Source organism: Paenibacillus gorillae (assembly GCF_000513275.1).
Lineage (GTDB): Bacteria > Bacillota > Bacilli > Paenibacillales > Paenibacillaceae > Pristimantibacillus > Pristimantibacillus gorillae.
Window position 1 is genome coordinate 1 of the sequence record NZ_CBVJ010000095.1, and the last position, 115,343, is coordinate 115,343.

Here is a 115,343-nt window from a genome sequence, read left to right on the forward strand (position 1 = left end):
GCGCGAGGTCTGATCCCGCTGCCGGACTTTTTATTAGGCGAGTAAACGTTGAATAATGTCGAATTTGCTCAGAATTGGTTCAGCGTTGTTGTATACGATAGATTCGTTTCTGTTTAACAACGACGAGTAGGAGTGGGTTACTTGGCATGAAAAGAATAACAGCTATACTATTGATTTTGTTAATGCTCACCGGAGCATTTCCGCTGTCCAGCGCTTTAGCGGCACCTGATCCTTCGATAACTACAGGCGGCGAATTCAATAGCGTACAACTCACCGGCGCGAGAGCTATCAGTTACCATGACGGCTATATCTACGCAGCACAACGAGACAATCCAGGCGGTATTTATCGGGCAGACATTCATACTGGAGTTGTGACTAAAGTGCTGGAGTTAAACAGGACGATGTCCGTTGCTCTCAATCAAGCGGGAGATTTATTCTATACAGTCGATGATAACAAAGCGGTTATCAAAAAAATTGCTAAAAGCGATCTGACCAGCCTGCCGCTTTCTTCTTCCGCCGCAGCTGCTGTAAGCACAAATTATTATGCAACCAACTTAAGCTATGTTTATGGAATCAGCTTTGATGCAGAGGACAATTTATATTTTACCGACTATGCCAGTAAAGGCATTTATAAGTTCACGCCAGGACAAGGCCAAGCAACTAAAATTATAGATCATTTCAGCACGCCTTTATACGGCTTAAGCGTTGATCCTAATGGTACGATTTACATCGTTGGGGAGAATGATCTGCACCTCTACACGGTAAAACCAGACGGTAGTCAAATCACTAAGAAGAGCAGCTCGCCGATTACTTCCCTTAACTCCATTGCTTTTTTACCGAATGGAAAAGCCTACCTTTCTCGCAGCAACAACATCGTGGCAGCCCCGGAATACAACGAAGGCTTAGCCCCAGACACCGAAAAGCCTGTTATGTCACTAAACGGCTCTATGGAACGATTGGTAAAGTACGGAGCCGAAACTGCAGATCCCGGCGCAGCCGTCACCGATAATGCGGATACGGGTTTAATGACCAGAATCACGCCTATCAAAAACGGCAGCTCTGTAACCGGCATTGACACGACAGTACCAAGCACCTATTACAGCCATCATAATGCGGAAGATGCGGCCGGGAACATCGCAGCAGAGGTACTTGCAGAAGCAGCACAAGCTCCTAGTCAAAGGACTGGCGGCATAAATTAAAGCCTCGCCACGAGAAGACGGGAGATGCTTCTTCCCATCCAATCTCGCAGTCGCTTTTAATGCCTGAGCGTCACGGGAATCTGGAAGCTGACTGTCGTCCCTTGCATCGGCTGGCTGGCTACATGCAATTCCTCTCCATACAGCATACGCAGCCTGCGGTTAATATTTTTAAGCCCAACCCTTTCCCCATCTGATAGAGCTCGTGACAGCCTTTCCTCGTCTACCCCTACCCCGTTATCGGCAACCTCAATGCTAATGAGGCTTTCCGTCTGACGAACCTTTATTGTAACTGTACCGCCAGGCTCCTTTTTCATAACGCCATGATTAATCGCATTCTCCACTAGCGGCTGAATGCATAACGGAGGTATCCGTACATGCATATCCCCCTCTAGATCAAGCTCCACCTTTAGTCTCTCATTGAATCTCGCCTTTTCGAGCGTCAAGTAGGATTGTACAAGCTCCAGCTCCTTATCCAAGGAAATCAGACGGTCGCGATTGCGGAAGTCGAAGCTGCTGCGCAAATACTGGCTTAGCTCGATCAGCAAATCCATTGCTTTATAAGGCTCCGTCGGACAAAAGGCAATAATCGTGTTCAATGCATTGTATAAAAAATGAGGCTTGATCTGCGCCTGCAAAAATGCCAGCTCGGACTGTACCGCCATCCGAACCGATTGGCGCAGCTCCAGCAGCGTCCGGACTCTCGCTTTCAGCTCCCCTGCGTCTACCGGCTTGCTTAAATAATCATTGATACCCGCTTCAAAGCCTGTGCGGATATCATCCGGCCGGCTTCTTGCAGTCAGCAGAAGGACAGGAAGCTCCGACAGCATAAACCGCTCCCGAATGGCGCGGGACAGCTCCAGCCCCGACATGCCCGGCATCATCCAATCAGTAATGACCAGATCATAAGTATGAGCGCCCTTAAGCGACATCAGCGCCTCCTCCGCACCGGTTACCGCAGTAACCTCGTATTGCTCCAGCGTGAGCAAATTAATGAGCACCTGCAAATTGACCGGATCATCATCGACGACCAGCACCCGAAACCCTTCTTGGCTCCGATTTCGAATAGAGCGGTCTCCCTCTGATCCGTCGTTATTCTGCGCAAGTCCGGCTTGCTGCGGTATGGCCCCTAGAGCCGTCTCAACCACCTGCTGCAAAATTTCGGGATGCGCCGGAGCTGGCAGCGCTGACAGCTTCGCAACAGGCAAGGAGAATATAAAGCTTGAGCCTTGACCAAGCCTCGACTCCACCTTGATCCGGCCTCCGTTCAACTCGATCAGCTTCTTCGTAATGCTGAGTCCAAGCCCCGTTCCCGCATACTCGCGATGAGCGGCGGAGCCCCCCTGATCAAACGCGTTAAAAATCGTCTTCAGACGATCAGCTGCTATGCCGATACCGGTATCCTCAATCGTTATCGTGATGAAGCCGCCCGCTTCCCTGGCAGAGAGGGTAATTTGTCCTTTGCTTGTAAATTTCGCAGCATTGCCAAGAAGATTGTACAAAATTTGTCTCAGCCGGTCCTCATCCGTATCTAGAAGCGGTAATTGCTCCGGCCAATGCTGAACGATCATGATCTGCTTTTTTTTCAGCAAATAAGGAATGACCTCCAGTACGGATTGGGCAACAGACGGCAAATGTACCGCACGTCTCTGCAGCTCGATCTCGCCGTTCTTCAGCTTGGAGAAATCCAAAATATCATTAATCAACAGGGATAGCTGTTTGCCTGTCGTGACGATCATCGCCAAATTGTCCGCATGCTTCTGGCTGCCAACAGCTCCGGCAGCACCCTCCAGCATCGATTGGGCGATATTGATCATACCATGCAGCGGCGTCCGCAATTCATGTGACGTGTTGGCCATAAATTCATCCTTTAACCCGTCCAGAGTCATCAACCGGCTTGAGAGCTCTTCAACTGCACGGACGGAGCCCGCGAAGCGCTGGGCAAGCAAAAGTGCTTGCGCTACAACGAATACGAGCATTTCGTAGGGAATAAGCACTTGATCGTTATAGATGCCAAGCACCTGCAGCACGCTGACTACAATAACAGCCACAATGCTTTGCATGCTCATTAGCATGAACAGGGCGTCCGCTTTACTGCCCCGCATTCCTTTGATCATCACATACATCAAAAACAGAAGCATTAAAAATCCGGAGCCAATTAGCTCTAACTCCCATGTGGACAAAGTCATTGTAGGAAGGAATACGCCAAACGTCATCAGCAGCGCAGCCAGCGAATGAAAGAACAGCATTGCCTTCTTATGTACAGCTTTAGGATTAAGCGCAGCGGCCGCTAGAAGCAGAAAATAGTAGCTGAGTGTTGAAGAGATAAACTGCAGCTTCATCAATATCACATAGGAAAAAGAAGGAATGAGCAAAACAAGCAGCTTCTCGCCATGCGTTAAAATATAGAGAAGGACGACAAGGCAGTACAGCCCCAAATACAGCATACCCCGCTCCTGCCGCCTGAACTGGTACAGAATGAGAAAATAAGCAGCCGGTATCATAAAACCGGCAATCATAATCGCTTCCTTAAACACCGCATGATCTCGTATGCTTAATATGGAAGCCTGCTCTCCGAAAATAATGGGATAAATCATCCCCCCGCTGGAATACATCGTATTCGACACTTGGACCAAAATATCGGTCGTTCCCCCTGTTAGCGGGAAAAATCGGGTGTAGGGCACATTCCCCTGCTTGCTCTCTCGTTCAATTGCAGAAGGGGATCCGCTGGCTCCGATTTCGTGACCGTTTACGAATATGCGGTTGGCCATCCGGATGTTCGAAGTCCGAATGCCGTATATCCCTGCCTGATCATCACTTAACTTGATTTGGAGACGGTAAGTCGCGTACCCGGTTGCCCGGTTAACCCCCTCAATCTCCTGTAAATAGCCGTTCCATTTGTCCGGCACCTGAATCATTGTCTGCTCAGCAGACCCGGTTTCCACATTATCTGGCGTGAGAAGCTGGTTCCAATAGAAGGCCCACTCACCTTTCAGTTCGATGCTGCCTTCCTGCTCGAAGCTCCAATGGCTTAAATCCAGCAAGCCTTCCCTTGCTTCAACTTTCGTATTGGCACCGGACATCGCAAATTGAACCAGCAAATAGCCCGGCAAACTAACCGCGAGCAGCATAACCGCTATTTTAATAATCCAGCTTTTGTTCATCTCTACTAACTCCCGCAATGCAAGATGTCATCATATCTTGTAATATTGTATCCCAGCCTTATTCGCTAGGGTAGATTTTTCTTTTTGCTATTGTAAAATGAACCGCGTGTCATTATAATTTAAAATGACACGCGGTTCATTTTATAGAATAAGGAGGAGATTACTTTGTCGCCCCGAATCTCTGATCAGCAAAAAGAGCAGCGAAGACAAGAAATTTTACAAGCTGCCAGGCGGGTTTTTATTCAAAAAGGTTACGAGCCTGCTACCTTAAAAGATATCGTGGAAGAAACCGGCATGAGCCGGGGATGGATTTATTTATATTTTCAGACCAAGGAAGAAATATTCGAAGCGCTGCTTCAGCAGTCGGACTTCTATTATGAGCAGCATATGGAGGAGCTGCTCACTCGCCATGCTTCAATATGGGATGTCTTAATGGAGATCTACTCCCCCCAGCAGATGGAGCCGCTTTTTTCTGTTAAAGAAAGCTTCCTTCCTCCGTTTTACGAATATTTCCTAACCGGATGGCGCGATGCTGCCCGAAGAGAAAGTTTGACCACACGGTTTGAGCACGGTATTGCAAGGCTCGCAAAATTACTGCAGCTAGGTATTGATCGCGGCGAGTTTACACCCGTTTTGCCTGTGGATGCCATTGTCCGGCTAATCGCTTCCTTTCAGGAAGGCATTATGATGCATGCGATTGCGGTAGGTCCGGAAATCGCCGATACGAAGCTTCAGCTGAGTGAGATGCTCAAGTACTTAAAGCAGCTGCTTCAAGTCCGGTAAGAACATCATACATAGAGGAGGAAATCCGAATATGATCGCGCTATTTCGCAACCCTATCTACTCGAAGCTGTTTGCGGCAAATTTCCTGTCCCAGTTAGGTACCGTCGTTGGAAACATGGCTTTCGCCTACTACTTGGTGGACCGGTTCAGTACGCGCCCCTCTTTAGCGACAATGGCAGAGCTGATGTATTCCTTGCCTACCCTTGCTGTGTTCTGGATCGTGGGCGTGATCGCAGATTTGATCAACCGGAAATGGATTGCTGTCTACAGCGATTGGATTCGTGCAGGTCTGACGCTGCTGCTTCTCTTGTTTGTACACTATGATGTCATCTTTATGTGCTTCCTCATCCTGTTTCTGCGCAGCGCGGTGTCGAAGTTTTTTGGTCCTGCCGAAATGGGGCTTCTGCAAGGAAGCATTAAGCCGGAGCAATACGTTCAGGCTTCAGGGCTCAATCAGATGATTACAGGTATATTCTTGCTGTTTGGCATGAGCTTAGGCGCGACGGCTTATTACTATTTAGGAATTAAAGGCGCAATTATAGTCGACTGCTTCAGCTTCATCCTTTCTGGCATTCTATTGTCTTTCTGCCAGTTTTCAGAGACAGCGCTTATGCCAAACGGCAAGAAACGGCTCCGTGATTTGCGGTTCGCGATGCTGATCAAAGATTTTCGGCAAGGGCTGGATTACATCATCAAATTCAAGCTGCTCCTTATGCTCGTCTCCGGCTTCCTGTTCTTCGGCATCATCAACGGCGTATTTGCCGTTCTCCCTATCTTTACGATGAAATATAAGCTTAGCCCGGACAACTATATCGTTCATTCCTCGCTCATTACGATTTTTCTGGGCATCGGTTTTTTAATCGGAAGCATCATTGGGCCAATATTTATTAGACGGTTCTCACGGGCCAATGTGCTGATCGCCGGATTATTTATGTCCAGCATTATCATTATCGCGCTTGGTACGACGAACGACCTCTGGGCCTACCTGCCGATCGTGCTGCTCGCTGGCATAACGATTGCCCCGGTAAATATAGCGCTCGGAAGCTGGATGCCTGAGCTCGTTACCCCGCAGAACATCGGGAAAGTCAACGCGCTGATCGAGCCGGTCATGATGCTTGGTCATTCGCTGGCGCTTGGCTTTGTCGCGCTCGCCTTCCCTGCTTTCATAACGATTACCTGGCTCCATTATATTCTCGGCATATGCACCATCATCGTCAGCACCAGCTATTTGATCGGTTTGCCGCCATTGCTGCGGGTAAAGGCGCAGGCGGAGGGCGATACCGTCAAGCAGCATTCATCCTAGCGTGCATAGGACGGTGTTATCCGTGTTTTTGACATTTATATCGTTTCTATATAGAATGCTGACATATCGCTTTAAAATCTTCGTATTTACATCGATTGGAGACATCTAATGAGCAATTTCGACATGATTATTACGGACCGTTTATTCATCAGAATTCTGGATATGAGAGATAGGGACGCTTTTTTCAGCTACCGTACGATGCCCGAGGTCTATAAATATCAATCTTGGAAGCCGGAAAATCGGGATGATGCGGAAAATTTTTTAACAGCGAATATGGCCGTTGTGCCGAATACAAGTGATTCATGGCTGCAACTGGCTGTTTGCCTGAAAGATGGCTCTCTTGCCGGCGATGTTGGCATTCATTTTCTGGAGGACGGCTTCCAAGCGGAGATTGGCTATACGTTCTCACCTGAATATCAAAGAAAAGGCTACGCTGCGGAAGCTGTTAGCGCAGTGATGGATTATTTGTTTATTCAGCTTAATAAACATAGAATTACAGGGTCAGTCGATCCTGACAACTTGCGGTCGATTAAACTTCTTGAGGGGCTAGGCTTTAGAAAAGAAGCTCATTTCGTTAAAAGCTATCGAATGAACGACCAGTGGTATGATGATTGCGTCTATGCCATGCTGGCTGACGAGTGGAAGTAACTGCTGCTGCGGAAGTATGAAGTATGCAGGAGCAGCCTCAATACCAGGCGGCTCTTCTTATCGAATCGGTTGAATAATATAGCTTAAGTAAATAAGTGAACATTAAAAAAACAGCCAGATTGGCTGTTTTTTTACAAATTAAAATGTAAAAGTGCAGGCTGCGAGCCGGTTTATCGACGATTTAGCGAGTTCAACCTGCAAAAGTGCAGGCTGATTCGCTGAAACGGCTTGAACAAGGCCGAATACATGGATTTCAAATGTACTTTTGCATTTTGATAGCGGTTTTGTGGCGTTTCGAGGGTCAACCAAATGTATATTTGCATTTTGTCTCTCACATGGAACAGGGAGCCGGCAGACGAATCAGCACAAACTTCTTTGAAAGCGTTCTATAGTTTGTAATCCAATTGTAACATTCCACTCAGCTTGGCTTCATCTTGCGCTTCTATAATAGACACATGACCCCCCTTTATTATATATTCTCTCTTGCGCCTGCGGCTTCGTGCCGCAGGCACCTTTGTTTTTATAGGGTCATTTGTCATTTCATAGAGCGGTCAATGAAGGGCAGCACATGCTCCCAGAACTTCGAGTCCTGCTCTGAAGCGCTGTGTCCTTCAGATTGAACGAACAGCGTATCAATCGTGCCGGGAGCGAGCGTATCCTTCAGCTTCTGCAAATCCTGTGCTGGAATAAAACTGTCGCCTAGCGAGTGAACCATATAGACTGGCGTTTTATGTAGGGCCCCCGCTTCAGATTCCCCAGCATATTGCCGTAATATATCGGGGACATTGGCCTCCCGTACGACGGCGCGGGGAACTTTGGCGCGAAGCAGCCATATCGCAGGAATGAAATAACCTAGCGGGAAAAACGGCAGTCCCTTAGCCTTGAGCTGCGACCGGACCATCGTATCGAAGTGAACCGGCATGGAGTCTGTCACGACAGCCCGCACCTTCATTCCTTGTGCAAGCGATAAAACAGCGCCAAATCCGCCTAACGAGTGGCCTAGCACCACGATCCGGTCCGCATCGATTCCAGAAAGACTGCGTACAGCCTGTACCGCTGCAAGCACATCATCACGGAACATAAGAGCCGACGGCGCTTTAATGTCTTCGCTGTCGCCATGGCTTCTCGCGTCGTATAAGAAAACACCATAGCCCGCTTCATACAAGGGCTTCGCATACCGCAGCACCCTCGAACGATTCGAGCCCCAGCCGTGAGCAACGATGACCACCGGCAGCGGACGATCCGTATCGGCAGCAGGCAGGCGAATCAGCCATCCGACCAGCTTCGAGCCCGCGTTTTCAAAAGCAACATCGTCCACGATCAGCCGGGAATCCTCAATTCCCGTCACTTCTTTACGCTTCGGGCTCTGACTCCGTACCCCGATTCTCCATATCCATGCCGCTGCTGCGCCCGCAATCGCTATTGCGATTCCAGCGCCGATAACTGCCGCTCCCGCCATCGATTGCGCCCTTCTTTCTTACAGGTCCCGAACGGCATCGACAAACTGCCGTGCACGCTCCGTCACCTGATCATATTTCCCTTCGCGAATCCATTCCAGGTTCACTAATTTACTGCCCAAGCCCACAGCGTTCGCACCTGCCTTGAAATATTCGGCTAGATTGTTCAAATCTGCTCCGCCCGTCGCCATCATCGGAATCTGATCAAGCGGACCGCGAATTTCGCTTAAATATTTCGTGCCCAGCGTCCCCATTGGGAAAATCTTAACTGCATCTGCACCGGCCTTCCAAGCCTTCACAATTTCCGTTGGCGTCATTACGCCCGGCCATACCGACAGACCACGCTCGCGGCCATATGCGACAACCGCTTCATCCAAATTCGGCGTAATCAAATATTGTGCACCGGCGTCTACGGCGATCTTCGCCATCTCCAAGTCAAGCACGGTTCCCGCGCCGATGAATGCTTTGCCGTCGAACAGAGTACGCCAGCGCTCGATCATGACACTTGCTCCCGGCGTATTCATCGTAATCTCCATCAGGCGGATACCGCCGTCAATTAGCGCTTGTCCGGCTGCATCTGCATGCCGGTCCTCAATGCCGCGAAGTATCGCGACGATTTTATGCTCCAGCAGCTGCTCCAGCATCGTTCCCGTTGTCATTATGCTCCCCCGTTTCCTTCACTCGTTAATCCCAATATTCCCGCAAAATACGTAAAAATAAATTCGGAAAGGCGAGCGTCTCCATATCCTTCGGCCCAATCCAGCGATAAGGCTGCTCTACGGCCTCTGAAGAAGTTTCGCCGCCTGTCTCATAAGCTGCGGCCGATTCAGCCGCAAGGCTGTAATCTTCCGCACCAAGATCAGCAAGATAAAAGCGCATCGTCCAATGAATATGGCTGAATACATGCTCTGCATCCATAAACCATTTTCGGGGACGGATCAGCAGTCCCGTTTCCGCTTCTACTGCTTTCGTCAGCAGCTCGCCGGCAGCTGCCTGCTCGTTCGCAGCAGCTCCATCAATCGCAAGCAGATAGGATTGCTCTTTGGACAGCAGCAGATGCGGCAGCTCCCACATTTGCGCCAGCAGCCCGGTTTCCGGCCGTTGACGAACCAGCACCTTGCCCGCGTTCGCCCCCGATCCTACGATAATCGCCGCAACGCGATGCTCGGGACGCGGCGGCTTGGCCTTCGTCTTTATTGGAAGCTCATGCTCTTTGCCCGCAATACGGCCGGCACAATGCTCCATCACCGGACACAGCAAGCAGCTAGGCGACTTTGGCGTACATACGAGCGCGCCTAGCTCCATCAGCCCTTGATTGAAATCGCCGGCTGCTCCTTCCGGAATAAGTGAGACAGCCAGCTTCTCGATTCCGATACGCGTCTTTGGCTTGGCGATATCTTCCTCCAAGCAGAAATAACGGGACAGCACCCGCATCACATTGCCGTCCACAGCCGGCTCCGGCCGGTTAAAGGCGATGCTCATAATCGCTCCGCTCGTGTAGGGGCCGACGCCCTTCAGTCCGGCCACAGATGTTTTATCATCCGGCACCTCGCCGCCATAAAGCTCCATCACCATTCGAGCGCCTGCTTGCAAGTTCCGGGCACGAGAATAATAGCCGAGTCCTTCCCAGCATTTCAGCACTTCGGGTTCGGGTGCCTCCGCCAGCGCACGGATCGTCGGGAAACGGTCCATAAATCGCTCATAATACGGAATAACCGTATCAACCCGGGTTTGCTGCAGCATAATTTCCGATACCCAAATGCGGTAAGGATCACGGTTCGCCCGCCACGGCAGCGTTCGCTTGTTCGCCCGATACCAGGACAGCAGCTCCCGGCTGAAATGCTGCTCTGCTACACTCTTCATCGTCCTTCACTTCCTTTTGCAGTTGAATCCTTAATCTGAGTTTTCTTGTAATTTTGCATGATCCGGCGGTATTGCATCGGAGTAATTCCGGTCCGCCGTTTGAACAGTCTCGATAAATAATGATTGAGCATTCCTGCCCGAATGGCTACATCGGCGATAGGAAGCTTCGTATCGGCCAGCAGCTGCTTGGCTAAGCTCAGCCGCTGCTCCGTTACATATTGAATAGGCGAACAACCCATCAGACTTCGGAATGCCGTGATGAAATAATTAGGATGCAGATAGGCAACCTTCGCTAATTCCTCGATCTGAATGTTGCGGTGCAGGTTCTCGTCGATATAACCGAGAACCTCCTGCCACTTTTTCGTATCAGGGGCGATCTTAATGGAATCGAATACATTTATGCTCTCATCTAAAAAGCAGGCGACCAACTCCAGCAGCGCAGCATGCATGACCAGCTGTTTGGACAAGTTCAAAGAGGCTTGCGACACCACCATTTTACGAAACAAGTCTATAACATGCTGTTCATCCGGGACATCAATACTAAGCGGCAGCTGCATCCGGTAAGCGGGAAGCTGATCCTGATTCGTTAAGCGGAAATGGCACCAGGACGCGTTCAACGCCCCTTTTCCCGTATTGACGATCGATTGCTCGACTTCCGGCCACAGCAAATAAAGCTTTCCCGGATGCAGCGTATGGGTCTGACCGTCAATGACCAAGCGGGCACTGCCATTCTCAATATAACATAGGCGAAAAAAGTTATGCTGGGACCGTTTGTCCGACCATCTCGCCGCAAATGCGGATTGCCCGGCCATAATGACCTCAGCATTGTATTGCGTGAATTGATGCTGCAAAATTCGTACATTTGTAGGTTTCATTGTTGCTCCTGTATACTCTTATTAAACCATATTCTATTATATAGACTCGTCGTAAAAAATCATATGGAAAAGGTGAGCATAAAGTGAACTTCAATAAACTATTCAAATATGTATCAATTATGGCTGTTATTTCCTTAGCGGCCGTCTTAGCAGGTTGTGGAGGTCCGAGCAGCAGCGGTTCAGCTTCCAGATCTCATATGGACGCCACCGGCGATACTGCAGCCGTATACAAAGCCAATTGCGTCAGCTGTCATGGCTCGGACTTGCAGGGAAGAATTGGCGACGCAACAAATTTGCAGAAGGTAGGCGCAAGAATGAATGAAGCCGACATTCGCAAGCAAATTGAAGAGGGCTCTCCGAATAACGGCACGATGAAGGGATATAAAGACCGGCTGACAGCTGAACAGATCGCTGGATTAGCTGCATGGCTGGCAGGGAAAAAATAAATAAAAAAGCCGATAAAGACGCGCTAACAATTACAGAGCGCTGACGTTATCGGCTTTTATTCTATTCCTTGATCCGCTCCGCGATAGCTACAGCCGAAGCAATTGAGCGGTCATGCGTTATGGTGACATGGAGACGCAGCTGGCCCGGGTCAAGCGCCAATCTGGACCATGCGGCAGCTGAGAGCTCACATACGGGCTTGCCAAGCTCGTCACGCAAAATATTGATATCCGTAAAGCCGACCATCTCGCCGATTCCACAGCCGAGCGCCTTAACGACAGCTTCTTTGGCGGCAAACCGGCCTGAGACAAACTGAATCAGCCGATTGCCTGCGTAGGAAGCAGACAGTTCTCTCTCTTCTTCTGTCAAAATCCGCTCCATAAACCGGCCGCCGATTTTCTTCTCCAGCAATGCAGCAATCCGCCCCATATCGGTCACATCATGCCCGATTCCGACGATCATTTTCCCCACTCCGTTCTTATATGAAGCCGACATTAACAGATTAAAGCCTTGAAGTCAAAAGCATGGACAGCTGATTGCCCCAACTACCAAGGGATAACTTGGCCCTCCGGATCAATGAGTGCAAGCTCCTCGCCATTCCATTCGTCGCCAAGGCGGCGCTCAGCCAGCTTCAATATCGCTGCAGCCGACTGCTCCGGCGTATACTTTCCAGAGTTATCAAGCTCGCCCTGCATATAGCTCTGTACATGACCCGGATGCAGAAGAAGCACTCTGCCCCCTTTGTCCTTCAAGCCTCTATGTACGAGCATGGACTGCATGTTAAGCGCCGACTTGGACATCGCATAACCGAACCAGCTCGTCCGCCAGCAATTAGCGACGCTCCCTGCTTCAGAGGAAATATTGACGATGAGCTTGCTGTCGCTCCGTAAAATTTGGGGCAGAAAGCCATTTGTTACCCGAAGCGCGCCAAGCGAATTGACGTTGAAAGCTTGAAGCATTTCATTAAAGTTCAGCTCATCGCCTATTGTCGTCTGAATATCGCCTAGCATAGCGGCATTATTGATGACCATGTCCAGCTTGTCTGTCCATTCACTTACTTGCCGGGCAGCCGTGGCTACGGATTGGTCATCTCCCACGTTAAGCTCTACGATTCGCAGCTGATCCGGATATTGCGACTGAAGCTCATCGAGCCCCTTCCACTGTGTCAGGTATCTCCCGGCAATCACTTGCCAGCCTTTATTAAGAAGTTGTGCGGCCAGCGCAAGACCCACTCCACGGTCCGCTCCAGTAATCAATGCAGTATGCTGTTCAGTCATTCGTTGCTCCTCCTTGATTCACCCTATATTTTATGATTGATGATATGTTTGATTTCAGGTGTTCGGCCTTCGGAGACTTCCTGCCCCGCTTTCAGCTGCTGGAGGTCCCTTCTTAACATCTTCAACTCATCCGTCAGTGCATCCAGCTTGGCCGAGGTTTTGGAAGCATCGATGGCAGAGCGGATTACGTAAGCAAGCACACCCATTCCGATTGAGCAAAGAATAATCCCTATTAACGCTACCGTCAATATGTCTGGCATTATACCGCCTCCCAGCATCCCATTCTGTACCTGTCTCCTAGTTTCGACAAAATCGCCTCTTTTCCTCTGCCCGCAAAAAAAAAGAAGCCGTCACCGGACGGTCAATGGATGACCATTCGGGACAGCTCCTTCCTTATTAAATACCCGGAATCGGAGAACGTTTATGCTCCGTCTTCAAGTATTGCTTCTCCAGCTTTTCCTTCGCTTCCGCACCGATGTCCTTGCCTTCGAGATAAGCACTGTTCTCGTCATACAGAATGCCGAGCTCAGCTTCATCGGTTTGCCCGTCCCAAAGCCCGGCTGTCGGCGCTTTGTCGAGTACGCTTTGCGGAACGCCCAGCTCTGCTGCCAGTTGGCGGACCTGCCGTTTGTTAAGCGTGCTTAACGGTGTAATATCGACTGCACCGTCGCCCCACTTCGTATAGAAGCCGGTAATGGCCTCCGAAGCGTGGTCGGTTCCGACAACGAGCAGGTTAAGATCAAACGCCAGCGCATATTGAACGACCATGCGTGTTCTTGCCTTTACGTTGCCCTTGCCGCCGCGGCTCAAATGACGAGGCATGCCCAATTTTTTGAAGCCATGCTCGACTTCGATTGCAATCTCATCAACGGCTTCGCCGATATTCGTCTCCACGCGGTGCTTCAGATCGAATGCCTCTGCAACCGCGTAGCTGTCATGAATATCCGTCTGCTCGCTGTAAGGCTGGAACACGCCCAGCGTCATATATTCACGGCCCGACTCCTCCGACAATTCATCGGTCGCAATTTTGCAGAGCCCCGCAGCAACCGCGCTGTCGATGCCTCCGCTAATCGCGATCAGCAAGCCGGCAGTTCCCGACTGCTTGACGTATTGTTTCAGAAAATCGACCCGGCGGCGAATTTCCGCCTGCGGATCAATCTCGGGCTTTACGCCCAGCCGTTCAATAATTTCTTGTTGTAAGCTCATAGGGTCCCCCTATTATTACTTGCAGAATCGGTCGAATGCGTCAGTCAGATCAGCAGCGATATCATCTGCGGAACGGTTCTCGATTTGGTGGCGTTCGATGAAGTGAACGAGTTCTCCGTCTTTCATCAATGCGATGGAAGGGGAGGACGGCGGATACGGTGCGAAATATTCGCGCGCCTTAGCCGTAGCTTCTTTATCTTGGCCGGCAAACACGGTATACAATTGATCAGGCGTTACAGCATGCTGCAGCGCTTCGGCAACACCAGGACGGCATTGGCCTGCTGCGCATCCGCAAACAGAGTTCACAACGATAAGCGTTGTGCCTGTAGCGTTAGGAATCGCTTCCTCTACTTCCTCCGGCGTACGCAGTTCTTGAATCCCAATACGAGTCAAATCATCACGCATCGGTTGTACCATATCTAACATATATCTCTCAAAAGACATCGACATATGAACACACTCCTTTAATTACATAAATTTAGTTACTATTATACCCCCCCTTATGACAAGTGTAAACGGCTGATGCCATTTCCGGAAATAAAGCAACCGGAGCAGCTCGGCCCCGGTTGCATATTACGATTGATGCTTGCCTATCATCAACGAGTCTCCCCGTCTAGGTAGAAGGGCGATTAGGCCCGTCCAGCTTTTTATCAAAACCGGCTGATTCCGGCGCGACGTTCTCTCTGCCCTTATCACGGGCAGCTTTTTTATTATCCTTGTTATTAGCCATCGTTGACTTCCCTCCTGAATCATGTAAAGTTTCGCCAACGATAGTATGTACATTCCTTCTTGCCAATATGTCGCCCTAAGCGCTCCGGTTAAAAGAGACGATGAAAGTCGTACCTTCGCCTTCCTTCGATTCCACCTCAATTTTGCCATTATGGCGCTCCGCGATGCTGAGACAAAGCGGCAGCCCCAATCCGGTTCCTCGGGATTTCGTCGTATAAAACGGCTCAAACAGATGCTGCATCTGCTCTTGCGGAATGCCGATCCCCTGGTCCTGAATGCGGAGCTCGATCCGCTCCTGATCCTGATCCTGAATATATTCGGTCTTCATCCGAAGCACGCCTTTGTCACCCATCGCTTCCATTCCGTTTCGCGCCAAATTGAGCAGCAATTGCTTGATCTCTTTGTTGTTCAGCATTAAGGGCGGTACGTATTCGCAAAGCTCCAGTTCAATCGACTGTCCCCGCATGTTCGCATCAGCATCCAGAAGCGGAGCCATCTCACGGATAATTTCATGAAGCGAGCTCATCTCCATCGCCAATGCGCGGTTTTGTGCCAATGATAGAAAATCACTAATAATTGCGTTAGCCCGATCAAGCTCCTCCATAATGATGTGAAAATACTGCTGCTGCTCGCCCGGCATTCGCTCCTTCATCAGCTGAACAAAACCGCGTATGACGGCCATAGGGTTGCGGATCTCATGGGTAATGCTGGCCGCCATCTGCCCTACGAGACTAAGCCGTTCCATCCTGCCTACTTCATTGCGCAGCAAGCTCAGCTCCGTCACATCTTGCGCAATCAGCGCAGCGCCTGTAATCGCACCACTTGTCAGATTACGAATGCTAAATGCTGTCTTGACGAGCATTCTGCCATCCTCCATAAGCGGTTCGAGGCTCGTCCTTGTCCCCTTCAATGCCTCTTGCAGCAATTGAATATCGCTGGCCTGATGGTCAGCATGCAGGAAAGCAGAATAATATTTGCCGACAATTTCTTTGCGTTCGGAAATGTTGGCCCGTTTATGAAACAGGCGATAGCCCATTTCGTTAATATGTGTAATCCGGCCGTGATGATTAACGATAATAGCGCCGAAAGTCGTCTCATCAATGAATTGCTGCAGCTTCTCAACCTCTCTCCGGTGGTTGACCGACACCCGGTGCACTTCATATTGCAGCTGCTGGTTCTCCTTCAAGCTTTCGATTACGAATATAGATATCCATATCGAAGCAAGTGAACCGATTATGGACAAGGTGATCGAGAGCACAACCTGGTTGGTCCAAACGATATCATGCTCGAAACTGTGATAGGCGATGGAAATTATAAAATAAAGCAATACCGTCGTCATCAAAACCATAACGATACGCTGCTTTTTGTAACGCGGGGAACGCTGGAATGGCTTGGAAATAAACAGCATGGCCGGTATATAGGCCGCCATGAAAGCTACAAAGAAGACCACTTCCGTCGCTGACTCCAAAGTGGGAATTCTAAGTATAGTGTAGAGCACGGACAGCCCCAGCACAGCATAAGGCCCGCCATACAGACTGCCAATGAGGTACGGTATCATTCTAAAGTTCATTTCATAGTCGTTGAGCTTGTAGCTGGCCAGCATGCACAGCATAACCGATACACCGCTGAACAGGCTTAAAAAGGCGGGAACTCCATTCCAGCCCTTTCCGCGATTGCTCCAGAGCTGAAACGCAAATACAGGCAACAATGAAATAAGAAATTGGACCAGCATCTCTTTCAACACGGACGATCAGTCTCCCTCTAATCGCATTCCGGATAGATTGCCGCAGCTTCGACGTTTGGCAGGTATTATAACATTGATTATTGTTCTGTAGTCCGATTAAAACATAAACGACATCTTTTTACAATTAGCGTTTCAACCATTCTATAATAGAATCAATCACACGCTCGGCATCAACATCATTGTGCAGCTCATGGAAGCCTCCGTCCCAGCTAATAAAGCGGCACCGGTCCCCCAGCTTTACCGCCGCCTGCGCGCTAGCCGCATAAGAGGTTACTTGATCCGCACTTCCATGCAGCAGAAGAAGCGGTATATTCAACTGTTGTATGTGAGCTAGTGCCCACTCTCCGGCAGACTGAATTTCAAGAAATGTCTTTACCGTTATTCGAGTATGATTCAAAGGGTCCCCTTCAATCGGTGAGACATGCGGATATCCCGGCCGATAAAGCTGTTCCGGCTTTAAGCCGGTTGATTGAGGCAGGCCAGGGGCGACACGCGAAATAATACGGCCTACCCAAAGCTGAACAGCAGGCGGAGAAAAAGCAAGGCGCAGCCATGGACTTGAAGCAATGACGCCCTGTATGTCCGGCTTTAAACGAAGAGCTGCGTTCAACACGACATTTCCACCCATGCTGTGCCCGTACAAATAGCGGGGCAAGCCGGGATAGCGCTCAGAAGCTGCTTCCAGAAGCTTGCCGACATGACTGACTGTCTTCTCTACGGACGGCATATGTCCTCTGCTCCCGGCCGTACGTCCATGTCCTTGCTGATCCATAGCCAGTACTGCAAAGCCTTCCGCCGTTAATCTGGCGGCAACATGCGCGTACCTGTCACCATGCTCTCCCATGCCATGGAGCAAGCAGACAACGCCGCGTTCCACGGGCTGGAGATCATGTTCCGGCTTCCACTCCCGCACGAACAGCTTTACGCCGTCTGATCCAACGAGTTCCCATTCTAGACGCTTCATTCTTGTCACACCCTCCGTTCTTGGTTTTTAATTGCTTGCTCCCCCTAACTTCTTGGTTGATTGCCTCCTTCTTTCTTCTTCCGTTCATGCGAATGTTTCTTTTATTATAAACCGCATTTGCAAACGCTACCATAGAAGGTTCTGTACAAATTTCAATCCAATCAATGTTACAATAGACAGCAGTTAAGAAAGAAAGGCTGAGTGAACGATGTTTGATGTCATTATTATTGGCGGAGGCCCCTCCGGACTAATGGCCGCAGTTGCGGCAAGCGCGGAGGGCGCCCGCACCCTGCTCATCGATAAAGGAGACAAGCTGGGCCGCAAGCTGGGCATTTCCGGCGGCGGACGCTGCAACGTTACTAACGTCAAAGAGATGGACGAATTGATTCGCCATATTCCGGGCAACGGCAGATTTTTGTTCAGCGCACTGAATCAATTCGGCAACCGCGATATTATCGCTTTTTTCGAAGGAATGGGCATCGCATTGAAAGAAGAAGATAACGGCCGTATGTTTCCGGTATCCGATAAAGCCAAGACCGTCGTCGATGCTCTGGTGCGCAAAGTGCGGGACCAAGGTGTTGAAATCCGGGTTAATATGCCGGTTAAAGAGGTGCTCTATAATGCTGGCGCAGTTCAAGGAGTACGGCTGGCATCCGGCGATATAATAGCTGCGAAGTCCGTTATTATTGCGACAGGCGGCAAATCCGTTCCTCATACCGGTTCCACTGGCGACGGATATCCGTGGGCCAAGAAAGCCGGGCATACGATAACCGATCTGTTCCCGACCGAAGTACCTCTAACCTCCAAGGAGCATTGGATTCACAACCGTGTCCTGCAGGGACTGTCGCTTCGCGACGTGACTCTTACGGTATGGAACGCAAAGGGTAAAAAGCTCATATCGCATGACGGCGACATGATTTTCACCCATTTTGGACTATCCGGCCCTGCGGCACTGCGCTGCAGCCAGTTCGTCGTAAAGGAATTAAAGAAAAATGCCGGCAGCGAAAAGTCGACAGTACTCGTTACAATCGATCTGATGCCAGGACGCTCGGAAGCTGAAGTATACGAGGAAACGCTGAGCCTCTCCCGTCAGGAGCCGAAAAAAGCGGTCAAAAATGTGCTTCGCTCTTATGTCCAAGAACGGCTGCTGGAGCTGCTCTTGCAGCAATGCGGCATCAACGGTGACATTACGTTTGACAACATTCCGAAAGGGCCATGGCTGGAACTGGCAAAAAGGATAAAGAACTTCCCCGTTGCCGTGAACGGCACGTTATCGATTGAGGAAGCCTTCGTCACCGGCGGCGGCGTGCATTTGAAAGAAATTCATCCGCAAACGATGCAGTCCAAGCTTGCGGAAGGCCTCTACTTCTGCGGCGAGGTGCTCGACATCCATGGCTACACCGGCGGCTATAACATTACCGCAGCTTTCTCGACCGGCTACAACGCCGGGAAGAGCGCCGCGGCGGAGGCCATTAACAAGTAAGTCATAAGTTTAGTTGTCTAGTGTCACATTCGGCCTACTATCACTTAGACGCCGAAATCCTTCGACTGAGCAAACCAAAAAGCTCCATCAAAATGCAAAAGTGCATTTTGATGGAGCTTTTTTAGGTGGAACAAGTCTTCAAAATGCAAAAATACATTTTGATCACCTCTAAAACCGTCAATCCCGCCTAAATGATGGATTCCAGATGCATATTTGCATTTGGAATCCCATTATCAGTCGTTTTGAGCCAAACAAAATGCACTATTGCATTTTATTTGCTGCTAGAGCCTCCTCTCTCCTACCCTATCCGCTAAAACGGTTATAGCTGCCGTCATCGGGTTTGAATTCGTCACGGTATTCGTCGGCGTCATCATTCCAGTTTTGCAACCCCTCGTCTAACTCATCCTGCGCATTCAGATCCTCGTTGACGACATGTGCCGGAATCGTAATCGCATCCAGCGAATAGGCAGTATTCGTTATGGCCTCCGAGCGGATTGACGCCTGCTCCACCAGCCTCCCGCCATGAGCCTGCGCAATTTCCAGAGCAGAAGTCAAATCCACTCCATCCACATGAATATGTACCCGGTTGCCTTCATGAAGCATCGGCTCATAACCAAGCTCCTGAAGCGTATCGCAAGCCACCGAGGCGCTTGCAGCATCGGCAAAATCAAATAAAATAGCTGAGCTCACCGCATTCATCTCCTGTTTTTGAACATTTTTTTTGCCAATCTATGGCTCGCTTTTAGTTTGTCCTAATTTCAGTCATATCTATTATGCGATTATGTATTGTCATTTCACTATTTTCTAATATAATTTAAAGTAATGAATCAATGTTAGATTTACTAACTCAAACAGTCAAAAAACATATCATATACTTTTTTAGACCAATATACGCCAAGGTGGTGCCATCTAGATGTACAACATTTTTGATATGCTGGACGACCCCATGATGATCGTCGAATTCGAACACAACCGTTGGTACGTCCGCGATGTTAATGAAGCTTTCACCTTACTTACCGGATATAAGAACAATGAGCTTACCGATATTGACCCGGACAGCCTGCTGAAGGAAGATCTCCCCTTCCATCATCTCATGACGCTCCTGACCGAAGAGGAAGGCGACTCTTCCTTCGAGTGGGAGCTGATTGCACGCCTTACAGCGCCTATTCCAGTAAAACTGACATGCCGAAAGCTGCAGGAGGATAATCTTACCGGCTACATCGTAAACTGCAAAGATTTGTCCGAGCCGAATTGGATAGATGATTTTGCCCAAGAAAATCAGATCGTAATGACCTTGAGCGTATCCGAGCAGTATCGGATCATGGACGCCAAACGTTACTATACGCCGCTCAAGCAGCGGACTTCTAGTCTGGTCAATCAGCTGATGTTCGATTTTGTAGCGGAGGACAGTGTCAAGCCGCTGCGACGTGTAATGGAAAATGCCCGCAAGAACGGCTCGGAGGAACAAATGGAGCTTCGAATGTCCATCAGCGACAAATCCTATCTGGCTTCGGCGCTCATTAAACCTTTCTACTATGGCAACAAAACCTTTCGGAGCTTCTCGATCATTATTACAGAGCTGGATCTGCATACACAGGATGAAGATTCGTCCTACAAGCTTCGTATGCTCATGCTCAACAAAAATATTTCCGCCACTTCGCTTGCCCAATCCACACTGATCTCGCTGACGACCATTTCAAAAATTCGCAACGGTAAAATCAAAAAGCCCCAGCGTCTCACAGCGGAATTAATTGCTGGAGAGCTGGGTGTTAAGCCCGAGTCGATCTGGAGCAGCTTCAAGCGCTAGCTTAGGCAGAGCAATCTACAGCATTAGTCTGCTTCACAGCATTACTCGCGAATGTCTCTAGTTCTTGGCACTGTATTCACGTAAACCAGTGCCCCATATAAGACACGAAGCTGTACGTTAAATTACTTTACGCAGAAAATATGTTTGAACGAATTAACATGATATGCAGCACACTCTGCCGGATTAACGAACCTTCTTCGTAAAATAGCGAAGATGGGTTCACTGAAAGCCGACCGATATCGAATTAACGAACCTGCTTCGCTAATTAGGGAAGCTGTCTTCACAAATGCGCACGAATGCCAAACCGGCTCAACCTCCAGCGAACTTTTCTTCGCTTTTCGAGAACTCAGGTTCACGAAAAGCGAAGAAAGGTTCGCTATAGCAGGCATGCAATCCAATTAGTCCCTACGCAGCGAACTTAGCTTCGTAAAATAGCGAATCAGCTTCGCAGTGTACACGTCAACAGCCGTATAAAGAACCTACTTAGTTACATAGTGAAGAAGGGTCCACGGTAAGTACACCGACAGCCGAAAAACAAACTAGCTTCGCAATGCTCCCGCCCGATGCCGCAATACCAATCAGCTTCGCATTAGCGAAGCGATTTTCACAAAAGTGCCAATGCCAATCCGGCCTGCGCATTCCTTTGCCATGAAACAACCGGTATTTTTTCGCGAAAAAAAGACCGTCCCTCCATGAAAGGAAGAACGGTACCAACTCGCATTTTAAAAAAATAAAATCAGCCATTGCTGCAATCAATTACTACTAGCTCCGGTAAGTGACCAGTGCCTCGTTCAAACCACGCGTTTGCGCGTAGACCTGCTGGTAAATGCGGAATAATCCTTTGTAGGTCTCAACCGCCTCTGGCTGAGGAGTATACGAGGACGCATGTTTGACGAACTGGGAAGCGCATGCCTCCAAGCTGTCGAACCAGCCGCAGCCGTAAGCCGCAAGCATCGCCGCACCAAGACCAGGACCCTGTTCATTCTCAAGAGCAACGACCGTTGCGTCGAAAATATCGGCCTGCATTTGCAGCCATGCCGGGTTTTGCGCACCTCCACCGATCGATACGATTGTATCGACCGTTTTGCCCGCGCTGCGGAACATATCGACCGACTCGTTAAGTGAGAACGTAATTCCCTCCATAACCGCCCGGGCAAAATGAATGCGCTCATGCGAGCCGTCCACGCCAATGAAACTGGCACGAATGGAAGGGTCGGCATGCGGCGTCCGCTCGCCAACGAGATATGGCGTGAAGAGCAAGCCTTTTGCACCTGGCTGTACTTCGCCAACGCCTTGCAGCAATTGGTCGTAAGACTCGCCCTCTGCAAACGTCTTTTTGAACCAGCTCAGGCTGTAGCCTGCGGCAAGCGTAACGCCCATTGCGTAGAACGAATCTTCCTTGCCATGGTTGAAGAAGTGAACTTTGCCGCGGAAATCCTTATCCCGGTCGTTCTCATACGAGAGAATAACGCCTGATGTACCAATGCTGCACAAGGTCAGCCCTTCGGTCAGTATACCAGCGCCAATCGCCCCGCAAGCATTGTCGGCACCGCCGGCAAACACTTTCGTCGAAGGCAGCAAGCCTGTCGAAGATGCGACAGCCTCAAGCAATGTTCCCGTCTGTCCATGCGACTCCACCAATGCCGGGCAGAAGCTAGCCGGCAGGCCAAAAGCGTCAAGCACATCCTGGCTCCATTGTTTGCCCGCAACATCCAGCAGAAGCGTTCCCGCTGCATCGGAATAGTCCATGTGCAGTTCACCGGTTAACCGGTAGCGCACATAATCCTTCGGCAGCAGGAACAGCTTCGCGTCCTTGAATGCATCGGGTTCGTATTGGCGAACCCATAAAATTTTCGGCAAAGTGAAGCCTTCCAGCGCCGGATTGCGCGTAATAGAAAACAGCTTGTCACCAAGCGTGCGCTCGATCTCGCGGCATTGCTCCGTCGTACGGGTGTCGTTCCACAGTATCGCGTTGCGAATCGGATCGCCCGCTTCATTTAGCAATACAAGACCATGCATTTGCCCGGAAAAGCTGATGCCTTCGATTTGCCCGGCCGTCACGCCCTCCGTCTCCACAAGCTCGCGAAGAGCTTCGATTGTCGCAGTCACCCAGTCATCCGGCTTCTGCTCGCTCCAGCCAGTATGCTCATGGAAGAGCGGATAGCTGCGTGAAGTTTCAGCAGCCACCGTTCCCTTCCGGTCAACGAGCAGCGCCTTAACGGCACTCGTTCCCAGATCTATCCCAATGACATAACTCATAAGATGAGCTCCTCTCGACTATACGCTGAAAATAACTTCGCTCAGCATCAGTCTAATCCGCTCTTGACGGCCGGATTCATTTTTGATCGGATTGTTTTGCAGCGCATATTGCTCCAGCGAAGCAAGCGTCGCTTTGCCAGCAACGATTTCGGCGCCGATGCCTTCTTTAAATGTGCGGTAACGGTTGTCGACGATATTGTCGAGAATTTTCTCGTCAATCAGTTTTGCTGCTGCTTTCAAGCCCCAAGCGAAGCTGTCCATGCCGGCGATATGACCAAGGAACAGATCATCCGTTTCGAACGAGCCGCGACGAACTTTCGCGTCGAAGTTTACGCCGCCGCGGCCGATGCCGCCAGCTTTCAGCACTTCAAACATCGTCAATGTTGTGGAGTACAGATCAGTAGGGAATTCATCTGTATCCCAGCCGAGCAGCAGGTCGCCTTGGTTCGCGTCAAGCGATCCCAGCATGCCGTTGATTGCAGCTGTGCGGATTTCATGCTCGAACGTGTGGCCAGCCAGCGTAGCATGGTTAGCTTCCAGGTTCAGCTTGAAGTGATCCTTCAAGCCGTATTTTTGCAAGAATGCGATTGTCGTTGCCGCATCATAGTCATATTGATGTTTTGTTGGCTCTTTAGGCTTAGGCTCGATCAGGAATTGCGCATCGAAGCCGATTTCTTTCGCGTAAGCAATTGCCATGTGGTACAGGCGTGCCAGATTGTCGAGCTCGAAGCCCATGTCTGTGTTCAGAAGCGTCTCGTAGCCTTCGCGGCCGCCCCAGAATACATAGTTTTCTGCGCCGAGCTCTTTGCCGACTTCCAGACCTTTTTTCAATTGCGCGCCAGCGTAAGCATATACGTCAGCATTAACGGCTGTTCCCGCACCATGAACAAAGCGAGGGTTGGAGAACATGTTAACTGTGTTCCACAGCAGTTTTTTGCCGGATTGTTTCATTTGGTCTTTCATCAAAGCGACGATAACGTCGAGGTTTTTATTCGTTTCTTGCAGCGTTGCGCCTTCCGGTGCAATGTCTACATCATGGAATGCGAAGAAAGGAACGTTCAGCTTCTCAAGGAATTCGAAGTTTGCTTCTACGCGGGCTTTCGAACGGTCCAGGCCATCATATTTATCCCAGCCGCGAACCATCGTAGCCGCACCAAACGGGTCCGTACCGTTAGCGTTGAATGTATGCCAGTAAGCGACTGCAAAGCGAAGATGCTCTTCCATCGTTTTGCCCAGTACAACTTGGTTTGGATCATAATGTTTGAATGCAAACGGATTGTCGGAGCCTTTGCCCTCGAATTGAATTTTGCCGATATTCGCGAAGTAAGTCATGAATAAATGGCCTCCTTAAAATAGTTGAATTAGGTTTTATGAAAACGCTCACCTAGAGAATAACATGCGACGACTTAGTTTGTCTATTAAACAAACTAAGTTTTTATGTTATAATTTTTTCAAGCCGTTTAAACGCTGTCTGCGGCTGGTTTCGTGGTACAATGACGAATAATGGATTAACGGACGGAGGCTATCTGCTCTTGAAAGTGACTACGACAGGCGATTTGACCCTGATTAAAAAAATAAATACATCTATCGTGCTCGACGCTGTACGACGAAACGCTCCTCTATCACGAGCGCAAATCTCGGAGCTGTCCGGACTCAATAAAGCGACGGTCTCCAGTCTCGTACAAGATTTGATCGACAGCCATCTGGTGCTGGAGATCGGACCCGGACAGTCAAGCGGCGGACGCAAGCCCGTCATGCTGCTCTTTAACGGACAAGCCGGACATGCGATCGGCATCGATCTTGGCGTCAACTATATACGCGGCGTGCTGACCGACCTTGAAGGCCAAGTGCTGAGAGAATCGCAGCGAAACTTGAAGAAGCATGCGCTGGATTTTACGCTGGAGCAATTAATTCAATGTATTGATGAGCTTAAGGCACTGGCGCCGAGCAGTCCTTACGGTATTGTAGGTATCGGGGTTGGCGTCCCAGGCATCGTCGACGATAAAGGAGCCATGCTGTTTGCGCCCAACTTGGACTGGAAGCAGGTCGAGCTCCAGCACATACTGGAGGAGCGTTTTCAAGTACCGGTTACCATCGACAACGAAGCGAACGCAGGCGCTCAAGGCGAGCAGAAATATGGTGCAGGCCGCGGCATTGCCCATCAGATATATGTCAGCGTTGGCATTGGTATCGGCACCGGCATCATATTGAATAAAGAGCTGTATAAAGGCGCATCCGGTTTTTCCGGGGAACTCGGCCATCTTTCCATCGAATATAATGGCAAGCCTTGCCGATGCGGCAATGAAGGCTGTTGGGAGCTTTACGCCTCGGAAAATGCACTGCTCGAACAAGCGAAGCCGCTCGGCTTTGACAATCTGGAAGACTTGCTGCAAGCTGCAGAAGACGGTAACACTGCAGTGCGGGAGCTTTTCCGCTCAATCGGTGACTATCTCGGTGCAGGCATCTCCAATATCGTCAATGTATTCAATCCCGACGTCGTCATTATCGGCAACCAGATGAGCCGTGCGCAAGCTTGGCTGGAAGAAGCCGTGCAGCAGTCCGTCGCTAGACGCACCCTCCCCTATCACCGGGAAAGGCTGCAATTGCTGTTCGCCGAGCTGCAAGACCAGTCCGCCGTGCGCGGCGCGGCATATTATGCGATCAGCCGCTTTCTGGAGAAGCTGCGCAGCAGTTAACATGCAAAGAGGAACCGTTCAGCACAGATCATCACGTGCTGCCGATTCCTCTTTTTTCGCTATCTAACCCGATGAATTTGCAAGTAATCATAGACCGTTCCTGAAATCTCAACGTCCACCTGATCGTTCTTCACGATTCCGTTACTGTAATATACGGTGAATACAAATGTAATTGTCCCGTTCCTCAGCTTCTCAAAGGACTCCTCCCACAGCTCGCCTTTCCACCGTGTGCTAGACGCATTCTGACTGGTCAGGTCCAGTGCATAACGCAGCATTTTCACCTCAACCCGCTCGGCAAATGTATCTGTTCCCGTATCAGTTGTCTCTGCCTCCAGCATAAACTTTTCTCCGGCCCAGAACATATGCGGCGGCCTAATCGAAGTATCATTCGGTGGCTTTGAGGCGTTGAAGGCTTGGCGATATTGCTCCCAAAGCGGCGTATGCTTGACGAAGCCTTTGAGCTTCAATTCGTATACGGTAAGCTTTTTCGTAATGACAACCGGCGGAGCCAAGTTATCACTTACGGTCAGCTTCATCGTCCACTCCCCTACATCGAGCATCCTGTAACTTGGCCCCGTATCCGCATATGGGTAACCCAGTACATAGGAAAATGTTTTTTTGACCCCTTTCGGACTCGTCAATTCATAAACAACATCCAGATCATCCCGATCAGGATCGTTCACGATAGAGTAGAACCGAACTGTATCGCCTTCAAAAACAGGATCAGGTGACCACTTAAAATCACCTGTTGGCGGGGAATTGGTCTTGAAATAAATATAAGCATACTGCCCTTCGTTTCCGGCCACATCATAATCAATCACCGTTAACCGGTACTCCTGCCCCGGCACCAGCCCTTTCACCTGATAGGAGTTCGTCGTCTTGGACAACGGCAGACTGTATTCCGGCGTACCGTCACCATTCAAATCAATGGCTGTAACTGAACGGTCCGGGTTGACCTTCTGCATATAAAAGATGCGGGCGGCATGCCCCGACGACGGCTGTGCATCGCGGAACGCATTCCATTTGACCGTAACGGAGGTTGGCTTAGTGTCCAGTTGCTCATCGACATCATCCGGCCGCACGGTATCGACAAAGAAATAACCGTTAGCGCTATATGGCCCCCATAGATAGCCGTCGTTTGCTCTTGCCCGCCAATGATGCAGGCCTTCCTGCAATCCGGTAGACGGCTTATAGCTAGTGGCTGCTGTCAAAGCATTGGTATCGATGACTAGTGAGCCCGTTGAGTTGTAGAACACTTCATAATCAATGCTCGCAATCGGATGATTCTCCGGATCGGTAACGCGTACGCGCAGCTCTGGCCGGCTGTTATTCGTATAGACCGGTTCAGAAGCTTTAGGTCCGTTAAAACTTAAGAGCTGCGTAACGGGCGGCAAGTCCAGAATGAAATAGACTGTATTGCTGGCATCCGACCATACGCCGTTAGAGTAAACGTAGCCGTGTATTTTGACAACGCGCCCTTCATCTATCGTTCCTATTGGCACCTCGTAGGTCACATCATCCCCAATGCCCTGCGTGTAGAACGCTTGCTTGCCATTATCGACATAAGTGAAGATCAACCGGTATAGCTCTTGCGGATCATTCTCGTCATCCTTGTAAATCCATTTCACGGTCGGATCGGTGATGAGGACGGTCGGCTTCACCAGCGTTCCGTTCGGCACAGTAATGGTCATACGCGGCTTCGTCTGATTGACAGGCGGCAGCGCATCTTTGTACACGCGAGTCTCCCCCCAATAGCTCCATGCACCATGCAAGTCCTTAACCTGTTCTTGGACGATGAGCTCAACACCCGGCCTGCTGTAGAGCAGCCTTTCTCCCGTCGTCCACGTTGATTGATCCGCCCATCTTGTCCGGAAAATACGGTCTGCGAGCCGATCCGGCACGTCAGGATCATAGGACGTATCATTCGTCAGGTAATCGAGCGCTTCTCCTTCCGGATAGACGACGCCAGTGAATTTTACATTTGGCTGAGCAATTGGTCTTCGATGCACATAAAGATTTTTCGTTACCGGCGCAGAGAATAATTGATAGGAACTGAAGGGCGAAGGCAGCTTATCCTGTGCACGATACGTAATTTCGTACAGACCCGGTTTATCCAAACTGTTCAAGGTTTGAGACAGCGTCCGCCCATTATACTGGCTAAATCCAAGCGGATTCGCAAAATAGTTCGGATCATGCTTGTACGTCCACTCCTCCGCATTTTTCACATCGGCTTCCGGATCGTTGAACAGCTTCTTGTAGTCGATTTGCTCACCAACTAGTACGGCTTCGAACGTTTCTTCCGGAGTCGTTGTTCCGTAATTGGTCCTCTTTACAATACTGAATACTGCTTGCTGCTGACCAAGCGACATAATACCGGCTGACCCGCGAACAAACTTGCTGTCTGCAGCTTCGAGCTTTGTAACGCCATTGACGGATAACCGGATGGTTCCGGCGATCGCTTCCAGCTTGAATTTATAAGGCACACTCGATGCACGTACCATCGTCGTACTGCCGAGTTCTGTCTTGATACCATTTACGACTTTAAAAAGACTGAGCTTGCTTGGACTCCATTCCATGCTGTACATATTTTTTTCATCCTGGATCTGAATGGCTGCCCCGATTGATTTGTCGTTATTCAGACCGCCTACGGCGACGTCGAATTCAAGCACCTGATTCCGCATCTTATCGTTTGGATCAAAGAGCAGCCCGCCCCAAGTTTCGCTATCAATTTCGACAGTGTTATCATCGACTAAGCGCGGCAGTTCGCCGGATGATTCACCTGTAAATGGAACGATAACTAGTGTTGCAATCTGCCCTACACTACCCGGTTGAAATTTCGTCATCGTTGCACTTAAATAAATAGATCCGTCAGGTGCTACCCTGCTAGCGCGATTAAAAGTTGTAGCCTGATAAAAATAGGTCACTCCATCAAAATAATCATGGTTGTAGTAATATTGATTCGTCTTCTCGCCCAAATAAGAAGTTACATCAGTTCCATTAGCTAGGGCAAAAAATGGCGTATAGTATTTACCGGAGTTATGACCTTTCTGCCATCTTATCCAGTTTTCCATTCGCACTAATTTACCGTTTGGTTGTTCAAAAGCTTGCAGGTACGCGTTAGCACCGTAAGACGATCTATTTATTTCGAACTCATTCGGCAGAGCCTCAGGCGGATCAGTCGGATCGTTAGACACGCCATGATTTATAATTCCTATTCCTGCTATACGCACCCCCGTTTTTGTGAATAGGCCATATGCCGGGCTATAAACAGTTTCGTCTCGCCTTACAACAGGTTTTTGGTAAATAGTAGGAGATACATAAGGACCGCTTGCCGTATAGCTATCGGTCTGTGCTAAATGAAATTGATTGGTTGCATTGTTATAGATGAATAATCCGAAATAGTAAAGATACATATCACTAAATTGATTGTGGGAATTTACACCTGACATATAGACGTATTGACCATCATCCGAAACTGCAGGTGGGGATATTCCCCCTATCGGCCCTTGATAATTATTTTTAATGACGCCATTCGCATTTAAAGCGGTAAAGCCATTCATATACACTTGTTTGGAAAACATAACAGGGGCGTATTGGTAGGTGACAAACACATCACCATTATCATTTACTTCAATCCCTCTTACATTGTCAGCGTTAATTCTCGATCATCTTGATAAATGATAGTTGACCATAATAACGTTTTCTGTGTTAGCGAATATTTTATGAGATAAATCGAACGTCTTTGACTGTAGACATTACTTTCTTTTGTTGTAACGCCATAGGCCATATAAAGCGTTTTTTTATCTTTGGAGAATTTGAATTGCATACCTGGCCCGCCCCAGCCGCCAGATACGCTTTTATCTTGGCCATGTACCATAAATTGCGGGTAGACGTCTAAAACTTGTCCATCGAGATTAAGTAAATAAAGATTGTTATCGAAATACGAATAAAATTTCTCGCCGCTGCTATCGTAATCGAGCAGGTTGGTGGAATATCTGCCAGGTATAAGATGTTCGGCCAGTTGTTTTCCTGTTCGTGCATCTACCTCGACAAGAGAACCATCGGACTCATCCTGATTATATGAATTGTACGAGCCTGTATAATGCAAAATCATGCGATAGCCCGGATAAACTTGTGATGCTGTGCCGGGAATTGTCCATCCATACATCCCCATTGGTTTCGCTGGGATTTCCCAAAAAGGCTGCTTCTTTAAGTTGGCTGCTAGATTGTAGGGTTTATCAAAGCTGGCCCATACTGCATTTCGGGTCATTAGGCTGTTTCCATATACCTTCCAGCCAGCCTTATTTTCTGCCCCGCCGACATAAGGTCTCTTCAGCGTCCATGAGCGCAGAATGGATTCGGGCGAATAATTGAGAACTGGCACTGTGCTCTCTTCCCCTTGATCCGGCTGCTGGGTAATGCCGTTCGCCGTAAAATCGACCTCCGGCGCCAGATTGATGATTTCGGTATGAGCAACATTGGATGTGCCCGTTAGTCCGTAATCCTCAGCGACTGTAGCGCGATATTGCCGATGGCCCAAGGTAGTGTATCGCACATTAACGGATTCTTTGTACACACCGTTATAAATGACTTTCCATGCTTCATCTTCAAAATTGCCATTATTGTTCTGATCATAACGTTCTTCAACCGATAAGCGCGTGATCATGTCCCCGTCCGGACTTTGTGCATTAATAATTAACTGCAGATCCGACTTTCGAATACCTTTTTCCGAAGCAAAAATTTCAACAGTTGGCGGCTCATCCGGTACGACCTCCAGCGGATACGTCGTCCACTCGCTGGCGCGGCCCTCCGAGTCATACACCTTCCCTGCAAGCGTATAATTGCCAAGCTCCATGGGTGCAACAGCAGGATATGGAGCAACCGTATAATAAGCATCGTCGTTTTTCTTGTACTTCTTTTCCGACTTGCTGTGATCGATAGTGACACCTTTGGACGACAGCGGTGTATAGGAATTATTCAAATGATGCGGCGCTGGCAGCGGGCGTCCTTGAATCCATCTAGTAACGCCAGAGATAACAGCGACAGGCTTCGGATCGTTAACGTATAAAATAGCTGTGGCTGATTTCTCATCCCCGTATTCATTAGTTGCTTTGATCACGGCTGTATACGCGCCGGGCTCATCAAATCTCAATTGAGGATATTGAAGGCCTTCTTTATCCATAATTTTAGGATCTAAATTGTCGCTGAACGTCCAAGTCCAGTCATTGAAGTTTTCTCCCATTGCATCCAGCGTTGAAGTTTCGCCAGTGAAGATGGAACCTGGGCTCCAATCCGCATTGATTTTCATCACAGGCCTCGGTTTAGGTGTCGGCTCTGGTGTGCTTCCCGGACTAGGCTGCGGTGTCGCGCCCGGTCGAGTAATCACCGTTGAACACTCGATGACATCCTCGGCGCTGCTCCCATCGGTGAAATAGATGACGGCGCGCATGACGTAGGTTTCGGTATAAGTATCGACGTCTATCATTTTTGCCTTTGGGATGTTGAAAGAGAACTTATAGGTCACTTTGTCCAAAGCGCCTAGCGTTTGTGTCTGGAGCTGAGTGCCGTCTGCAAGTCGGCCATACAGTTTCCATTCTTTCACTCGGAGACTACCCTTTTGGGCAACTGCAGCTGTCAGTGTCGAAGTAGCAGCAATGTCCTTGTCTGCAAATTGGATAGTGGACGGGTCTGATGTGCAAGAGCAGTCCACGAGAGGCTTGTCCTTTGTTGGTTTTTTTTATACGTAACACGAACTTCGCCTTCATATAAGTAGGTATTTGCTACCCAACCTGTTGTAGTTTGAAGATCATAAGATATTGCAATTGCATTACCGCTACAGCCTACACAATCATAGGGATACCAGTTTGTATTACTTTTATTAACTGGTACCGCTACTGACAATTTCCCCTTACCACTTGTTCCAGGCCCAAGAGTCAAAACCTTATGTTTTGATCCTCGTACCGGAACCGCACTTGTTATCTTTACTGAATCATCAATAACAGCATTTTTATAAATGTATTCTGTCTTTCCAAGTCCTTCAAAAGTAAAAGTATCGGGACTCGCTAGTCCATCGTTAATTTCAATGGCATAACCATCAACCTTAGTCCCATCTAGTGATTGTCCAGTAGCTCTTACTTTATTATCGATAGTTTTACCTGTGTTATCTTTCGTGGGTAAGTCTCCAGTACAAACTGTTAATCCATTTACCCAACAACTATCCGACAATCCAGGGGTAACATAATATGTCCCCCCTCCTTTACTTCCTTGAACAATCCATTCCTTGCCATTAGAGCGTCGGTTTACAACATAATACATCTCAGAGTTTTTTCCATTTGCAGTTGTTAGGATTTTCGTACCCTTAACAGTAAGCAAGGTTAATTTCTTATCATTCAAAACAAAGTTACTAGAAGAGCTATTAGCTGTAGCGCTACTTTGGTTAACAAGCTTTATATCGCCACTACTATTAGTCATCATCCATAATTGAAAAGAAGCAATAGAATATCCATCTGGAATATTAAGATTCACACTAATATTTGAAAGAGTTGAGCTAAAGTTAAATCTCTGGCTAGCTAAAAAGGATAATTTTTCGGTTCTAACGATATTCTCATCTGCGCCAGCTGCACTAACCGGATACATAGGGAGTAATGAACTTAAAACCATTACTAGTAACATAAAATGTGTAATGAATTTTTTAAATGCTATCTTTTTATATACCATCCATCTTTCACATCCGTTAAGTAGATTTGTGATGCGCTATTTAGGCTACCATCAAATTTTTCCAAATGAATTGGTAACCCTTTATATTTTTTAATTTGATCACGCACAAAATCTTTGTAAACATACTCGAATCGGAAGTTGTGACCTGTATTGCCTACACTATCTGTTTTCAAAAATGCTCTGTTATTGAATAAGCCTGGTCTTTCAATAAGCTTATAATCAAGGTAATTAAAGTTATCTGCTAAATAAAAACCGCCGGAATTATCCTCTGTAAACATGTAAAAACTATTATGAATTAGCTTCCCCATTCCACTATCAGTCTTCAAGACTTTTCCGATTAGTTTGTATGCAAAAACGTAACCTTTTGCACCTGTTTCTTCTTTGTCATCTTTTCCATAGAAGCTTGCGCCTTTTAGATACTCTGAATAAAATCCGCTTTTGTCAGCAGGATCAAGGACTATTAACTGATCGATTGTCACATTATATTTGGCGTTAATGTTAACAGAATACGGAAACTTCACCAAATCATCCTGATCGAACATCGTGATCATATTATGCCTATGCCAAGCAATTTCCACAGCACTCGATGCGCCTTGATCGACTGCCAACTTCTCGCCCTTTTCAAGCTTCAGCAATCTCGTAACTAGCACGGCGGCCTGCGCGCGCGTCGTCGTACCATTAGGCTCGATTGTTTCTGCCTTTGCGCCAGTACGTGACAATAAACCTGCATTGACTGCTCTGAACAACAGCTCGTCATTCGAAAGCTTTTTGCCCCGGTAGTCTGCTTTTGCTACACGCATAGAGAGCTTCGCCAATTCCAAGCGGGTAGCCGGCTTATTCATATCGCCAGAAAAATCTCCAGCCGCATAAACCTTGGCATCAGTCAAAGCCGTTTGAAAAGGCGTGTACCATGGTTTTCCGACCGTTGCGGAGCCTACTTCAATATGTGCCGTCAAAGCCATCACTTTGAGCATCTCAGCCCTCGTAATCGTTCCCTCTGGTTTAAACGTACCATCAGGATAACCATTAATGATGCCGGCTTGTGCAGCAATATTAATTGAGGATTGTGCCCAGTGGCCCGCTACGTCTTTGAAGCTTGGCGCTGCCGCCTCCACCCGGGCTTCCCGAGTGAAACTAGTCGTCATCAACAGCCCTACAATCACAACTAAGCTTAACAAACTGATCCATACTTTTTTCATAGAAAAATCCCTCTTTCATCGTTGTTTATCGTTAATCATTTATTATCGGATAACAAAAAAAGCACGCAAAAAAACCGATTAGGCTTTTAGCGTGCTTCGCTACTAAATTATTTACATATTACCTTATTTTTTCATTTATTGTCAATTGCAAATCTATCAGCTTTTAATATAAATCATGTTGCCCGTTTTTGCTGCTACACCTTCAGCCAGTATTCGCTGCAATCCCCCTCGCAGCACCGACTGGTGCTCCGCTTCCGTTATCGCATACCCGTTCATCGACTTGCATCGCATTGCGGTGAACGGGTACAAACTTTGGCGTCTCCAGCGGCACGCCAGCCTCCATCAGCTCAATAACAGCAAGCAGCAGCTTCGCCTGCTTTGCTTTCTCCTTCAATACAAAACGATGGTGCGGATGGTCGAAGCGCTGCCGCTCCCTGCTCTTTTGACGATTTCCGCATCTGACAAACCTGCTGCAAATCACGGAACAGATCTTTCTGCAGATCAGTCAGCCCATTCGTTTTTTTATCCAGTCCAAGCAAGTAACCGAGCATGGAGCCGTGCACGGACTCAACATGATACGAAGCATATCTGCGGGCATCATACCATTTGTCCTCTTCTGGCAGCCGGAATACCTGCCCCTCCTCGAATTGCTCGCCTCAGATCAGACAGCGGCTATATCCCTTTTTCCTCGCAATAGGCATACCCTTTCTTAATTCCTCCAAACTGAAGGTCCAAAACAGCTCTGTCATCTCCATAAAACAAACACCTCATCACTTTGTCTATTTAAAATATAAACAACATATACTTTCGTTTGTTGATTTCAATAAAAATAAAAACCCTCTGTCTCCAGCTAGGCTGGAGGAGAGGGTTTTAGCAATTCCACGACGTTAACCGCGTAATCGCGTGATTTATTTTTTTCGTCAAACTGGATCACAAGCTGTTTCCGAAACACCGAGTCCTCGGTCTCTCGTACAACTCCCATGTAATAAATAAACCGTTCGCCTTCTTGATAATCGTAAGGATCATGCGGCGCACCTAGAAGGTCAACGACCTTCATACGATCAATGCCGATTAGCTCTCTCTTTTTAAGCAGATCGCTTAGCATTATCTCGCGGTGCTCCACTTCACTAACCCAGCGATTGTAGGTATACTGCGTATCTTTGTCATTTTCGTACAGTATGGCTACAGAATAAAGCGGAATGACAGAAATCCATACGATTAACAAGGCTAGCTCTATTTTAGTTGCGCGAATTGCCGCTTTTCTATAATTAAATACAATAAGACCGAGAGTGAAGATTAGCCAAGGAAGCAGAACAATACCAATCGCATACCATTCTAATGTTATGTGACTGCGCTCAAACCATTTGTAAATAACAAGCTTATATAGAAGCCAGAAGGTTGTCAATGATACAATCAATACTACGACAACAAGGGTACTTTCCTTCGCAGGAGCCTTCTTTTCCAATCCGCCTGCCACTCCTCGTCCCCCTTCTCATTGCTCTTCTATACCATTACCGCCGGTCTTTCGGCAGCATAATCGACAAAAGTCCAAACAATGGCAGTACGCTGCATGCAACCATAACGTCCGCGAGACCGTAATGATCCGCCGCTGTTCCGAATGCGATAGCACCGAGTCCACCCATTCCAAAAGCAAGACCCGTCACGAGTCCCGAAGCCATCCCCACTTTACCCGGCATAAGCTCTTGAGCATAGACGACACTGACTGCAAAGCCGGATTGCAGTATAAAGCCAAGTATGAAAATAACCGGATACACCCACTCGATCGACAAATGCGGTAGCAGCAGGGCAAACGGTGCCGAACCGGCAATGGAGAAAAGCATCATTTGCTTGCGGCCAAACCGGTCCGCCAAGATGCCTCCGAAAAACGTGCCCACAACACCCGCCGCCATGAACAGAAATAGCGGTACTTGCGCCTGCTTGATCGACAGACCATATTCACTTTGCAGAAAAAACTGATAAAAGCTGCCGATTCCGGCCGCATACCAGGATCTTGCAAATACGAGAATGAGCAGCAGACCGAGCGCGAAACCAATCGTTTTATTGCTGTACAGAGGCGGCTGCAAGCTGGCAGCTGCACCTCCGCCCGGTTTGGCTTTTGGCGCGGGCTTGCCCTTCTCAGCCAATTGTACCGAATACCATGGAACGACCTTCAGCAGAATGATTATCGCCGCAATTGCTAGAAAGGTGCCAAACACAGCTCCCCGTTGACCTAACGGTACGAAAATATAAATCGTCATAAGCGGCGCCAGTGCCTGACCGAAATTCCCGCCTACCTGATAAATCGACTGCGCTAGTCCCCTTCTCCCTCCAGCAGCAAAGTACACAACGCGGGAACCTTCTGGATGAAAGACTGCGGAACCCAAGCCAACGAATACAACGGCGAGCAGCAGCAGCCAGAAATTCGGGGCATAAGCCAGTCCCGCCATCCCCACCATACTGCAAGCCATCCCTACTGGAAGCATCCAGGGAGCAGGCTTTTTATCCGACAATATGCCCACCACAGGCTGCAGCACGGATGAAGTCATATTAAGCGTAAAAGCGATCCAGCCGATCTGCCCCAGCTTGAGGCCCAGTGAATTTTCTACGATTGGAAAAAGTGCGGATACGACGGATTGCATCGAATCATTCAACATGTGAACAGAGCTAATTGCGACGAGAATAGAAAAAACGGTGCTTTGCTTAACCGCAGCAGATGCCGATGATGGCGATGACTGACCGGACACTACCCAACACTTCCTTTATGTTTCTTAAAATGTTTCTGCCGTTTCCTTCCCGAAACGGATGCAGACAGGCGACTGCACATCAAGCAGCTTACCGCGTAAAGTGATTTTCCCGGACTCCTCGTCAATAGCAAACAAAGAAATAGAGCCTGTCGTCTGATGCGCAACTAGCAATTGGCCGCCGTCAGGTGTAATGGCGAAGTTGCGCGGCGTCTGGCCGCCGCAAGGCTCATGCTGGACAGCCGTCAGCAAACCTGTTTGCTGATCGACCGCAAATACGGCAATGCTGTCATGGCCCCGGTTGGAGGTGTACAAGAAGCGGCCTGATGGTGACAAGTGGATGTCTGCCGCGTCGCTTTTTCCTGTAAAATCGTACGGTAATGAAGAAATAGTCTCTATTGCCGTTAAATGACCGTTCGAACCGTCAACCTCAAATATCGTCACCGTAGAGTCAAGCTCGTTAATTACGTATGCATAAGGAAGATTGGCATGGAATACGATGTGGCGCGGACCTGCTCCTGCAGGGGTTTTACCTGCGGACAGATAGTTCAGCCCGCCATTCTCTTCTTTATAAATATGGATTGAATCAGTGCCTAGATCGGTTACATAGACGAAAGAGCCGTTAGGCACGATTGCGTGTGCATGAGGAGCCTCCTGGCGAGCCGTATTAGGACCTAGCTGCGCTTGTTCACGCACCAAAGCTGTATTGGGAGCGAGCGAGCCATCCTTTTGAATAGGAAGACGGGCAGCATTTCCCCCGGTGTAATTGGCTATGTATAAGGACTGTCCTGCAGCATCCGTACTGACATAGCAAGGATGAGCGCCATGGGTCAGCTCGCGATTAATAAGCGTAAGCTTGCCGGTCGCTGGATCAACGGCATAGGCAATAACCGAGCCTCCCACAGCTCCGTCTGTTTCAGCCGTTTCACTCACGGCATAAAGCCGCTCGCCGGATGGGTGAAGGGCAAGATAGGATGCGTTTTCTGCCCCAGACAGCTCCTGCTGTACGGTCAGCGTTCCCGCAGCCCCATTAAACCGGGCTACCCGGACCGTGGCTTGCTCCGCAGTTCCGTAGGAACCAATATATACAAGGCCTTCAAATGGCTTTCTCGTCATGTTCAAACAACCCCGTTTCGAATAGTTTGCAAAGCGATGCTTTTAGCATAAGCCTGCCTGATTCCCAATTCAAGGGGAATTATCATTACCGCCCAAAAAATGCTTTTCAAAGACCAAATGGCATGATATAATGTAAGCGCTAACATTTCAGTGGTTCACATTTCAAAAGGGGGAATGCGGAATGATGAATTCGACGCTGAGCGGAAGGAATGTGTATGAGGATTTCGATCTGGAATCGGATGTGCTCTTCTTCAAGATCGGTTCGCTAGAGTTGGTTAGCTTTCACGGCAGAAACTATAATATAAAGAAAAGAATGACTGCCGAACAGATTCAGAAGCTTACGCAGGAGCGCAGCTTCTTCCAGGTGAGCTCTAATATCTACATTAACATTGGCAAGATCAAATCGATCGCTGGCGGAATTGTTTATTTCGGAGGTGAGCACTCCGAATGCAAGCAGCTGCCGGTACCGCGCAGAAAGCAATATGTCATTCAGAAGCTGTTCATGCAGCGGGCGATTGAAAGTGAATTGCGCATTACGCCATAGTAAATACCCGATCAGCCGCCGCATTCCGTCCCTAACGGATGCGGCGGTTGTTTGTTGCGGGTGATCCTGTTATTCTAGGCAGAGATCTATCGCATTCATAACTAGGAGGTCCATAATGAGCGCACAAGGACAAGCATATGAACAAAACTTCAACGGTGAAAAAGCAGTATGGCTGGAGTGGAACAGCTACCAGGCAGCTGTACTTCCCGAAGTAGGAGCCAATCTAATCGCATTCCGCGATACGGACAAAAACTATCGTTTTCTGCATGAGCCGGCAGCCGATGAAATGGAAGGCTTCAAAGGGAATCCCGGTATCCACGGCATTCCGCTGCTGTTCCCTCCGAACCGATACGATGGCGGCCGCTTTGAATGGAACGGACGGACGTACCAGTTCCCAGTTAATGAGCCTAGAACCGGAAACTCGTTGCATGGCTTTGCACATACGGCTGTATGGAACGTTGAGGACTTTGGCGTAACAAAAACGGAAAGCTTTGTCGTATTGAAGCTGTCAGTCGACGAGAGTCACCCGATTTTCCAATACCTGCCTCATCAGTTCTCCATCAAGCTTCGTTACTCGCTAAACGCTGACGGATTGCTGCAGCATGTGTCGGTACATAACGAAGGCCAAGAAGCGATGCCTAATATGATCGGCTTCCATACGGCGATCAACGCGCCATTTGCGCCAAACAGCACGGCCGATGACTGCAAAATTACGATCACGGTCGGCGAGCGCTGGGAGCTTAGCGACCGCATGCTGCCAACAGGCAAGTTCCAGCCGCTGACAGCCGAAGAGGAAGCACTCAAAACGACCGGCGTTCACCCGTTCTGGGCGCCGATGGACAATCACTATACGGCACAGTCGCGTAACGGCAGCAACCGGATGGAGCTGACAGACAGCCGAGAGAACGTAAAGCTTGTCTACGATGTGGGAACAGGCTACAAGCAGTGGATGGTATGGAACCAGCATCCATCTGGCAAATTCTTTTGCCCAGAGCCGCAGTTGAACCTCGTCAACGCGCCGAACGTCGATCTTCCGGCTGAGCAGACCGGCCTTGTCTCGCTGGAGCCAGGCGGCATTTGGGAACAGTCGGGACGACTGTACGTCGTTCAATTGTAATTTGGCTTTGGTGCAGATAGGTAAGGCTGCCGAGAGAAATCTCGGCAGCCTTTTTTATGCATATTCGGTAACCCTAGTGTGTGTGAGTCGTATCATATGTGGAATCGCTGCGCGTTTCGTTCATGCTGCCGTTCTTGATTCCATTCTCTCATCGTCTTCACGATGAATAATGGATAGAATCTGCAAAATGTCATCCTGAACTCGAATCGCTCCGCTTCTTCTCTGCCGATTTATGTGAGTCATGTAGATTATAAAGCAATCAAAATGTAAAACTGCAGTTTGTCAGCCCGTTTTTCTGCGTTTTATCGCTTCAAAATGCAAAAGTGCAGTTTGATTGGTCTAAAAAGTCCCAAAAGGTCGAAATTCTAGCTTTTCAAATGCACTTTTACATTTTGATAGCTATTTTTAGTCATTTGAGGCTCATCAACCTGCACTTTTACATTTTGTTTCACGTTCAGCGTAGCAAGACTAGTTTGTATAGACTAATGAGATCGGTTTGTGGAATTTAGTTGAAGTGAGGTTCGAAGTTACATCTGAATGGGAGCATAATGTGGAACAACGAAAGTTCAGTCCGCGCATAGCTACTATACATTGAAATGACGTGCCCGCGGGCACGTCATCTTTGCTCAATTAAAGATCAATTAACCCCCGAGGGAGTTACTTCCTAGCTTATTTTCTTCTCTATTCATCTGGAGCATGGGAATATAATGCAGGGGTGTAACAATCTCTACTTCACTATTAGACCTTAGATACCCCATGTAGTTCAAAATAGTTCAAAGCCCTTAAATCGCCGGCATCACATTGCCGCCGTTGACCGGAATGTAGGCGCCCGTGATGAAGCTCGACAGGTCGGAGGCGAGAAATGCCACGGTGTTGGCGATTTCCTGGTCGCTTCCGCGGCGCTTCAGCGGCACGCTGCTTTCATATTGCTCATTGCGTTCGGTCTGCGCTTCGCGGTCGCGGTCGCTGATGGTCCACCCTGGCGCCACCTGGTTAACGGTAATTTGATGGCCGCCAACTTCCTTCGCAAGAACGCGGTAAATACCGTCCATTCCCCGTTTGCCTGCCGTATAGGCGGATTGGTTCGGGAAGTTTTGCATGGCGCATTCGGTGTTAATACCGATAAAACGGCCGCCCTTTCCTTGCTCGATCATCGCCGGCACAAATGCCTTCGCCAAATATACACTTTGCATAACGCAGGATTCGAACTGGCTTTCATAATCGGAAGCCGGCTGCTCGAGAATGCTCGTCCACTGATATTGGATGACAGCGTTTGCAACAATGATATTAACCGTCCCCAATTGTTCGGTTGCCTCCGTCTTGATCCGCTCGATATCCTCTTGCTTCGTGACATTCCCCTGAACCGCAATAGCCCGCCGACCAAGCGCTTCTACCTCCCGCTTCAGCTCCAAGGCTTTACCTTCATTGCTTAAGTAATGTATGACAATATCCGCTCCGCATTCAGCCAGCGTCCGTACCATCACGCGGCCGAGATCCCCTGTTGCTCCTGTGACAAGCGCAATGGAGCCCGATAAATTCAAGTTCAACATCCCATAATCCCCCTTATGCATCATTCGCTGCGATTTGGTTACCCCCTTATTTTCCATCATTGGACGGGAGAAGTCTATCCTTCATATTTTTCTCAGCCTTTATGGATGAATTTCGGAAAATAGGAAAAACTTCCGTTAAGCAAAAGTCATGAATAGGCAGTGAATGAGGAGGCAACGAGATCATCTATGGCTGACAACAAAAACAACAACATCAATAACAAAGATTCTAAGGAACAGCCGCAGGACACGTCACGGCGTAATTTCATGAAATATACCGGTACCGCGATCGGCGGTGCGGTCGTAGGCGGCCTGATCGGCGGCGTCATCGGCAATTCGATGAAAGGCAAGGAGAAGCCGGAGACCGGCGGCGTCAAACCGGGCACACCAGAAAAAACCACAAAAAACTTCAACGAAGCGCTTATGTTTTTGACACAGGATCAATTTCAAGTAACTGAAGCAGCCGTTGAACGCATTTTTCCCGAGGATGATACCGGACCGGGTGCAAAAGCGCTGGGCGTCGCTTTTTTCGTCGACCATCAGCTAGCAGGAGCCTATGGCATCAACGCTCGTGATTATATGCAAGGCCCTTTCTATCAGGCGGATGCGGAGCAAGGGTACCAGCTTGGCTTCAAACGGCATGAGCTGTTTACGATGGGGCTGGCATCCATGCAAGAGTACAGCGCCAAAACCTATCAAAAAAAATTTACCGAGCTAAGCCCTGAAGAACAGGATGCTGTACTGACCGCATTCGAGAAAAGCGACGCTTCGCTCAAAGGCATCCCTGCAGGAACGTTCTTCAGTCTGCTTCGTCAGCTGACAATCGAAGGCGTCTACGCCGATCCTCTGTACAGCGGCAACCGCAACATGGACGGCTGGAAAATGCGCAGCTATCCGGGCAACCAAATGAGCTATTATGACGTGATCGACAAAGACGAATTCCAGAAGATCGATCCGCTAAGCTTGCATGATCATCTGAATATAGGTTAAGGAGAGAGCAGAGATGGCTACAAAATTGCCCAAGGTGCCCATCGTTATCGTTGGCTTAGGCTGGATGGGCGGCGTCATTGCCGCCGAGCTGACGAAGGCCGGACATAAGGTTGTCGCGCTGGAACGCGGCAAATCCAGTAAAAACAGAAGATTACTTCCACGTCCACGATGAACTGCGCTACTCGCAGCGCTATGATCTGATGCAGGATTTGTCCAAGGAAACGGTGACGTTCCGCTCCAATGAAAAAGTCCGCTCCTTGCCCATGCGCACGTACGGCTCCTTCCTTCTCGGTGACGGCATAGGCGGGGCTGGTGTCCATTGGAACGGGCAGTATCACCGCTTTCTCCCTTATGACTTCGAGATCTACTCCAAAACCGTCGAGCGCTACGGCAAGAAGAAAATCCCAGAAGGCATGATCATCCAGGACTGGGGCATTACCTACGACGAGCTCGACCCTTACTTCACCAAATTCGAAGCGATGGCGGGCATTTCCGGTGAGCAGCAGACGGTCGAATTTATCGGTAAAATGTCCAAGCCGTTCCCGACGCCGCCTATGAAAAAAACGCCAGCGATGAAAATGTTCGAGGAAGCCTCCAAATCGCTCGGCTACAAGCCTTACGTCATCGCCTCGGCTAATTTATCAGAAAACTATACGAATCCGGACGGTATCTCCCGGGGTGCCTGCCAATATTGCGCCTTCTGCGAGCGGTTCGGCTGCGAATACGGCTCCAAAGCAGACCCGGTCGTTACCGTCCTTCCCGTTGCTGAAAAAACCGGCAAGCTGGAGGTTCGCACACACGCCAACGTTACCCGTGTTCTTCATAAGGATGGAAAGGCGACGGGTGTGGTGTATGTAAATACGCCAACTGGTGAGGAATTCGAGCAGCCGGCTGATCTTGTTATTTTGGCAAGCTATGTTTTCTCGAACGTACGCTTGCTGTTGATGTCGAAGCTGGGCAAGCCGTATGATCCGAAATCGGGTACCGGTGTTGTCGGACGCAATTACGCCTATCAGATTGTCGGCGGTTCATCCACTGCTTTCTTCGAGGAGAAGGAATTCAATACGTTCATGGGAGCCGGGGCGCTTGGAAGCTCAATTGACGAGTTCAATGGCGACAACTTTGACCATAGCTCGCTCGATTTTCTCCATGGCGGCAATATACGGCTGACTCAAACGGGAAATCGGCCGATCGCCACCAACCCGACGCCAAAGGGGACACCGTCATGGGGCAAAGATTTTAAACAAAAGTCAATCCATTACGCGAATCGGACGCTAAGCGTCGGCATTCAAGGCGCCAACATGCCGTTCCGCCACCATTATCTCGATCTCGATCCGGTCTACAAGGATATTTACGGTGATCCGCTTATCCGGCTGACCTATGATTTCGAGGATCAGGACAAGAAGCTAGTCTCCTACATTGCGGAGAAGACAAAATCGATTGCCGAGGCCATGAAACCAAGTTTTGTTGAGACGGGTAACCAAATTTCAAAGTACAGCATTGTGCCCTATCAGTCGACTCACAACACAGGCGGTGTCGTGATGGGCAAAGATCCATCCACTTCCACAGTCAATAATTACCTGCAAATGTGGGATGCAGACAACGTATTTGTCGTTGGCGCTTCGGCGTTTGCCCATAACAGCGGCTACAATCCGACGGCCACCATCGGCGCGCTTGCGTACCGTGCTGTAGAAGGCATCCTTAAGTTTTTGGAAAAAGGAGGGCCACTGGCTTAGATGGATATGCAGCAGGATGTCGTCCTTCATCTGACCGAGCTTCGCAAACGGCTAATTTATGTAGCCGGATGGTTTCTGGGCGCACTGGGCCTCGGCATCTATCTGTCGCCGCACCTGCTGCGCTTCATTCAATCGAACCTTGGTTCCTTAAATGTCCAGTGGAGCGTATTTGCGTTATCCGACGGACTGCTTGTCTACATGAAATGCGCCATGCTGTTCGGCTTTGCAGCTACCCTGCCGTTCCTGCTTTATCATATATGGGCATTTGCCCGCCCTGGCTTGACCGAGCGTGAGGCAAAAGGCGCACTCTGGTTCGTTCCCGCCTCCGCGATCTTGTTTGCGTTTGGCGTCTTGTTCGGCTATACGGTGGCGCTGCCGATGATGATCCGCTTCATGATCAAGCTGAATCATACGATAGGTGCGAACGAAGTATACGGGCTGCAGCATTTCGTTTCTTTTCTGCTCAGCTTCCTGTTCCCAATGGGTATCGCCTTCGAAATGCCGCTCGTCATGCTGTTTCTGACGCTGATTGGCGTACTGACGCCAGGCCGGGTAAGGTTTGTGCGAAAATACGCCTACGTTGGGCTTGCTGTCCTCGGCGCTTGCATCTCGCCGCCGGATTTCGTCTCGCATCTATCCGTGACGGTTCCACTGCTCATATTGTTTGAAGTGAGCGTATTCGTCTCCTGGCGCTACTCCCTGGCGAAGAAAAGAAAACTGGCAGATCTGACGAGCAGCACTCCCAATCCAAATTCCAACCCTAATCCTAATCCGACGTGACGTCGGGGATAGATTAGACAGCCTCAATCAGTATCAGACTTGTTCAACCTACTAAGGAGGGATAAACTATGTTCAACAATATTGGCATTTCCGGGTTGATTATTATTTTCGCCATCGCTTTGATCGTTTTTGGGCCCGCCAAGCTTCCACAGCTCGGCAGAGCGTTCGGCGATACGCTGCGCGAATTCCGCAACTCGACGAAAGGCATCGCCGACGACCCTGCTCCTCAGCCAGCCCCGATTCAAGTGCAGCAGGACGACCATTTGCTGAAATAACTGATTTGTAGAACCCCCTCCGTCTTGTTGTAGATGGAGGGGGTTTTATTTTCACAAAATTGCGGCTTCGTTACCTCCATCTCCGGAAGGCCCATCTATCTCCGCCGGTTGCCCTCTCTGATTAGGTAGCACGAACGTAGCTCTCTGGAGAGAAGCTGAATCGCTGACTATGATTTACTCGACGAAGATAGTCCAATTTGCGAAGCTGATTCGCTTTTTTGCGAAGCTAAGTTCGCTATCAGTACATCAATACGCTCCACTTTTTGCTGGAACGAACCTAGATTCGTTACTGGTGAACCTAGGTTCGCGAGTAGCGAAAATCACTTCGCTAAACCGAGTTCACACAGCGAAGATAGTCCGGTTTGCGAAGCTGACTTCGCTATATAGCGAAATAGGTTCGCTGTGATTGTACTCGCTCGCTCAACATCCTGCTCGAACGAAGCTGATTTGCTGACTATGATTTACTCGACGAAGATAGTCCAATTAGCGAAGCCGATTCGCTTTTTTGCGAAGCTAAGTTCGCTAGCGGTACATTAATACGCTCAGCTTTTTGCTGGAGCGAATCTAGATTCGTTACTGGTGAACCTAGGTTCGCGAGTAGCGAAAATCGCTTCGCTAATCCGAGTTCACATGGCGAAGATAGCCTGGTTTGCGAATCTGGCTTCGCTATATAGCGAAGCAGGTTCGCTATAATCATACTCGCTCGCTCAACATCCTGCTCGAACGAAGCTGCTTCGCTGTTTTGCGAAGCTAAGTTCGCTGTTGGCACTTCAATAAGCTCCACTTTTTGCTGGAGCGAACCTAGTTTCGTTACTCGTGAACTTAGGTTCGCGAGTAGCGAAAATTGCTTCGCTAATCTTAGTTTACGTGGCGAAGATAGTCCAGTTAGCGAATCTGGCTTCGCTATCTAGCGAAGCAGGTTCGCTGGAGCGAATGTGTGCGAGTACATGCGAATGTCTGTGCCTCTGGCTCTGGCTCTGCCTTAGAGCCGTAAGGTAATGTTACTTTTAGGTTGTGCTTCTGCATCCGTTAGGTGGAGACCACTTCTTCTCTGCCACATTGCAAAGAACCTTAGTTACTTTTAGGTTCATGCTTCTGCATCCGTTAGGGGGAGACCACTTCTTCTCTGCCACAATACAAAGAACCTTAGTTACTTCCAGTACGTGAGTTAACGCATCAGTTAAGGATTAACTCTTCTGCACTGGGATTTCACAGTATCCCCCAGCCCCTCAATCCAGCAGCTTGCCGATGCCCAACTGCTCGGCTGCAGCGGCGTAGTAGGCGGCAACTGCTACATCGAAGACAGCCAGCCCCATCGGAGCGAACAATATCGGACGCTCACCAGCGCTCGCTACAACGGCATCCGGCTGGGATAGCGCCTCCGCCAGCGCAACCGTATCCGCCGCTTGCAAACTTTGCTCCAGATGAAGCCGCTCAATATCGGTATCGGCCCGGCATACTTCCTGCCAGTCGTCGACGATGACCGCTCCCGCTCCGGCAAGCGCCTCAGACATGTAATCGCGGAGCGATACATGCATCAGTATGCTGCCGGGCTTTGACGGAGCCTCGTCAATATAACGCTCCGCTGAAGCGGTACAAGTGAGGATTAAATCAGACTCCCGATATGCTTCCTGCCAAGTAGACACTCGCTCTACGGGTATTCTGCTAAGCGAGCTGTCACTCCAAGCTTCCCTATCTATGTCCCTTCGGTCGTACAGACGAAGCCGGGCAATTTCACCTTCGCCAAACAAAGCATTCAGCATTTGTGCATGCGTCCGGCCGATTGGCCCCATGCCGATTATGGCAGCTTCGACCGGCCTGCTGCTGCCAGCAAGACGGGCACGAGAGCTCAACAAAGCAAGCAGCAGCGCACCACTGACCGCTGCCGTTCGGATTGCGCTAATGAGCCCGCCTCGAATCATAGCAATTGGCTCCCCCGTATCGGGATCGTTCAGCACCGTGACACTATGCGCACGCGGCAAGCCTGCCGCAATGTTGCCAGGATAGCTCGCGATCCATTTCAGCCCTGCAGCCCGCTGCGGCTTTGCTACATAAGCTGGCATCGCAATGATGCGGTTGCTTGCATCGCCGAATTTCAAATAAGGCTTCAGCGGCTGCGCGCATTCGCCTTTCGCATAAGCGTCGGCCGCTTCCGTTATGACGGCGGCAAGTTTTTTCCAGTCGATGCCGATCTGCCGAATATCCGCTTCGTTCAAATATCGCAAGAACGCACCCGCTTTCTGGAGCGGATCTGCTCCGCAAATTCGGGGCCGTATCTGCTTTCCACCCATTCGTCGTCATAAACCGTATCCAAGTACCGCTCCCCCCGATCCGGCAAAATAACGGCGCATACAGCGCCCGACTCAATCCGTTCCCGATATCGTTCCACAGCGGCCAGTACACCGCCAGAGGATGCACCCGCCAGAATCGATTCCTTGCGTACAAGCGCTCGGCAAGTCTCAATACATTCTGTCTCGCTGACCGTAACAACCGCATGCACACCCTCATCCGGGCAAAGCTCCGGCCGCCTTCCGGCTCCAAGTCCCGGCAGCAGCCGGGCTGCGCCTGTTCCGTTCCGATCAAAAATAAGGCTGCCATCGGCGTCAACGGCAATCACTTTCGTCCGCAGTCCATGCAAACGGATGTAATCCAGGCAGCCGCGAAGCGTACCGCAAGTGCTCACGCCGCAAAACAAATAATCCAGCTCCGGCAAATCCGCCGCCAGCTCCGCCATCGTCGTCTGCTGATGTGCCAGCGCATTGTTCGGATTGGCATATTGATTAGGCCAATAAGCACCGGCAAGCAGTCTCAGCCAGCGGCGAACACGATTCAACCTTGCCGGGACAAATTCGCCTGTAGCAGCATCGGGTTTCGTAACCATATCAATTCGCGTACCATAAGCTTGCAAAATACGTAAATTCGTCTCTGTCGTCCGAGGATCGACAACGCAGATGAAACGGCAGCCGAGCAAATTGCATATTTGCGCCAATCCTATCGCCAAATTGCCCGAGCTGGACTCCACAATGGTAGAACCTGGTCCAATTAACCCCCGATCCCAAGCTGCCAGCAGCATTTCCTTCGCTGGGCGGTCTTTCATGCTTCCTCCCGGATTGAGCATCTCCAGTTTGGCGTATACGCTGAACGGCGCATGGGCGAACAGCTTTTTCAACTGCACAGCCGGGGTCGAACCAATCGCTGATAAAATATTTTCATACCGGCTCATTGCGATCCGCTTCTATCTATACGTTTTCCATTGCCTCTATCAGTATCCTCAGAGAGATAAAGCTTTTTCCGCTTCATAGGAACAGAAGCCTGAGTTGTCACAGGTAAACGCTGGTCCGCCGTTAACTTTCCGTCCCGGCCTGCCCCCGGCTCTGTGGAAACAAATTGCACCTGCATTTCCTCCAGCATACCGCCGCGGATCATCGCTCCGATTTCCGGTATCGCTCCCTGCAGCTCAGCCCGGACAGCCGCGGCAGTCTCCGCATCGACTTCGTCCACAGTAGCAATCTGAACCTGCAGACGGTTTCCGTTAACCTGAACTCTGACCTCAGCCTGCCCGATATGCTTAAACACAGCATTTTCCACATCATAGACGCTAATCTTCTCGCCATGCTTCAATTCCGGCCCGATCCGCTTGACGATAGCCGCGAAGGTAGTGAACGTCTCGCCGTTCTCGTTTTCCTCCGTACGCAGATCACGTACAACGTCGTAGGTTACATAACGAAGAGCGGGAAAACGGCGCCGATGCAAGGAAGTGAGCGCCAGCACCTGCTCGCCCTCTGGCAACGTAATATCCGGCAAGCCGATCTCTTGCGGTTGAACGCCTTCCGCCAGCAGCCCCTCCATCAGCACATAACGTCCTCTTGCAGTATCGTAATAAGCGATCGTTCCAATCTCAATGCTGCCGAATGTGTCGACGATATCCTCAGCGGCAATGCCTATCCGCTCAGCTACCCTTTTTCTCCATTCTGGCGGGGCAGGTTCTCCGACGAGAATAATTTTTTTCAGCCCCCAAGTAAAAGACACAGGTGCAGCACGAAAAAGACCATCCAACAGCGACGGCATCGTATACAGCACATCCGGCTGATACTGCCCAATGCGAACCAAATGTGCCGCTGCGGGCAAGCCGAACGGTATAGATTCGCATTCATAGCCCAGCTGTTCAAAAATAGGCTTCGCCGTTGCTTCCGCATGCCCCGTTCCCATGTCACTAAGTACACGCTCTATGCCGTCGACGCCGGCCAGCAGCTTGCCGAACAACGCGACCTTTTGCATCACATAGTGCGTCTCGTCAATTGCATCATAATAGATTGCCTTGCGCCGCCCGCCGCTGGTGCCGGATGTCCGGTATACGTTCCACTCCGGATTGCTTGCGCCGTCTGCCCTGTCGTAATAATCGCTCAAGCGCTCCGCTGTCAGAAGCGGAATATTCGGCTCCCCTGACTCGGAAGTGTCCATCAGCTTGCCGTACCAAGGGTAGATCCGCCGCACTTCCTCCAGCTTCGCGCGAACCGTCTCATTTTCAACCGAAATGCGCATGTCCATTCCTCCAAAAAAACGTCGTTGTTCATCTTATGCCGGCATGGCAGCAAGGGTCCCGCCGATCCTGTCCGCATAAGTCCATTCGCAGCTTAATGGGCAAGCATATGCTATTAGGTCAACCAACAGGTGTACATGAAAAGGAGGAAGAACACGTCCATGACCGGCATATTGACGAAAAAGCAATACCGGGCCTCATCCAGCAAATGGCGGAAAACGCTCCTTCTCCAAAGAAAAAAATCACTTCGGCGCTTCATTCCCCCTACCCGTCTATACAGCGGCAAAACATTGACGGCCATGCTTGCGCAATATCGCCTCGTCTATGTCAAGCCCATACGCGGCTCGCATGGCGACGGCGTGATGCGCATCGAACGAAATGGCTCTCGCTATTCGCTGCATCATGGCACCGCAATTATGCGGGGACTTACGCTAGCGAAGCTGCTGCGAACCGTCCGTAAGCGGACGGGCAGAAGACCGTATCTAATGCAGCGCGGCATAGCGATGCTGAGACATCGCGGACGTATCTTTGACCTGCGCGTCGTCGCCCAGCTTGATCGCAGCCGCAGTTGGCATATTACCGGCATGCTCGCAAGAGTGGCCAAACAAGGCCGGGCCGTTACGAACGGTGCACAAGGCGCATCGATTCATCCTGTCGATTCCGTGCTTGCCGCTCACGCTGGGAGCGCCTCCCGTGCTCGGACGAGAGCAACGCTGCAGCGGTTTTGTTTGTCCGCTGCGCTGGAGCTGAGGACAAACTTTCCTTTCTTGACTGAGCTCGGCTTCGATATTGCGCTCGACAGCAAACTCCACCCTTGGGTACTGGAGGTTAATGTACGTCCTGAGGCCATCCCATTTACCCGATTACCGGATAAAACGATGTATCGGCGCATTTTGCGATACCGGCAGATTAACCGGAGAGGATGACAGTAGTCAGGACGAAATCTAGTCGGATTAGGCCTGCTTGGCGGATAACTTGCATAGCAAAACGCAAATAAGACCCTCAAGGGGTCTTATTCACATTGGGCATCGGCTAATGCCCTTTTACCATGGGCAGCAGCTACATGGCGACAATCGTCCGGCCGCGCACCTTGCCTTGCAAAATGTTTTGCAAAACTTCAGGAAGCTGCTCCAGACCGATCTCATTAACCAGATTTCCATCCAAATGCTTTGGCTTCAAATCAGTTGCAAGCCTGTCCCATACAAGGCGGCGAAGCTCCATCGGACATTCAACCGAGTCAATGCCGAGCCAGTTCACGCCGCGCAAAATAAACGGATAGACGGTAGTCGCCACCTCAAAGCCGCCGGTTAAGCCGCTTGTCGCTACCGAACCGCCATACTGCATCGTACTCAAAATATATTGAAGCGTTTGTCCGCCAACGGGATCAACGGCTCCCGCCCACAGCCCTTTGCGCAGTGGCTTATGCCCTGCGTCTGACAGCTCCTCGCGGCCGATGATATTCGCGGCGCCAAGCTCCCGCAAATACGCATGCTCCTCCGCCTTGCCGGTGCTCGCGGTCACTTCGTAGCCTCGACCAGCCAGCAGATCGACTGCGACGCTGCCGACACCGCCAGTCGCACCAGCGACCAGAACCGGCCCTTTGCTGGGATGAAGCCCGTTATCCTCCAGCCGCTGCACAGACAGCGCTGCCGTAAAGCCCGCTGTTCCGAGGATCATCGCCTCTTTCATCGACAAGCCTTCGGGAAGCGGAACGACCCAGTCTCCCGGAACTCTTGCCAATTCACTGAAACCGCCGTGCTGCGAGACGCCCAGCCCGTAGCTGGTGACAATGACGGCATCCCCTTCACGGAAGCGGGAATCGCTCGATTGCTCCACGGTCCCAGCCAAATCTATGCCGGGAATATGCGGATAGCTTTTGACCATTTGATTGGAAATGGCGATCATGCCATCCTTATAATTCACGCTGGAGTATGCTACCCGGACTAGAACCTCTCCCTCCGGCAGCGCCTCCTGCTCAAGCTGCTTCAGCGAAAAGGACGTCTGTCCGTCCTCCTGCTGTTCCAATATATATGCACGAAACATATCCTTTTCCTCCTTCTCACAATTGCTGCTTCAACTTCTGCTAACTGCTCCGCTTCATTTGTCCATCATTTGATCCAAATGATACAACAATACACGGTTGATCTCCGCTGCGGTCAGCCGCTCTGGACGTGTGACCCCGTGAACGACTAATCCATCAACGAGCGCATGGAGCCGTTTTGCTTCCAGCTCAACATCCAAATTACCTGCGGCTAATCCTTGTACGACCATTCCGCTGACGATGGACAGAAATCCGTTGTACAGCTGATCATGTACTTGGAGGCTGAAGGCACGAATAGAGGAATCGCCAACAGCGCGTCCCATAAAAGCAAGCCATACCTCCGACTCCGCAAGCCGTTCCTCGTCCAGCGGCACAAGCTGAGCGACGATCAGCTCAATATTTTGACGGGGATCCCCGGTTAACTTGAGTTCCTTCAATCTTCGTGTTACGCGTTCGGACACCAACTGCATGGAAAAGGCAAGCAGCTCGGACTGTGTGACAAAATAATGCCGCAGCGAACCGAGTGACATCCCCGCTTCCTCCGCAACACTGCGCACCGACACTCCTTCCATCCCTTCCCGGCGAATCACTCGCCAAGCCGCTTCCGCCAGTTGTTCCCGGCGCCTATCATGATCTACTATTTTGGGCATATCTCTAGTGTATCAGAGTTGTTTTTCTCCATACAACCATGCTAAAATAACATCAACTTTATTTTAATACAGTTGTATTTTATAAAAGGAGTGGAACGCCATAATCGCTGCGTTTATTATCGGATGCGAGATCGGATTCTGGCTGTTTGTTGCGGCCGGCCTGCTGTTCCGCTATATTTTCCGGATGAAGAGAACCGGAGCCTTTCTTCTGCTGTGTACGCCAGTCGTCGATTTGGTGCTGTTGTTCGCAACTGGGATTGACCTGCGAAACGGTCAGACCGCTTCTTTCATCCACGGCCTGGCGGCCATTTATATCGCCGTCTCCGTCGTATTCGGACATCGGATGATCCAGTGGGCCGACGGTCAATTCGCTTATCGCTTTGCAGGCGGCCCGAAGCCGGAACGTAAAGTTAAGCCGAAATACGGTCAGGCGCATGCACGGCATGAGCGTGTCACCTGGTTTCGTTATTTTATCGCCTATGTCATCGGCTGTGTGCTTCTGCTCGCTATGATATTCTTTATCGGCGATGCGGAACGGACAGCTGCGTTAATGGGGACAGTGAAGGTGTGGTCAATCATTACCGCTGTTGATTTCCTGTACAGCTTTAGTTTTACGCTATGGCCTCGAAAGGAAAAGAACAATTCGACTACGATGTCATAATGCACTTCGGCCGTCAGCCTCTCTTTCTTTCTGTGGAAGAGGCTGGCGGTTTTTTTGTGTATGGTTTCATTGATTGGGTACTCTGTCGGCGGAAAAACTTCTTGTTTTCCGAGTTGTCCTCTTGCCGCCGCCAAATAGGCTGTTGCGAAGATCCGATTTACAAGATTAGGATAATAGAGCATCGAAATGAAATTCCATGAAACCATTTGGGGAGGCCGACTGTCGTATGAAAATTTTGCTGATCCAGCCTAGGCTTGAAAATACACTATCGCAATTACGAGAGGCTTTGCATGACTATCCAGACGTGGATGCTGTCGTTTTTCCAGAGGGTTACTTAAATGAAAATGTAGAGGAAGCGCGGACGCTGGCTGGCCAGCACGAGGTGATATTAATTGGCGGATACCGGAAGCTTCAGGAGCGCCCCAAGGATCAAGCCATTATCGTGGGACGGTCGGGGGAAATTGTCATGGACCGGGTCAAATACAGCAATACTGCTTTTATCAGCCAAGCTGGCCTTACGATGGGTATCATATTGTGCGATGAACTAGTATTACAAGGGGTTAAAAGCGACGAGCCCCCGTCCCCTGATTTAATCATCCATTGTATCGGTGTCGGCATGTTCAGCAAGGAACAATTCGATGAATGGACTACTGCAGCTCAGCAAATGGCCAGAACTTATCGTACATATATGATCGGTGTCAGCCATGCGGACGGATTTTATAGCGACAGTACGATTTCGATACCAATCGCATACGCGTTTGACCGGGAGGGCAACGTCATTTTCATAGCCGAAAATGATACACGTCCGCGGATCTGGGACACAGAGACCAATGAGGTCATTATCCTCCAACCCTAAATACACTTCGTTATCTCTCTGACGCCGAACTGAAAACACCATTTAACGAATCGACTTCGCTATTTTGCGAAGCGAGCTGCGCTGTTCTGCCGTGTACAGCTGCCCTGTTTCCCTACAGCGAACTAAACTTCGCTTTTCGTGAACCTAAGTTCGCCAATAGCGAAATTAGGTTCGCTGTAGCCGCACGTGCCTTGCAAATCCACCTCTACAGCGAAAGCAGCTTCGCTATTTTGCGAAGCTGCTTCGTTAATTGGTTACTTGGAGCGAAGTGGGAATGTTGCTGTTTATTGCTACTTATAGCGAAGCGGGAACTGTTGCTGTTTATTGTTACTTGGAGCAGGCGGTTAAATTTGCTATTAGCATCACCTTAGTTTACTGTGCAAAAGTTTGCTGTTCATCGTTACTAAGTTCCTGCCACGAAGCTGCTTTTCTGCTCAAATGTAACTAAATCAATGCTGTAACTTTCTACCGCCAACCCTAAACACACTTTAACGAACCTGCTTCGCTATTTTGCGAAGCGAGCTGCGCTATTCTGCCGTGTACAGCTGTCCTGTTTTCCTACAGCGAACTAAACTTCGCTTTTCATGAACCTAAGTTCGCCATTAGCGAAATTAGGTTCGCTGTAGCCGCACATGCCTAGCAAAGCCACCTCTACAGCGAACACAGCTTCGCTATCTTGCGAAGCTGCTTCGTTAACTGGTTACTTGGAGCGGAGCCGGGACTACAGTTGTTCCAAAGTTACTTGGAGCGGGAGGAGAACTGTTGCCTATCTAATGTTACTTGGTACGGAGCGAGAACTATCGCTGTTTTAAGTTCCTTAGGAGTGGAGCGAGGAACCATCGCCTGCCGCTTCCAAGCAAGGCGGCGCAAGCGCCGCCTCCCGCATTACCTGGTCTCGCGGTGCAGCGTGACGCGCTTGAGGCGCGGACTGTATTTGCGGAGCTCCAAACGCTCCGGCGTTGTCCGTTTGTTTTTCGTCGTCGTGTAGTTGCGGTCGCCAGTTTCGGTGCACGCAAGCGTTACAGTTACTCTCATGGCTGGGTCACCTCCTTATTGCAGCGCATAGGCTTCGTCCGGTACGGTTGGGAACGGATCGGACAGCTTGCTCCAATCGCTCCCCATCTCATCCTCGCTCAGCAAGCAGTCATCAAGCGAAGCTTCGAGCTCCGGCCGGTTCAATCCGATACCGATCAGCACAACCTTGTTCATCCGATCACCGTACTCCGGATGCCATTGCTGGGCCAACTCCTGCTCTTCCGCCAGCAATTGAAGCTTTTCTTCTTCTGGCAGTGCATCCGCCCACAAGCCCGCAGGCCCGAATTGAATGGACGGCCCGGCTTGGCTCAAGCTTTGCGCATGCCGGCTGCGTGAAGCCAGCCATACGATCCCTTTCGCCCGGACGACATCCTCCGGCCATTGCTCCATCCATTTCATCAAACGCCCTGGATGGAAAGGTTTGACCCGTTGATAGACGAAGGAAGAAATGCCGTACTCCTCTGTCTCCGGTGTATGCACCGGTGATTCCAGTTCTTTAATCCAACCCGCCGAGCGGCTGGCCGCCTCAAAATCAAATAAACCGGTATTCAATATTTCCGATGGCGTTACCTGGCCCTTTACCGTCCGGATCAGTTTGGCGCGAGGCTGGAGCGTACGCAATACGCCCTCAAGCTCCTCCAGCTCTTCCTCACCGACCATGTCGCATTTGTTCAACAGCAGCACGTCGCAAAACTCAATCTGGTCAATCAGCAAATCAACTACCTCTCGCACATCATCCTCACCCACTGCCTGATTACGATCCAGCAGCGTTTCTCCCGAAGAATAATCATGCCAGAACCGATAAGCGTCTACGACGGTCACCATGCTATCGAGCCTGCACCATTGTGTAAGGTCGATGCCTTGCTCCTGATCAATATAGGTGAAGGTTTGAGCCACCGGCACCGGCTCCCCGATCCCCGTCGATTCGATCAGGATATAATCGAAGCGGCCTTCCTTCGCCAGCCTTTCCACTTCGCGGAGCAGATCCTCTCTCAGCGTGCAGCAGATGCAGCCGTTCGACATCTCCACCAGCTTCTCGTCGGTACGCGACAAACCGCCGCCATTTTTCACAAGTTCAGCATCGATGTTGACCTCGCTCAAATCATTGACGATGACCGCTACCTTCATACCGTCCCGATTATGAAGCACATGATTTAAAATCGTCGTTTTACCGGCTCCCAAATAGCCGCTTAATACCGTTACCGGAATTTTGTTCGTTGTCATCACTGCCACCTCAATCTTCTTATTATCGTTCTGCACCATTCAACAAAGCGTAATAATTACGATTATGCACCGTAAAAAAATCTGACTCGTCAGCCAGATACTTGCCGCTTTGTTAAATCGTAATAATTACGTTTAACGATAGTATACGGTCTCTATCCTTCTTCGTCAACTCGAATTGCTTCGACCTTGCAATCAGCAAGCAATAACTGCTGCTTTGCAATCCGCAGCATCACAGCCCTCCCCCACCGGGCAGCACAAATCTGATTGTTGGAACTCGCTGCTTCTTCCATTTCTCCTCATGTCGTAATATCATAGTATCAAAGTCATGAATTCGCACTAAAAATAAAGATTTAAATATGTTAGATTAAACATGTTGTCATATTTTTATAGTGATTATAACCATTAAATAATCGAACCTACGAGGAGTGAGCAAGTTATGCTTCGCATTGGAAAAATAAGCTATTGGCATGTCCATGCTTGGGATTATACGAAACAAGCCCAAGAGCACCCGGACACTGAAATCGTTGCCGTATGGGATGAGCTCCCTGCCCGCGGAGAAGAGGCTGCTGCCAAACTGAATGTCCCTTTCTATGCCGACCTGAATGAAATGCTGGGGCGCGACGATATTGATGCAGTTATTGTAGACGCGCCAACCTCGATGCACGAAGAGGTCATGACGGCCGCAGCAAAAGCCGGAAAACATATTTTTACGGAAAAAGTAGTTGCACCTACGCTTAAAGAAGTAAACGCTGTCTTAAATGAAGTGAAGGCCAGCCAAGTGAAGCTGACTGTGTCGCTTCCGCGATTGAATGACAGCTATACGCTCGCTATACGCGACGTTCTGAAGCAAGGTTTACTCGGACAGGTTACGCTCGTTCGCGCCCGTCTTTCTCATAACGGGGCAACAGCCGACTGGCTGCCAGAGCATTTCTATAATTTGGAGCAATGCGGAGGCGGAGCGCTTATCGATCTCGGTTGCCACCCGATGTATTTGGCCAGACTGTTCCTGAATGAGCTTCCCGAGCAAGTATCCGCTCAATTCAGTTATATAACCGGCAAAGACGTTGAGGATAACGCTGCTGTACTGCTGAAAACGGCTTCCGGAGCGGTTGGCATCGTCGAGGCGGGCTTCGTCAACGACCATTCGCCATTCACGCTTGAAGTACATGGCACCAAAGGCTCGCTATTGTACGGAACTCCGCAAGACAAGCTGTTGCTTCGCTCCTCCCTTGCAACTGGCAATGCTGCCGAGCAATGGACGGAAATCCCGCTTCCTGACCGCCGGGAAAGCGCCTTTGACCAATGGGTTCGCCATATTCAAGAAGACACAACAGCGGATGAGAACATTGCTTTGGCGGTTGATCTGACGAAGCTGATGGAAGCTGCGAATCTGGCAGCCAAGGAACAACGCAACGTTCGCCTCGACGAGCTGGAAGGCTAATAAATAAAATCTGGCATTCGCACATGATACATGATGGATGGCTTAACTGACAGGAGGGGTCGACATGGCAAGCTTTCCTTATGAGGATATGCGGGAGCGGCCGGATGCGCTGGAGCGTCTGGATTTGCGGATCAAATGGGGGCAATACGATATCCATGTGCTTCGCTTTCATCTGACGACGTTTCAGGCGGGGCGAGTCATCAGCTTTCATAAGCATGCGGAGTTCGAGCTGCATTATATCCCGCAAGGCAAAGGAAAAGTGATTCTTGTCGACCAGGAGTACCCGTTAAAATCCGGCATGTTCTACCTGACTGGCCCTGACGTTATGCACTATCAGGAAGCGGATGCCAGCGAAGCGATGGAAGAGCTCTGCCTCCATGTCGATATTATTGACCGTACCGAGGGAGGGAACGACGATCCCTCCTCCTACGACGATTGGGAAGCGGCAGAGGCTCGTGATTGCATCACCAAGCTGAAATCACTGCCGCTTTATCCGGCCAAAGATATCCATCAGGCGATGCCTTACTTTTTGCAGGCATATCAAGCCTGCAGCGATAATTTTACCGGCAGCTATACGACGGTCAAGCAATCGGTCATTCAGATTTTGCTTCGCTCAGTCCGGGCGTACGATGCCTCGAAGGAGCATAAGCATTTTCCGATGCGGGATATGAAGGCGTACCGGTTCCGGCTGGCGATGGAGCATATTCATGCCAATTATGATGGAGCGATAACACTTGAGGATGTCGCGGACCGGCTTAATTTGAGCACCCGCCATATCCAGCGCTTGTTCAAGGAGCTGCATGACGGTCAAACCTTCAGCCGGATTCTGGAGGATATTAGGCTGGAGGCAGTTTGCCGGGCGCTGCTGGAAACGAATCAATCGGTTGAGCAGATCGCCAAAGGAACAGGCTTCACCGGCGGCAACTATCTCCATGCCGTGTTCCGCAAGAAGTTCGGGCTCACCCCTACGGAATACCGGAAACAGCATGAACAGCAGCCGCTGTCTGTGAAATAAGTCCACATTTTATATAACAACTACTATTAGGAGGTATTTTACTATGTCTAAAGTTTACAAGCTTGCTATTATCGGCTGCGGCGGCATCGCCAACGGCAAACATTTGCCAAGCCTGAGCAAATTGAACAATGTTGACATCGTCGCATTCTGTGACATCGTTGAGGAGCGCGCAACAGAAGCTGCTTCCAAATACGGCGCTGAAGGCGCACGTGTCTACACGGATTACACCGAACTGCTCAAAGATTCCTCTATCGAAATCGTGCATGTATGTACGCCAAACGACTCGCATGCTGACATCTCCATCGCTGCTCTTGAAGCTGGCAAGCATGTCATGAGCGAGAAGCCGATGGCAAAAACAGCCCATGATGCAAAACGGATGCTAGAAGCAGCAGAGCGCACGGGCAAAAAGCTGACCGTCGGCTACAACAACCGTTTCCGCTCCGACAGCCTGCATCTGAAAGCGGTTTGCGAATCCGGCGAGCTGGGCGACATTTACTTCGCGAAAGCGCATGCGATCCGCCGCCGTGCCGTTCCGACTTGGGGCGTATTCCTCGACGAAGAAAAACAAGGCGGAGGCCCGTTGATCGATATCGGTACGCACGCGCTTGACCTGACGCTTTGGATGATGGACAACTACAAGCCGAAGGTTGTACTGGGCACAGCCTATCACAAGCTTTCGCAGCGCGAGAATGCCGCTAATGCTTGGGGACCTTGGGACCCGGCGAAGTTTACGGTAGAAGATTCTGCTTTCGGCATGATCGTAATGGAAGACGGCGCGACCATCTCGCTGGAATCCAGCTGGGCGCTTAATACGCTAGAAGTGGATGAAGCGAAATGTACCCTCTCTGGTACTGAAGGCGGCGCGGACATGAAAAACGGCCTGCGCATCAATGGCGAGAAGCATAGCCGTCTCTTCACGACTGACGTCGATCTGAGTGCTGGCGGCGTTGCCTTCTACGAGGGCAGCTCGGAGAACCCTGCTGATCTGGAAATGAAGCTGTGGATCAAAGCGATTGACGAAGATACCGAGCCAGTCGTTACGCCGCAGCAAGCTTTCGTCGTCTCGCAAATTCTTGAAGCAATCTATGAATCGGCGAAAACAGGCAAAGCGGTATACCTGTAAGCCATAATAAAAAAGAAAGCCGTTCCGGCGGGTCCCCATGACCTATTTCCGGAACGGCTTCTTTATTTCACACACTGTCTGCCTATTTAAGAATTCATTATTTTTGCAGGGTTTCCCCCAACGATAACATTGTCGGGCACGTCTTTGGTCACTACTGCACCGGATGCGATAACGGCATTGTCCCCAATCTTCACGCCCGGATTAATAATCGCCCGCCCGCCGAGCCATACATCGTTTCCGATCGTAACCGGCTTGCCCAGCTCCGCCCCAGAGGCGCGTATACCAGCGTCCAGCGGAAGGGTGGCAGTATAAATATGAACGCCCGGCGAGAGCAAGCAATTATGACCAATCCGAACCTCGCATACGTCTAAAATCACACAATCAAAGTTGGCGTAAAACCCGTCGCCAATATGAATATTGTAGCCGTAATCACAGCGGAAGGTCGGCTGTACATACAGGTTAGAACCGGCCGAGCCAAACAGCTCCTTGAGCAATGCTGTACGCCGGTCATTCTCCGACTCCAGCGATTGATTGTAGAGACGCAGCAGCCGGCTGGCGTTTTGCCGGTCCAGCACTAGCTGCGGATCAGTGGCATGATAGAGCTCGCCGCTCCTCATCTTTTCTTTTTCCGTTCTCGACTCCATTTCGTCGCTTCCTCTCCTCCGTGTTCAAGCAGCCCAACTGGGCCTTTGCACTAGTTTTGTTCAAAACCATGCTGCTTAAACGTGAATCGGAGATAGCAGAAGGATCTGCTTCCTAGCAGGGAGGCTATACTCATTTATCTTAAACCGACATAATCGAATCGATTGCCGGCCGCTTCTCTTACAAGCAGGATTAACTCACGGATCGCCAGCGACTCTGCCTGATAGGCATCCTGCAGCAGCCTTATTCGCAGCGCCGTCGATTCACTTGCGCAGACACGCTCCATAAGGCCGGCAAGTGTCCGGTAATGCGCCGCCGCCTTCCCTGCTTCTCTCCATTCCTCTTCCACTTCAGCCATATAATCGGCTAAATCCCGCTTCGCCGCAGCCAGCCATTTCAGCGTTATCTCTGCTCCGTCAGCATCATAATCACCGCTTGCCAGCGCATCAAGGATCGCTTGGTATACTTCGCCGCCACAGGCGTATTCCTCACGCGGCAGCATCAGTTCATGCTCCTCCCATTTATAGATAGCCTGCAGAAAGGACTCCTTATACACCGCTGCCGGATCGAGCTTCATTCCTTCTTCCAGCACTTGCAAATGATAGTAAGGAGGAGAACCATATTCATCATATGGAAGCTGCTGAACATCGTCATGGATGCCGTCTTTGTAATAAATACGCTTTGCTTCATCGTTATAACCACAGGCAACAACAAATCTGTCCCGCCAAAAGATAGCCGGAGTACCGCAGTCAATGGAAGCTTTAATTCGCCCGATGACATATTCACGGTAGAGCGGAAAGGTCGGCAAGAACGTAAATCCGGCATATTGCGATGAAGTTACGCCGATCAGGTCCGCCGCGAGAAAATTTTCCGCCATCCAATTGTAAGCGGTCGATGATTCAGGCTTTAACTGCCGGTGAACCGATTGCCGGAAGCCAAAGGCCGTCATGCCTGCCAGCATCGCTTTGCTCCGCGTAAACCACCCTTGATGCTGCAGCACCGCATGAAAAGCGTCGATATACGACCTTGATTCTACTTTCATTCCAATAGGGCTCAAAAGCCGGTCCGCCATCTACTCTCTCCCCCTTTATCTTGGAGCATGAGCGCCCCATCTCGGTAAAATGTGCTGCTCTGGCTTATCATTGTCGGCACATACTTTACGAATATGCTCCATCGCCGCATGCTCAAGCGGCTCTGCTGCCGCCAAATATTCCGCTTCCGCAGTGAAGCTTCGGGCACCATTCTCCGCAGGTGCCAGCTCCGTCAGCTCCGCATATTTCGTATAAGCCGTCTTTAGTTCGGGCAGCAGTTGTATCGCAGCAGCCAAATAATCTCTAATCTCCCTTCTCGCATACCAGAAGGTATCGATAATGTATCTGGCTCCGCCCTCATCGAAATCTCCGCTCTTTAATCCGTCCAGCAAATAAGTATAAGCAAGCTTGCCGGAAGCGATCTCCCGGTCGGGCAGCGTTTTGAACGGCGTGTCCCAATCCTCCACCGCTAGCCGCAATGACCCCAGCACTATCGTCTCTACCGGCACTTCAACCTTGTCCCCGATCCAGTGAACACTCCAGAACGGAGTGAAATTAAGCCCAAAATTGTCATACAGCACAATCTGATCCTCGGCGTTCCAGCCGTCCTGTACGAAAAAAATGCCGTCCTCATCGTCATAGCCGCGAATGACGCCAAATTCCGGTATCCAGTAAATAACGCCGATGCCTCTGTCCAGGGTTTCCTTCACGCCTTGCACAGCATCAAGCTGGTACCTGCGAAAAGTCTCATGTCTAGTGCGGCCGCCGTCGGATTGGGTGAAAATAGCCAAGTTGTCAATCGCGCGATGATGCTCGGTTCCAAACTGTCCGTAGGCCGACACCGACATTGGAAGCAGCCGTTTATGAACGCTAAATTTAAACGCCAGTCCGCTCAAGCCCGACAGCCACGTCTTGGAGCCGTCGAACAGTCCGGCTCCTGTCAGCACAGCGTAAAGACTGTCCGTGAATGCCTTGGATTCCCGCTTCATCGGCATATTTTCCAAATAAACGCGCGTCATCCTTCTACCTCCCCGTTTAATCGATTCAGTACACTGCCGCATCTGGCTTGCAGCTTTTCCCGAAGCCATTTCGGAGCGAGCAGCGCACTCCAAGAGCTTGTCATTAAATGCCGGAGAAATGCCTCCGTATCGTAAAATTCGATTTCGTATAGATCGGACGAATCCGCAGACGGCTTTGCCGCAAACCCGCCCCATGACGGACCGGGCTGCTGTTGAAGCTTTATTTTCGCCGTAAAGGGCTGCTGGACCGGCCGCCAAGGTTCATCGATAGGATAGGCTTTTACCGGCACGGCCCCAATGCTCCGTTTGGACTGCTCGGCGAGTTCGATTTGTTCGATGGCGCCAAGGCGGATCATCCGCTGCTTCTGATTATGCTCGCAATAGGAGGCGACATAATCGATGTTGTAGCGGGATTCGAATTTGACCGGATAGACGCGCAGCCGCTCGCCCTCATATAGGAGATCGACCGCGCACTCTTTCTTTATCGCGTCCGATAGAAGCAAAACGCTCTGCATCAGCTTTGGATTAAATTCAAAAACAGGCAGTCGTTTATCGCCGGAATCGTCCTCCGCATCCGTGAAGCGTTCCAGCAAATAAGCGATTCGATTCGCCGCATCCGCATTGTCATAGTCGTATTGCCGGTAACGATGAATCAGAAACCGTAATATCCGTTTTTCGTCCTCGGTCATATACAGGTGGGGAAGAATATAGGTCTGCTCCTCGTACATATAGCCCCGATGCTTGGCGATATAAGCGAGCGGCGCCCGCAGCGTAATGTTCATATATTCAATATCCCGCTGAGCTTGGCGTTTCGATATTTCAAACTTCTCCGCAAGCTGACTGCTGTTCGGATAGCGGCTTTCCCTTATTTGCTGATCGAACCACTGAATCCGGTGCATATTGCTCAATGGCATTCCCCTCCGGAAAAATATTACTTTTCCTTATTACACCATCTGAATCGAAAATTGCGCAACAGTCCCATTAAAAAATCCGTTCCTCGGGAACGGATTTTTGCTTACGTTCGGACTATGATCCCGTAACAGCGTCGATTCTGCTTTGAACCGCGCCTTGGCATCTTTTACATACTTTCAGAACAGTTCCGTCCGTTTTCGAACGGGAATACAGCAGTTTGATTCTTGTCATATTGCACACCGGGCACGTGCCCCGCCCCCGTGAAGGCAGATTCCACAACGCCCGTCCCCTTTTAGTTTTAGCCATTGGCTGATACTCCTTTATTTGTCGATTTCAACTTAAATTGTCTTACAGTTTCCATTATAGAAGAGGTGGTACGACATAAAATGTCGTACCACTAAAAAAGTTTTCAGGCTTTATTTTAGATGAGGTGCTGTGCTGTTTTGCTTGGAGTTTGGACATTAGGAATGAGGGATTAGGGTTTAAAATATTGTGCGGAGGCCTATCATTTGATAGCCTCATAAATAGAGGAAACAAAAGTAGAGGGAACAAAAATATATACAGTGTGCTGCTATAGAGGTAAAAACAGCTTGAGACCATTCATCTGCGGTCATGCAACGACATATTCGGATATCTATTATCCGTTCGAAATTGTTGAGCGGCATGCGAAGGAGAGTCCATGAAGAAAATTCTAATCATCGGAATCGTCGCCAGCGGCAAGACGACAATGGCTAGAAGGTTATCCGCTACGCTACACATTCCCTGGTATGAGCTCGACACTATCGTTCATCATCAGACGCCGTCAGGACGACATAAACGTACGGCGGACGAGCAAGTGTCTGTTATAAAGGAGATTGACCTTAATGGGGATGGAACATGGATTTTCGAAGGAACGGATCGCGAATCGTATCAATGTTTATTTGAGATGGCCGATACGATCATCTTTCTCGATCCCCCCTTATGGAAGCGACACATTCGCATTTTCGTTCGATTTGTGAGGCAGAAGCTCGGCATTGAAGCCTGTCATTACAAGCCGGACTTCACCATGCTGAGAATGATGTACAAGTGGACTCGCGATTTCGAAGCGAACCGGACAAGCTTCGAGGCCAAGCTCGAGCGGTATGGCGACAAGGTGGTCAGACATAGCGACAGCAGGAGTCTGGATTTTGTGCGTTAAGTTGTCCACCCATCTGGCCTTTTTCTCGAGTGTAACTAACGGGCGATTACCTTGGAGCAAGCCCGGCGACGTCTTTCTGAAAGATGGACCTGATAAGACCCTCCTAGGATCTTATCAGTTCCACTTCAGCACTTTTTTCATGAGCTAAGACCCTCCCGAGGCCTTAGCTCTTCCCACGAGCATGCTAAACGGCATTTTTCGGCATGGCAGACGACTATAAGATCCTAGCAGGGCCTTAAAGCGTTCGCCAAAGTGCTTGTTTCAAGGGTTAAGACCCTCCGAGGGTCTTATCCCTGCGCACACAACGGATGTTTTTGCTATCCTTCACTCCTACACGAAGCTTATGGTAGGCCGTGAAGAATCAAAATGTAATACTGCATGCTGTTATCCATTTTTTAGTCGATTTATCGCATCAAAATGCAAAAGTGCAGTTTGATTGTCCTAAAAAGCCTCTAAAGAGCAAAATCGCATGATTCCAAATGTACTTTTACATTTTGAACGCGTTTTGGGACCTTTTGAGCCTCCTCAAACTGTACTTTTGCATTTTGTTCTTATACAGCACGAGTGGCGAGTATACAGGGTTGGCTTTTCGACAACGGGCTGGCGCTGCGCTGTCACAAATGCGTCTCAATAGTTTACAGCCTCCCTCTCCACTTCTTCTTTCTTTCCCTCAACACGATCTGTCGAATTGCCGCGCCGGGCCATAACTTCTTTTCGCACGCACGCGTCAGCATCAGAATTTGTCCGGTTGCCGCCTCAACCGAAACTGCTATAATGAATGAAAGACTAGAGGAGTACGGGGTGTAAGATGACTAAGCGATTGCCGAAATATGTGCAGTTGAAAAAGGAATTGCTTCAATGGGTGCAGACGGGGAAGCTTCGGCCCGATGAGCAAATGCCGTCCGAGCATGAAATCACCCAATTGTTCCAGATGAGCCGCCAGACCGTAAGGCAAGCGCTTGGAGAATTGGAGACGGAGGGCGTGCTGTACCGCATTCAGGGCAAAGGAACATTCGTAGCGCATCCGTCATCTCCCGAAGATAAGTCGATTCGGGCCGTCGGCATGCTGACGACTTATATTTCGGGTTATATTTTTCCGCATATCGTTCGCGGCGCAGAGGGCAAGCTTCGGGAACGCGGCTATCAGCTGCTGCTGTCCAGCACGGACAACGACAAGGCGAAGGAGCAGGAAAGCTTGAGTCTGCTTATCCAGCAGCCGTTAAGCGGACTCATTATCGAGCCGACGAAAAGCGCCCAGACCAATCTAAATCTTAATTTCTATTTGACGCTATCCAACCTGAACATCCCTTACGTGATGATTAATGAGCGATACCCTGAAATCCATTGTCCGGTCGTAAAAGTCGATGACGAGCTGGGCGGATTTCTCGCAGTAGAGCATTTAATCAAGCTGGGACATCGGCGTATTGCCGGCTTTTTCAAAACGGATGATCTGCAAGGGGTTAATCGGCTAAAAGGCTTTATTCGCGCTCACCAGCAGTACCGTATTGCGGTCAATCCGGAATGGCTCGTTCACTATGCGACAGAGGATCTTCATACTCATGTTCCCGCTGCTGCAAACCGGCTGCTGCAAGCCGAGGCCAATCGGCCTACCGCGCTGGTCTGCTACAATGATGAGCTCGCTATGAAGCTGCAAGAGACATTCAAGCCATTGCATCTGAACATGCCGGAGCATATTTCCGTGGTCGGCTTCGACGACTCGCCAATCGCGTCTGCGATGGGCTTAACGACGGTGTCCCACCCTAAGGCGGAGCTGGGAGAGAAAGCTGCAGAGTTGTTGCTTGACCTAATTGAGAAAAGATCAAAAGCGGAGGATTTTGTCTTCCAGCCGGAATTAATTGTCCGAAGCTCTACAGCCCCTGCTGCTGATCCGCCAGCTTAACATGAATCTCCCCAAGACGGCTTTGATGATTGCCATACTGCTGAGTAAGCAGTTTACAGGCAGCATCAAGGCCGTTTTTTATCAGAGAAAAAAAGTATAGCCAACTTGTACGTACATGTTTATAATATAAACAAAACTTGTACTTACTTTATACAGCATGAGGAGTGATAATCGTGCTTCAACAACTTAAACAAGACGTGCTCCAAGCTAATTTAGATTTGCCCAAGTACGGGCTCGTTACCTTTACCTGGGGCAATGTTAGCGGAATCGACCGGGAACACGGCCTCGTCGTCATTAAGCCAAGCGGCGTCCCCTATGAAGAGCTGACAGCGGATAAAATGGTCGTCGTCGATTTAGCAGGCAATGTCATAGACAGCCAATACCGGCCATCATCGGATACAGCTACGCATTTGGTTTTATATCGTCATTTTCCGGGGATAGGCGGCATTGTCCATACCCATTCCCCATGGGCTACAAGCTGGGCTCAGGCTGCCAAGGGTATTCCGGCTCTCGGCACGACACATGCGGATTATTTTTTCGGCGATGTCCCTTGCACCAGACCGATGACGGAAGCTGAAATTAAAGGCGAATATGAAAAAGAAACCGGGAATGTCATCGTGGAGACGTTCCGCGACCGCAATCCGCTTGAAATTCCCGGCGTTCTCGTCCATAGCCATGCCCCCTTTACTTGGGGTGAAAACGCGCATGAAGCGGTTCATAACGCCGTCGTACTGGAGGAAGTCGCCAAAATGGCTTCGCGCACGCATGTCATCCACCAACAGGCTGCCGCTATGCAGCAGACGCTCCTTGACCGCCATTTTCTGAGAAAACATGGTGCAAACGCTTACTACGGCCAGACAGCTGCCACTGAGGAGGAATAAACGATGAATCGAAAATATGCAATTGGCGTCGACTACGGCACGCAATCCGGACGGGCGGTTCTCGTCGACTTGTCTAACGGTCATGAGCTGTCGGATCATGTAACACCGTATGCCCATCATGTCATCGACGAACGTCTGCCCCATTCTGGCACAACGCTTGAAGCCGATTGGGCGCTCCAGCACCCCCTCGATTATATCGAAGTATTAACGATGTCGATTCCGGCAGTCATGAAGCAATCCGACATCGATCCGGCCGACGTTATCGGCATCGGTATTGATTTTACAGCCTGCACAATGCTCCCGATTACCGAACATCACGAGCCACTATGTACATTGGACGCCTATCGGGACAACCCGCACAGCTGGGTCAAGCTATGGAAGCATCATGCCGCTCAAGACGAAGCGAACCTGATCAATGAAATAGCCGCGAAGCGCAGTGAGAAATGGCTGGCCCGCTACGGAGGCAAAATCTCATCCGAATGGATGCTTGCAAAAATATGGCAAATACTGAATGAAGCTCCTGACATTTACGAAGCGGCGGATCAATTTGTCGAAGCGACAGACTGGGTCATCTCCCAATTGACTGGCCAGATGATACGGAACAGCTGCACAGCCGGCTATAAAGCGATCTGGCATAAGCAGGATGGCTATCCGAGCGAATCCTTCCTCGCCTCCCTTGATCCAAGGCTGGAGAAGCTGGCTGATACGAAGCTTAGAGGCGACATCGTCCCGCTGGGCACGAAGGCTGGCGAGCTGAACGAGAAATTAGCCGCTCTAACGGGGCTTCGCCCGGGAATCGCCGTCGCTGTCGGCAACGTAGACGCCCATGCTGCTGTACCCGCAGTTGGCGTCGTTACGCCGGGCAAGCTGGTTATGGCAATGGGCACTTCCATCTGCCATATGCTGCTCGGAGATGAGGAAAAAGAGGTCGAGGGCATGTGCGGCGTCGTAGAAGACGGCATTATTCCGGGCTTTTACGGCTATGAGGCGGGCCAATCGGCTGTTGGCGATATTTTCGAATGGTACGTGGATGAAGCGGTCCCTGCTTATGTGAAGGAAGAAGCGGCTCAGGCGGGCGTAAGCGTTCATGAATGGCTGGAGGGGAAAGCAGCGCTCCAGCATCCGGGGCAATCGGGGCTTCTGGCCTTGGATTGGTGGAACGGCAACCGCTCCACCCTCGTCGACACCGATTTGACGGGGCTATTGTTAGGCTGCACCCTGTTAACGAAGCCCGAAGAAATCTATCGTGCTTTATTAGAATCTACGGCTTATGGCACCCGCAAAATCGTCGACGCCTTCCGTTCCAGCGGCGTAGCCGTCGATACGCTCTATGCCTGCGGCGGTCTTCCGCAGAAGAACCGGCTGCTGATGCAAATTTATGCCGACGTCACTAACATGGAGATCAAAGTTGCTGATTCCAAGCATACTCCGGCTGTCGGAGCAGCGATGTTCGCCGCTGTTGCGGCGGGACCTGAGGCGGGCGGCTACCCGTCTATCGTTGAAGCTGCGGAAAATATGGCCCGCGTACGCGAGGAATCGTTCAAGCCGAATCCGAGTCATGCGGCTGTCTATGAGGAGCTCTATCAGGAATATGTAACGCTGCATGATTATTTTGGACGCGGCGGCAATGATGTAATGAAACGGCTTAAAAAACTAAAAAAGCAATACTAATGCCCGATGCAGAAAGAGGTTATCAGTATGCCGACGACTAGAGCTTATCAATTCTGGTTTGTAACCGGAAGCCAGCACTTATACGGTCCAGAAACATTGGAGCAGGTTAACGCACATTCCAGCGCAATTGCAGCCGGGATGAACGACGATGCTTCCATTCCTTTCGAAATTGTTTTCAAACCCGTCGTCACGACGCCCGATGAAATCGCCCGCATCCTGTCGGAAGCGAATACGGATGTGCGATGCGCCGGTATTATTGCATGGATGCACACCTTTTCCCCGGCCAAAATGTGGATCGGCGGCCTGACGCGGCTGCAAAAGCCTCTCCTTCATCTGGCAACCCAGTTCAATCGGGATATTCCTTGGCAATCGATCGATATGGACTTCATGAACCTGAATCAGGCGGCGCATGGCGACCGTGAATTTGGATTTGTGAACACCCGGCTGAGATTGCCGCGTAAGGTCATCTTCGGCTATTGGCAAAGCGTGGAGGTGCGCAGCCGAATTAGCGATTGGATGACAACAGCAATCGCCTGTCTGGAGTGCCGCAGCCTCAAGGTAGCCCGCTTCGGCGACAATATGCGAGCGGTTGCGGTTACGGAAGGCGATAAGGTCGAGGCGTTGATCAAGCTGGGCTGGACGGTAGACGGCTTCGGCATCGGCGATCTCGTTGCACGAATGGAGCGGATAGCCGACGAGGAAATTGATAGCCTGATGGCCACCTACGAGCAGCAGTATGAAATTCCTTCGCTGGCCGATGCGGCGGTACGAGATTCAATTCGATACCAGGCGAGGATCGAGCTGGGATTGAAGGCTTTTCTGGAGGAAGGCGGCTATGGCGCGTTCACGACAACGTTCGAGGATTTGCATGGGATGAAGCAGCTTCCCGGGCTGGCCGTTCAGCGTCTTATGGCGCAAGGCTACGGGTTCGGCGGCGAAGGCGATTGGAAAACTGCGGCTTTGCTGCGTGTCATGAAAATCATGTCCGGCAACGTCGGCACGTCGTTTATGGAGGACTATACGTATCATCTTGATCCGGACAATGAGCTCGTATTGGGCGCTCATATGCTGGAAGTATGCCCTACTATTGCAGACACGGAAGCTAGCAAACCTGCGATACAGGTGCATCCGCTCGGAATAGGCGGCAAGGACGCTCCGGCAAGACTCGTCTTCAATGGCAGGGCCGGACGAGCGATCAACGCTTCGATTATCGATCTGGGCAACCGTTTCCGGCTGCTCGTCAATGAAGTCGAGGCCGTCTCGGTTGAAGCGGAGCAAGCGATGCCTCTTTTGCCCGTCGCCCGCGTGCTATGGAGGGTTCAGCCTAGTATGAAGGACGGGATTGAATCGTGGATTCTAGCGGGAGGCGCGCATCACACCGTCTTCTCCTACTCAGTTACGACGGAGCAACTGGCCGATTTTGCAGAGTGGATGGGCATTGAACTCGTCGTTATTGATCAAAATACAGCAGCACCTGCGCTTCGCCAGCAATTGCGGCTATCCGATGCCGTATGGCGGCTGATGTAGCCTGCGCAATGGAAAGAGGCGATGGAAGGAATCCATCGCCTCTTTTTTTATAATAGATATCTTACCGGGAATCTGAATCAGGGAATTAGATAGTCAGATAGTTAGAGATTTAGAGGATTAGGGATAAGATTGCAGCAGCTCCTGAATTTGACGCTCCAGCAATTCGCTTTGTTGGATTGCCACATCAAGCGGCAACGCCTCCGCCTTGTTCTCATTCGTATGTCCGACATGCTCTTTCCACGCCGCGCTTAACAAGCGATGGCGTTCATAGACCAATGGATAAATCGGCCATGCGTCCGCCCCCTGCTCCACCTTTTGCTGGAACAACTGTTTAAGGAGCTCCTGTGCAATGACCCAGTGGCCGCCGGCATCGGGATGAATGCCGTCTCCGTAGAGGTAGTCGGAATTGTAGTTTTTTTCGCTCGGCGATGTAATGCAGAAGCGGCTCGCGAATGGCAATAACGGCGTCAACAGCCGCTTCGAGTCCAAGCACCCATTCGGCGTAACGCTCCAATACATCGTCATAGCGGGTAAAAGGTGTCAGGTAGCTGTACTTCTCTTCCCCTTCGGGAAGCAGAGTCGCGCCGCTTAGTGATGGGGCATCGAAAGGCGGCGGTGTCATCACGATAACCTTGGAGCCCGTCGCTCTTACAGCCTCGATCAGTCGATCCATACCGTCCCGATAGGCTGCAAACCGTTCCTCTGAAAACGGGTAATAAATGCCGTCGTTCATGCCGTAGCAAATCACTGTCCAATCCGGACGGCTTTCGCTCAGCGCCCTTTCCAGCCGCTCATGAATGCACGGCCGCGGGAATGGATGATCCGGTTCACTCAGGCCAGATGCCGTCTCGCTGCTGACGCCCAAATTAATGAACGTATACGGCTGCTCTGCAAAATGCTGTCTGAAAAAAGCGTCCAAATAAGAAATATAGGTGCCATCGTCAGTAATGCTATCCCCTAGAAATACGATTCTCTTCGCTGCATTTGCACTCATGATGTCCCACTCTGCTCCTATCGATTCAGTCTCGGACTCGCTGTAAAAAACTCGTTGAATGAATTCGGCAACAGGAGTTGGGTCGTCCAGTGAATGCGGATGATGCGCCACGCCCGGCTTCACAATGACCTCGATCTCCCCGCCGTTTGCTGCAAAACGCTCGGCGAATGGATGCCCATTATCCAAAAACGGCACATCCTCATCGGCATCGCCTACTACGAGAATTACCGGTATTTGAAGAGCCGCTAGCTCGGCTACACGGTCGAGCGGACTTTCCCGGAATTGTGCAAACTGCTCCTCGGTGAGCCGGTAGGTTTGCAAGCACTCCTCCCACTCTTTTTTATACTGATCCGCTTTCCCGTTGCCGCCAGGCCAGCTGCGCAAATCCAGCACCGGCGCGTCCAGATACAGCGAGGATACAGACTCTGGATATTTCAAAGCGTAATTTACTGCGTACAGACCACCCCGGCTGAAGCCGAAAATGGACGGTTTTTCCGCTAAGCCAAACGTTGAGCAGACATGCAGGTGGAACGGATGCATCAGCTCAATTGCCTCCGGCGAGCCATACATATCGCTGACATTGCAGTAAGCCAAATGCCAGCCTTGCTCCAGCAGCGCCATATCGACTTGGCTGAACGCATCGAAAAACTCAGCGCGCCACACCCAAGGATTTCCCGGAGCCGCCTCTTTAGGACTAACAACTAACGCTTCCCGCCCGTTGACGGTAAAATCGTAACGCTCATATCCCTTCCAAATCCCTTTAACAGCAGACATGTAAAATCTCCCCTTATCGTTTGTACTCTCAAGCGCTAGCCCCATCTCGCAGACCATGTAAACGCTTCATACTCTTTTATCAATTCTTTGTTTGTGTGGACTCTCCTTCTTTTGCTCTTGCGATTATTTTCGCTCGATGCGTACCAGACACCGGGATCGCTGCGCGTTTTGGTCCATGGTGCCGTTCTTGATTCCATTGTCTCATCGCTAGCCCGATGATTAATGGATAGAATCTGCAAAAAGTCACCCTGGACTCAAAACGCTCCGCTCTCCCCACATTCGCAAAACGCCAAACTAACTACATTTCTAGAGCTTTAACCACTAAGTCGGAGTAACGCTGGCGTTCAAAGGCTCGTTCGCTGCGCGTTTTGGTCCATGTTGCCATTCTTGATTCCATTGTCTCATCGCTAACCCGATGATTAATGGATAGAATCTGCAAAAAGTCCCCATGGACTCAAAACGCTCCGCTCTCCCCACATTCGCAAAACGCCAAACTAATTACAGTTACAGACCTTTAGCCTCCCACTCTCTAATAACGAGTTGTAACTTGTTCAATAGCGAAGATGGTTCGTTGTAGAGAGTCACTAGGTTAGTCAAAATGTAAAAGTGCAGGTTGGAAGTCGATTTTTCGATGATTTATGGCTTCAAAATGCAAAGTGCATTTTGTTCTGATCAAAACGGGCCAAAAGAGCCAAATTCGATGATTTCAAATGCACTTTTGCATTTTGAAGACTGTTACAGGGCTTTTGAGGCATTTTAAAATGTACTTTTACATTTTGTTCCTGTTAATGTGCTGCTCTCCTCATCAATCTGTGCATTGGGAGGCGGCTACTAGCTCTCTTACATCAGTGTAAGATAAAATCTTAGTTACTTGGCTCATCCCCATCAGTCTACGCATATATCTTGGTTGGATGGTTCGTCCCCATCAGTCTACACACAGCAGTCTTAGTTACTTGGCTCGCACTCATCAGTCCACACATAGAATCTTTGTTAGTTGGTTCGTCCCCACCAGTCTACACATAGAATCTTTGTTAGTTGGTTCGTCCCCACCAGTCCACACATAGAATCTTTGTTACTTGGCTCTCCCCAGTAAGTCTGCGTAGAGGAGCATGGTTCTTCTATTTTGAGCTTCTGAGGCTTGGGAAGCTCGCAGCACACCTATTTCTAAATAAAACAAAGAGCCCGCGAAATCCGCGGGCTCTCTGGGTCTTGCTTTATTCGCACAGGCCAAGGTGGAGCTTGGCTCCTTGGTGGTTCTGCTCCATAGCCAGCGCCTCGTTCAATTGAACGCGCGCTTCGGCGTGTCGGCCCAGGCCGATTAAGCCGAGTCCCATCATGTAGCGGCAATGCGTTTCATTGCGCTTGTTCAGGTCATCCTCGAATACGAGGAAGTCCGGAAGCGATACGGCGAAGTAATCGAATTTCACATCGTCACGGAGATGCTTTTCGCCGAAATCGATCAGCTTGTTGAAGCGGCGCTTTGCTTCCTTGAGGTCCCCAAGCTGCAGCCACGCCATGCCTTGATAGAAAATCATATCCGGCGGCTGGTCGTTGTAGTACATCGCGCTGGCTGGCTCCTCCAGTCCTTGCGAAGCGACGCGGAAATGTCTTTCTGCCTGCTCCGGCTGCTCCAAACCAAGGTAAGCACGTCCGAGATGGTAATGCACGTTGTTCTCCTGCGCACCGTCCAGCTTGCCTTCGCCCAGATTTTCCGGGTAGATAAGCGCTTCTTGAAGCAGCTCGGCTGCATGAGCATGGCGGCCTTCGGCGATTTCACGCTTCGCCCATTCAACGCGGCTCAGCACGTGCTGTCCGGTCGTTTTGCCTTCTCCGCCTTCCCAAGGGTGGAACTTCCGCGCAGCCAGCTTGCCGGCTGCCTCCTCGTGACGGCCAAGCGCATTGAACAGCGCAACGTACTCCAAGTACAGGTCATCCCGCAGCTCTACGAGATTCAGGTGCTGCTCCAATCCGTTCAAGCGCTCTTGCGGCGCATAGCCGAGCTTTTTATAAAGCTGATCCAGCTCGTAGAAGACGCGGGCATCCTCTGGGCCGCAAGCAAAAGCCTGCTCCAGCGATTCCAATGCCGACTTGCTGTCTCCAAGTTTATTGAAGTAAGCGAGCGCCAGGTTACGGTGTACCGTTGGGAACCCGTCATTAAGCTTACGGGAAGCTTCCCACTTCGCAATCGCTTCTCCATGCCGCTTCTTGTCATACAGCAGATTTCCGAGATAGTAAAGGGCACGCGCGTCTTGCGCGTCAGCCTGAACTGCGCTTTCCAGCACGAGCAGTTCAAACAGGCTGTTCGGGAAGCAATAGTCCGGCTTCGCAACCTGACCCGCTTTACGGGCAGCAGCCGCTTGCTCCGACTGTCCTGCACGCTCATACAAATACCCCAGCGTATAGTAGACCATCGGGTAAACGTCCGCTGCCGGCGTTTGGCCAACAAGCATGTTCAGAACATCGACCGCTTCCCCATACAAGCCGCTCTCCGCATAATCGGAAGCGAGGCTCAAATAGTTATGCGGATCATTCCGCATCAGACGGCCAAGCTCTGCTATAGCAGCATCTGCTTCCGCAGATAATCCTTGCTCGGCGAGTGCCAGACCTAGCTCGCGGGCAGCGCCAAAGTCGGCGACATCGATACCCAGTGTCTCTTTCGCATAGGCAACAGCTTCGGTTAAGCGTCCCAGCTTGCGAAGCAGTGCAGCCCGAAGATGGCGAGACTTGTAGTTGCGCGAGTTGCGGATGAGCGCGCGATCTACCAGCTCAAGCGCCTCTGCAAATGAGCCGTTCGCGCTAGCAATACGGGCCAGATTGAAGTATCCTGCGTCCTGCCATGCAGCAGACCATACTGCTTTGTAGAAGACGGCGAATGCTTCCTCCGGCCGGTCTTGCAGCTTCAGCGCAAGGCCCAGCTGATACAGCGCTTCGCTGTCATAAGGGTTCGGGTTACGCCATGTCATAGAAGCTATTGCTTTGCGCAAATGTCCTTCCGCTTCCTTGAACAGCCCTTGGCGGAGCAGCAGCGTTCCGTAAGCGACGTTGATCCGAATATCCGACGGATCACGCTTCAGACCCTCGAGATAATACGATGCCGGCTCAAAGGTAGCATGACGATATTGCTCCAGATGCAGACCTGCCAGATACAGCTGCTCATTCGTACGCAGCTCCTGCGGCTCTGGAAGCGGCTGAGCAGCATCCGGAACTTCTTCAATGGATGGCTTAGCTGGTCTGTAGGAAATAAGCAGCTTGCCGTTTGCGTCCCGAATGGAAACGATCAGATCATGCGGCAAATCGCCCCCGTCGAGTGCAACCACCGATTTGAATGTCGATACCGGAGACAGCTCTACCGTCTCACGGAAGTAAGAACGGCGGCTTCCCTTAAGCTCAATGACTGCGCCTGTGAACACCGAAGTCGCGTAAGCGAGTACCGTTGCTTTTCCCGTTTCCTCGTCGACTTCAAGATTGACTGCCGCATCAATGGATGCGTTCTTAACGACGCCTACATCCTTATACGGCATGAAATATTGCTTGAACGTCTTCTCCTCGTAAGGCTGCAGCCATGTAAAGTCCGGCTGGTTATCGGTGTACATCCCCGTCATGAGCTCAATGTACGGCCCGTCTTCATCCGTCAGGTTGCGATCCCAAGCTTGACCGAATTCGCCATTTCCCCAAGTCCATTGCTTTTTACCCGGCGATACGAAATGGTTGGCCACATGAAGCAGACCGGCTTGTACGCCATGATCGTAGCCGCCTACGAAATTGTAGTCCGACTTGTACGCCATGTACGAGGTCGGTACCGGAATGTTGCGGTAGCGCGAAATATCGACGCCCTCCGAGTAGTCCATTTTATAGTAGGTGCCTGTAGCGATCGGAAAACGGGAAACGTCCCGTTTGCCATGGTCGAATACGGCAGTAACGTCCGGCGGAAAGACCGATTGCGTATCGTCGTTGACGGCCACAGCCGGGTTCGCCCACCACAGGAAGGTTTGAGGCAAGGTCGTCCGGTTGTACAACTGTGCAGATACTTCCAGATAAGCCTTGCCTGGATACAAAGTAAATCCGGCTGTCACTTTGGTGCCGTACATCCGGTCGATCTCACTCACCCATACTGTCGCACTGCCGTCTTCACCCTCGGTCAGCCGGTACTCTACCGGCCCGTAAGTGTTAGGTCTATGATGCTGCGGCCAGTTGAACTCGATGCCCCCGGAAATCCAAGGACCAGCAAGACCCACAAGCGCAGGCTTGATAACACGGTTATAATAAACGAAATCATAGTCGTTGGTTTTGTCTAGCGCCCGGTAAATCCGGCCGCCGAGCTCCGGCATAATTTCGATGCGAACGTATTCATTTTCCAAAATAGCAAGCTTATACGTTTGATCTTTTTTCTCATCCTCGATTTTGTCGACGACGGGATGCGGGTACACTTTACCTGTGCTTCCCTGATAGACGCGCTTCTCCAAAAACATCGGGTTGCGGTCCGGAGCGCCGATACCGTATGTCGGAATCGTTACTTCCTCTTCCCAAATACGAACGGCTGAGCCGGCATTATTTTGCGATGGAGCCATTTGTCATTCCCCCTTTGCTGATTACCTTCACTTTATCGCGAAATGAGGATAGTGCCAATTGACGGAATTCGGTTTATAATGGACTATATTCTTATTTTCAATAAACTGATTAGTTTATAAATAGAAGAAATTGTTGAAACAGATGAATGATTTTCTGAAAAAGGTGCGGATGACATGGATGAGTTGAGAAAGTCTGAAGGGTTCCAGGAGGAGAAGCTGTTCGTGCTTCCCGCCTATCATATCGAGGAGCTGTCCCGCTATGAGCTGACGCGCGGTCTATTCGTGAGCGACATCGGTTTTTTTCCCCCAGGCCCAATACCATTACCGGGAACGGCCGGAGGGCTGCGACGCCCATATTTTCATCTATTGCCTGCGTGGAGAGGGCTGGCTTGAACTGAACGGCCGGACGGTGCCGGTGCCTGAGCATCATCTCGCGGTTATTCCCGCAGGTGCCGCTCACCGTTACGGCGCATCCGCGACTCATCCTTGGAGCATCTACTGGTTCCATCTAAAAGGTGACCATGTCGCAGACTACATCCAGCTGTACGGTCTCGACTCCGGCCCCCTGCCGCTACCGGCCGCCCTTTACGCCGAATGGGCCGACAACTTCGCCCGCTGCTTCGAGCTGCTGACGGACAAGCCCTATTCGATGCCCGTTCAAGTGCATGTCTCGCAATCGATGGGTCAGCTGCTTGGCCGGATTGGACTGGGCTCGGGAGGCACGGCGCGTGACCGGAAGAAGCGGCAGGACCTCGAGCGCGCCATTCAATACATGAGCGAACGTCTCTCTGACGTCATTACGCTGCCTGAGCTGGCCGCGCACACAGGCTTGTCCAAGCAGCATTTGATCTTCATGTTCAATCAGGAGACAGGCTTCCCGCCGATTGAATATTTTTTACGGATGAAAATGCAAAAGGCCGGTCAGCTTCTCAGCTTGACCAGCCTTACGGTGAAAGAGATCGCCGCATCCGTCGGGGTGTCGGACCCCTACTATTTCTCGCGCTTGTTCAAAAAAAGAATGGGCGCTTCGCCAACGGAATACCGCAGCGCCCCGAAGGGCTGACCCTGACCGCCTCAAAGCGGTCGGCCCCCTACCGCTTCCCTTACTTCACCTGCAGCTCCAAATACCATTCATACCTGTCGCCAGGCTCCACAACAGCGACTTCGCCCCGTTCCATAGCAACGGTCAGGTCATCCATCCTTCCCGTTGCCGGCTCAAGCGCGACATGGTAATGCCCGCCATAGCCGCCGCTATTCGCCCATACCGCCAAATAGGGAACCTTCTCCGGCGGAAAGCTGAGCCTGACCGTTTCTCCCGTTCCAGGATCGAGCAGCTCCGCCCAGCCCTCCGGTACTTTGCCTTCGAAGTAGTACTTTTCTGCAGAGCGGCTGGACGCCGCCTCCACATTGCTCAAGTCGATTCCGTTCCCGGCAATTGGCCAGTTGCACCGGTCGCCGAACTCACCCAGCCTTTCATCCGCGGAGTAGGAAACCTCTATCGCATTCATTCCTTCGGGAACGTGAATACGCAATCCCTCGGCAGCTTGAAACAGCGGATGCGCCGCCCATAGGAAGGGGAGTGAAGCCTCGCCCCTGTTAGTGACCGCATAATCGATGCGAAGCGTGTCCGGGCCAGCGAACGAATACGTCTTTTCCAGCGTATATGCAAAATTCCGGCCCTCTACCTTGCAATGAAGGAAGCCATCGTTCTGCTCGGCCTCCCAAGGCAATGACCATACTTCTCCATGATCTGGGATAGAGCGTCCCTGCCATGGCTCCTCCGCATACGTACACGCATTAATACCGGGGAACATCTCATCCCAGCCGCTCTCGTCCCCGTCACCGAACGGAGAGCCGAACCCATTGTTGCCGAGCGGCTTCCCGCTGCTCCACAGCCATTCACGATTCGTAGCCAGATTGCGGAGCGATACCGCCTTGCCGCCAAGGCTTGGGATGACGGTAATCGACAGGCGATCACTGCTGCCCGTCCAAGCCTCATACCCTTGTTCCTGAAGCTTGCTCCACTTGCCTGTCATCTCGTTAGCCGCCTCCCTGCACCAAGCGCTTCAAATTCAAATCTCTATACCCGCTTTAACCGGATCAAAACGCTGGCATAGTCGCCTCTCCAGGAAATCGGCAAGCCGATATTCATCAGATTCGAGCCGTGGAACACGCCCGTTCCTTCTGGTGCAGCTCCCGATACCTCGTAGGCTGCTTCGGGGTCCAATCCTTGAAGGCGAAGCATTGTCAGCGAATTGCCGAAGTGATGCGACTGAAGGAAGGCAAATGCAACAGCTTCCCCGCCGTCCGCGCTCACATACTGAGTTGCTGACACATGGGAATCACGAAGCGATTGCAAGCGGTACAGCTCACCCTCTTGCACCACATGACGAATTTCCTTGTACAGCTCCACGAATTTGCCCGCTTCCTCCATCTCCTCCGGCGACCACTTGCCAATGTTCGCACCGATGCCAAGTCCGCCCATCATGGCGCTGTGGAAGCGATAGGAGAGCGGCAAGCTTCTGCCGTTGAATCCGTTCGGCGATTCCGTAACCCAGCACATCATAACCGATGGGCTGTACGCATAGCTGAAGCCCTCTTGAATGCTGAGCCTGTCTCTCGCATCCGTGTTGTCGCTAATCCATGCCTGATCGGCATAACGAAGGATGCCCAGATCGATCCGGCCTCCGCCGCCTGCGCAAGTCTCGAATTCCACATTCGGGAAACGGCGGCGCAGCTCAGCCCAAATCTCGTAGAGATTCTCGACATGGCGAATCCATACCGACTTGTCCTGTCCCGGGCCGGACGTCTCTCCAGGCTCCGTTACCGTCCGGTTCATGTCCCACTTGATGAAGGAGATGTCGTACGTGGACAGCAGCTCGGTCATAAAGTCCAATACGAACGCTTTGACTTCAGGCTTGCCCAAGTTGAGCAAATACTGATTACGAAGCTGAGTGCCAACGCGTGTCGGAAAATGGTACGTCCAATCCGGATGCTTGCGGTAGAGATCGCTGTCCGGATTAACGGATTCTGGCTCTACCCATAGGCCAAATTCCATGCCAAGGCCCTTCACCTCATCGATCAGCTCCGATAAGCCGTTCGGGAACTTCTCCGGGTTGACGTACCAGTCGCCAAGACCGGCACGGTCGCTGTGCCGCTGGCCGAACCAGCCGTCGTCAACGACGAAGCGCTCCACGCCAAGCTTTGCCGCACGTTCTGCAAGCGCAAGCTGTCCTTGAACCGTAACGTCGAACTCCGTCGCTTCCCAAGAGTTGTACAGCACCTTGCGCAGCTTTGTAGCTGGAATCACTTCATTGCGTTCATAACGGTGCAAAATCCGGCTCATCTCGCCAAAGCCGCCGGTCGTAAATCCGCCGACGAAAACTGGCGTTTCATACGACGCTCCCGGAGCAAGCAGGAATGAGCCGTCGAAATCATGGATGCCGCCGGCAATTCGGAGCTTGCCGAACGTTGTCCGCTCCAGCACCAGCTTCCAGTTCCCGCTCCATGCAAGCGCGCCAAACCATACGCTGCCGGATGTTTCCCGTGCACTGCCATCATCAACGGCAAACCAAGGGTTGGCATGCGGACCCGTGAAGCCTCTGCGGGACTCCAGCACTTTTTTACCTTCGGTCAAAAGGTTGGAGCGCAATTGATATTCACCAGCCCACCGGCCGGTTACATGCGTCAGCCGGTAATCCGGAAGCTCGCCGACTGACCACAGTGCCGACATAATCTGCTCGACACGAACAGGCTGCTCTTCCCCGTTCGTCACCTTTACCTGGCGCTCGATTACATCGTGGTCTGAGACGACAGTGTAGCTTACCTCTACCTTCAGCGCATAATGCTCGTCAGCCAGCCGGATCGTCAGCTTGCGGTCGCCTTCCAGCTCATAGCCGGAATAGACAAGCCTCAAGTCACGGACACCGTCTGCGAATATCACCTGCAAGCCCGGCTCGGAATAACCCGCGCCTCCACGGCCGCCATATTCCTCGGTCTCGCGGTCAACAGCCATATCGAACGAGCTATGTGCCCGCGCCCGAAGCAATCCTGCACATTCTTCCGCCTGAACCGGTGCTCCCCAATAAATATGTTGAAGCGTACCGCTCTCATTGACTCCAAAAAGATAAGATGTATTTTTGGTACGAAGCTCGAATAGGTTGGACTTTTCCCAAAATTTAATCGTCATCGCTGTCATCCTCCTCCGTTAACCTTCCATTGCGGGTTGCTGCTAATTGAACGTATGCTTCACTTTATCCCGAAACGGTCACGGAGCCAATTGACTGAATTCGGATTATCATGGACTATATTCGGATTTGTTAGCCCTTGATCGCGCCTGCCGCAATTCCTTTGACAATAAACCGCTGCATGAACAGGAAGAAGACGACAATCGGCACCATGCCCATTACGGCATAAGCGAATGCCAAATTCAAATCGCTGCTGTATTGGCCGAAGAAAAAGTATTGCTGCAGCGGAATCGTCCGAAAATCCTTCCCTTGCAAATACAAGAGCGGCAGCAGAAAGTCATTCCAAATATAAAGCACGTTCAGTACGACAACCGTTGCGGTAACGGGCTTAAGCAGCGGCATAATGATGCGGAAGAAAATGCCTGGCGTCGAACAGCCGTCAATTCGTGCTGCCTCCTCAATTTCCCTAGAAATGCCGCGCACAAAACCGGAGAAGAACAAGACGCCCATCTGAACGCCAAAGCCGCCATAGATCAGCGCGATCCCCCAATGACTATCAACAAGCTGCAGTGATTTGCCCAGTTTGTAGAGCGGAAGCATCGTCACTTGAAAAGGAACCATCATCCCGGATAGAAACAACAGAAAGACGAAATTATAGAACGGCTTGTTCCGTCTTGCTATAGAGTAGCCAGCCAGTGCCGATGCGATAATAATGAGCGCCACCGAAATTACAGTAATGATCAGACTGTTAAAAATCGCTTTCGGATATTCAGAAGTGTTCCACGCTTGAACAAAGTTCGAGAAATCGAGGCTCGAAGGCCAGGCGTAAAAGGAATCAAATGTCTGCTTTGCCGATTTGAACGCCATTAATACGGCCACATACAGCGGAAAGATGAATAAGACAGCGAGCAGAGTAACTAGAGCAAAGACCGAAATTTTAGTTATTTTCATTACAAATCCACTTCCCGTCTTCTGAAAATTCCGACTTGCGCGACGGTGACAATTACAAGTACGAGGAAGAAGATCATCGACAGCGTCATGCCGTATCCTGCCTTGAAGTTATCGAATGAAGTGCGGTAGATGTACGTTGACATGACCTCGGTCGCGAAACCCGGCCCGCCTTTCGTCGTTACATAGACCAGATCGAACACTTTAAGCGCGCCAGTCATGACGAGCAGCAAGTTAATGGTTAAGGAAGGCGCAAGCAGCGGGAACGTAATGTGACGGAATGATTTCCACGTTGTAGCTCCGTCCATCTTGGCGCTCTCCAGTAATTCGCCCGGAATGCCTTGCAAGCCTGCAATATAAATGATCATCGGCGAGCCAATGCCCTGCCACAGCGCTACGATAATTAAGCCTATCATCGCATAATCGGGATTGCCCAGCGGACTGGTCATGTCGACACCGAAATAAGCGAACAGCTTCGGGAAACCCTGACTGTAGTTATAGTTCCATACGAAGCCCGACAAGACGATAGAGATGACGCTTGGCAGGAAAAAGACCGTGCGGAATACGTTTCTGAATTTAAGATAGGAATCAAGCAGCAAAGCAAGAAACAAGGATAATGCATTGATCAGAATCGTTAAAATGATGGCGTATTTAAACGTGTTCCATAACGCTCTCCACAAATCTTTATCCTGGAAAGCTTTCACGTAATTGTCCCAACCATTGTAAGCTATTGTAGGGGATACACCGTCCCAGCTGGAAAAGGAATAGCGTGCTCCCATCGCTAAAGGTACGACAACCGCCAGAATGAATAGACAGACGGCGGGCAAAAGGAAGAAGAGGTACCAGCCTTCTCCACGGAGAATTCGCTTTGCGTTGGTCATAAGAAATTTCCTTTCTGAAGAGGAATGGCACAGGTGAAAGGTCCCCGTGCCATTCTTCTTTGCTTATTAAAGAGCGTTAATTGTGGTTTTTCGCAATCCAGTCGTCCATCTCTTGAATGACTTGATCAATAGTTGATTTTTTGAAGAACAGCTTTTGCAGCGATTGGGTAAACGGCGTTCCCCAGTCAATCGTCGTCTTAGCCAGGTAGAGCTGGGAATCGTACATCTCGCCGCTGTCAAAGTAAGGCTTCAAATCATTGACTGCCGGCGCAATGTTCGTATCGGTTCCTTTTACATAGCTGAGGGAATTCAGGTTCTTAACCCACAGATCTCCGCCTTCTTTGCTTGCCAGAAATGCGAGGAATTTCTCTGCTGCTTCTTTGTTCGGAGATTTCGTGTTAATCGCGATAGAAGCATCCGGGTTGAATTCCAGCTTGTTCAGGCTCTCATCGTTGCTGAACGGGTACGGGAAGTAGCCCATGTTGTTATAGAGGTCCGGATTTTTCTTCTGAATATCAGCAAGCGGCCATGTGCCCATGTACATCATGCCAACGTCGCCCTTGGCGAACAGGTCAACCGCACCGTTGTAATCAACGCCAAGCTGATCTTTGTTGCCGAGTTCGAACAACTGCTGAGCATGCTCGATCATCGTTCTAGTCGCCGGGTTGTCAGCAAATTTAACGGAGCCTGTCTCCAGCTTCTCGAAGAAATCCGGCTGATTGTTTACGAGTGCAGAGTTACTAGGCATATCGCGTGACAGCCACATGCTCAGTGTCCAAGGATCTTTCCAGCCCAAGGCGAACGGCGTTTTGCCCGCTTCCTTGATCTTTTTCCCCGCCTCGATCAGCGCGTCATACGTCCGTGGAATTTCGATGCCGAGCTCTGTGAAAATTTGTTTATTGTAAAAGACTGCGATCGGGTTGGCGTTAACCGGCATGACGTAGTTTTTACCGTCAGTCGATTGCGACTTCAGTACCGCTTCTTCGAAGTCGGCCAGAAACGGCTTGCCTGTCAAATCTTCCAGGTAGCCGCCGTCGGAGAACAGCTTCGTCTGCGCTCCTGCATTCAGCGTGAAGACGTCTACGATGTCACCGCTCGCCAGCTTTGTTTTCAGCAGCGTGTAGTAGTCATCATATTTGACCGGCTGTACGTTAACTTTGATCAACGGATTTTCTGTCTCGAACTGCTCGACGATTTTCGCTACACCGTCTGTGAAATCACTCTTGAAGTGCATGAAGGAAATGGTGACTGGCTTGCCTCCTTGATTCTCGCCGTTTGTTGGGGCGGCGGTGCTTTCCGGCTTTTCATTAGATGAGCCGCATGCTGCCAGAAGCACGGTCAGGAGCGCTGATACGATAATCAGGCTTAAAGCTTTTTTCATTCTGTAACCCCTCCTCGATTTATACGGGAACAACTTGCTTGTTCTGAACCTAGCTTACTAGCCGCCGGGAGGAACGGTAATCCAATTTATTGTGAGCCTCATGTTTATTTTTTTGAAAAAGGCAGCTACAACTGGCCGAATGCTTCGCGGTACTCAGAGGGTGTGCGACCGGTAAATTTCTTGAATACTTGGCTGAAATACCGCTGATTCTCATAACCGACCAGCTCCGCAATTTCATTCACCTTCCGCTCAGGAGAGCACAGCAGTTCGCAAGCCTTCTCCATCCGCTTGCGCGTCAAATACTCGATAAAATTCTCATCGGTGACCGCCTTGAACAGCTTGCTCAAATAAGCCGGGTCCATGTAATGACGGGTTGCAATGTCGATTAAGCCGATATCCTCGAAGTAATGCTCATCCATATATTGCGCGATTTGCCGGACGATCTGAACCGATTCAGGCATGTCACGATTTTTGCTAAAGTCCTCTGCCGCCGAAGCCAATCTGTCTAGAAAAGATCGCAGCTCCAGCGGACTAAGCACCGCTTCAACGGCTTGCGGCTCAAATAAAGCAGGCTCTGCCGCCGCGATACCGTTCATTTCGGAAATAGCGGCTTGCCGGATTTTAAATAGCTCCCGATGTACGTCGCGAATTGACGCCTCGGCATGCTGCCCCAGCTTCCGTACAAAGTCACTCATAATGCCCCGCATATCCTTCGCTTTTCCCGAGCCGAACGCCTGTCCAAGCCGCTTCAGATCGAACGAGGCGAGCAGCTCCAGCCCGGATGCCCGCTCACCGGCTTCCCCGTGACGGACGGTTAGGCCGTTTCCGGCAAAACGGTTATGTTCATAGGCGTCAATCGCTGCTCCGTATGCCTCCGGCAGCTTTTCCAAGCCGCCAAACTCAGCGCTAATTCCCACCGCTACGTCGCCGCCAAGTGTCTGGTGGACGGCCTTATGAAAGGCAAGCAGCGTTTCTTCTGTACGCTTCTTGTGGAAGGAAGTGACCGGCAATATGAGGCAGAGGCGAAACCGGTCATCCGATTTGTAGATCCAGGCATGCTCTTCCTGCGGCAACAGCTCGTACATAATATTTTCGAGACAAAACATAAACAGATCGGCATTGCCATGAAATTTGATCCGCGCTATTTCCTTGAACTGGCGAATGACACAGACCGCGACCCGATAGCCGTCCGCAGACAGCGCCGGTGCAAGTCCCAGCTCCTCTGCCTGTGATTGAATATCGAATTTATTCGTAATCCGCTTGTTGGCTACATGCTGAAGAAAGTCTTCACGCCGCAGCTTCATCATCTCTCGGGAAGACTTCCGTTCCTGCTGCCTGCTGGAGTATTCACTCACCGCTTCAATCGCTTTGGTGAGCGCCCCGCGCAGCTCTGCAACGGCGACCGGCTTCAGAACATACTCGCAAGCCTGGAAGGTCAGTGCCGCCTTCAAATATTCAAATTGCGAATAACCGCTGATGACGATCACTCTAATCTCGCTGAATTCGCGGTACAGCGTCTCCAGAAACTGCTGTCCGTTCATCACCGGCATATTCATGTCCGTAACGACGATATGTGGTTTGTTGATCTGAATGAGCTGAAGCGCCTCTTCCCCATGCTTCGCTTCTGCAATTACTTCCGTCTGGAGTCCCAGCTCATCTATCATTTTGACGATCGTTTTGCGGCTTAGCGCTTCATCGTCGACCACCATTATTTTATACATCATTCATCCCTCGTTTCTTGTAGGGGATTCGAATTCGAATCGTCGTTCCTTTCCCTAGCTGGCTGTCCAGCTCCAGTCCGTACGGTTCGCCATAGACGAGCCGGATGCGTTCATGTACGTTTTTCAGACCGATAGAGACGCCCGAGAGCACTTCAAGGGAACGTTTCTCCAGATTGCGCTGCAGTGCGGACAGCTTGTCCGGCTCGATGCCAGAGCCGTTGTCCCGCAGCTCCACGATTACGGATTCATCCTGTCGGTATGCAGCTAGCCGTATCCTAAGCTGGCCTTCACTTTGCTTGTCCAGAACATGCACAACTACATTCTCAATAATCGGCTGCATGACAAAGCGAATGATAGAGACGTCCATCAGATCGGGCTCAATTTCAAATTCGGTCGAGATCGATTCCTCAAATCGAAGCTGCTGAATGTACAAATAGTTGTTCACGTGCGCCAGCTCCTGCGTGATCGTCGATTCCATATTGCCCTCGTAAAAGCTGTAGCGGAACATATCGGCCAGCGCCCGGCACATTTCATGGATATCATATTCGCCGATGAGCACCGCCTTGCCGCCAATCGTCTGGAGCGTATTATAGAGAAAATGAGGATTGATCTGCATCTGCAGCGTTAAAATTTGTGCCTCTTTGTTACGGAGCTGCATCTGGTACTCCGTCTCGATCAGCTCCCGGATTTTATCCGTCATGAAGTTGAAGTTGCGCATCAGCTCCGACAGATCGTCACGATAGCGCCTTGGCTCCAAGGTGACATGGAAGTCGCCCCCGCGTACGGACTTCATCGCTTTTCCAAGCAGTTGTATCGGTCTCGTAATCGATTTCTGCACGAGCATGGAGCATACGGCAACGATAAAAATGACGAAAGCAACCGCGCCGATAATGATGAACATCGTATTTTTGCGGTTTTGGGCAAGCTCCGTTGCCGGATAAAGAATCGTTAACCCGATATTGGCGTGGTCCAGCTTAGACTGATTGACAAGCAAATCCTTGCTTTTCGAAAAATGCAATTCCCTCGTCCGTTCAATAGGGGGTTCATCCGGCCTTGCGTATGGCTGCACCTCATCCGGGTAATCTTGGTTGGTTCGATAAAAGGTCTCGCCGAACGTATTTTGCAATGAGATGACGTTCGGAGGCCGGTTCATTGATTCGAATTTTTTTGGTCAGCTCTTTATGCTGTACGAAAAATACCATAGAGCCAAATTTTTTGCGGTAAAACGGGTCATAAATCGTAATGGAATAGACAAATAAATCTTGATTCAGCATCGGCTCGCGGTAGGTGTACATCAAGGTATGCTGAAATGGCAAATCGAGCATCTCCTTGAAGTGGGGAGTGCCCTGTCCCAGCCGAATCGTATCGTAGCTTGACGCCCTTGACCATGTATCCTTTAGTTCGTTGTTCTGACCATAGATCATAATCTTGATAATGTCCGTATTCTTATTGACGACAAGCAGATAATAGCTGGCTAACGACTCCCGAAGGTTGATCGTATCTGCATTGTTGTAATCTACGCCATGCGCCATCATGTTCGTAATCCGGCTAAAGCCGTAGACTTGCAGAGCAGAGGAAGTAAAATTACGGAAATATTCATCCAAGTCATCCGAGAGATAGGCTGCGTTCTGATCCGCGCTGCGAACCATCGTCTTCTCCAGCGACAAATTGCTGCTGCGGTAAAACAAAAAAGACAGCACCAGCATCGGAATAAGCGAGATGACGACGCTGCTCCATACGATCTTCGTTCGAATGCTTCTGTTCACGAAAAGCCATTTATACATGCGTGATGTCACTTCCCTGTCAAGGTGTCACTGCTGCTGATCGCACGCTGTAACGATTGTTCGCTTAAAACGCAGCGCGTTTTGCGCTCATAATTGTAACATTTCGCATGCGCCTGCCACAATTTAGTCTTTTGTCGGATTCATGTTCAATTTTTTATACTAGCGGGGTTGGGTGGGGCTAAGCATGCCCGACAAGACAGGTTATGAGGCTTGGCTGTAGCTAAGCTAGTGAGCTTAGCGTACCTGTCGGCCGGAGCGAATCAGCTTCGCTGTTTAACGAAGTAATTTTCGCTATTCTCGCAGTCGTGGCGAGGCGTTTGCGAATTAGCGAAGCAATTTTCGCTTTCCGTGAACCTAGATTCTCCATTTGCGAAGTTTGCTTCGCTGCGCCAACGTTGTGGTCCTCTCTGCCAACTAACTACGAAGTTTGCTTCGCTATTTTGCGAAGCTGGTTCGCTGGAGCAGCAGAGCTTTAGCTCCAACAGCCTAGAGCGAAGCAGCTTCGCATTGTAACGAAGCTGCTTTCGCTACTCTGGCTGTCGGGACGGAGCGTTTGCGGTTTAGCGAAGCATATTTCGCTTTTCGTGAACCTAGGTTCTCCATTTGCGAAGTTTGCTTCGCTGCGCCAACGTTGCAGTCCTCTCCACCAACTAACTACGAAGTTTGCTTCGCTATTTTGCGAAGCTGATTCGCTGGAGCAGCAGAGTTTAAGCACCAACAGGCTAGAGCGAAGCAGCTTCGCTGTTTAACGAAGCGATTTTCGCTATTCTGCCTGTTGGGACGCGGCGTTTGCGAATTAGCGAAGCAAATTTCGCTTTCCGTGAACCTAGGTTCTCCATTTGCGAAGTTTGCTTCGCTCCGCCAAAATTGCCTCCCACGTCTCACACTAACTACGAAATTTGCTTCGCTATTTTGCGAAGCTGGTTCGTTGGAGCAGCCATAAGAACTATTTTACTGGAGCGTGGCGAATCGGCAGTATGGTAACGGTACTTTTGGGGAAGTTGGGGGTTCGGAACAGCGATAGGCGGTGCTTCTTGAGAGAGGACGGGGTTCGAAGAGCTTAGTAACGGTGTGCTAGAAGGTTCGTGAATCCGAGTCTATGGCCAGAGCGAAGATGACTGAGTTGGAGTTGGAGTTGGAATAGCTTAGCGAAGATAAGCTACATGCTCAGAGATTCGTGGGTTCAAGCCCTCGAGTCTAACTAATTCCAGCGCAGCGCACCTCACTACTCCAGAAGGCGTCCGTTATCATGCCATTGACCATACAGTTTATTTTCTTTGGTGTTGGCAATAAATTTGTCTAATCTGCTCTGAAACAGCTCCGGCTGATCTTTAATGCTTTGTATGTTGTCAATCCGTACTCGGCTATAGAGAGCTGGAAGAGCCAAAAAATTCGCATACACTTGGCTATCCTCTTTCAGCCTTTGTTCTATGTCACAATCTATTCCAAAAGAGGCCATATCAGGAAGAATTTTTCTGCCTTCATCGCTCATTAGGCCCAGCTTTTCAAGGCGGCGGACGCGCTCTTTGTTCAATTCCGTCCAAGAGCTCTTTTTACTCCTAGGAGACAGTCGCTGCGCCGTCCCCGCTCCAGCGTGTGACTTTTTGATTCCATCGATCCAGCCAAAGCATAAACACTCTTCAACGACGTCCAAATAGAGCAGCATATCCGGCTTAGGCGTCATACTTACTAAGACCCAACAGAATTTTTCCGTCTTGCCATGTTCCTGCAGCCAGTCCCTCAAATCTTCTCTAGAAGTAATCGGAAGCAAGTTTGCAATTTCCATAGTAATTGTTCAATCTCCTTTCGCATGGGGGAGAGTCATTCTATTCATTATAGCGTTAATACACTAGTCGATCCTCCTGACACACCTTATCAACTGTTGCGGTATAGCAGAACTACTGTCCGATAACACATCCCATGATCAACCCGGTGCTGCAGCACATTTTCCGATAAGACGATTTCGGGAAATATAAAGCTTGAAGCTTATCCTAAATTGCTCCATGCCCCTGCTATTATTATAAAAAAAGAAGTATGACAGCACTCTGTCATACTTCTTTCATACTTCTTCAAATATTTTTCTGTACCTGCCACGCAGCTAATCCGAAAGCTTTACCTCAAATTGAGCCGCTTCGATCCATGCACCGCGATCGAAGTCACGCCCTCTGACGAGCACCCGATCACCATACACTTCAATATAGTAGCCTTGGCTTCCGTCCTTATGCTCATCTTCATCCGTCCACAGATAAGCGACCGACGCCGCGTTAAACATCGCTGGCTGCTTTTCTTCCAGTTGATGAGCCGTATGACGGGCTTCCAGCTCCCAGTGGGTATGCCCGGTGAACAGCATCGCCTGAGGATGCTTGTTCAGAACGGCTTGCAGCTCCTCGTCTTCGGTTACGCCGAACCACTTCTGCTCCTCGAACGAACCGGCGACGGTGTCCTTTAAAGGCTGATGCAAAAATACGAATACCGGACGATCCGGCGATGCATCTTCGCCCAGCTTCTCATGGAGCCACGCCAGCTGCTCTTCAGAAAGCGTGCAGAACAGCTCCAAGCCCTGCTCCGTCCCGAGAAAAATAAAATGATAGCCTTCGATCCAATGGTCATGATAAGAGCCCGCCGTCCGGGTCGCCTCATTGAAATTCGAAAGCCGGCTTCGCCATTCGCCCAAACCTACGTCATGATTGCCCATCGTAAAATGAATCTCTGGTGCCGATTCCCCGCGTTCCCGAAGCAGGCGGCGCAGTTCCTCATACTCTTGCGGGAATCCGTGATCGGTAACGTCTCCGGCATGCATAATGCCAACACTATCAGGAGCATTTACTCTAATATCTTCAAGCGCTCTGGCAAAATTGCGGTTATGCGTATGCTCCGGGTCAGCCGTAATATGCGTATCGGTTATGACCTGAAAGGAGAGAAGCGGCAGCTGCTTGCATTCGATTGTGTTCTCCACGATTGACAACCTCCTCTAATTGATTCCGTTCCAGGTTAATGACCTTTGGTGCTTGCATTCAAACCCACTACACCAACAACGATAACAACGATCCAGCAAATCGAAGTGATCGACAGTTTTTCTTGAAAAACAAAGTACCCGATTAACGAGATGAGTACGATTCCGACCCCGGACCATGTGGCATAAACGGTGCTTACCCCCATATAGCCGAGCGTATAGTTAAGCGATGTAAAACTTGCGCCGTAGAAAATGAACATCATAATGGATGGAAGCAGCCGGGTGAAGCTCTCCGACCACTTCATCGACATCGTGCCCAGCACTTCCAGCAAAATTGCCATGCTTAGAAATAGCCAGCCGATGCCACTGCCTTCTTTCATTGCGAATCGCCTCGAATCGCAAGCTCCCGATAGGAAGTAATCGTCCAGTCAGCATCTGGCAGCAGCCCTTTAGCTGTTGCGGCATCGCTCGCAGCAATCCCGATTGCGGCTGCGGCTCCGGCTGCTTTTGCCATCCGCATATCTCCGTTCGTATCACCGATTACGACGACCTGTGAACAGGAAAGTCCCAGCTCGCGGCAAGCGAGCTCCGCCATATCAGGAAACGGTTTGCCCCGTCCCACTACGTCGTTACCCACGCAAGCTGTGAAATATTCGCCGATGCCAAGCCATTCCAAATGACGAATCGCAGGTTCCGTGTCATCGGCTGTTACCACCGCAAGCTTCAGCCCGTTATTGCGGCATTGCTCCAGAAGCGGCAGCAAGTCAGGCAGCAGCCGGGCTTGCCGGGCTTCTTCCAATGCCCGGTCTGCATAGCCTTTGCTTGCATAAGCCATTTCCTTGGACTCTGCCCAAGACAAGCCCGCTTGATAGCCTTGCCACGCCAGAATGGCGATCTGCTCTTCAATCGTACCCATAGCGAGCGGTCCGTTCCGGTCATAATCCGTTATGGTGCCAGTCTCGCCGCCAAATGTTCCCAGCAGCGAATCCTTGGCGGGTAAAGGCGACAGCCCCTTCTCCTCCAACAGGCTGGAGAACCGGGTGAGCAGACGCTCGCCCCAATATCCCCACGTATGGATAAAATCCATCAGCGTACCATCCTTGTCGAATAAAATGCCTTCGATTCGGCAGCTTGCACCCGCTATCGTCAATTCAGCCATTCGCAAACCCTCCTGCTTACTTCAATTTGTCAAGTTCTCGTTGTGCTTTTTCCTTTGCTTCCTTCAGTGCTTCCGCAGCCGGTACGTTGCTGATTTGAACTTTGTCCGCCGCAACCTTCAGTGCGTCGTTAATTTTACCGCCAGTTGGATCTTGGAACGGCTTCGATGCATGTGCTGCTTGCTTGAGCGGTACCATGCTTTGCGGATTTTCTTTTGTAAATGCCGCAAATTTCGGGTCATCCTGTGCGGACTGGCGAACTGCGATGTAGCCAGTGTTCATGGACCAGAACGCCGTATTTTCCGCATTCATGAAATAAGTGAACCATTTAAACGCTGCTTGCTGCTGCTCTGGGCTTGCACCTGCTGGAATACCTGCCATAATTGCGCTTGCGACTGGTTTGCCTGGGCCTTTGCCTTCCCAGCCTGGTTGCTCCATTGCGCCCAAAATGCTGAAGTCCAGATCGCCCTGGTCACCGCTGGAACCTGTGTAACCTGCTGCTTGGCCTTTCATGACATCATCAATCGTTTTGTACCAATATTCCCAGCCTTGTCCGCCGGAATGGATACGCATGATTTTGTCCTCATGAATCCATTTGCGGAATTGATCCCAAGTTTCTACCCATTCCGGAGAATCGATCGTAACGGTTTTGCCGTCTTCGCTAAGCACGGAACCGCCCTTGCCGAATACCGCGTCCATCATGTTCTCCATGCCCCACATTGGCTCCCAGCCGTAGAACGAAGTTTGGGCACCGTTCTTAACTGTCATTTCTTTTGCTGCATTAGCCAGTGCTTCCCAAGTGGTCAAGTCCTCTGGCTTCACGTTGATTTTCGCCAATGCGTCTTTCCGGTAGTACATTACTTGCGTCGTGCCGTACATCGGCAGGAAATATTGTTTGCCGTCTACTTTGCCTTGCTCCAGGAACGTCGGAATAACATCCGCCGCATTGAAGTCGGCTTGTCCAGCGATTAATTCATCCAAAGTTGCATAATAGCCTTTGCGTGCCCAATCTACGTTCGAGGAAAGAACGGCTGCCGGTACTTTGCCGCCAGCAATCGCTGCTTGCAGTTTTTTCTCTGTCTCGGAGTAATCAGCTTGTACAACCGGCTTCACGATTACTTCGCTCTGCGAAGCGTTGAAATTGTTAATGAGCGTTTGCATGTTCTCACCCAGCTTGCCGCCAAGCCCATACCAGAACTCGATCGTTACCGGCTCCGTAGCTGCTGGCGGTTGTGTCGCTTCGCCGTTTGCCGGCGCCTGACCCCCATTGCTTCCGTTAGTACCTGTACCTGTCGTCGAACCGCAAGCGGCCACGAACAGCATCGATAATACCCCAAACCCCGTCAACATTTTTTTCCAGTGCAACATTTGTTGTTTCCCTCCATTTATCGATTCTACATCGTAAAGCGTTATCCTTTACTTGCGCCTGCCGTCAGATTGACACTGCTGATAATGGTCTTTTGCGTAAGCAGAAACAGTGCAAGCAGCGGCGCAACCGTAAAGGCGCTGGCTGCCATAATCAAAGGCCATTTCAGTCCGTAAGCACCCCCTTCCACAAAGAAGCTCCGAAGTCCGGCCGAGATTAACTGCATGCTCGGATCTTTCGTAATAAGCATCGGCCAGAAGTAGTTGTTGTACTGGTCGATGAAGGTAATCAGAGCCAACACAGCAAAAGAAGGACGCGTGAGCGGAATTAGAATGGTCCATAAAATCCGGAAATGCGATGCTCCGTCGATCATCCCGGCCTCTACCATGTCATGAGACACTTGTAAGAAGGCTTGCCGGATCAAAAAGATCGAAAACACGCTTACGCAGTTGGATAAAATGAGCCCGCCGTACGTATTGAGCAAATTGAGCTGACCTAGAATGATGTAGCTCGGCAAATAAACGGCTGTCGCTGGCACCATGTAACCAACTAGCACGGCAGCGGTGAAAACACCTTTTAACCGGAATTTCATATGAGAGAGCGCATAAGCCATCATCCCGGAATTAATCACTTGCAGGACAACAATTGTACCTGCTACAAAAACGCTGTTGCCGATATAGCGTGCGAACGGCGCAGCATGCCAAGCGTCGGCGAAATTGCTCCATAATGGCGCATGCGGCCATAGCGTTGGCGGGAACTGCCAAATTTCATCATTCGTTTTCAAAGCATTCGTAACCATCCAATAAAACGGGAATGCGATAATAAGAGCTGCAGCCGCCAGCAGTATATGGCGGACTACGGTCCGAACCCCTTTTAACCCTTGCATGAGGCTTGTCCTCCTTCTCCCTTAGTTGTAATGTACATTGCGGCGTGAGACTGCGAACGAGAACAACGATAGCACGACGCAGCCGACAATAAGCGTAATGGCAACGGAAGAAGCTTCCCCGATCTGGAAGGAATCGAATGCCGATTGATAGTAGAGATAAAGCAGCGTGCGCGTCGAGCCCGCCGGCCCGCCTTGCGTCAGCACGTTGATCTGGTCGTAGGCTTGAAGCGCCTGAATGGTCTGTACGACAATCAGGAAGAACGTTGTTGGCGAAATGAGCGGCAAGGTTACATTCGTAAATTTGCGCCAGCCATTTGCACCATCCAGCTCCGCCGCCTCAAGCAGCTCCGGCGGTACATTCTTGATCGCTACCAGATAAAAGATCATGCACCAGCCGGCTGACTTCCATACGGTAACGAGCAGGACGCCGATTAATGCCCAATTGGGGTCCTCCAGCCAGCGGATGCCGTCGATGCCGATGAAACGAAGCAGGTTGTTGGCAAGGCCAACATCCGGTTCATATATCCAGGACCAGACGATGGAGACGGCAACTGTTGGCGTCACCCAAGGGGAGAACATCAGGGTCCGGTACAACGCGCCTCCCTTGAATTTATTGCTTAGCAACATCGCAAGCGCCAGTCCAACAATGACGACAGGCAGTACGCTGCCCAGGCAGAATAGTATGGAAATTCTCAGCGATTCATAAAAGGCCGGGTTGCTGAACAAGTTTTGATAGTTTTCGAACCCGACGAATACTTTGACAGGATTCATAAAATCCCATTCCATAAAGCTGAGATAGATGACGTAGACAAGCGGTGCAAACCAGAATACAGTCAATGGAACCATCGCAGGCAACGTGAAAAGCAGAGCTTTGAAATCTTGAGCAATCGCAGATCGTTTCATTGTTCCTCCCTCTTCAATAAGAGCTTAATTAGCACTTTTCTAATGTTCAATAATGATTGAATATTTGATATAATGATAAAGAATAAGATCATTCCTTTCCTCTGTTCAATAATTATTGTACGTTCGAATCATTATCGTATGGTTAACGCAAGATCAATTTTAAGTGGATATTATGTAAATTTTCGATCCCAGTCGGAGGCTATATCGTGAAGAAAGAGAACTCTGGAAAGATGAAGGAGCCGGAAACGGTCGGAGAGGAACTGCGGGTTAAGGTGATTGACGCGATCGCGCAGACGATGGATTTGTACGGAGCAAACTATTCATTCGGACAGCTTTACGGCATTATGTTTTTTGAAGACCGGCCAATGACGCTCGAAGAAATGCAGACGAGCATGAATATGAGTAAGAGCAATATGAGCTATGCCGTACGTTCACTGATCGATTCGAAAATGGTCACGAAGCTGAATGAGAAGCAGGATCGTAAAGAGCTCTACGCAGCGGAGACGGATTTTTTCAAAGCGTTTCAGGCGTTTTTCGTTACGAAGCTGCGGCGGGAAATCGATGTGATGCGCAGCGCAATTGTGGAGGTTATTCCCCCATTATCAGAGATGATTCTCGAAGTTGGTACGTCCGAAGAAGAGCGGGAGCAGGGCTTGAAGGATCTTCACAAACTGAGGCATGCCGAAAGCTATTACAATTGGCTGCATAAATTTGTCGATGATTTGGAGAACGGCGTTTATTTCAATTGGGAACCTGGAGACATAGGTACAGGGAATGCTGACAACAGCAATAGTGGCTCTAAATCAGAGCAAAAAGCTTAAACAGGCTTATTAACCTGTACAAACGACCGCTCCCGGGAAGCTGGTCCGCCATATATATAGAAGAAAAGCATTCGGCGATCCTTCGCCATTGCCAATCTTGTAATATAGGGAAGGATGCTGCTCCTTTATGTGGTGCTGTGTCGGTAAGGTCATTATTGTCAAAAATCAAGGCGTGATTAATTTTGGCAGAGCGGTACAAGTTGAATCGGATACGGTGGAAAAAAGCGTAGAAGCTCCTGCAGCTGAAGCCGCTCCGGCCACTCCAATCGATCCGGCAAAGGCTCCCTCCAAGAAGCCTGCCAAAGCTAAGGCATTCGGCAAGCATAAGTTAAAAAAACGATAACCTGATTTGCAAATGAAAGAGGCTGTATCCGGGTCCATGGACTCGAATGCAGCCTTTTTCATTATTTTACCAAGGAATATCGCCGATATCTTGCAAAATCGCATCGATTGACTTCAATTCATCTTGCGTGAATGGTGCTTGGCCAACCGCCTGTACGTTCTCCTCAATCTGGCTCACACGGCTTGCTCCGATCAGAACTGATGTTACGCCCCCGTCTCGCAGCGCCCAGGAAAGCGCCATTTGCGCCAGACTTTGCCCCCGGCCTTTGGCAAACGCTTCAAGCTGGCGGAATTTTCCCACCCGCTCCGGCGCAATCGCCTCCGGCTTCACAGTCAGAACGCCGGATTTGATCTCGGATTCCAGCTTATCGATATATTTGCCCGTTAGCTGTCCGCGTCCCAGCGGGCAAAACGCGATCGAACCGGCGCCCTGCTCCTCCAGCACATCCTGCAGGCCGTCTTCGATCCAACGGTTCAGCATCGAATAATTCGGCTGATGGACAAGCAGCGGCGTCCCCAACTCGCGCAGTATTTCGGCTGCTTTCCGTGTATCCTCTGGACCGTAATTCGATAGACCGACATAGAGCGCTTTACCTTGACGAACGGCTTGCGCCAGCGCGCTCATCGACTCTTCAATGGGTGTGTCCGGGTCTGGTCTATGGTGATAAAAGATATCGACATAATCGAGTCCCATCCGCTCAAGGCTCCGATCCAGACTTGCCAGCAGGTTTTTGCGGGAGCCCCACTCGCCGTAAGGGCCTGGCCACATGTAATAACCGGCTTTGGTCGAAATCAACAGCTCATCACGGTAAGGCTTCAAGTCCTTGCTGTATACTTGTCCAAAGGTTTCCTCTGCTGATCCGGCTGGCGGGCCGTAGTTATTCGCCAAATCGAAATGGTTAACACCCAAATCGAATGCTTTCCGTATCATCGCGCGGGAGTCCTCCAGCGGCTTATTACCGCCAAAGTTCTGCCAAAGACCCAGCGCAATTGCAGGTAATTTCAGGCCGCTTCTGCCGCTGCGTCTATATTCCATTTGCGTATAGCGTTGCTCATCTGCTTGATAAGGCATTATACATTCCTTCTTTCCTTCTAGTTGAGACTGCATAAAGCAATCAAGATAATGGTATGTTATAATTTAGAACCGGAATCTTTTTACACCACTAATTATATGCGACTCTATCGCCTCTATTAAATGTCGGCATGTAGTATATACATGTCATTATGTTATATATTTATCCGTTAAAGGAGAACGTCGGATTGAATATTCAATATTGTTATCACGGCAAGCAAGATTGCGAACCGGGCTACTATTGGGGACCCGGCTACAAAGAACAGTATAAAATTATGTTCATTCATAAGGGCAAAGGAATCTATCGGTTCAATGACAAAACCTATGCGCTAGAGAAAGGCCAAGGCTTCCTCGTCTTCGCCGATTCCGTTTGTTATATGAAGGCAGACCATGACGACCCATGGGTTTATTCATGGTTTGCTTTTACAGGTGATGATGTACAGCAGCTGCTGGAGCAGATTCAATTAACGCCCGACCATCCGATCTTCTCGTTCTCATCGCTGCATAAGGTGGATGCTTACTTGGAAGAATTAACGGATATGGATACGGGCGACCTGAATGGCCGGCTGCGCTGCCAAAGCCTGCTATTCCGTCTGTTGGCGGAATGGACGGACCTGCTCCTTGCTGACCGTCAGACGCCACGCAGCTTTCGGGCCAAAGATGTATATGTTCGCAAAGCGATGGATTATATCCATACGAACTACAGCCTGAAAATAACGATTTCCAGCCTAGCGCAGTTCATACGAATTGACCGGATTTATTTATCTACGCTGTTCAAGGAAAGCTCAGGGCTCTCACCGCAGCAGTATTTACTGCAGTTCCGTATTCAGAAAGCATGCGACCTGCTTGTGAACCCGGCGCTGAGCATCACGGATGTGTCGCATTCCGTCGGGTACAACGACCCGCTGCTATTCTCTAAAATGTTCAAAAAGGTGATCGGCTCCTCGCCAACGGCTTATCGGGAGCAGCGGTATCGTGTTCTGGAGTGAGAGGTGTGGGAAAGAACCAGCCTAATTTTCAGCTAATTAGCGACTTCGCTAATTCGTGAAGACAAATTCGCTCTTTTTCCGTCGGCCGTGGCACACTGCAGACACAGCGAAATTTAGTTCGCTCCAGCCCAGCCACCTATGTAAACCAAACTCCACAGCAAAGAATGATTCGCTAATTTGCGAACCTGCTTCGTTAAATCGAAACCTTAACGTTGCCGTCTCTTATGGCGTAAGACGCATAGGCTTCACTCGGCTGCATTAGCTGGTGCATTTACATCGAGCCACATCCTTCAAACACTATTACGAACCGCCTTCGCTATTTAGCGAAGGCAAATTCGCTCTTTCCCCCTCTAACGTGATACCCAACAGCTACAGCGAAGAACGATTCGCTAATTTGCGAACCTGCTTCGTTGGAGGCATATGGGCGTATGACATACAAAGTACTACCTAGTTACGTTGGTCCGGTGGCCTGGTGGTGTGGTTGGTCTCGTTGGTCTGGTTGGTCTGGTGTGTTCGGCTCAGCCAGTATGCAGTTAACCTGCCCCACATTAGTTACTGCTTAATAAGTAAGAGTTATACGAATAAATATGTTATGAGCTAAACGCCCCTATTCTGCTGCAACTCCACTTCTGTACGGTATACACACGCTGCCCGGTTTGAGCATATTTTGTATCGTGATGAATCAACAACGGGATGAACTCCTGCCGCCTTGTAACAACCCTCCGTTTCGAGGGTATAAAGACCACACTATACGTCTATGCGTCATGAGGAGGCGAAGCATTGAGCAAAACTAAAGCGGAACCTATGGACATGGGACAGTCTATCAGCAAATCTGAAAATAATGCAGCTAAACTCGCCCTCATAGGCAGCGCAGTTACTACGTTTGGTGATTTAATAACGACAATCGCAGCTGTAATCGCACTGGAAGAAATCGCTGCTAGCGACATTCTGGACCAGGAGAACCAACGGATTCAGGATGAGAAAATGTCAAATATGCAAAAACAAATTGATTACTTAACCGCACAGCTCAATCAATTATCGAAAAAATAAACATCCCTCCAGCTTCTTCTTCAAACGCAAATAAGCAGCCGTCATCGGCTGCTTATTGCTTTTTTAAAGACTCTAGACTCTAGCTCTCTAATTCCCCTAACATCTCCAATTTTACATGGCAATGGACTATTTAGTTTCAGTGCACCGGCTTACCTTTATTAAATGAAACGAAGGGTTTATCGTAAACCAGTGGTCAAATCATTCTCTTCTCCAGTTAACAACTGGAACCCCTTTGTATTAAAACGAACTGTAATGGATGCTCCAGAAACTAGAGTCAGTGAAGGAAGCAAACCAATGTGACGCTGACCTAATGCTGTACCTGTGTCAGTCTTCGTCTCGGACAATACAGACACCTTTGCGGTAAAATTGGTATCATTACTTAACCGTAATGTCAGCTCGCTCCCTTGTACGTTACTGATCAATTCTGCTCCTATGTGATCAAAAATCATATATAAACCAGTATCAGGCTGCACATAAAGACCCGGTACCTCCACAATAGTCAACATAAGAGCTGTTTCGCTCCAACAAGACCCATTAAAGACACCACCTACTTTGTCCTCGCCTTCCCATGAACTTAAATTCACTCTTTCGTTCACAAAACCTGGTGGTAATGCGCTTTTTTCTTCATCCCAGCTCATGATTGGGCGATCTTGCCTTGATAAATACTGCGGAATTGTTCGGGCAATATCACGCAGCAGCTCCAAGTATAAAATATCTCCAGTTGCACGGAATAACTTTAATAACGAATCTCCGGAAAGTGTACAAATACCAGGAGCGCTATGTTGGTTTTGAGCGTTTGCCAATACAGTTCCCGTTGTTTTCATATCCAACCGACCGAACTCAGCAGATGCTGGCCAGCGGAAATCATAGGATACACACCATGTCATACAAAGATGTGCCGCTTCCCGAGCTGCCGTAAGCCATTGCTCTTCACCAGTAGATTCATATAATACAACTAACGATTCTAGCAAGGCAAAAGCAGATTCGCTGTCAGGACACTGCAAAATTTCACCAGGTCCTCCTGTCGTAACGCCTGCCCATAAATCTCTTTCCACATATAACTTAGCAGCTTCACGAGCAACCGTATCATACCTCTCATCTTGCCAATAGGAGGATGCCAGCATTAATCCAGCTGGTATGATGGCTCCCGAAGTGGAGCCGCCCACAATAATATCTCCCGTGTGAACATCGAGAAACTGGCCAAACTGTTTATTATTTTCCCAAGCCACAACAAATGCATCCGCAAGCCGCCGAGTACCTTCTATCCAAGCAGAGGGTATCATCTCACCCTGCTGCTCCAGTAACAGTAATTGCTTCATTACAAAGTACAATACATCTCCGCTCTTTCTGACAAGATGCCATCGGGATGCATCCTCGCGGTCAAACCCATCTCCCGGGTATTGCCCCTTCGAATAGATACCATGGAACAGGCCAGCCTCAGTCTGCGTGCCAAACATAAAATCAATGGTATCCATTGCTCGTTCCTTACTTTGCTCGTTTCCTTTCACAAGTAACGGGTAAGTGCTAATGCCGCCTCCGACCCAACCGCTTTGCCAATCCTGAAAATGATTCTCTCTCAAACCAACAGAATAATATTTTTCATTCTCTTCCCAATTCATCTGGTTATATTTTTCTTCAAGAATCCCCCAAGCTGCCGAGAAAGGAATGACCGATGGTAAACTTTGAGCTTCAGCCATAGATTTACGAATAGGAGCAAAGCAACGAATCCATTCTGTCACACTATTAGAATGAAAAACATGTGCTCGCAGCTTGACCCAATGTAACTCGGAATTTAAACCGTTATTAGATTTTGCTTCCTTGTGTGGAATTCTTAAGCTTAAAACCGCTTTAGAGCGGTTTTGATTTTCTGTCAAAGCGATACAGAGAGCTCCTTCTGGCACATTATGTTCCAGCAGCAGCCATAGACTGATCTGTTGTGAGGGAAAATAAATGCCTATAGCTGGCGTTGAAAGATCATGGGTGTCTCGTATAAGTTCTGACTCACCTTCACCAATATTCAGCCGAGCAATGTTCGTAACAGTTACGGGCAAGTCCTTACGAAGATCGTTCTGATCCTTAAATATCGGCGGATACGGAATATTTCTAGCCTGAAAGCGATTTCCGCCATACACCGAACCTGGCAGCATAACCTGATTTTCCGTCGACCAATTTTCTAAAGGAAAATCTACTTGCGTATACGGCCAGTAGTCATCCTTTTGATTTGAGTAAGAACTAATACCTAAATGACATTCAAACACTCCTGTCACAAGTTCTTCCTGCAACCACATGAGACTAGCTTCGTTATTGATTATCTCGGGCTTCCGAAGCCCCGATATTCCCCACATATCCTGATTGTTCATCTTTTCTCCTACTCGTATAGTAATTTTTAAAAGCCCTTTTAGATCCATTTCCAGATCTCGAGGGGACTGAAAGGAGCCTTTGAATTTTCCAATGAATTGTTCTTTGAAAATCGAAATAGGAATCCGGCATAATTTCCAATTCTCATGATTACAAAGGAGGCGACCTAAAGAAGATAATCGCCTCCTAATGCTCATCATAGAAGTGTTATGACTTAATCAATAGCAGATTATAGATCACTTGAGCCGCTTCAGCGTGAGTGGTAATGCCTTGCGGATCGAAGCTGTTCGCCGTACGTCTCTTAATCAGCCTGCAGCTTGAGCACTCTAACCAGCAGCGCCACAAATTCGGCACGCGTTATTTAAAGGTAAACCAATCGATACTCCCATAACCGACACCGCTGCCCTTGGTAACCAAGAACAAATGATGAACACCACTAGCTCCTGATACAGGTATCGTCTGCGTTTGGAACGTTGTAAATCCTCCGGTGTTATTAAATGTATACGTTCCAATCAATGGACCTGTTATACTGTCCAGCCTAAGTTCAAGCTCTTTACTGGCGTAGCCCGGGTCAGCAGCTGCACGAACTTGAAATTGATTCGACTGTCCACTTCCAAAATCAATGTTGTAGTAGCCTATCCAGTCTCCTCCATCAATCCAGCCCAGATACCTCCCTGTACCTCCAGCACCAGTCTGGACGCCATGAGATGCGCTGAAATTTTCGGCCTGGATGATTGAGGTTGCTTTGGTTGAGAAGGTAAACCAATCGATATTCCCATAACCGGCACCGCTGCCCTTGGCAACCAAGAACAAATGATGAACACCACTAACTGCTGATATAGGTATCGTCTGCGTTTGGAACGTTGTAAATCCACCCGTGTTATTAAATGTATACGTTCCAATCAATGGACCTGTTATACTGTCCAGCCTAAGTTCAAGCTCTTTACCGGCGTAGCCCGGGTCAGCAGCTGCACGAACTTGAAATTGATTCAACTGTCCGCTTCCAAAATCAATGTTGTAGTAGCCTATCCAGTCTCCTCCATCAATCCAGCCCAGATACCTCCCTGTACCTTCAACACCCGTCTGGACGCCCTGAGATGCGCTGAAATTTTCGGCCTGGATGATTGAGGTTGCTTTGGTTGAGAAGGTAAACCAATCGATATTCCCATAACCGCTACCACTCCCCTTGGCAACCAAGAACAAATGATGAACACCACTAGCTCCTGATATAGGAATCGTCTGAGTTTGGAACGTTGTAAATCCTCCGGTGTTATTAAATGTATACGTTCCAATCAATGGACCTGTTATACTGTCCAGCCTAAGTTCAAGCTCTTTACCGGCATAGCTCGGGTCAGCAGCTGCACTAACTTGAAATTGATCCAACTGTCCGTTTCCAAAATCAATGTTGTAGTAGCCTATCCAGTCTCCTCCATCAATCCAGCCCAGATACTTCCCTGTACCTTCAGCACCAGTCTGGACGCCCTGAGATGCGCTGAAAATTTCGGCCTGGATGATTGAGGTTGCTTTGGTTGAGAAGGTAAACCAGTCCATATTTAAAAAACCGCTCCCGCTGCCTTTGGCAACAATAAACAGATCTCGAACACCGCTGGCACCTGTTATCGATGCGTTCTGTGTAGTAAAAGTGGTCGAACCGCCTGTATCGTTAAGAGTAAGTGTGCCGATGAGCTCACCAGTGACGCTGTCCAGCCGCACTTCAAGCTGTTTGCCAGCATGAGCAGGGTCAACCGCAACACTTACATTGATTTGATTAATTGAATTCACTTCTCCAAAATCTATATTTTTGTAACCAGCCCAGTCTCCTTCACTAGCCAATCCTATATATTTTCCAGTACCCCCATCCTCTGTGTGAGCACCTTGAGCCGTATCATAATTTTCAGCCTGGTGTATATCCGTTGCTGACGTTGGTATTTCTACTGGTGTTAAAGCAGCACCCAGCCACCCCCCTTGGGCGTTTACCGTATTGATGATGGTATTGCGCAGAAGATCATAACCAGGTGGCTTATTAATGTCCATAATAACATTATTAGTAGACGTATTCGTTGAATTACCAGAGTTATTAAAGTATCCGTCCCCCGGGCTCCAAAAAATATTATTTGATGCTGTATTATAGGCTGTGTGATTATCAAAATAGATAGAAACCCCTTTGTTTAATGGGCTTGTACCTACATTGTGATCCCATAATGTGTTAGTTCCCGCTGACCATGTATAAAGAGCCCCTCCATCATGCAACGCTTCCATATAGTTGTCCACGATGTTGTATTGAACCGTATTGTCACTTGAGTGCATATAAGGTATACCCGTAAATGGATCATAGGGTCTATGGGCTTCTACCTCAGTCCATCTCATTTGGTAAAAAGCCTGATTGTTCCCGTAAGAGTCGGTAGTATCTACCTTTGACGGATCATTCATTGGTTCATAGTGTGTTCCCACAATAGAAATACCTGCATAAGGACTATCATGAAAATAATTATATTTTATCGTATTATTGTTACTGCCATAAATGGATAAAGGTCCGGAGTGCATATAGTCTAGACCTACATGGTGAACATGATTACGCTCAATGATATGATTTTTATTTACGTCTACATCTCCAGGACCATATCCGGTTATCTGTATGCCTCCTGAAGAGGAGTAAGCGATTTCATTGCGAGTCAGCGTTACATGTTGCGCATAATGGTCAAGTGCAATGCCTTGCGAGCCTGAGTAAGCAATAAGATTGCTATCCATGACAATATGGCTTACTCCTTGCATATAGATCATAGCATCCGGGTTTTCTGCATTTCTTACCAACCAATCAGGGTTGTATTGATCTTCAGGAGTACGATCCGAATACATAAATTGAAGATTACGAAACTCTACGTACTGAACTTGATTTGTCCAATTTTGAGCTTCCTCATCCCCCTGTAAACGCAAAATTTCGTTTAGCTTCGGTGCAAAAACGGTTTTCCCGCTCATTGTTCCATCAGATGGCCAGTAATACACTTTCCCGGCAGCTGAATCCACCACCCATTCCCCTGCTTGATCAAGAACTGGAAGTGCATTGAATATATTATAGTGGCCTCCTTCTAAAGAAAGAAGGTTTTCAAATTGCACAGGAGCCTTACTTTGAAGCTTAGCCGTATTGTTTACCGGATCAATCGAATCAATAGGCGCGACAATGTTCCACCACCATGCAGTCGTCATCGAAATCTCGACATCCCTGTTGCTCGGTATATGATCAAGCACCCCTTGCGGGAATGTAATTGATCTGCCGGATGGACTTGGGCTTCCTGCCGCAGTAAGGACAGGCCACGTCGTCCAATTTGTATTTTGAAACGACTTGGCAACAGGTTGACTAACGTCATTGACAAACATGGAATGAAATCTCCATCCCGGCGAAATGTTAGCCACAAACACTTTTCCTTTGGAGGATTCAGGAAGACCTGCGGGATAAGAATCTTCTAACAGGCTCCACCCGGTTATTTCCTGTTTACTTGAAATGATTGCCGTCTCTCCCGGGTAAGACTGATACACAATGGGTGATCCTTCGCTGCCCGAATCGTCAGGTGTTAAAGTAAAAGTCGTAGATTGAATATATTCTCCATTTCTTAGGTATACCGTAACTCCCCCGTCCGGTATACCGTTGGCAGCTTTTAATTCTCTGATCGCTGTTTGCGCTTTCGTAAGTGTGGCGAATGGCTCAGACAATGTACCGGGGTTCGAATCGTCCCCATCTGGAGCAACATAATAAACAAAGTCGGTACTGGCATGGACTTTTCCATTAAATGAACCGAACGAACTTGAAAGCACCAAGGATACTATAAATAAAGCTATTGTCAGCCTTTTTATTTTGTGTGCAAATCCATTAGGTAAGAATTTTGTTAACATTTACATTCCTCCTGTTCATTATTTAGCCTGCTTCCCATCAATAGTTACAAAATGCCGACTATTTGAAAGCGCATTCAATTTTTCGTCACAAAAAATGAAACGTGTCCAAGAATTGCATTATCCCATCAGAATACTCAGACCTGCATCGTTTGACTAGGGTGTGTCTGGGTTTTCAGACACGCCCTAGTATAAGTTGTTTTTATTTCGAAGATTTCCAAGCGTCAATTTGTTTTTGCAGCTCTTGTATAATTTTGTCACTGCCCGCTTTTTTTAATTTTTGGATAAATTCCGGAAGCATTTTTTCAGGATCAACGGAGCCTGTTTCCAACAACGGCACATATTGTGCAGTTATAGTAGCAACTTGAGCGATTTCGGTTTTAATTGGGGTTGGATCAAAGCTAAAACCAAGCAGTGGGGATTGAACCGCACTTTCATTCAGCTTGACTGTATCTTCCCAGATGCCAGGCTTTTGCCCGTTACGATAGTAACCATTAAACTGATTTCCAAACTCCCAATCTGAACTAGGATCATAGCCGCCGTCTTTAATTGCTTCAACAGTCTGCTCGTCAATTTTTTTATAATGCTTGCCTTCAATTCCATGTGCAATTAGATTATAAAGGGTTTTATCTTTATAAAGCAGGTTTAGGAACATCATTGCTCTTTCAGGGTTTTTAGATGATTTACTTATCCCTGTTGACGTAGCGATAATCCCTGATGTTGTTAACACAGGCTGTGATACGCCTACCATCAGCATATCTTTCTGTATAAGAGACTTCATTTCCGTCTCACCGCCGGGCTTCACTGTACCACCAACAAGAACAGCAACCTTAGCCGCTTTACGATCGGCCGTTACGTCAGTTAACGTTGCTGCATCTTTTCTGAAGAATCCCTTTTGATTCCACTCTCTCATAAGCGATACGAAAGATTTATATTCGGGAGATTCAAATTGATTCAAAACCGCTAAGTTAGAATCATCAAATTTCACTACACCTGGAACATTACGGCCTGCAAATTCATCAAAACCATAATGAAGAAGAACGTTACCAAATTGTCCCGTTTTACTATTTTCAATAGGGATCATATTAGGTTCACCAGCTTTTACTTTCTCCAAAAAAGGAGTTAAGTCTTCATAGCTCTTTACGCTGGCAACGTCTAAGCCGTATTTATCAGCAAGCTCTTTCATAGGCCAGACAACATCGGTTTTTGCCCAAATTTGATAGTTGGGAACCGCATATATTCCCCCGTTTACCTTTACAGCATCCCAACCGCCTTCAGGTAAAGTTTCCATGATGTCAGGAGCATATTGCTTTAATAGATCGTCTAGCTGAAGAAAAGCTCCCTTGTTAACATTTTGATAGTAATCATTAGCCCAGTTTGAAGTAAAAGCAAGATCATACGCTTCTCCAGAAGCATTTGTTAATTGCATTTTTTGTGTAAGATTTCCCCAATCCACTGCTTTCAAATGAATGTTAACATTCAATTTGTCTTTCAAATATTCATTAATTGCTTTTTCCACCGATGTTACATCGGCTTGCGCAGTACCGCCAATATACCAGGTCAAATCAACCTTTTCTAACTTTGAAGACTCATTTGTTGCTGGCGAGTTTGAAGAACCCTTATCTGTCTGTGTGGTGTTCTTCGGATCATTTTGCTTTGACGGCTCAGTCTCATTTTTATTCCCGCAGCCCGTTAATGCCAATGCTAGCGATAACATCAAGATTAAAACAATGGTTAAAACTTTTGCGCTTCTTTTTTTCACAAATAAAAACCTCCCATTTTTGTTTTTTTGTTATATTGTATCGGCAATGCCGGTTACAACCGTTATTATACTAATCTCTTATCCCTTAACAGCACCTACTGTTAAACCTTTAATAAAATACTTTTGAAAGAACGGGAACACAAATAATATTGGACCTGCAGCCAGCATAGCCATTGCCATTCGCGCTGTTTCATTGGGCATCTTACTTAGATCAATCGAAATATTACCGGATTGCAGTGATGTGGATAAGAACTGGATATTATTCATGATGCGATACAACATATATTGCAAAGGAACTAGATTTGGGCTATCAATGTACAACAACGCTAAATACCAATCGTTCCAGTAAACGAAGGCAATGAACAACCCCAGCGTCGCCATCGCTGGTTTGGAAATAGGCAGTATGATATTATAGAAGATTCTCCATTCACCAGCCCCATCAATTTTGCCAGATTCGATTAAAGCCGGCGGAATATCGGATAGAAAACCTTTCATCAGCAAGACATGCCAAGGCATAATTACATAAGGTAAAATGAGCGAAAGAATAGTATCGTCGATATGCAAAAAGTTTTTGATTAGAATAAACCACGGTACTAAGCCACCACTAAACAACAAGGTGAAAAATACGAAAAAGGACATTGGCTTCGATCCGCGAAAGTCTTTACGTGACAACACATAAGCAAGTTTAGCGGTAATGATTAGACTAAGGATGGTACCCAAGACAGTTACCGCAATCGAAACGAGGTAACTGCTGATTAAAACCTTAGGACTTTCAAACAAGTACTCATAAGCAAAAGTAGTGAACGTTTTTGGAATGAGTTGATAACCATGTAAAGCGATATCCGTTTCTTTCGAAAAGGATATCGAGATGACATATAAAAAAGGAATAATACAAAACAGTGAAAAGACAATAAACCACAAATGAATAAGCCAATTTGAAAAACCATGTTTTTTTCTGTGCAATTCCATGATTTTTCCTCCTATCTCTATTTTGGAATTTCTTAGAAGATTGCATTTTCTTTATTGAATTTGCGAACGATTAAATTAACAGTCAGAACAAGTGCAAATCCGACAACAGATTGATAAAGACCCGCTGCTGTAGCCATCCCAGTATCACCTGTAATACGCAAGGCACGGAATACATAGGTATCAATGACATCGGTTGTACTATACAATGCCCCGGAATCGGCAGGCAGGAAGTAGAACAATCCAAAATCCGAATAAAAAATGCGACCGATTTGCAAAAGAACAATCAACGTAATTAAAGGTGTAAGCAAAGGAATAGATATTTTACGTATTTGTTGCCATTTTGAAGCCCCATCAATAGCTGCCGCTTCATAAAAGGTTTTATCAATAGCCAACAATCCCGTATAAAATATCAGCATCGAGTAGCCAACGTTTTTCCATAGAAAAGCTAAACTTAATATAAACGGCCAATACTTGGCTTCAAAGTACCAGCTGATTCCTTCCCAGCCAAGCATCTTAAATAAGTGATTGATTACGCCAAGCTCGGGATTGAGTAAAGCGTAAGTCACATAACTAACGGTTACCCAGGATAAGAAGTAAGGAAAAAAGATAGTTGTTTGATATAGCTTTACTGCTTTGCGACTCAGTTCAAATAAAAGCAAAGCAAAGGCGACTGCCATTATGTTCGTAATGGCAATAAAGCTTAAATTCAATACAATCGTGTTTCGAGTTACCTCTAACGCTGCATCTGATGTGAAGAAAAACTTAAAGTTGTTAAACCCCACCCAATCGCTTCCCCAAATACCTTTTGAAAAATTCAAATCCTTAAATGCCAATACGAGCCCAAACATAGGCAAATAATAAAAAACGATAACAAACAGCAAGCCTGGTATGGCAAGAGAAATAATGCCTCTATTACGGATGACTTCTCGTAAGAAGCCTTTTCTTTTCCTCTTCTCGATTCCCACCGGCGCTTCCAGTTTAAGTACAGAATGATCAGCCATGTTCCCCATAAAGCAAGTCTCCTTTATTCCATTCTTCAGCTCTCCAGCTCATGGTCAAAACATACTGTAATAAAAGAAACAAATATAGTGTAAAAGGTGTCGATTACAACAACTTCGACTGTAAAAAAGGGCGTGCACTGTATTTTTACATAAATACAGTGCACGCCCAGCTATAATTCTGCTTCTCAAGGGTGTTACTACTTGTTTAGAATTTGCTTCACACTTTTACTTAACACATATTCTTTAGGGGTTGCCCCATACTTTTTCTTAAATAGCTTGTAAAAGTAACTTTCATTTTCAACACCAATTTTGACCAATATCTCCTTGATATTGAGCCCGGAACTCTCCAACCATTCAACAGCTTTATTAAGTCTTACATCATTAATGTAATCAGCAACAGACATATTCATCCTGCTGCTGAACAATTTGCTGGCTGACTTAGAAGAAATGTTTAGTTTACTGGAAACAAATTGCAGGCATAATTCCGAATTCGCATATTCGGCATCGATAAGTTCCTTCATGGTTTCTACAATAATAGACTGCTTCTCATTTTCAATAACATCCGTTTTAGAATTCATATCCACAAATAGCTGCATGATTGATTCGTGAAGCTCAGTTAAGGTCTCCAATTCAAATAATTGTTTAGTAATCAAGTTGAAATTCACATGAATGGGTTCTAGCTTAACCCGACTAATCTCCTCAACGGTCATTTTTAGTACGTTCAGCAGGTTCATTATTGATAAGAGTGCATGATTATAGTTCAAAGCAGCAATTTCCCTGAAAATTCTGGACAGAGTATCCTCTATGATCGGAATACTCCGGGTTTTCAAGCCATCAATCAGCTTCTTCTCAAGCGAGGCGGAGTACCCAAGCTGTGGGTTATCCGCATTTTTTCTAATTTGCTGAGGAGTCAGCACGCTGAAATGTCCAAATATTAAACGATACAATGAATTATTAAGTGTTTCATAATGCTTATTGGATAGATCTGTATAGTTTTCGATGGGTTCACTAATACACATGGAAATCGAAAGATGATAATACTCCATAATATAGGACTGAGCTTGTTTGCATCTTTCCGTCAAGATGCGCAAACTATCTGTATCTGAATGGCTGTTCATAATAAAAGCGATGTATTCACCCTTCATATTCACGACTTCACATGGAAAAGACTCTCCAATACATTCTGAAGTTACATTTTCAATTCCATACAAGTAAAGCGCCTGATCTCTGGGGGTATACTTTTCCTTAAATTGCTTATAACAATCTATTTTCACAATACAAATTAGAAAGCTCTGATCTGGATTTAAGCGGATACCGAAATCTGACTTGGCCTGTGCAAACTCCTCTACCCCTATACTATCTACAAGCAATTTTCTTAAAAAGTAGGCCCTCATAACTTCTTGGGAAGTATGACTTCTTTGCTTATAATGATTCATTTTGTCGATAGCGGTTTGAAAAACATCATTTAAGTATGTAAATTCATCTTCTCCCTTTGGCATTCCGCTATTACGATCAGTCATTACAACCTGTCTGACTAATCGATCAATTGGTTTATAGAACCTGCGGGACAAAGAAAGCGAGATCATGAATGCTATTAATAAAAATCCTCCGGTGATCAAGAAAAATGTATATTTTAAAGAAGTGATTTTCCCAACTACTTCTTGGTAAGGCTGGGCCTTTACTATTGTCCAATTCATGTTTTCCACATAGGCGTAGGTAATCAAATATTTTTTGTCTGCAATATCGCTTATAAAATAACCGGTCGTTTCTTTAGCTTCATTTTTATCTTTTTCTGCAGCTTGTTGATGCATATAGGTGGCTTTCAAATTTAGAAGAAATGAATCTTCCTCTAGGCTGTCTCCCACCAAAGCACCATCTCCATCCAATATCATAATGGGATCTTGCTTCTCTAGGTCGGTATTGTTGATCATCTTGATATTGTTTAGAATCCAATTCGTTCTTGCGTTAACAATTAAAGCGCCGTTAGGCAAGTTATTGTCGGTTGTAAATTCGTACATAAAATAGGTAACAACGTTCTCATACCTTTTTTGCTCTCCAGCCATCGCATGTTCAATGCTTCTAGGAATAGGCTTTAATATTGGCAACGCCTTACCAGAATCAAACATCGCGTTTAAGCTTTTGTCCTGAAACAGCAAATCTTCTCCTGTAGAATAATACATTTTAGAAGAGTTATTATAAAAATAAATGGAATTAATAAAGGGATTAGAATTAACAATTGACGCCCTGACGATATTAATCTCTTTTAATGTTTCTCCAAAATCGAGGCTATCATTGTACAATATCGTCTGAACATCTGGGTTATAAAATAAAGATAGCACTGCATTTCGAATCATTTCATCCATGTAATCAATATTAAATTTAACTTGAGACAATATTTTCTTATTAGATGTATACTCATTTTTTAATAATGCTTCCCGTGCACTATAGTAAGTACTTGTCGCAAACAGGCTTAAGACCAGCAGCATAGTCAAGGTGATCCAAACATACATCATTCGCAAAAACTTCCGCTGTTTTTTTTGTATACTAACGCTCATCAGTTTCAACTCCCCGGCAGGATGATAAAAATTATACGAGGTTGTTCCTTTCGAAGCCACAAAATACAAAAAGGAATCGGTTACCCGACCCTGATCATCTCATCAATTTCCCAAAGTATAATCATCCAAATTTACTTATGATTCTGAAAATAATGCGCTTTCATAAAGTAATTGACATAATCATGTTATGTGATTATTTTATTGATTCAAACTGTAAATGTCGATGTTCATTGTATAATTCAATGTAAAAATAGAAATTTACTGTACTTTTGGCTCAAGCGATAAGTCTAATTATACAAAACAGCTACAAATTCTGTATAGTTGAATTCCCACCTCACAATCAATAAGAATTTACGAAAACTAGCCTGTATAATAGTGCTCACACAAAAAAGCCGTTACGAGAGCCTGCTGAAAGAACAAGGGCCCTTGCTTTTCAGATTTTCAATCTGAAGGCAAGGGCCTAGTGATTGTCAGTTGAGTTTCAAGATAGTTGCCTCATCGGATCGTATTACTCTTCATTAAACTTTATTAAAAACCGACAATGGTTCTCCCCGTCAGATTGACACATTACACGTTCAACCTGCTGTGTCTCCAATACACTTTTTAAACATTTCTGTTTCACATGTACAAGCTAGCTTATACTGTTTTGCTACCTCGAATATGGGACAATTATACTCTACAAATTCAAACGTATTGTCGGCTAATTGTTCTACATTAGCCATATATCCTTTTTCATTTTGCAGCGCTGCTAGTTCTAGTATTTTTTCTGCAGGCTTTTTATTGGTCATTCGTTTATTGTAACTTTCCGTCAAACGCAGCTCCCGTTTTTTAAACAAATAATGAATCGCTTCTTTGCCATGCAATTCTTGAATATCGTTTAAAAAATCTACAGTTATGCCTTCATAGTTTCTTGGAAAAAGACGTTCTCCTTTTTTAGAAACAGAAAACAACTGTACCGGTCTCCCCATTTCTTGTTTTTCTTCACGATATTGGATAAATCCATCCTTCAAAAGCAAATTAACCTGTTTCCTCACAGCAATTTGTGTAAGGTTAAGTTGATTAGCTAATTGGTTTACACTCACTTCCGGTCGTTTTTTAAGCAAGTCGAGGATTTTATCTTTTGTTGATTGCTTTTGAATAGTCAAATCCTCACCTCCACTGTCATTTATTAAAAGTAGTGTACTACAAAGTCTAGAGAGTGAAAAGGATCGACTCATTCGATTTAAATCATTTCTTATCATGATAAAAGTTTACCTTGCATTGCATTAACAATATAAGATATTATACCCTTATATTTTTATATTAAAAAGTATAAAAAGTAAGTGCAATATGAAGACAAGGGGATAACAGATGACAAACGAACATGCTCAAGTTTTAAATGACTCGCCTAAGGCTACATGGCGGGAATGGTTGGGTTTGGTGCCTTTGACTTTAGCGCTTTTTATGCTGGCAACAGATATGACCATACTATTTCTTGCCATGCCATCCATTGCCGCCGACTTAGCACCGAGCGCTACACAAATGCTCTGGATTATTCACATAGGCGAATTGTTGGCGGTAGGATTTTTCTTGACGATGGGACGTTTAGGGGATCGTATTGGCAGGAAGCGCTTGCTTATTATCGGTGTAACGGTATACGGGTTATCCTCCATTGTTGCTGCATTTTCTACAGAACCATGGATGTTAATTGCTTCACGGGCACTTCTTGGTGTAGCTTCCGCAACTGTAATGCCATCTACTATGTCATTATTGAGAAACATGTTTTTCGACCAGAAGCAATTTTCGGTGGCTATTGCTATTGTAATGAGCTCATACTCTGCTGGTATGGCCCTTGGTCCTCCAATAGGAGGCTTACTCCTGGATCATTTTTGGTGGGGCGCGGTATTTCTTGTCAATGTTCCTGCTGTCCTTATATTGTTAGTAACAGCCCCACTTCTTCCAGAGTACAGCGATAAGAAATCACCACGCATGGATTTAGTTAGCGTACTGTTGTCTTCACTCGCACTAATAACCTTTATTTATGCTTTGCAAGAAATCGCCAATCATGGTTTTAAGATCCTTTACGTTGTTCTAATTGCAGTTAGTATAGCTATCGGATTTTTATTTATAAATCGACAGTTACACACAAAAGATCCCTTGCTGGATCTCTATATGTTTAAAACCCCGCTATTAACTTATTCATTAATCGCACGAGTGTTTCTATCGTTGTTGATTGTAGGTGAGAGCATGCTTTTTGCCCAACATCTGCAAGTTATCGGACTGACTCCAACAGAGGCGGGACTTCTGCTGATTATTCCAGCAATCTTTTCAATTATTGGTACTTTAGTGTCTCCCCTGCTTACAAGGTGGATGCGCCCAACTTACGCCATGGTATCCAATTTGCTAATTGCAGGAATAGGCGCATTTTTACTTGCCTTGACCGTTCAAAATGCCGATATACTCCTCTTGATGATTGGTGCATCGTTGATGGGGATTGGCGTTGGACCAACCATTACCATTGCAAGCGATCAGATTATTTCCAGTGTACCTCAAGAACGTGCTGGTACTGCTTCAGCGTTGAGTGATGTTAGCAGTGGACTGGGGTCTGTATTAAGTGTTGCAATTATTGGAAGCATTGGAATGCTAGTTTATCGTTGGAACTTTACAAATGCAATACCGGCTGGAGTACCGTCAGAAATAGCAAATTCGGCTATGGAAAGCGTTGGAACAGCTCTTGCAGTATCCGATGGGTTACCTGAAATGCTGCAAGCCATACGGTTTTCCTCTACCATTGCACTTCAATCCGTATATGGGTTCGTTTCAATCGGTTTCTTGGCACTAATCATTTTTGTTTTATGGAAACTCAGATATGTAAGATAGGATACCGTCACAGCAGGATCCAGCCCTGCGAAAGGTAGGCTTTCACCAACGCTACCCCAGGCAGACGTGATGCTATTTTGACCATTTGCTCCTTGCACTCCAAACTCATAGCTTCGCTTGTGATCCGAGGTCGAATGCCCATAAGAATAGGCCAACCAGTAATCTCTGGTTGACCTATTAATACGAAACTAATTCCTACTGCTAACTATTTTATTACTAAAAGCTTACAAAACACCGTTCGTGTATAAACAATAGTAATGCATTTGCTCTTTCCCTAAATCTTATAAGCCTTCATCGCTTTTCTAATTTCTTTCCACGATGGACGTTTACCGTACATCAATACCCCAGTGCGGTAAATTTTCGCTGACAGCCAGCCTGCCAGATAGATACTCACGAGCAGAATACCGAGCGAGGTGAGTACTTGCCATACCGGTGGATTCGACAGGCCGATGCGGAGCATCATGACGAATGGCGAGAAGAATGGCACGTAAGAGCCAACAGTAACTAGCATGCTGTCCGGGTTGGAGAGGCTGAACGTTGAAATATAGAAGCCAGCCATGGAGAGCAGCGTAATCGGCATTACCGCCTGACCCAGATCCTCTGTCCGGCTGACGATCGAACCAACTGCCGCGTACAGCGTCGAGTAGAGGAAATAGCCGGCCAAGTAGTAAATGAGTGCATATACGAGCAGCATTGGATCAATCGTCGACAGGTCGATGTTGTATTGCTTGAACGCATCCGCGTTATGCGGCATGCTGGCATTCGCCACAATAACCAATACATATACGATAATTTGCGATAAACCAACCAAGAATACGCCGAAAATTTTACCGAACATTTGCGTCAGCGGCGCTACACTTGTGATTAGAACCTCCATAACGCGGGAGCTCTTCTCTGAAGTAATCTCGGACGCAATCATCTGTCCCGTCACCATGATGGCAAAAAACAGAATGAGAATAATGACTGTGATAAGCCCAATTGCCATGCCTTGCTGGCTGGAGTCTTTGCCTCCTGCCGTGCTGCCAGCCCCATCTGTTGCTGCAATCTGAATCGATTCAATAGCAACTGGAGCGAAGAGCTGTGCTTTCTTCTCCTCCGACACGCCCGCATCCTTCAAAATATTTTCCGTCCGCACATTTCGCAAAGCACTTTCCAGCTTCAATGTCGTTGA

General features: G+C 48.9%; 98 protein-coding genes (1 of these 98 running past the window's edge). 33 read left to right on the plus strand and 65 right to left on the minus strand.

All coding sequences use genetic code 11. The features are described from left to right. The first annotated feature begins 146 nt into the window (after positions 1 to 146). Entirely contained in the window at positions 147 to 1,199 is a 1,053-nt protein-coding gene (locus TY10_RS16890) for a hypothetical protein (RefSeq protein ID WP_042165907.1), read from the plus strand. Between the two features lie 56 nt (positions 1,200 to 1,255). On the opposite strand, the gene TY10_RS16895 is transcribed toward TY10_RS16890, so the two are convergent. Next, positions 1,256 to 4,360 (minus strand): hybrid sensor histidine kinase/response regulator, encoded by a 3,105-nt coding sequence (locus TY10_RS16895; protein ID WP_042165910.1) that lies wholly within the window; start codon positions 4,358 to 4,360, stop codon positions 1,256 to 1,258. A 165-nt stretch (positions 4,361 to 4,525) separates the two neighbouring features. Here TY10_RS16895 and TY10_RS16900 point away from each other — a divergent pair, with 165 nt between their 5' ends. From TY10_RS16900 to TY10_RS16910, 3 genes are all read left to right on the plus strand, one after another. After that, positions 4,526 to 5,143 (plus strand): TetR/AcrR family transcriptional regulator, encoded by a 618-nt coding sequence (locus tag TY10_RS16900; protein WP_042165912.1) that lies wholly within the window; start codon positions 4,526 to 4,528, stop codon positions 5,141 to 5,143. Between the two features lie 31 nt (positions 5,144 to 5,174). After that, positions 5,175 to 6,446, plus strand: a complete 1,272-nt coding sequence (locus TY10_RS16905) for an MFS transporter (protein WP_052350601.1) — start codon at positions 5,175 to 5,177, stop codon at positions 6,444 to 6,446. Between the two features lie 108 nt (positions 6,447 to 6,554). Beyond that, entirely contained in the window at positions 6,555 to 7,094 is a 540-nt protein-coding gene (locus TY10_RS16910; RefSeq protein WP_042165913.1) for a GNAT family N-acetyltransferase, read from the plus strand. 535 nt (positions 7,095 to 7,629) lie between these two features. On the opposite strand, the gene TY10_RS16915 is transcribed toward TY10_RS16910, so the two are convergent. From TY10_RS16915 to TY10_RS16930, 4 genes are read right to left on the minus strand one after another with little or no spacing between them, the layout of a single operon-like run. Further along, positions 7,630 to 8,553 carry an alpha/beta hydrolase gene (locus tag TY10_RS16915; RefSeq protein ID WP_042165916.1) on the minus strand — a complete coding sequence of 308 codons (924 nt, stop codon included), beginning with the start codon at positions 8,551 to 8,553 and terminating at the stop codon, positions 7,630 to 7,632. A gap of 18 nt (positions 8,554 to 8,571) precedes the next feature. Beyond that, a complete protein-coding gene (locus TY10_RS16920; RefSeq protein WP_042165919.1) occupies positions 8,572 to 9,210 on the minus strand; it encodes a bifunctional 4-hydroxy-2-oxoglutarate aldolase/2-dehydro-3-deoxy-phosphogluconate aldolase in 639 nt (212 codons plus the stop codon). Between the two features lie 25 nt (positions 9,211 to 9,235). Beyond that, positions 9,236 to 10,414, minus strand: a complete 1,179-nt coding sequence (gene mutY, locus TY10_RS16925; RefSeq protein WP_042165922.1) for an A/G-specific adenine glycosylase — start codon at positions 10,412 to 10,414, stop codon at positions 9,236 to 9,238. Next, positions 10,411 to 11,289 carry a helix-turn-helix transcriptional regulator gene (locus TY10_RS16930; RefSeq protein ID WP_042165924.1) on the minus strand — a complete coding sequence of 293 codons (879 nt, stop codon included), beginning with the start codon at positions 11,287 to 11,289 and terminating at the stop codon, positions 10,411 to 10,413. The genes mutY and TY10_RS16930 overlap by 4 nt, the downstream gene beginning before the upstream one ends. Positions 11,290 to 11,372: 83 nt before the next feature. On the opposite strand from TY10_RS16930, the gene TY10_RS16935 reads away from it, so the two are divergent. Further along, complete coding sequence (locus TY10_RS16935; RefSeq protein WP_238327730.1) at positions 11,373 to 11,735, plus strand: c-type cytochrome; 363 nt, start codon at positions 11,373 to 11,375, stop codon at positions 11,733 to 11,735. 61 nt (positions 11,736 to 11,796) lie between these two features. Here TY10_RS16935 and acpS read toward each other — a convergent pair whose 3' ends face one another. From acpS to TY10_RS16970, 8 genes are all read right to left on the minus strand, one after another. Then, complete coding sequence (gene acpS / locus TY10_RS16940) at positions 11,797 to 12,195, minus strand: holo-ACP synthase (RefSeq protein WP_042165927.1); 399 nt, start codon at positions 12,193 to 12,195, stop codon at positions 11,797 to 11,799. An 83-nt stretch (positions 12,196 to 12,278) separates the two neighbouring features. Continuing rightward, entirely contained in the window at positions 12,279 to 13,010 is a 732-nt protein-coding gene (locus TY10_RS16945) for an SDR family NAD(P)-dependent oxidoreductase (RefSeq protein WP_042165928.1), read from the minus strand. A 23-nt stretch (positions 13,011 to 13,033) separates the two neighbouring features. Then, positions 13,034 to 13,270, minus strand: a complete 237-nt coding sequence (locus TY10_RS16950) for a hypothetical protein (RefSeq protein WP_042165931.1) — start codon at positions 13,268 to 13,270, stop codon at positions 13,034 to 13,036. Positions 13,271 to 13,406: 136 nt separating this feature from the next. Next, the gene (nadE, locus tag TY10_RS16955; protein ID WP_042165932.1) at positions 13,407 to 14,216 is read right to left on the minus strand and encodes an ammonia-dependent NAD(+) synthetase; all 810 of its coding nucleotides are present in this window, start codon (positions 14,214 to 14,216) and stop codon (positions 13,407 to 13,409) included. Between the two features lie 15 nt (positions 14,217 to 14,231). Next, a complete protein-coding gene (locus TY10_RS16960; RefSeq protein ID WP_042165934.1) occupies positions 14,232 to 14,666 on the minus strand; it encodes a BrxA/BrxB family bacilliredoxin in 435 nt (144 codons plus the stop codon). Positions 14,667 to 14,829: 163 nt separating this feature from the next. Then, entirely contained in the window at positions 14,830 to 14,946 is a 117-nt protein-coding gene (locus tag TY10_RS31050; protein ID WP_202903198.1) for a spore protein, read from the minus strand. A gap of 75 nt (positions 14,947 to 15,021) precedes the next feature. Further along, the gene (locus TY10_RS16965; RefSeq protein WP_052350602.1) at positions 15,022 to 16,689 is read right to left on the minus strand and encodes an ATP-binding protein; all 1,668 of its coding nucleotides are present in this window, start codon (positions 16,687 to 16,689) and stop codon (positions 15,022 to 15,024) included. A gap of 124 nt (positions 16,690 to 16,813) precedes the next feature. Continuing rightward, complete coding sequence (locus TY10_RS16970; RefSeq protein WP_042165935.1) at positions 16,814 to 17,653, minus strand: alpha/beta hydrolase; 840 nt, start codon at positions 17,651 to 17,653, stop codon at positions 16,814 to 16,816. Positions 17,654 to 17,861: 208 nt separating this feature from the next. Between TY10_RS16970 and TY10_RS16975 the strand changes: the two genes are divergently transcribed. Further along, positions 17,862 to 19,136, plus strand: coding sequence for a BaiN/RdsA family NAD(P)/FAD-dependent oxidoreductase (locus TY10_RS16975; protein WP_042165937.1), 1,275 nt, complete (start codon positions 17,862 to 17,864; stop codon positions 19,134 to 19,136). A 303-nt stretch (positions 19,137 to 19,439) separates the two neighbouring features. Here TY10_RS16975 and TY10_RS16980 read toward each other — a convergent pair whose 3' ends face one another. Beyond that, positions 19,440 to 19,835: a hypothetical protein gene (locus TY10_RS16980; RefSeq protein ID WP_042165940.1), complete on the minus strand. Its 396-nt coding sequence runs from the start codon at positions 19,833 to 19,835 to the stop codon at positions 19,440 to 19,442. A gap of 214 nt (positions 19,836 to 20,049) precedes the next feature. Here TY10_RS16980 and TY10_RS16985 point away from each other — a divergent pair, with 214 nt between their 5' ends. Beyond that, positions 20,050 to 20,943, plus strand: a complete 894-nt coding sequence (locus tag TY10_RS16985) for a helix-turn-helix domain-containing protein (protein WP_042165941.1) — start codon at positions 20,050 to 20,052, stop codon at positions 20,941 to 20,943. A gap of 483 nt (positions 20,944 to 21,426) precedes the next feature. On the opposite strand, the gene TY10_RS16990 is transcribed toward TY10_RS16985, so the two are convergent. The 3 genes from TY10_RS16990 to xylA are packed head-to-tail and all read right to left on the minus strand — an operon-like array spanning position 21,427 to position 24,534. Then, a complete protein-coding gene (locus tag TY10_RS16990) occupies positions 21,427 to 21,699 on the minus strand; it encodes a hypothetical protein (protein ID WP_042165943.1) in 273 nt (90 codons plus the stop codon). Between the two features lie 6 nt (positions 21,700 to 21,705). Continuing rightward, on the minus strand, positions 21,706 to 23,202 hold the full coding sequence (xylB, locus tag TY10_RS16995) for a xylulokinase (RefSeq protein WP_042165946.1): 1,497 nt from the start codon (positions 23,200 to 23,202) through the stop codon (positions 21,706 to 21,708). An 18-nt stretch (positions 23,203 to 23,220) separates the two neighbouring features. Beyond that, positions 23,221 to 24,534: a xylose isomerase gene (gene xylA, locus TY10_RS17000; protein ID WP_042165947.1), complete on the minus strand. Its 1,314-nt coding sequence runs from the start codon at positions 24,532 to 24,534 to the stop codon at positions 23,221 to 23,223. A gap of 161 nt (positions 24,535 to 24,695) precedes the next feature. On the opposite strand from xylA, the gene TY10_RS17005 reads away from it, so the two are divergent. Then, the gene (locus tag TY10_RS17005; RefSeq protein WP_042165949.1) at positions 24,696 to 25,898 is read left to right on the plus strand and encodes an ROK family protein; all 1,203 of its coding nucleotides are present in this window, start codon (positions 24,696 to 24,698) and stop codon (positions 25,896 to 25,898) included. A gap of 59 nt (positions 25,899 to 25,957) precedes the next feature. On the opposite strand, the gene TY10_RS17010 is transcribed toward TY10_RS17005, so the two are convergent. The 8 genes from TY10_RS17010 to TY10_RS17045 all read right to left on the minus strand — a co-directional run bounded on the left by TY10_RS17010 (position 25,958) and on the right by TY10_RS17045 (position 37,671). Further along, on the minus strand, positions 25,958 to 29,092 hold the full coding sequence (locus TY10_RS17010) for a fibronectin type III domain-containing protein (RefSeq protein ID WP_155985923.1): 3,135 nt from the start codon (positions 29,090 to 29,092) through the stop codon (positions 25,958 to 25,960). 446 nt (positions 29,093 to 29,538) lie between these two features. Next, a complete protein-coding gene (locus tag TY10_RS17015) occupies positions 29,539 to 31,500 on the minus strand; it encodes a hypothetical protein (RefSeq protein ID WP_042165955.1) in 1,962 nt (653 codons plus the stop codon). Positions 31,501 to 31,532: 32 nt separating this feature from the next. After that, complete coding sequence (locus tag TY10_RS17020; protein WP_042165958.1) at positions 31,533 to 32,615, minus strand: hypothetical protein; 1,083 nt, start codon at positions 32,613 to 32,615, stop codon at positions 31,533 to 31,535. Further along, a complete protein-coding gene (locus TY10_RS17025; protein ID WP_042165960.1) occupies positions 32,597 to 33,814 on the minus strand; it encodes an S-layer homology domain-containing protein in 1,218 nt (405 codons plus the stop codon). Before TY10_RS17025 ends, TY10_RS17020 begins: the two co-directional genes overlap by 19 nt. A gap of 202 nt (positions 33,815 to 34,016) precedes the next feature. Then, on the minus strand, positions 34,017 to 34,295 hold the full coding sequence (locus TY10_RS28980; protein WP_052350603.1) for a hypothetical protein: 279 nt from the start codon (positions 34,293 to 34,295) through the stop codon (positions 34,017 to 34,019). 369 nt (positions 34,296 to 34,664) lie between these two features. After that, positions 34,665 to 35,291 carry a hypothetical protein gene (locus TY10_RS17035; protein WP_042165963.1) on the minus strand — a complete coding sequence of 209 codons (627 nt, stop codon included), beginning with the start codon at positions 35,289 to 35,291 and terminating at the stop codon, positions 34,665 to 34,667. Between the two features lie 34 nt (positions 35,292 to 35,325). Continuing rightward, positions 35,326 to 36,558 carry an MFS transporter gene (locus TY10_RS17040; RefSeq protein ID WP_042165965.1) on the minus strand — a complete coding sequence of 411 codons (1,233 nt, stop codon included), beginning with the start codon at positions 36,556 to 36,558 and terminating at the stop codon, positions 35,326 to 35,328. 24 nt (positions 36,559 to 36,582) lie between these two features. After that, positions 36,583 to 37,671 carry a lactonase family protein gene (locus TY10_RS17045; RefSeq protein ID WP_042165968.1) on the minus strand — a complete coding sequence of 363 codons (1,089 nt, stop codon included), beginning with the start codon at positions 37,669 to 37,671 and terminating at the stop codon, positions 36,583 to 36,585. A gap of 181 nt (positions 37,672 to 37,852) precedes the next feature. On the opposite strand from TY10_RS17045, the gene TY10_RS17050 reads away from it, so the two are divergent. Both TY10_RS17050 and TY10_RS17055 read left to right on the plus strand, forming a co-directional pair. After that, positions 37,853 to 38,215: a LytTR family transcriptional regulator DNA-binding domain-containing protein gene (locus TY10_RS17050; RefSeq protein ID WP_042165970.1), complete on the plus strand. Its 363-nt coding sequence runs from the start codon at positions 37,853 to 37,855 to the stop codon at positions 38,213 to 38,215. A gap of 115 nt (positions 38,216 to 38,330) precedes the next feature. Continuing rightward, positions 38,331 to 39,332 carry an aldose 1-epimerase gene (locus TY10_RS17055; RefSeq protein WP_042165972.1) on the plus strand — a complete coding sequence of 334 codons (1,002 nt, stop codon included), beginning with the start codon at positions 38,331 to 38,333 and terminating at the stop codon, positions 39,330 to 39,332. Positions 39,333 to 40,114: 782 nt separating this feature from the next. Here TY10_RS17055 and TY10_RS17060 read toward each other — a convergent pair. Next, positions 40,115 to 40,879, minus strand: coding sequence for an SDR family NAD(P)-dependent oxidoreductase (locus TY10_RS17060; RefSeq protein ID WP_042166185.1), 765 nt, complete (start codon positions 40,877 to 40,879; stop codon positions 40,115 to 40,117). A gap of 189 nt (positions 40,880 to 41,068) precedes the next feature. On the opposite strand from TY10_RS17060, the gene TY10_RS17065 reads away from it, so the two are divergent. The 5 genes from TY10_RS17065 to TY10_RS17080 all read left to right on the plus strand — a co-directional run bounded on the left by TY10_RS17065 (position 41,069) and on the right by TY10_RS17080 (position 44,660). After that, the gene (locus tag TY10_RS17065) at positions 41,069 to 41,869 is read left to right on the plus strand and encodes a gluconate 2-dehydrogenase subunit 3 family protein (RefSeq protein WP_042165974.1); all 801 of its coding nucleotides are present in this window, start codon (positions 41,069 to 41,071) and stop codon (positions 41,867 to 41,869) included. Positions 41,870 to 41,882: 13 nt separating this feature from the next. Beyond that, on the plus strand, positions 41,883 to 42,041 hold the full coding sequence (locus TY10_RS32600; RefSeq protein ID WP_420329415.1) for a 2-dehydropantoate 2-reductase N-terminal domain-containing protein: 159 nt from the start codon (positions 41,883 to 41,885) through the stop codon (positions 42,039 to 42,041). Then, entirely contained in the window at positions 41,980 to 43,605 is a 1,626-nt protein-coding gene (locus TY10_RS17070; protein WP_420329416.1) for a GMC family oxidoreductase, read from the plus strand. Before TY10_RS32600 ends, TY10_RS17070 begins: the two co-directional genes overlap by 62 nt. Beyond that, positions 43,606 to 44,385 (plus strand): twin-arginine translocase subunit TatC, encoded by a 780-nt coding sequence (tatC, locus tag TY10_RS17075; RefSeq protein WP_042165976.1) that lies wholly within the window; start codon positions 43,606 to 43,608, stop codon positions 44,383 to 44,385. Between the two features lie 68 nt (positions 44,386 to 44,453). Next, positions 44,454 to 44,660: a twin-arginine translocase TatA/TatE family subunit gene (locus TY10_RS17080; RefSeq protein ID WP_042165979.1), complete on the plus strand. Its 207-nt coding sequence runs from the start codon at positions 44,454 to 44,456 to the stop codon at positions 44,658 to 44,660. 1,229 nt (positions 44,661 to 45,889) lie between these two features. On the opposite strand, the gene TY10_RS17090 is transcribed toward TY10_RS17080, so the two are convergent. Genes TY10_RS17090 through TY10_RS17100 form a run of 3 tightly spaced genes read right to left on the minus strand, consistent with a single transcriptional unit; the run spans position 45,890 to position 49,202 of the window. After that, positions 45,890 to 46,885 (minus strand): hypothetical protein, encoded by a 996-nt coding sequence (locus tag TY10_RS17090; protein ID WP_042165984.1) that lies wholly within the window; start codon positions 46,883 to 46,885, stop codon positions 45,890 to 45,892. Further along, positions 46,873 to 47,883, minus strand: a complete 1,011-nt coding sequence (sbnA, locus tag TY10_RS17095) for a 2,3-diaminopropionate biosynthesis protein SbnA (RefSeq protein ID WP_042165987.1) — start codon at positions 47,881 to 47,883, stop codon at positions 46,873 to 46,875. Before sbnA ends, TY10_RS17090 begins: the two co-directional genes overlap by 13 nt. Continuing rightward, positions 47,880 to 49,202 carry a phenylacetate--CoA ligase family protein gene (locus TY10_RS17100; protein WP_052350604.1) on the minus strand — a complete coding sequence of 441 codons (1,323 nt, stop codon included), beginning with the start codon at positions 49,200 to 49,202 and terminating at the stop codon, positions 47,880 to 47,882. The genes sbnA and TY10_RS17100 overlap by 4 nt, the downstream gene beginning before the upstream one ends. Before the next feature lie 159 nt (positions 49,203 to 49,361). Between TY10_RS17100 and TY10_RS17105 the strand changes: the two genes are divergently transcribed. Beyond that, positions 49,362 to 50,126, plus strand: a complete 765-nt coding sequence (locus tag TY10_RS17105; protein WP_052350605.1) for a YheC/YheD family protein — start codon at positions 49,362 to 49,364, stop codon at positions 50,124 to 50,126. Between the two features lie 133 nt (positions 50,127 to 50,259). Here TY10_RS17105 and TY10_RS17110 read toward each other — a convergent pair whose 3' ends face one another. Both TY10_RS17110 and TY10_RS17115 read right to left on the minus strand, forming a co-directional pair. Then, positions 50,260 to 51,243: an acrylyl-CoA reductase family protein gene (locus tag TY10_RS17110; RefSeq protein ID WP_042165993.1), complete on the minus strand. Its 984-nt coding sequence runs from the start codon at positions 51,241 to 51,243 to the stop codon at positions 50,260 to 50,262. Positions 51,244 to 51,297: 54 nt separating this feature from the next. Beyond that, positions 51,298 to 51,891: a TetR/AcrR family transcriptional regulator gene (locus tag TY10_RS17115; RefSeq protein ID WP_042165994.1), complete on the minus strand. Its 594-nt coding sequence runs from the start codon at positions 51,889 to 51,891 to the stop codon at positions 51,298 to 51,300. A gap of 100 nt (positions 51,892 to 51,991) precedes the next feature. Between TY10_RS17115 and TY10_RS29920 the strand changes: the two genes are divergently transcribed. Both TY10_RS29920 and TY10_RS17130 read left to right on the plus strand, forming a co-directional pair. Next, complete coding sequence (locus TY10_RS29920) at positions 51,992 to 52,552, plus strand: hypothetical protein (RefSeq protein WP_081735333.1); 561 nt, start codon at positions 51,992 to 51,994, stop codon at positions 52,550 to 52,552. Positions 52,553 to 52,778: 226 nt separating this feature from the next. Further along, positions 52,779 to 53,408 carry a carbon-nitrogen hydrolase family protein gene (locus tag TY10_RS17130; protein ID WP_042165999.1) on the plus strand — a complete coding sequence of 210 codons (630 nt, stop codon included), beginning with the start codon at positions 52,779 to 52,781 and terminating at the stop codon, positions 53,406 to 53,408. Between the two features lie 885 nt (positions 53,409 to 54,293). Here TY10_RS17130 and rpmG read toward each other — a convergent pair. Together rpmG and TY10_RS17140 are read right to left on the minus strand one after the other, a co-directional pair. Then, positions 54,294 to 54,443: a 50S ribosomal protein L33 gene (gene rpmG / locus TY10_RS17135; protein WP_042166002.1), complete on the minus strand. Its 150-nt coding sequence runs from the start codon at positions 54,441 to 54,443 to the stop codon at positions 54,294 to 54,296. A 15-nt stretch (positions 54,444 to 54,458) separates the two neighbouring features. Continuing rightward, entirely contained in the window at positions 54,459 to 55,667 is a 1,209-nt protein-coding gene (locus TY10_RS17140; protein ID WP_042166004.1) for a GTP-binding protein, read from the minus strand. Between the two features lie 436 nt (positions 55,668 to 56,103). On the opposite strand from TY10_RS17140, the gene TY10_RS17145 reads away from it, so the two are divergent. From TY10_RS17145 to TY10_RS17155, 3 genes are all read left to right on the plus strand, one after another. Next, a complete protein-coding gene (locus tag TY10_RS17145) occupies positions 56,104 to 57,108 on the plus strand; it encodes a Gfo/Idh/MocA family protein (protein WP_042166006.1) in 1,005 nt (334 codons plus the stop codon). Positions 57,109 to 57,172: 64 nt separating this feature from the next. Then, positions 57,173 to 58,123 (plus strand): AraC family transcriptional regulator, encoded by a 951-nt coding sequence (locus tag TY10_RS17150; RefSeq protein ID WP_042166008.1) that lies wholly within the window; start codon positions 57,173 to 57,175, stop codon positions 58,121 to 58,123. Between the two features lie 43 nt (positions 58,124 to 58,166). After that, complete coding sequence (locus TY10_RS17155) at positions 58,167 to 59,246, plus strand: Gfo/Idh/MocA family protein (RefSeq protein ID WP_042166010.1); 1,080 nt, start codon at positions 58,167 to 58,169, stop codon at positions 59,244 to 59,246. An 86-nt stretch (positions 59,247 to 59,332) separates the two neighbouring features. On the opposite strand, the gene TY10_RS17160 is transcribed toward TY10_RS17155, so the two are convergent. From TY10_RS17160 to TY10_RS31665, 5 genes are all read right to left on the minus strand, one after another. Then, the gene (locus TY10_RS17160; RefSeq protein ID WP_042166012.1) at positions 59,333 to 59,890 is read right to left on the minus strand and encodes a sugar O-acetyltransferase; all 558 of its coding nucleotides are present in this window, start codon (positions 59,888 to 59,890) and stop codon (positions 59,333 to 59,335) included. Between the two features lie 134 nt (positions 59,891 to 60,024). Further along, the gene (locus TY10_RS17165) at positions 60,025 to 60,960 is read right to left on the minus strand and encodes a hypothetical protein (protein ID WP_042166014.1); all 936 of its coding nucleotides are present in this window, start codon (positions 60,958 to 60,960) and stop codon (positions 60,025 to 60,027) included. Positions 60,961 to 60,975: 15 nt separating this feature from the next. Next, positions 60,976 to 61,938 carry a cysteine peptidase family C39 domain-containing protein gene (locus TY10_RS17170; protein WP_042166017.1) on the minus strand — a complete coding sequence of 321 codons (963 nt, stop codon included), beginning with the start codon at positions 61,936 to 61,938 and terminating at the stop codon, positions 60,976 to 60,978. Beyond that, positions 61,935 to 62,837, minus strand: coding sequence for a helix-turn-helix transcriptional regulator (locus TY10_RS17175; RefSeq protein ID WP_238327746.1), 903 nt, complete (start codon positions 62,835 to 62,837; stop codon positions 61,935 to 61,937). The genes TY10_RS17170 and TY10_RS17175 overlap by 4 nt, the downstream gene beginning before the upstream one ends. Before the next feature lie 127 nt (positions 62,838 to 62,964). After that, positions 62,965 to 63,156 (minus strand): hypothetical protein, encoded by a 192-nt coding sequence (locus TY10_RS31665; RefSeq protein ID WP_081735334.1) that lies wholly within the window; start codon positions 63,154 to 63,156, stop codon positions 62,965 to 62,967. Between the two features lie 373 nt (positions 63,157 to 63,529). On the opposite strand from TY10_RS31665, the gene TY10_RS17180 reads away from it, so the two are divergent. The 5 genes from TY10_RS17180 to araA all read left to right on the plus strand — a co-directional run bounded on the left by TY10_RS17180 (position 63,530) and on the right by araA (position 70,006). After that, entirely contained in the window at positions 63,530 to 64,027 is a 498-nt protein-coding gene (locus tag TY10_RS17180) for a P-loop NTPase family protein (protein WP_042166023.1), read from the plus strand. Between the two features lie 808 nt (positions 64,028 to 64,835). Then, positions 64,836 to 65,927, plus strand: a complete 1,092-nt coding sequence (locus TY10_RS17185) for a GntR family transcriptional regulator (protein ID WP_042166026.1) — start codon at positions 64,836 to 64,838, stop codon at positions 65,925 to 65,927. Positions 65,928 to 66,100: 173 nt separating this feature from the next. Beyond that, the gene (gene araD, locus TY10_RS17190) at positions 66,101 to 66,808 is read left to right on the plus strand and encodes an L-ribulose-5-phosphate 4-epimerase (RefSeq protein WP_042166030.1); all 708 of its coding nucleotides are present in this window, start codon (positions 66,101 to 66,103) and stop codon (positions 66,806 to 66,808) included. Between the two features lie 3 nt (positions 66,809 to 66,811). Continuing rightward, complete coding sequence (locus tag TY10_RS17195; protein ID WP_042166031.1) at positions 66,812 to 68,479, plus strand: ribulokinase; 1,668 nt, start codon at positions 66,812 to 66,814, stop codon at positions 68,477 to 68,479. Positions 68,480 to 68,506: 27 nt separating this feature from the next. Then, positions 68,507 to 70,006: an L-arabinose isomerase gene (gene araA / locus TY10_RS17200; RefSeq protein ID WP_042166033.1), complete on the plus strand. Its 1,500-nt coding sequence runs from the start codon at positions 68,507 to 68,509 to the stop codon at positions 70,004 to 70,006. Between the two features lie 117 nt (positions 70,007 to 70,123). On the opposite strand, the gene TY10_RS17205 is transcribed toward araA, so the two are convergent. The 3 genes from TY10_RS17205 to TY10_RS17215 all read right to left on the minus strand — a co-directional run bounded on the left by TY10_RS17205 (position 70,124) and on the right by TY10_RS17215 (position 76,342). Beyond that, positions 70,124 to 70,333 (minus strand): hypothetical protein, encoded by a 210-nt coding sequence (locus TY10_RS17205; protein WP_042166035.1) that lies wholly within the window; start codon positions 70,331 to 70,333, stop codon positions 70,124 to 70,126. A gap of 4 nt (positions 70,334 to 70,337) precedes the next feature. Beyond that, the gene (locus tag TY10_RS29450) at positions 70,338 to 71,774 is read right to left on the minus strand and encodes an alpha/beta fold hydrolase (RefSeq protein WP_063510446.1); all 1,437 of its coding nucleotides are present in this window, start codon (positions 71,772 to 71,774) and stop codon (positions 70,338 to 70,340) included. A gap of 1,214 nt (positions 71,775 to 72,988) precedes the next feature. Beyond that, the gene (locus TY10_RS17215) at positions 72,989 to 76,342 is read right to left on the minus strand and encodes a DUF5107 domain-containing protein (RefSeq protein WP_042166037.1); all 3,354 of its coding nucleotides are present in this window, start codon (positions 76,340 to 76,342) and stop codon (positions 72,989 to 72,991) included. A 174-nt stretch (positions 76,343 to 76,516) separates the two neighbouring features. Here TY10_RS17215 and TY10_RS31670 point away from each other — a divergent pair, with 174 nt between their 5' ends. Together TY10_RS31670 and TY10_RS17220 are read left to right on the plus strand one after the other, a co-directional pair. After that, complete coding sequence (locus tag TY10_RS31670) at positions 76,517 to 76,735, plus strand: hypothetical protein (protein ID WP_238327732.1); 219 nt, start codon at positions 76,517 to 76,519, stop codon at positions 76,733 to 76,735. After that, the gene (locus tag TY10_RS17220; protein WP_238327748.1) at positions 76,713 to 77,405 is read left to right on the plus strand and encodes an AraC family transcriptional regulator; all 693 of its coding nucleotides are present in this window, start codon (positions 76,713 to 76,715) and stop codon (positions 77,403 to 77,405) included. The genes TY10_RS31670 and TY10_RS17220 overlap by 23 nt, the downstream gene beginning before the upstream one ends. A 40-nt stretch (positions 77,406 to 77,445) precedes the next feature. Here TY10_RS17220 and TY10_RS17225 read toward each other — a convergent pair whose 3' ends face one another. The 15 genes from TY10_RS17225 to TY10_RS17295 all read right to left on the minus strand — a co-directional run bounded on the left by TY10_RS17225 (position 77,446) and on the right by TY10_RS17295 (position 94,509). Beyond that, positions 77,446 to 78,378: an aldose epimerase family protein gene (locus tag TY10_RS17225; protein WP_042166040.1), complete on the minus strand. Its 933-nt coding sequence runs from the start codon at positions 78,376 to 78,378 to the stop codon at positions 77,446 to 77,448. 44 nt (positions 78,379 to 78,422) lie between these two features. After that, entirely contained in the window at positions 78,423 to 80,531 is a 2,109-nt protein-coding gene (locus TY10_RS17230; protein WP_042166042.1) for an alpha-galactosidase, read from the minus strand. A 130-nt stretch (positions 80,532 to 80,661) separates the two neighbouring features. Further along, entirely contained in the window at positions 80,662 to 81,480 is an 819-nt protein-coding gene (locus TY10_RS17235; RefSeq protein ID WP_042166044.1) for a carbohydrate ABC transporter permease, read from the minus strand. Continuing rightward, on the minus strand, positions 81,480 to 82,358 hold the full coding sequence (locus tag TY10_RS17240) for a carbohydrate ABC transporter permease (RefSeq protein WP_042166047.1): 879 nt from the start codon (positions 82,356 to 82,358) through the stop codon (positions 81,480 to 81,482). Before TY10_RS17240 ends, TY10_RS17235 begins: the two co-directional genes overlap by 1 nt. A gap of 76 nt (positions 82,359 to 82,434) precedes the next feature. Further along, on the minus strand, positions 82,435 to 83,739 hold the full coding sequence (locus tag TY10_RS17245) for an ABC transporter substrate-binding protein (RefSeq protein ID WP_042166049.1): 1,305 nt from the start codon (positions 83,737 to 83,739) through the stop codon (positions 82,435 to 82,437). A gap of 125 nt (positions 83,740 to 83,864) precedes the next feature. Further along, positions 83,865 to 85,463 carry a response regulator gene (locus TY10_RS17250; RefSeq protein WP_081735335.1) on the minus strand — a complete coding sequence of 533 codons (1,599 nt, stop codon included), beginning with the start codon at positions 85,461 to 85,463 and terminating at the stop codon, positions 83,865 to 83,867. Beyond that, on the minus strand, positions 85,453 to 86,613 hold the full coding sequence (locus TY10_RS31675) for a sensor histidine kinase (protein ID WP_238327734.1): 1,161 nt from the start codon (positions 86,611 to 86,613) through the stop codon (positions 85,453 to 85,455). The genes TY10_RS17250 and TY10_RS31675 overlap by 11 nt, the downstream gene beginning before the upstream one ends. Continuing rightward, positions 86,531 to 87,244: a hypothetical protein gene (locus TY10_RS31680; protein ID WP_042166057.1), complete on the minus strand. Its 714-nt coding sequence runs from the start codon at positions 87,242 to 87,244 to the stop codon at positions 86,531 to 86,533. The genes TY10_RS31675 and TY10_RS31680 overlap by 83 nt, the downstream gene beginning before the upstream one ends. A 1,225-nt stretch (positions 87,245 to 88,469) precedes the next feature. Beyond that, positions 88,470 to 89,030 (minus strand): YdeI/OmpD-associated family protein, encoded by a 561-nt coding sequence (locus TY10_RS17265; RefSeq protein ID WP_042166060.1) that lies wholly within the window; start codon positions 89,028 to 89,030, stop codon positions 88,470 to 88,472. Positions 89,031 to 89,342: 312 nt separating this feature from the next. After that, the gene (locus TY10_RS17270; RefSeq protein WP_042166062.1) at positions 89,343 to 90,200 is read right to left on the minus strand and encodes a metallophosphoesterase family protein; all 858 of its coding nucleotides are present in this window, start codon (positions 90,198 to 90,200) and stop codon (positions 89,343 to 89,345) included. A 35-nt stretch (positions 90,201 to 90,235) separates the two neighbouring features. Continuing rightward, positions 90,236 to 90,577 (minus strand): DMT family transporter, encoded by a 342-nt coding sequence (locus tag TY10_RS17275; protein ID WP_042166064.1) that lies wholly within the window; start codon positions 90,575 to 90,577, stop codon positions 90,236 to 90,238. Beyond that, on the minus strand, positions 90,574 to 91,356 hold the full coding sequence (locus tag TY10_RS17280; protein ID WP_042166067.1) for an HAD family hydrolase: 783 nt from the start codon (positions 91,354 to 91,356) through the stop codon (positions 90,574 to 90,576). The genes TY10_RS17275 and TY10_RS17280 overlap by 4 nt, the downstream gene beginning before the upstream one ends. Before the next feature lie 16 nt (positions 91,357 to 91,372). After that, on the minus strand, positions 91,373 to 92,722 hold the full coding sequence (locus TY10_RS17285; protein ID WP_042166068.1) for an ABC transporter substrate-binding protein: 1,350 nt from the start codon (positions 92,720 to 92,722) through the stop codon (positions 91,373 to 91,375). 41 nt (positions 92,723 to 92,763) lie between these two features. Continuing rightward, entirely contained in the window at positions 92,764 to 93,606 is an 843-nt protein-coding gene (locus tag TY10_RS17290) for a carbohydrate ABC transporter permease (RefSeq protein ID WP_042166071.1), read from the minus strand. A gap of 21 nt (positions 93,607 to 93,627) precedes the next feature. After that, the gene (locus TY10_RS17295) at positions 93,628 to 94,509 is read right to left on the minus strand and encodes a carbohydrate ABC transporter permease (protein WP_042166073.1); all 882 of its coding nucleotides are present in this window, start codon (positions 94,507 to 94,509) and stop codon (positions 93,628 to 93,630) included. A gap of 230 nt (positions 94,510 to 94,739) precedes the next feature. Here TY10_RS17295 and TY10_RS17300 point away from each other — a divergent pair, with 230 nt between their 5' ends. Both TY10_RS17300 and TY10_RS17305 read left to right on the plus strand, forming a co-directional pair. Continuing rightward, the gene (locus TY10_RS17300) at positions 94,740 to 95,330 is read left to right on the plus strand and encodes a GbsR/MarR family transcriptional regulator (RefSeq protein ID WP_081735341.1); all 591 of its coding nucleotides are present in this window, start codon (positions 94,740 to 94,742) and stop codon (positions 95,328 to 95,330) included. 127 nt (positions 95,331 to 95,457) lie between these two features. After that, a complete protein-coding gene (locus tag TY10_RS17305; RefSeq protein ID WP_042166076.1) occupies positions 95,458 to 95,673 on the plus strand; it encodes a hypothetical protein in 216 nt (71 codons plus the stop codon). A 66-nt stretch (positions 95,674 to 95,739) separates the two neighbouring features. Here TY10_RS17305 and TY10_RS17310 read toward each other — a convergent pair whose 3' ends face one another. Next, positions 95,740 to 96,744 (minus strand): aldo/keto reductase, encoded by a 1,005-nt coding sequence (locus tag TY10_RS17310; protein ID WP_042166078.1) that lies wholly within the window; start codon positions 96,742 to 96,744, stop codon positions 95,740 to 95,742. Positions 96,745 to 96,932: 188 nt separating this feature from the next. Here TY10_RS17310 and TY10_RS17315 point away from each other — a divergent pair, with 188 nt between their 5' ends. Further along, entirely contained in the window at positions 96,933 to 97,733 is an 801-nt protein-coding gene (locus tag TY10_RS17315; protein WP_042166080.1) for an AraC family transcriptional regulator, read from the plus strand. 780 nt (positions 97,734 to 98,513) lie between these two features. Continuing rightward, positions 98,514 to 98,783 (plus strand): hypothetical protein, encoded by a 270-nt coding sequence (locus TY10_RS17320; protein ID WP_238327735.1) that lies wholly within the window; start codon positions 98,514 to 98,516, stop codon positions 98,781 to 98,783. Between the two features lie 176 nt (positions 98,784 to 98,959). Here the strand turns inward: TY10_RS17320 and TY10_RS28985 are convergent, their stop codons facing one another. The 7 genes from TY10_RS28985 to TY10_RS17355 form a co-directional block, all read right to left on the minus strand. Then, a complete protein-coding gene (locus TY10_RS28985) occupies positions 98,960 to 101,143 on the minus strand; it encodes a YyaL domain-containing protein (RefSeq protein WP_052350606.1) in 2,184 nt (727 codons plus the stop codon). A gap of 355 nt (positions 101,144 to 101,498) precedes the next feature. Beyond that, entirely contained in the window at positions 101,499 to 105,029 is a 3,531-nt protein-coding gene (locus TY10_RS17330; RefSeq protein ID WP_042166082.1) for a carbohydrate-binding protein, read from the minus strand. 199 nt (positions 105,030 to 105,228) lie between these two features. Beyond that, positions 105,229 to 106,788: an ABC transporter substrate-binding protein gene (locus TY10_RS17335; RefSeq protein WP_238327737.1), complete on the minus strand. Its 1,560-nt coding sequence runs from the start codon at positions 106,786 to 106,788 to the stop codon at positions 105,229 to 105,231. 78 nt (positions 106,789 to 106,866) lie between these two features. Then, positions 106,867 to 107,757 carry a carbohydrate ABC transporter permease gene (locus tag TY10_RS17340; RefSeq protein WP_042166084.1) on the minus strand — a complete coding sequence of 297 codons (891 nt, stop codon included), beginning with the start codon at positions 107,755 to 107,757 and terminating at the stop codon, positions 106,867 to 106,869. A gap of 32 nt (positions 107,758 to 107,789) precedes the next feature. Then, positions 107,790 to 108,767, minus strand: coding sequence for an ABC transporter permease (locus TY10_RS17345; RefSeq protein WP_238327739.1), 978 nt, complete (start codon positions 108,765 to 108,767; stop codon positions 107,790 to 107,792). A 188-nt stretch (positions 108,768 to 108,955) separates the two neighbouring features. Further along, on the minus strand, positions 108,956 to 111,313 hold the full coding sequence (locus TY10_RS17350) for an AraC family transcriptional regulator (RefSeq protein WP_042166088.1): 2,358 nt from the start codon (positions 111,311 to 111,313) through the stop codon (positions 108,956 to 108,958). 575 nt (positions 111,314 to 111,888) lie between these two features. Continuing rightward, the gene (locus TY10_RS17355) at positions 111,889 to 112,458 is read right to left on the minus strand and encodes a helix-turn-helix transcriptional regulator (RefSeq protein WP_238327740.1); all 570 of its coding nucleotides are present in this window, start codon (positions 112,456 to 112,458) and stop codon (positions 111,889 to 111,891) included. Positions 112,459 to 112,663: 205 nt separating this feature from the next. Here TY10_RS17355 and TY10_RS17360 point away from each other — a divergent pair, with 205 nt between their 5' ends. Next, positions 112,664 to 114,172, plus strand: a complete 1,509-nt coding sequence (locus TY10_RS17360) for an MFS transporter (RefSeq protein WP_042166091.1) — start codon at positions 112,664 to 112,666, stop codon at positions 114,170 to 114,172. Positions 114,173 to 114,446: 274 nt separating this feature from the next. On the opposite strand, the gene TY10_RS17365 is transcribed toward TY10_RS17360, so the two are convergent. Then, positions 114,447 to 115,343 carry the 3' portion of an ABC transporter permease gene (locus TY10_RS17365; RefSeq protein ID WP_042166094.1) on the minus strand. 420 nt of this gene lie beyond the right edge of the window, so the window shows 897 of its 1,317 coding nt (coding positions 421-1,317); the start codon falls outside the window, past its right edge — the gene reads right to left on this strand; the stop codon is at positions 114,447 to 114,449.

Excerpts from the sequence above, each read along its gene's own strand:
- TY10_RS16890 (WP_042165907.1), top strand. The coding sequence starts at position 147 with ATGAAAAGAATAACAGCTATACTATTGATTTTGTTAATGCTCACCGGA.
- TY10_RS16895 (WP_042165910.1), bottom strand. The coding sequence starts at position 4,360 with ATGAACAAAAGCTGGATTATTAAAATAGCGGTTATGCTGCTCGCGGTT.
- TY10_RS16905 (WP_052350601.1), top strand. The coding sequence starts at position 5,175 with ATGATCGCGCTATTTCGCAACCCTATCTACTCGAAGCTGTTTGCGGCA.
- TY10_RS16910 (WP_042165913.1), top strand. The coding sequence starts at position 6,555 with ATGAGCAATTTCGACATGATTATTACGGACCGTTTATTCATCAGAATT.
- TY10_RS16915 (WP_042165916.1), bottom strand. The coding sequence starts at position 8,553 with ATGGCGGGAGCGGCAGTTATCGGCGCTGGAATCGCAATAGCGATTGCG.
- TY10_RS16920 (WP_042165919.1), bottom strand. The coding sequence starts at position 9,210 with ATGACAACGGGAACGATGCTGGAGCAGCTGCTGGAGCATAAAATCGTC.
- mutY (WP_042165922.1), bottom strand. The coding sequence starts at position 10,414 with ATGAAGAGTGTAGCAGAGCAGCATTTCAGCCGGGAGCTGCTGTCCTGG.
- TY10_RS16930 (WP_042165924.1), bottom strand. The coding sequence starts at position 11,289 with ATGAAACCTACAAATGTACGAATTTTGCAGCATCAATTCACGCAATAC.
- acpS (WP_042165927.1), bottom strand. The coding sequence starts at position 12,195 with ATGATCGTCGGAATCGGGCATGATGTGACCGATATGGGGCGGATTGCT.
- TY10_RS16945 (WP_042165928.1), bottom strand. The coding sequence starts at position 13,010 with ATGACTGAACAGCATACTGCATTGATTACTGGAGCGGACCGTGGAGTG.
- TY10_RS16950 (WP_042165931.1), bottom strand. The coding sequence starts at position 13,270 with ATGCCAGACATATTGACGGTAGCGTTAATAGGGATTATTCTTTGCTCA.
- nadE (WP_042165932.1), bottom strand. The coding sequence starts at position 14,216 with ATGAGCTTACAACAAGAAATTATTGAACGGCTGGGCGTAAAGCCCGAG.
- TY10_RS16960 (WP_042165934.1), bottom strand. The coding sequence starts at position 14,666 with ATGTCGATGTCTTTTGAGAGATATATGTTAGATATGGTACAACCGATG.
- TY10_RS31050 (WP_202903198.1), bottom strand. The coding sequence starts at position 14,946 with ATGGCTAATAACAAGGATAATAAAAAAGCTGCCCGTGATAAGGGCAGA.
- TY10_RS16970 (WP_042165935.1), bottom strand. The coding sequence starts at position 17,653 with ATGAAGCGTCTAGAATGGGAACTCGTTGGATCAGACGGCGTAAAGCTG.
- TY10_RS16975 (WP_042165937.1), top strand. The coding sequence starts at position 17,862 with ATGTTTGATGTCATTATTATTGGCGGAGGCCCCTCCGGACTAATGGCC.
- TY10_RS16980 (WP_042165940.1), bottom strand. The coding sequence starts at position 19,835 with ATGAATGCGGTGAGCTCAGCTATTTTATTTGATTTTGCCGATGCTGCA.
- TY10_RS16985 (WP_042165941.1), top strand. The coding sequence starts at position 20,050 with ATGTACAACATTTTTGATATGCTGGACGACCCCATGATGATCGTCGAA.
- xylB (WP_042165946.1), bottom strand. The coding sequence starts at position 23,202 with ATGAGTTATGTCATTGGGATAGATCTGGGAACGAGTGCCGTTAAGGCG.
- xylA (WP_042165947.1), bottom strand. The coding sequence starts at position 24,534 with ATGACTTACTTCGCGAATATCGGCAAAATTCAATTCGAGGGCAAAGGC.
- TY10_RS17005 (WP_042165949.1), top strand. The coding sequence starts at position 24,696 with ATGACGAATAATGGATTAACGGACGGAGGCTATCTGCTCTTGAAAGTG.
- TY10_RS17020 (WP_042165958.1), bottom strand. The coding sequence starts at position 32,615 with ATGGTATATAAAAAGATAGCATTTAAAAAATTCATTACACATTTTATG.
- TY10_RS17025 (WP_042165960.1), bottom strand. The coding sequence starts at position 33,814 with ATGAAAAAAGTATGGATCAGTTTGTTAAGCTTAGTTGTGATTGTAGGG.
- TY10_RS17045 (WP_042165968.1), bottom strand. The coding sequence starts at position 37,671 with ATGACGAGAAAGCCATTTGAAGGCCTTGTATATATTGGTTCCTACGGA.
- TY10_RS17050 (WP_042165970.1), top strand. The coding sequence starts at position 37,853 with ATGATGAATTCGACGCTGAGCGGAAGGAATGTGTATGAGGATTTCGAT.
- TY10_RS17055 (WP_042165972.1), top strand. The coding sequence starts at position 38,331 with ATGAGCGCACAAGGACAAGCATATGAACAAAACTTCAACGGTGAAAAA.
- TY10_RS17065 (WP_042165974.1), top strand. The coding sequence starts at position 41,069 with ATGGCTGACAACAAAAACAACAACATCAATAACAAAGATTCTAAGGAA.
- TY10_RS32600 (WP_420329415.1), top strand. The coding sequence starts at position 41,883 with ATGGCTACAAAATTGCCCAAGGTGCCCATCGTTATCGTTGGCTTAGGC.
- tatC (WP_042165976.1), top strand. The coding sequence starts at position 43,606 with ATGGATATGCAGCAGGATGTCGTCCTTCATCTGACCGAGCTTCGCAAA.
- TY10_RS17080 (WP_042165979.1), top strand. The coding sequence starts at position 44,454 with ATGTTCAACAATATTGGCATTTCCGGGTTGATTATTATTTTCGCCATC.
- sbnA (WP_042165987.1), bottom strand. The coding sequence starts at position 47,883 with ATGAGCCGGTATGAAAATATTTTATCAGCGATTGGTTCGACCCCGGCT.
- TY10_RS17100 (WP_052350604.1), bottom strand. The coding sequence starts at position 49,202 with ATGCGCATTTCGGTTGAAAATGAGACGGTTCGCGCGAAGCTGGAGGAA.
- TY10_RS17105 (WP_052350605.1), top strand. The coding sequence starts at position 49,362 with ATGACCGGCATATTGACGAAAAAGCAATACCGGGCCTCATCCAGCAAA.
- TY10_RS17110 (WP_042165993.1), bottom strand. The coding sequence starts at position 51,243 with ATGTTTCGTGCATATATATTGGAACAGCAGGAGGACGGACAGACGTCC.
- TY10_RS17115 (WP_042165994.1), bottom strand. The coding sequence starts at position 51,891 with ATGCCCAAAATAGTAGATCATGATAGGCGCCGGGAACAACTGGCGGAA.
- TY10_RS17130 (WP_042165999.1), top strand. The coding sequence starts at position 52,779 with ATGAAAATTTTGCTGATCCAGCCTAGGCTTGAAAATACACTATCGCAA.
- rpmG (WP_042166002.1), bottom strand. The coding sequence starts at position 54,443 with ATGAGAGTAACTGTAACGCTTGCGTGCACCGAAACTGGCGACCGCAAC.
- TY10_RS17140 (WP_042166004.1), bottom strand. The coding sequence starts at position 55,667 with ATGACAACGAACAAAATTCCGGTAACGGTATTAAGCGGCTATTTGGGA.
- TY10_RS17145 (WP_042166006.1), top strand. The coding sequence starts at position 56,104 with ATGCTTCGCATTGGAAAAATAAGCTATTGGCATGTCCATGCTTGGGAT.
- TY10_RS17150 (WP_042166008.1), top strand. The coding sequence starts at position 57,173 with ATGGCAAGCTTTCCTTATGAGGATATGCGGGAGCGGCCGGATGCGCTG.
- TY10_RS17155 (WP_042166010.1), top strand. The coding sequence starts at position 58,167 with ATGTCTAAAGTTTACAAGCTTGCTATTATCGGCTGCGGCGGCATCGCC.
- TY10_RS17160 (WP_042166012.1), bottom strand. The coding sequence starts at position 59,890 with ATGGAGTCGAGAACGGAAAAAGAAAAGATGAGGAGCGGCGAGCTCTAT.
- TY10_RS17165 (WP_042166014.1), bottom strand. The coding sequence starts at position 60,960 with ATGGCGGACCGGCTTTTGAGCCCTATTGGAATGAAAGTAGAATCAAGG.
- TY10_RS17170 (WP_042166017.1), bottom strand. The coding sequence starts at position 61,938 with ATGACGCGCGTTTATTTGGAAAATATGCCGATGAAGCGGGAATCCAAG.
- TY10_RS17175 (WP_238327746.1), bottom strand. The coding sequence starts at position 62,837 with ATGCACCGGATTCAGTGGTTCGATCAGCAAATAAGGGAAAGCCGCTAT.
- TY10_RS31665 (WP_081735334.1), bottom strand. The coding sequence starts at position 63,156 with ATGGCTAAAACTAAAAGGGGACGGGCGTTGTGGAATCTGCCTTCACGG.
- TY10_RS17180 (WP_042166023.1), top strand. The coding sequence starts at position 63,530 with ATGAAGAAAATTCTAATCATCGGAATCGTCGCCAGCGGCAAGACGACA.
- TY10_RS17185 (WP_042166026.1), top strand. The coding sequence starts at position 64,836 with ATGACTAAGCGATTGCCGAAATATGTGCAGTTGAAAAAGGAATTGCTT.
- TY10_RS17195 (WP_042166031.1), top strand. The coding sequence starts at position 66,812 with ATGAATCGAAAATATGCAATTGGCGTCGACTACGGCACGCAATCCGGA.
- araA (WP_042166033.1), top strand. The coding sequence starts at position 68,507 with ATGCCGACGACTAGAGCTTATCAATTCTGGTTTGTAACCGGAAGCCAG.
- TY10_RS29450 (WP_063510446.1), bottom strand. The coding sequence starts at position 71,774 with ATGTCTGCTGTTAAAGGGATTTGGAAGGGATATGAGCGTTACGATTTT.
- TY10_RS17215 (WP_042166037.1), bottom strand. The coding sequence starts at position 76,342 with ATGGCTCCATCGCAAAATAATGCCGGCTCAGCCGTTCGTATTTGGGAA.
- TY10_RS31670 (WP_238327732.1), top strand. The coding sequence starts at position 76,517 with ATGGATGAGTTGAGAAAGTCTGAAGGGTTCCAGGAGGAGAAGCTGTTC.
- TY10_RS17225 (WP_042166040.1), bottom strand. The coding sequence starts at position 78,378 with ATGACAGGCAAGTGGAGCAAGCTTCAGGAACAAGGGTATGAGGCTTGG.
- TY10_RS17230 (WP_042166042.1), bottom strand. The coding sequence starts at position 80,531 with ATGACGATTAAATTTTGGGAAAAGTCCAACCTATTCGAGCTTCGTACC.
- TY10_RS17235 (WP_042166044.1), bottom strand. The coding sequence starts at position 81,480 with ATGAAAATAACTAAAATTTCGGTCTTTGCTCTAGTTACTCTGCTCGCT.
- TY10_RS17240 (WP_042166047.1), bottom strand. The coding sequence starts at position 82,358 with ATGACCAACGCAAAGCGAATTCTCCGTGGAGAAGGCTGGTACCTCTTC.
- TY10_RS17245 (WP_042166049.1), bottom strand. The coding sequence starts at position 83,739 with ATGAAAAAAGCTTTAAGCCTGATTATCGTATCAGCGCTCCTGACCGTG.
- TY10_RS17250 (WP_081735335.1), bottom strand. The coding sequence starts at position 85,463 with ATGATGTATAAAATAATGGTGGTCGACGATGAAGCGCTAAGCCGCAAA.
- TY10_RS31675 (WP_238327734.1), bottom strand. The coding sequence starts at position 86,613 with ATGAACCGGCCTCCGAACGTCATCTCATTGCAAAATACGTTCGGCGAG.
- TY10_RS31680 (WP_042166057.1), bottom strand. The coding sequence starts at position 87,244 with ATGTATAAATGGCTTTTCGTGAACAGAAGCATTCGAACGAAGATCGTA.
- TY10_RS17265 (WP_042166060.1), bottom strand. The coding sequence starts at position 89,030 with ATGGAAATTGCAAACTTGCTTCCGATTACTTCTAGAGAAGATTTGAGG.
- TY10_RS17275 (WP_042166064.1), bottom strand. The coding sequence starts at position 90,577 with ATGAAAGAAGGCAGTGGCATCGGCTGGCTATTTCTAAGCATGGCAATT.
- TY10_RS17280 (WP_042166067.1), bottom strand. The coding sequence starts at position 91,356 with ATGGCTGAATTGACGATAGCGGGTGCAAGCTGCCGAATCGAAGGCATT.
- TY10_RS17285 (WP_042166068.1), bottom strand. The coding sequence starts at position 92,722 with ATGTTGCACTGGAAAAAAATGTTGACGGGGTTTGGGGTATTATCGATG.
- TY10_RS17290 (WP_042166071.1), bottom strand. The coding sequence starts at position 93,606 with ATGCAAGGGTTAAAAGGGGTTCGGACCGTAGTCCGCCATATACTGCTG.
- TY10_RS17295 (WP_042166073.1), bottom strand. The coding sequence starts at position 94,509 with ATGAAACGATCTGCGATTGCTCAAGATTTCAAAGCTCTGCTTTTCACG.
- TY10_RS17300 (WP_081735341.1), top strand. The coding sequence starts at position 94,740 with ATGAAGGAGCCGGAAACGGTCGGAGAGGAACTGCGGGTTAAGGTGATT.
- TY10_RS17305 (WP_042166076.1), top strand. The coding sequence starts at position 95,458 with ATGTGGTGCTGTGTCGGTAAGGTCATTATTGTCAAAAATCAAGGCGTG.
- TY10_RS17310 (WP_042166078.1), bottom strand. The coding sequence starts at position 96,744 with ATGCCTTATCAAGCAGATGAGCAACGCTATACGCAAATGGAATATAGA.
- TY10_RS28985 (WP_052350606.1), bottom strand. The coding sequence starts at position 101,143 with ATGAACAATCAGGATATGTGGGGAATATCGGGGCTTCGGAAGCCCGAG.
- TY10_RS17330 (WP_042166082.1), bottom strand. The coding sequence starts at position 105,029 with ATGTTAACAAAATTCTTACCTAATGGATTTGCACACAAAATAAAAAGG.
- TY10_RS17340 (WP_042166084.1), bottom strand. The coding sequence starts at position 107,757 with ATGGAATTGCACAGAAAAAAACATGGTTTTTCAAATTGGCTTATTCAT.
- TY10_RS17345 (WP_238327739.1), bottom strand. The coding sequence starts at position 108,767 with ATGGGGAACATGGCTGATCATTCTGTACTTAAACTGGAAGCGCCGGTG.
- TY10_RS17350 (WP_042166088.1), bottom strand. The coding sequence starts at position 111,313 with ATGAGCGTTAGTATACAAAAAAAACAGCGGAAGTTTTTGCGAATGATG.
- TY10_RS17360 (WP_042166091.1), top strand. The coding sequence starts at position 112,664 with ATGACAAACGAACATGCTCAAGTTTTAAATGACTCGCCTAAGGCTACA.